The organism is Pseudomonas sp. 5.2, assembly GCF_059025405.1.
On sequence record NZ_JBYBHH010000022.1, the window covers coordinates 1 to 95,567 of the forward strand.

At 59.8% G+C, this 95,567-nt stretch carries 75 protein-coding genes, 2 tRNA genes, 1 other RNA gene and 3 pseudogenes; 36 read left to right on the forward strand and 45 right to left on the reverse strand.

Translation table 11 applies throughout. The features are described from left to right. Nucleotides 1–159: 159 nt before the first annotated feature. The 9 genes from msrQ to mrcB all read right to left on the reverse strand — a co-directional run bounded on the left by msrQ (nucleotide 160) and on the right by mrcB (nucleotide 10,020). A complete protein-coding gene (gene msrQ, locus AC5PZ0_RS25605; protein WP_493856002.1) occupies nucleotides 160–771 on the reverse strand; it encodes a protein-methionine-sulfoxide reductase heme-binding subunit MsrQ in 612 nt (203 codons plus the stop codon). Then, entirely contained in the window at nucleotides 771–1,784 is a 1,014-nt protein-coding gene (gene msrP, locus AC5PZ0_RS25610; RefSeq protein WP_493856003.1) for a protein-methionine-sulfoxide reductase catalytic subunit MsrP, read from the reverse strand. Before msrP ends, msrQ begins: the two co-directional genes overlap by 1 nt. Before the next feature lie 79 nt (nucleotides 1,785–1,863). Then, nucleotides 1,864–2,715: a CDP-diacylglycerol--serine O-phosphatidyltransferase gene (gene pssA, locus AC5PZ0_RS25615; protein ID WP_027594991.1), complete on the reverse strand. Its 852-nt coding sequence runs from the start codon at nucleotides 2,713–2,715 to the stop codon at nucleotides 1,864–1,866. Nucleotides 2,716–2,864: 149 nt separating this feature from the next. Further along, entirely contained in the window at nucleotides 2,865–3,881 is a 1,017-nt protein-coding gene (gene ilvC / locus AC5PZ0_RS25620) for a ketol-acid reductoisomerase (protein ID WP_027594992.1), read from the reverse strand. Between the two features lie 55 nt (nucleotides 3,882–3,936). Beyond that, nucleotides 3,937–4,428: an acetolactate synthase small subunit gene (gene ilvN, locus AC5PZ0_RS25625; RefSeq protein ID WP_003250040.1), complete on the reverse strand. Its 492-nt coding sequence runs from the start codon at nucleotides 4,426–4,428 to the stop codon at nucleotides 3,937–3,939. A 1-nt stretch (nucleotide 4,429) separates the two neighbouring features. Beyond that, a complete protein-coding gene (locus AC5PZ0_RS25630; RefSeq protein ID WP_027594993.1) occupies nucleotides 4,430–6,154 on the reverse strand; it encodes an acetolactate synthase 3 large subunit in 1,725 nt (574 codons plus the stop codon). 408 nt (nucleotides 6,155–6,562) lie between these two features. After that, nucleotides 6,563–6,895, reverse strand: coding sequence for a YqcC family protein (locus AC5PZ0_RS25635; RefSeq protein ID WP_027594994.1), 333 nt, complete (start codon nucleotides 6,893–6,895; stop codon nucleotides 6,563–6,565). Beyond that, nucleotides 6,895–7,683, reverse strand: a complete 789-nt coding sequence (locus tag AC5PZ0_RS25640) for a tetratricopeptide repeat protein (RefSeq protein WP_085274228.1) — start codon at nucleotides 7,681–7,683, stop codon at nucleotides 6,895–6,897. Before AC5PZ0_RS25640 ends, AC5PZ0_RS25635 begins: the two co-directional genes overlap by 1 nt. Nucleotides 7,684–7,698: 15 nt before the next feature. After that, entirely contained in the window at nucleotides 7,699–10,020 is a 2,322-nt protein-coding gene (gene mrcB, locus AC5PZ0_RS25645) for a penicillin-binding protein 1B (RefSeq protein ID WP_027594996.1), read from the reverse strand. Nucleotides 10,021–10,136: 116 nt separating this feature from the next. Between mrcB and AC5PZ0_RS25650 the strand changes: the two genes are divergently transcribed. Continuing rightward, on the forward strand, nucleotides 10,137–11,699 hold the full coding sequence (locus AC5PZ0_RS25650) for a bifunctional aminoglycoside phosphotransferase/ATP-binding protein (protein WP_493856004.1): 1,563 nt from the start codon (nucleotides 10,137–10,139) through the stop codon (nucleotides 11,697–11,699). Nucleotides 11,700–12,020: 321 nt separating this feature from the next. Continuing rightward, nucleotides 12,021–12,299 (forward strand): TfoX/Sxy family protein, encoded by a 279-nt coding sequence (locus tag AC5PZ0_RS25655; protein WP_027594998.1) that lies wholly within the window; start codon nucleotides 12,021–12,023, stop codon nucleotides 12,297–12,299. 213 nt (nucleotides 12,300–12,512) lie between these two features. Here AC5PZ0_RS25655 and AC5PZ0_RS25660 read toward each other — a convergent pair whose 3' ends face one another. The 4 genes from AC5PZ0_RS25660 to AC5PZ0_RS25675 are packed head-to-tail and all read right to left on the reverse strand — an operon-like array spanning nucleotide 12,513 to nucleotide 16,098. After that, entirely contained in the window at nucleotides 12,513–13,400 is an 888-nt protein-coding gene (locus tag AC5PZ0_RS25660; RefSeq protein ID WP_493856005.1) for a ChaN family lipoprotein, read from the reverse strand. Between the two features lie 12 nt (nucleotides 13,401–13,412). After that, a complete protein-coding gene (locus AC5PZ0_RS25665) occupies nucleotides 13,413–14,180 on the reverse strand; it encodes a heme ABC transporter ATP-binding protein (RefSeq protein WP_099430469.1) in 768 nt (255 codons plus the stop codon). Continuing rightward, entirely contained in the window at nucleotides 14,180–15,163 is a 984-nt protein-coding gene (locus AC5PZ0_RS25670) for a FecCD family ABC transporter permease (protein WP_252827361.1), read from the reverse strand. The genes AC5PZ0_RS25665 and AC5PZ0_RS25670 overlap by 1 nt, the downstream gene beginning before the upstream one ends. 50 nt (nucleotides 15,164–15,213) lie before the next feature. Beyond that, entirely contained in the window at nucleotides 15,214–16,098 is an 885-nt protein-coding gene (locus AC5PZ0_RS25675) for a heme/hemin ABC transporter substrate-binding protein (RefSeq protein ID WP_493856006.1), read from the reverse strand. Nucleotides 16,099–16,247: 149 nt separating this feature from the next. On the opposite strand from AC5PZ0_RS25675, the gene AC5PZ0_RS25680 reads away from it, so the two are divergent. Beyond that, nucleotides 16,248–16,565: a Rieske (2Fe-2S) protein gene (locus tag AC5PZ0_RS25680; protein WP_186683304.1), complete on the forward strand. Its 318-nt coding sequence runs from the start codon at nucleotides 16,248–16,250 to the stop codon at nucleotides 16,563–16,565. Here AC5PZ0_RS25680 and sfsA read toward each other — a convergent pair. Together sfsA and AC5PZ0_RS25690 are read right to left on the reverse strand one after the other, a co-directional pair. After that, nucleotides 16,555–17,268, reverse strand: coding sequence for a DNA/RNA nuclease SfsA (gene sfsA / locus AC5PZ0_RS25685; RefSeq protein WP_454242925.1), 714 nt, complete (start codon nucleotides 17,266–17,268; stop codon nucleotides 16,555–16,557). The genes AC5PZ0_RS25680 and sfsA overlap by 11 nt on opposite strands. Beyond that, nucleotides 17,268–18,440 carry a pyridoxal phosphate-dependent aminotransferase gene (locus tag AC5PZ0_RS25690; RefSeq protein ID WP_099430473.1) on the reverse strand — a complete coding sequence of 391 codons (1,173 nt, stop codon included), beginning with the start codon at nucleotides 18,438–18,440 and terminating at the stop codon, nucleotides 17,268–17,270. Before AC5PZ0_RS25690 ends, sfsA begins: the two co-directional genes overlap by 1 nt. 210 nt (nucleotides 18,441–18,650) lie before the next feature. On the opposite strand from AC5PZ0_RS25690, the gene dksA reads away from it, so the two are divergent. From dksA to AC5PZ0_RS25755, 13 genes are all read left to right on the forward strand, one after another. Beyond that, nucleotides 18,651–19,097: an RNA polymerase-binding protein DksA gene (gene dksA / locus AC5PZ0_RS25695; RefSeq protein ID WP_027595006.1), complete on the forward strand. Its 447-nt coding sequence runs from the start codon at nucleotides 18,651–18,653 to the stop codon at nucleotides 19,095–19,097. Nucleotides 19,098–19,160: 63 nt separating this feature from the next. Then, nucleotides 19,161–20,048, forward strand: a complete 888-nt coding sequence (gene gluQRS / locus AC5PZ0_RS25700; protein ID WP_493856007.1) for a tRNA glutamyl-Q(34) synthetase GluQRS — start codon at nucleotides 19,161–19,163, stop codon at nucleotides 20,046–20,048. A 226-nt stretch (nucleotides 20,049–20,274) separates the two neighbouring features. Next, a complete protein-coding gene (locus AC5PZ0_RS25705; RefSeq protein WP_003250005.1) occupies nucleotides 20,275–20,451 on the forward strand; it encodes a hypothetical protein in 177 nt (58 codons plus the stop codon). Further along, nucleotides 20,435–23,410 (forward strand): sensor histidine kinase, encoded by a 2,976-nt coding sequence (locus tag AC5PZ0_RS25710; protein ID WP_027595008.1) that lies wholly within the window; start codon nucleotides 20,435–20,437, stop codon nucleotides 23,408–23,410. The genes AC5PZ0_RS25705 and AC5PZ0_RS25710 overlap by 17 nt, the downstream gene beginning before the upstream one ends. Before the next feature lie 4 nt (nucleotides 23,411–23,414). After that, a complete protein-coding gene (locus AC5PZ0_RS25715; RefSeq protein ID WP_493856008.1) occupies nucleotides 23,415–24,842 on the forward strand; it encodes a sigma-54-dependent transcriptional regulator in 1,428 nt (475 codons plus the stop codon). 846 nt (nucleotides 24,843–25,688) lie between these two features. Then, nucleotides 25,689–27,077: a polynucleotide adenylyltransferase PcnB gene (locus tag AC5PZ0_RS25720; RefSeq protein ID WP_027595010.1), complete on the forward strand. Its 1,389-nt coding sequence runs from the start codon at nucleotides 25,689–25,691 to the stop codon at nucleotides 27,075–27,077. Continuing rightward, complete coding sequence (folK, locus tag AC5PZ0_RS25725; RefSeq protein ID WP_493856009.1) at nucleotides 27,074–27,553, forward strand: 2-amino-4-hydroxy-6-hydroxymethyldihydropteridine diphosphokinase; 480 nt, start codon at nucleotides 27,074–27,076, stop codon at nucleotides 27,551–27,553. The genes AC5PZ0_RS25720 and folK overlap by 4 nt, the downstream gene beginning before the upstream one ends. 250 nt (nucleotides 27,554–27,803) lie before the next feature. Continuing rightward, nucleotides 27,804–28,604 carry a 3-methyl-2-oxobutanoate hydroxymethyltransferase gene (panB, locus tag AC5PZ0_RS25730; RefSeq protein WP_027595012.1) on the forward strand — a complete coding sequence of 267 codons (801 nt, stop codon included), beginning with the start codon at nucleotides 27,804–27,806 and terminating at the stop codon, nucleotides 28,602–28,604. Continuing rightward, nucleotides 28,601–29,464, forward strand: coding sequence for a pantoate--beta-alanine ligase (gene panC / locus AC5PZ0_RS25735; protein ID WP_027595013.1), 864 nt, complete (start codon nucleotides 28,601–28,603; stop codon nucleotides 29,462–29,464). The genes panB and panC overlap by 4 nt, the downstream gene beginning before the upstream one ends. Nucleotides 29,465–29,608: 144 nt before the next feature. Continuing rightward, nucleotides 29,609–31,273 carry a glucose-6-phosphate isomerase gene (gene pgi, locus AC5PZ0_RS25740; RefSeq protein WP_493856010.1) on the forward strand — a complete coding sequence of 555 codons (1,665 nt, stop codon included), beginning with the start codon at nucleotides 29,609–29,611 and terminating at the stop codon, nucleotides 31,271–31,273. A gap of 256 nt (nucleotides 31,274–31,529) precedes the next feature. After that, complete coding sequence (gene acs, locus AC5PZ0_RS25745) at nucleotides 31,530–33,464, forward strand: acetate--CoA ligase (RefSeq protein WP_493856011.1); 1,935 nt, start codon at nucleotides 31,530–31,532, stop codon at nucleotides 33,462–33,464. Between the two features lie 41 nt (nucleotides 33,465–33,505). Then, entirely contained in the window at nucleotides 33,506–34,375 is an 870-nt protein-coding gene (locus AC5PZ0_RS25750) for an oxygenase MpaB family protein (RefSeq protein ID WP_099455344.1), read from the forward strand. A gap of 78 nt (nucleotides 34,376–34,453) precedes the next feature. Next, nucleotides 34,454–37,384, forward strand: a complete 2,931-nt coding sequence (locus AC5PZ0_RS25755) for a DUF748 domain-containing protein (protein WP_493856012.1) — start codon at nucleotides 34,454–34,456, stop codon at nucleotides 37,382–37,384. A 129-nt stretch (nucleotides 37,385–37,513) separates the two neighbouring features. Here the strand turns inward: AC5PZ0_RS25755 and AC5PZ0_RS25760 are convergent, their stop codons facing one another. Further along, the gene (locus tag AC5PZ0_RS25760) at nucleotides 37,514–37,927 is read right to left on the reverse strand and encodes a VOC family protein (protein WP_186683020.1); all 414 of its coding nucleotides are present in this window, start codon (nucleotides 37,925–37,927) and stop codon (nucleotides 37,514–37,516) included. Nucleotides 37,928–37,987: 60 nt separating this feature from the next. Here AC5PZ0_RS25760 and AC5PZ0_RS25765 point away from each other — a divergent pair, with 60 nt between their 5' ends. Beyond that, on the forward strand, nucleotides 37,988–38,290 hold the full coding sequence (locus AC5PZ0_RS25765; protein ID WP_027595019.1) for a heme-binding protein: 303 nt from the start codon (nucleotides 37,988–37,990) through the stop codon (nucleotides 38,288–38,290). An 80-nt stretch (nucleotides 38,291–38,370) separates the two neighbouring features. Here AC5PZ0_RS25765 and AC5PZ0_RS25770 read toward each other — a convergent pair whose 3' ends face one another. From AC5PZ0_RS25770 to rlmE, 16 genes are all read right to left on the reverse strand, one after another. Further along, a complete protein-coding gene (locus AC5PZ0_RS25770; RefSeq protein WP_012274238.1) occupies nucleotides 38,371–38,721 on the reverse strand; it encodes a BON domain-containing protein in 351 nt (116 codons plus the stop codon). 263 nt (nucleotides 38,722–38,984) lie between these two features. Beyond that, the gene (gene pnp / locus AC5PZ0_RS25775) at nucleotides 38,985–41,090 is read right to left on the reverse strand and encodes a polyribonucleotide nucleotidyltransferase (protein WP_264311527.1); all 2,106 of its coding nucleotides are present in this window, start codon (nucleotides 41,088–41,090) and stop codon (nucleotides 38,985–38,987) included. Nucleotides 41,091–41,337: 247 nt separating this feature from the next. After that, nucleotides 41,338–41,607, reverse strand: coding sequence for a 30S ribosomal protein S15 (gene rpsO, locus AC5PZ0_RS25780; protein WP_012274241.1), 270 nt, complete (start codon nucleotides 41,605–41,607; stop codon nucleotides 41,338–41,340). Nucleotides 41,608–41,754: 147 nt separating this feature from the next. Further along, nucleotides 41,755–42,672, reverse strand: a complete 918-nt coding sequence (gene truB, locus AC5PZ0_RS25785; protein WP_027595021.1) for a tRNA pseudouridine(55) synthase TruB — start codon at nucleotides 42,670–42,672, stop codon at nucleotides 41,755–41,757. A gap of 3 nt (nucleotides 42,673–42,675) precedes the next feature. Further along, nucleotides 42,676–43,074 (reverse strand): 30S ribosome-binding factor RbfA, encoded by a 399-nt coding sequence (rbfA, locus tag AC5PZ0_RS25790; RefSeq protein ID WP_027595022.1) that lies wholly within the window; start codon nucleotides 43,072–43,074, stop codon nucleotides 42,676–42,678. 116 nt (nucleotides 43,075–43,190) lie between these two features. Continuing rightward, nucleotides 43,191–45,719, reverse strand: coding sequence for a translation initiation factor IF-2 (infB, locus tag AC5PZ0_RS25795; protein ID WP_085274238.1), 2,529 nt, complete (start codon nucleotides 45,717–45,719; stop codon nucleotides 43,191–43,193). A gap of 27 nt (nucleotides 45,720–45,746) precedes the next feature. Beyond that, nucleotides 45,747–47,228, reverse strand: a complete 1,482-nt coding sequence (nusA, locus tag AC5PZ0_RS25800; protein ID WP_027595024.1) for a transcription termination factor NusA — start codon at nucleotides 47,226–47,228, stop codon at nucleotides 45,747–45,749. A 59-nt stretch (nucleotides 47,229–47,287) separates the two neighbouring features. Further along, the gene (gene rimP / locus AC5PZ0_RS25805) at nucleotides 47,288–47,746 is read right to left on the reverse strand and encodes a ribosome maturation factor RimP (RefSeq protein WP_033694237.1); all 459 of its coding nucleotides are present in this window, start codon (nucleotides 47,744–47,746) and stop codon (nucleotides 47,288–47,290) included. Nucleotides 47,747–47,876: 130 nt separating this feature from the next. Then, a tRNA-Met gene (locus AC5PZ0_RS25810) sits at nucleotides 47,877–47,953 on the reverse strand. Between the two features lie 99 nt (nucleotides 47,954–48,052). Continuing rightward, a tRNA-Leu gene (locus AC5PZ0_RS25815) sits at nucleotides 48,053–48,138 on the reverse strand. A gap of 20 nt (nucleotides 48,139–48,158) precedes the next feature. Continuing rightward, complete coding sequence (secG, locus tag AC5PZ0_RS25820; protein ID WP_027595026.1) at nucleotides 48,159–48,554, reverse strand: preprotein translocase subunit SecG; 396 nt, start codon at nucleotides 48,552–48,554, stop codon at nucleotides 48,159–48,161. Nucleotides 48,555–48,558: 4 nt separating this feature from the next. Next, on the reverse strand, nucleotides 48,559–49,314 hold the full coding sequence (gene tpiA / locus AC5PZ0_RS25825; protein ID WP_493856013.1) for a triose-phosphate isomerase: 756 nt from the start codon (nucleotides 49,312–49,314) through the stop codon (nucleotides 48,559–48,561). Nucleotides 49,315–49,379: 65 nt separating this feature from the next. Beyond that, nucleotides 49,380–50,720, reverse strand: a complete 1,341-nt coding sequence (gene glmM, locus AC5PZ0_RS25830) for a phosphoglucosamine mutase (protein ID WP_027595028.1) — start codon at nucleotides 50,718–50,720, stop codon at nucleotides 49,380–49,382. Between the two features lie 16 nt (nucleotides 50,721–50,736). Next, nucleotides 50,737–51,588 (reverse strand): dihydropteroate synthase, encoded by an 852-nt coding sequence (folP, locus tag AC5PZ0_RS25835; RefSeq protein WP_027595029.1) that lies wholly within the window; start codon nucleotides 51,586–51,588, stop codon nucleotides 50,737–50,739. Between the two features lie 8 nt (nucleotides 51,589–51,596). Beyond that, nucleotides 51,597–53,501 (reverse strand): ATP-dependent zinc metalloprotease FtsH, encoded by a 1,905-nt coding sequence (gene ftsH, locus AC5PZ0_RS25840; protein ID WP_027595030.1) that lies wholly within the window; start codon nucleotides 53,499–53,501, stop codon nucleotides 51,597–51,599. 203 nt (nucleotides 53,502–53,704) lie between these two features. Next, entirely contained in the window at nucleotides 53,705–54,331 is a 627-nt protein-coding gene (gene rlmE, locus AC5PZ0_RS25845) for a 23S rRNA (uridine(2552)-2'-O)-methyltransferase RlmE (RefSeq protein ID WP_027595031.1), read from the reverse strand. Nucleotides 54,332–54,433: 102 nt separating this feature from the next. Between rlmE and AC5PZ0_RS25850 the strand changes: the two genes are divergently transcribed. Continuing rightward, a complete protein-coding gene (locus AC5PZ0_RS25850) occupies nucleotides 54,434–54,742 on the forward strand; it encodes a YhbY family RNA-binding protein (RefSeq protein WP_027595032.1) in 309 nt (102 codons plus the stop codon). Nucleotides 54,743–54,754: 12 nt separating this feature from the next. Here the strand turns inward: AC5PZ0_RS25850 and AC5PZ0_RS25855 are convergent, their stop codons facing one another. The 8 genes from AC5PZ0_RS25855 to grpE form a co-directional block, all read right to left on the reverse strand. Continuing rightward, nucleotides 54,755–55,204 carry an MFS transporter gene (locus tag AC5PZ0_RS25855; RefSeq protein ID WP_081717511.1) on the reverse strand — a complete coding sequence of 150 codons (450 nt, stop codon included), beginning with the start codon at nucleotides 55,202–55,204 and terminating at the stop codon, nucleotides 54,755–54,757. Then, the gene (greA, locus tag AC5PZ0_RS25860) at nucleotides 55,182–55,664 is read right to left on the reverse strand and encodes a transcription elongation factor GreA (RefSeq protein ID WP_008098898.1); all 483 of its coding nucleotides are present in this window, start codon (nucleotides 55,662–55,664) and stop codon (nucleotides 55,182–55,184) included. Before greA ends, AC5PZ0_RS25855 begins: the two co-directional genes overlap by 23 nt. Further along, nucleotides 55,661–58,882 (reverse strand): carbamoyl-phosphate synthase large subunit, encoded by a 3,222-nt coding sequence (gene carB, locus AC5PZ0_RS25865; protein WP_493856014.1) that lies wholly within the window; start codon nucleotides 58,880–58,882, stop codon nucleotides 55,661–55,663. The genes greA and carB overlap by 4 nt, the downstream gene beginning before the upstream one ends. A gap of 106 nt (nucleotides 58,883–58,988) precedes the next feature. Further along, nucleotides 58,989–60,125: a glutamine-hydrolyzing carbamoyl-phosphate synthase small subunit gene (carA, locus tag AC5PZ0_RS25870; RefSeq protein WP_027595036.1), complete on the reverse strand. Its 1,137-nt coding sequence runs from the start codon at nucleotides 60,123–60,125 to the stop codon at nucleotides 58,989–58,991. 323 nt (nucleotides 60,126–60,448) lie between these two features. Further along, nucleotides 60,449–61,252 carry a 4-hydroxy-tetrahydrodipicolinate reductase gene (dapB, locus tag AC5PZ0_RS25875; protein WP_099430481.1) on the reverse strand — a complete coding sequence of 268 codons (804 nt, stop codon included), beginning with the start codon at nucleotides 61,250–61,252 and terminating at the stop codon, nucleotides 60,449–60,451. A 13-nt stretch (nucleotides 61,253–61,265) separates the two neighbouring features. Next, on the reverse strand, nucleotides 61,266–62,396 hold the full coding sequence (gene dnaJ, locus AC5PZ0_RS25880; protein WP_027595038.1) for a molecular chaperone DnaJ: 1,131 nt from the start codon (nucleotides 62,394–62,396) through the stop codon (nucleotides 61,266–61,268). Nucleotides 62,397–62,593: 197 nt separating this feature from the next. Beyond that, the gene (dnaK, locus tag AC5PZ0_RS25885) at nucleotides 62,594–64,519 is read right to left on the reverse strand and encodes a molecular chaperone DnaK (protein ID WP_099430482.1); all 1,926 of its coding nucleotides are present in this window, start codon (nucleotides 64,517–64,519) and stop codon (nucleotides 62,594–62,596) included. Nucleotides 64,520–64,620: 101 nt separating this feature from the next. After that, entirely contained in the window at nucleotides 64,621–65,175 is a 555-nt protein-coding gene (gene grpE, locus AC5PZ0_RS25890; protein WP_493856015.1) for a nucleotide exchange factor GrpE, read from the reverse strand. A 193-nt stretch (nucleotides 65,176–65,368) separates the two neighbouring features. Between grpE and recN the strand changes: the two genes are divergently transcribed. Next, on the forward strand, nucleotides 65,369–67,042 hold the full coding sequence (gene recN, locus AC5PZ0_RS25895; RefSeq protein WP_493856016.1) for a DNA repair protein RecN: 1,674 nt from the start codon (nucleotides 65,369–65,371) through the stop codon (nucleotides 67,040–67,042). A gap of 227 nt (nucleotides 67,043–67,269) precedes the next feature. On the opposite strand, the gene fur is transcribed toward recN, so the two are convergent. Beyond that, a complete protein-coding gene (gene fur, locus AC5PZ0_RS25900) occupies nucleotides 67,270–67,674 on the reverse strand; it encodes a ferric iron uptake transcriptional regulator (RefSeq protein WP_016391775.1) in 405 nt (134 codons plus the stop codon). Between the two features lie 97 nt (nucleotides 67,675–67,771). Between fur and bamE the strand changes: the two genes are divergently transcribed. Continuing rightward, nucleotides 67,772–68,305, forward strand: a complete 534-nt coding sequence (gene bamE, locus AC5PZ0_RS25905) for an outer membrane protein assembly factor BamE domain-containing protein (protein WP_027595043.1) — start codon at nucleotides 67,772–67,774, stop codon at nucleotides 68,303–68,305. Between the two features lie 57 nt (nucleotides 68,306–68,362). Here bamE and AC5PZ0_RS25910 read toward each other — a convergent pair whose 3' ends face one another. Next, a complete protein-coding gene (locus tag AC5PZ0_RS25910; protein ID WP_027595044.1) occupies nucleotides 68,363–68,797 on the reverse strand; it encodes a type II toxin-antitoxin system RatA family toxin in 435 nt (144 codons plus the stop codon). A gap of 163 nt (nucleotides 68,798–68,960) precedes the next feature. On the opposite strand from AC5PZ0_RS25910, the gene smpB reads away from it, so the two are divergent. Beyond that, on the forward strand, nucleotides 68,961–69,443 hold the full coding sequence (gene smpB / locus AC5PZ0_RS25915; protein ID WP_012312633.1) for an SsrA-binding protein SmpB: 483 nt from the start codon (nucleotides 68,961–68,963) through the stop codon (nucleotides 69,441–69,443). A 134-nt stretch (nucleotides 69,444–69,577) separates the two neighbouring features. Here the strand turns inward: smpB and AC5PZ0_RS25920 are convergent, their stop codons facing one another. After that, the gene (locus AC5PZ0_RS25920; protein ID WP_027595045.1) at nucleotides 69,578–70,345 is read right to left on the reverse strand and encodes an FCD domain-containing protein; all 768 of its coding nucleotides are present in this window, start codon (nucleotides 70,343–70,345) and stop codon (nucleotides 69,578–69,580) included. A 255-nt stretch (nucleotides 70,346–70,600) separates the two neighbouring features. Here AC5PZ0_RS25920 and AC5PZ0_RS25925 point away from each other — a divergent pair, with 255 nt between their 5' ends. The 3 genes from AC5PZ0_RS25925 (at nucleotide 70,601) to AC5PZ0_RS25935 (ending at nucleotide 76,368) form a co-directional block, all read left to right on the forward strand. After that, nucleotides 70,601–72,271 (forward strand): lactate permease LctP family transporter, encoded by a 1,671-nt coding sequence (locus AC5PZ0_RS25925; RefSeq protein WP_027595046.1) that lies wholly within the window; start codon nucleotides 70,601–70,603, stop codon nucleotides 72,269–72,271. 63 nt (nucleotides 72,272–72,334) lie between these two features. After that, nucleotides 72,335–73,480: an FMN-dependent L-lactate dehydrogenase LldD gene (lldD, locus tag AC5PZ0_RS25930; RefSeq protein ID WP_493856017.1), complete on the forward strand. Its 1,146-nt coding sequence runs from the start codon at nucleotides 72,335–72,337 to the stop codon at nucleotides 73,478–73,480. 77 nt (nucleotides 73,481–73,557) lie between these two features. Beyond that, nucleotides 73,558–76,368, forward strand: coding sequence for an FAD-binding and (Fe-S)-binding domain-containing protein (locus AC5PZ0_RS25935; protein WP_493856018.1), 2,811 nt, complete (start codon nucleotides 73,558–73,560; stop codon nucleotides 76,366–76,368). Between the two features lie 583 nt (nucleotides 76,369–76,951). On the opposite strand, the gene AC5PZ0_RS25940 is transcribed toward AC5PZ0_RS25935, so the two are convergent. After that, nucleotides 76,952–77,200, reverse strand: coding sequence for a hypothetical protein (locus tag AC5PZ0_RS25940; protein ID WP_252825901.1), 249 nt, complete (start codon nucleotides 77,198–77,200; stop codon nucleotides 76,952–76,954). Nucleotides 77,201–77,621: 421 nt separating this feature from the next. On the opposite strand from AC5PZ0_RS25940, the gene AC5PZ0_RS25945 reads away from it, so the two are divergent. The 7 genes and pseudogenes from AC5PZ0_RS25945 (at nucleotide 77,622) to AC5PZ0_RS25975 (ending at nucleotide 83,936) form a co-directional block, all read left to right on the forward strand. Further along, complete coding sequence (locus tag AC5PZ0_RS25945) at nucleotides 77,622–77,906, forward strand: PA2433 domain-containing protein (RefSeq protein WP_099430487.1); 285 nt, start codon at nucleotides 77,622–77,624, stop codon at nucleotides 77,904–77,906. Between the two features lie 97 nt (nucleotides 77,907–78,003). Further along, nucleotides 78,004–78,395, forward strand: a transfer-messenger RNA (tmRNA) gene (gene ssrA / locus AC5PZ0_RS25950). A 187-nt stretch (nucleotides 78,396–78,582) separates the two neighbouring features. Further along, nucleotides 78,583–79,813, forward strand: a pseudogene (locus AC5PZ0_RS25955) (integrase domain-containing protein). A 209-nt stretch (nucleotides 79,814–80,022) separates the two neighbouring features. Continuing rightward, nucleotides 80,023–81,207 (forward strand): hypothetical protein, encoded by a 1,185-nt coding sequence (locus tag AC5PZ0_RS25960; protein WP_493856019.1) that lies wholly within the window; start codon nucleotides 80,023–80,025, stop codon nucleotides 81,205–81,207. Nucleotides 81,208–81,263: 56 nt separating this feature from the next. Next, nucleotides 81,264–81,695 (forward strand): hypothetical protein, encoded by a 432-nt coding sequence (locus tag AC5PZ0_RS25965; protein WP_493856020.1) that lies wholly within the window; start codon nucleotides 81,264–81,266, stop codon nucleotides 81,693–81,695. Between the two features lie 998 nt (nucleotides 81,696–82,693). Next, nucleotides 82,694–83,668: pseudogene (locus AC5PZ0_RS25970) on the forward strand (site-specific integrase). Further along, nucleotides 83,665–83,936: pseudogene (locus AC5PZ0_RS25975) on the forward strand (hypothetical protein). The pseudogenes AC5PZ0_RS25970 and AC5PZ0_RS25975 overlap by 4 nt, the downstream one beginning before the upstream one ends. Nucleotides 83,937–84,094: 158 nt before the next feature. On the opposite strand, the gene AC5PZ0_RS25980 reads toward AC5PZ0_RS25975, so the two are convergent. After that, a complete protein-coding gene (locus AC5PZ0_RS25980; protein ID WP_493856021.1) occupies nucleotides 84,095–84,799 on the reverse strand; it encodes an HNH endonuclease in 705 nt (234 codons plus the stop codon). 856 nt (nucleotides 84,800–85,655) lie between these two features. Between AC5PZ0_RS25980 and AC5PZ0_RS25985 the strand changes: the two genes are divergently transcribed. From AC5PZ0_RS25985 to AC5PZ0_RS26005, 5 genes are all read left to right on the forward strand, one after another. Continuing rightward, complete coding sequence (locus AC5PZ0_RS25985) at nucleotides 85,656–87,905, forward strand: DEAD/DEAH box helicase family protein (protein WP_493856022.1); 2,250 nt, start codon at nucleotides 85,656–85,658, stop codon at nucleotides 87,903–87,905. A gap of 5 nt (nucleotides 87,906–87,910) precedes the next feature. Then, a complete protein-coding gene (locus AC5PZ0_RS25990) occupies nucleotides 87,911–90,424 on the forward strand; it encodes a sigma factor-like helix-turn-helix DNA-binding protein (RefSeq protein WP_493856023.1) in 2,514 nt (837 codons plus the stop codon). A 762-nt stretch (nucleotides 90,425–91,186) separates the two neighbouring features. Beyond that, nucleotides 91,187–92,257, forward strand: a complete 1,071-nt coding sequence (locus AC5PZ0_RS25995) for a hypothetical protein (RefSeq protein WP_493856026.1) — start codon at nucleotides 91,187–91,189, stop codon at nucleotides 92,255–92,257. A 713-nt stretch (nucleotides 92,258–92,970) separates the two neighbouring features. Next, complete coding sequence (locus tag AC5PZ0_RS26000; RefSeq protein WP_493856024.1) at nucleotides 92,971–93,354, forward strand: nucleotide pyrophosphohydrolase; 384 nt, start codon at nucleotides 92,971–92,973, stop codon at nucleotides 93,352–93,354. A 24-nt stretch (nucleotides 93,355–93,378) separates the two neighbouring features. Next, a complete protein-coding gene (locus tag AC5PZ0_RS26005; protein WP_493856025.1) occupies nucleotides 93,379–95,247 on the forward strand; it encodes a DNA/RNA helicase domain-containing protein in 1,869 nt (622 codons plus the stop codon). The last annotated feature ends 320 nt before the right edge of the window (nucleotides 95,248–95,567 follow it).

Genomic DNA, 95,567 nt, shown 5'->3' on the forward strand with positions numbered 1-95,567 from the left:
TTTTCAACCACTGACGATCTTTCGATCGAAGCCCTTACAACACTACCTGAATCGATTAACTCGTTGATACTCAAGGAGTTTCTCGTTCCAATCACGCTGGAAGTGGGGCGCATTATAAGGGGATTCGAAATCCCGTCAACCCTTTATTTCAACAATGTTTCAAACCACCCTCCCCCGCTTGCTGATCACCCGAGGAACACGCCGTGCAACTGCAGGAATACGCAGCGCCATCAACACGGCACCAATGCCGGCATAGATAGCCCACTCGCGCAGATCTGAGCGCACGATCCACAGGAAATGCAGCAGCCCCAGGCCGAGAATCACATACACCAGCTTATGCAGCTTCTTCCACCGCGCACCCAGCCGGCGCTGGCTATACCGATTCGAGGTTACCGCCAGCGCCAACAACCCGAGGAAGCCAAGCGCCCCCACAATAATGTAGGGCCGCTTACGCAGCTCGACAGCGAACTGCCCCCAGTCCAGCCCCAGAATAAAGAAGAGGTAACAAAGGATGTGCAGCACGATGTAGGAAAAACACCACAACCCCAGTTGGCGGCGCACGACGATCCAGCCCGACCACCCTGTCAGCCGCTGCAGCGGCGTCATGCTCAAGGTCACCAGCAGGTACGTCAGCGCGCCCAACCCCAGCCGGTCCATCAGGATCTTCCCTGGGTCCGGCCCCAGCAGGTTCATCGCAGCCTCATACAACCACCAGAGTGGCAGCACACACCCCACTATAAAGATGGCCAGGCGCAACCAGGGATAGCGCATCAATAGTTCTTCCGCAGGTCGAGGCCGGCATACAGCGAAGCCACTTCGTCGGCGTAGCCGTTGAACATTTGCGTTGACCGTACGTTGGGGCTGAACAGGCCACTTGGCAGGCGCCGCTCACGCGCTTGGGTCCAGCGCGGGTGATCGACCTCGGGGTTCACGTTGGCATAGAAGCCATACTCATCTGGCGCCAGCCCCTCCCAGGTCGTTTGCGGGCGCTCGGCCACCAGGCTGATCCGCACGATCGACTTGATGCTCTTGAACCCGTACTTCCATGGCACCACCAAGCGCAACGGCGCGCCATTCTGGTTGGCCAGCTCGCGGCCATACATACCCACCGCCAGAATCGCCAACGGGTGCATGGCCTCATCCAGGCGCAGCCCTTCTCTATAGGGCCAGTCGATCAAGGCGAAGCCTGAGCGTTGCCCTGGCATATGCTGTGGATCTTTGAGTGTTTCGAAGCGTACGTAGCGCGCGTTGGATGTCGGTTCCACTTGCTTGAGTACTTGCGCCAGCGGGAAGCCAAGCCAGGGGATGACCATCGACCACGCTTCGACACAGCGCAACCGGTAGATGCGCTCTTCGAGCTGATAAGGTTTGACGAAGTCTTCCAGGGCATAGCGCCCGGGCTTGCCGACCTCGCCATCGATCACCACAGACCAAGGCTCGGTCTGCAAGCTGTCGCCATTGGCAGCCGGGTCACCCTTGTCGGGCCCGAACTCATAGAAGTTGTTGTAGTGGGTCGCGTCCTTGAAGGGGGTAATCGCCTCATCCTTGACCGTTACCGCCTGCCACCGCGTCGCCGCAAGCTTGTCACTGAACCAGGCGGGTGCAGCGCCCGCCTCGACATCAGCGTAGCGGCTGGCCTCGGCGGCATGCCCCAGGCTCGGTAGCGCGCCCAGGGCAAGGCCCGCCAGCGAGCCACCGAGCACGGTGCGACGAGAAAGATAGAGGCCTTCGGGCGTGATCTCCGACGCCTTGCACTCGGATGACCTGGGAAGCTTGATGAGCATGGACGGCTCCATAGCACTGGATAACGGATGTACCAGTAAGACTATGGAGCCGGAGGGTTATTCCATCATTAAATCATTGTCACGACTTGCGACGGCGAGACCGCAGCAAGAACTGGATCGGCCCCGAAGCCGCGTAGGCAAGGAAGATCAGCAGCAGGATGCGGGGCGGGTCGCTGAATACCACCGCGAACACCAGGACCACCGCCAGGATGGCCACGAACGGCACACGCCCTTTGAGGTCGAGCTCCTTGAAGCTGTTGTACTTGATGTTGCTGACCATCAACATGCCAGCCGCCGCTACCAGCAGCGCCACCAGGAACGACAGCTTGGAGCCCTGGATACCGTAGTCACTGAAGGCCCACACGGTGCCCGCAACCACACCTGCAGCCGCCGGGCTGGCCAGGCCGATGAAGTAACGCTTGTCGGCGGTACCCACCTGGGTATTGAAGCGCGCCAGGCGCAATGCAGCGCCAGCCACATAGATGAAGGCAACCATCCAGCCGACCTTGCCCATGTCACCCAACGCCCAGCCAAAGGCCAGCAACGCCGGGGCAACACCAAAGGCGACCATGTCCGACAGCGAGTCGTACTCGGCCCCGAAGGCGCTTTGGGTATTGGTCATGCGAGCCACACGGCCATCCAGGCCGTCGAGCACCATGGCGACGAAGATGGCGATGGCGGCAAAGGCGAAGTACTTGCTTGCCTCGCGCGGGTCGCCAGCACTCAACGCGCTCTGCGCGCTCATCGAGTTGATGATGGAGTAGAAGCCGGCGAACAGGTTGGCGGTGGTGAACAGGTTAGGAAGCAGATAGATGCCGCGATGCCGGACCTTGCGCCCTTCGGCGTCATGGCCCTCTTCAATGTGCTCATCGACAGGTAGCAGGCTTTCGGCGTCGGAGGGCTTGTTCGGCTCTTCGGGACGTTCGCTCATGTAGGGTACCTTGCAACAGGGTGGAATATGTTCGACACGGGCCTGCGAAACAGGTTCTGACGGCAGGCCACTGGTCTGCTTTATACCAGATGCCGGCTGCCTAAACGAAAAAACGCGGCCGAAGCCGCGTTTTTCATGTTGCAAGAAACTTAGTTCTTGGCTTTGTCGACGATCTTGTTCGCCGAGATCCAAGGCATCATCGAACGCAGTTGCTCGCCAATGATTTCGATGCCGTGGGCAGCGTTGTTACGACGCTTGGCGGTCATCGATGGGTAGTTGGTAGCACCTTCGGAGATGAACATCTTCGCGTACTCGCCGTCCTGGATGCGCTTCAGAGCGTTGCGCATGGCCTTGCGGGATTCTTCGTTGATGACTTCTGGGCCGGTGACGTACTCACCGTACTCGGCGTTGTTGGAGATCGAGTAGTTCATGTTGGCGATACCGCCTTCGTACATGAGGTCAACGATCAACTTCAGCTCGTGCAGGCACTCGAAGTAGGCCATTTCTGGCGCGTAGCCCGCTTCAACCAGGGTTTCGAAACCGGCTTTGACCAGCTCGACGGTACCGCCGCACAGAACAGCCTGCTCGCCGAACAGGTCGGTTTCAGTCTCGTCCTTGAAGGTGGTTTCGATGATGCCGGTACGGCCGCCACCCACGCCTGCGGCGTAGGACAGCGCAACGTTCTTGGCGTTGCCCGAAGCGTCCTGGTAGATAGCGATCAGGTCAGGGATGCCGCCGCCTTTGACGAACTCCGAGCGCACGGTGTGGCCCGGGGCTTTCGGCGCGATCATGATCACGTCGAGGTCGGCACGTGGCACGACTTGGTTGTAGTGGATCGAGAAGCCGTGGGAGAAGGCCAGGGTTGCGCCTTTCTTGATGTTCGGCTCGATCTCGTTCTTGTACAGAGCGCCTTGGAACTCGTCCGGAGTCAGGATCATGACCAGGTCGGCAGCAGCGACAGCGGTAGCCACGTCGGCCACTTTCAGGCCGTGGGCTTCTGCCTTGGCAACGGTGGCCGAGCCTTTACGCAGACCGACGGTAACGTCTACACCGGAGTCTTTCAGGTTGCACGCCTGGGCGTGGCCTTGGGAACCGTAACCGATGATGGCGACTTTCTTACCCTGGATGATGGAAAGGTCGCAGTCTTTATCGTAGAAAACTTTCATGAAAATACCCCTGGTTATATCTCGGCCCCTGCGGAGCCATCGCTAATTTTTGAATTTAGATGCTGAGCACTTTGTCGCCACGGGCAATGCCGGTGACGCCACTGCGCACGGTTTCGAGAATCGATGCGGTGCCGATGGCCTGGATGAAGCTGTCCAGTTTGTCGCTGGTGCCGCTCAGTTGCACGGTGTACACACTGGCGGTCACATCGACGATCTGGCCACGGAAAATGTCCGTGGTGCGCTTGATCTCGGCCCGCTGGGCTCCGGTGGCCTTGACCTTGACCAGCATCAGTTCACGCTCGATGTGAGCACTTTCCGACAGGTCGACAAGCTTTACCACTTCGACAAGCTTGTTCAGGTTCTTGGTGATCTGTTCGATCACTTCGTCATGGCCAACGGTGGTCAGCGTCAGACGCGACAAGGTCGGGTCTTCGGTCGGCGCCACGGTCAGGCTTTCAATGTTGTAGTTACGCTGGGAGAACAGACCAACGACGCGAGACAAGGCACCGGGTTCGTTTTCCAGCAGCAAGGAAATGATGTGCCGCATATCAGGTACGCTCCGTCTTGCTCAGCCACATGTCACGCATCGAGCCATCCTTGATCTGCATCGGATAGACGTGCTCGGTACGGTCAACCGCGATGTCGATGAACACCAGACGGTCTTTCATCGCGAATGCCTCTTCCAGCTTCGGCTTGAGGTCTTTCAGGCTGGTGATGCGGATACCCACATGACCATAGGCCTCGGCCAGCTTGATGAAGTCAGGCAGCGACTCGACATAGGAGTGCGAGTGACGGCCGTTGTACGCCATGTCCTGCCACTGGCGGACCATGCCCAGCACGCCGTTGTTCAGGTTGACGATTTTCACCGGCAGGCCGTACTGCATGCAGGTGGACAGCTCCTGGATGTTCATCTGGATACTGCCTTCGCCGGTCACGCACGCCACGTCCTGGTCCGGGAAGTTGAGTTTGACGCCCATCGCCGCCGGGAAGCCGAAGCCCATGGTGCCCAGGCCACCGGAGTTGATCCAGCGGTTCGGCTTGTTGAAGCGGTAGTACTGCGCCGCGAACATCTGGTGCTGGCCCACGTCGGAGGTAACAAAGGCATCGCCTTTGGTCACTTCGCACAGGGTTTCGATCACGGTCTGCGGCTTGATGACGCTGCCATCACCCTTGTTGTAAGGGAACAGGTCGCCGTCGCCACGCCATTCATCGATCTGCTTCCACCAGGCTTCTGCGGCGGCCTTGTCAGGCTGCTCGCCGATTTCCTTGAGGATGCCGAGCATCTCGGTCAAGACGCTGTCGACTGGGCCAACGATAGGCACGTCGGCCTTGATCATCTTGGAAATCGACGCCGGGTCGATGTCGATGTGGATGATCTTGGCATTCGGGCAGAACTTGGCCGGGCCGTTGACCACACGGTCATCGAAACGCGCACCGACGGCAAAGATGACGTCAGCATTGTGCATGGCCATGTTGGCCGTGAAGCTGCCGTGCATGCCGAGCATGCCGAGGAACTGACGGTCAGTACCCGGGAAGCCACCCAGACCCATGAGGGTATTGGTAACCGGCAGGTTCAGCGACTTGGCGATTTCGGTCAGGGCTTCGGAGCCGCCACCCAGAATCACGCCGCCGCCGGCGTAAACGATCGGGCGCTTGGCAGCCAGCAGCATCTCGGCGGCCTTGCGGATCTGGCCGGAGTGGCCACGGACCGCCGGGCTGTAGGAGCGCAGCTTGACCTTCTTCGGGTAGACGTATTCGAACTTCTCGGCCGGGTTGGTCATATCTTTTGGAATGTCGACCACGACCGGGCCAGGACGGCCGGATTGCGCCAGGTAGAAGGCTTTTTTCAGAACTTCTGGGATCTCGGTGGCGTTTTTGATCATGAAGCTGTGCTTCACGATCGGCCGCGAGATGCCAATCATGTCGGTTTCCTGGAAGGCATCGGTACCCACCATGGTGCTAGGCACCTGGCCGGACAGAATGACCATCGGAATCGAATCCATGTAGGCGGTGGCAATGCCGGTAATGGCATTGGTCGCACCCGGGCCGGAGGTTACCAGCACCACACCGGCCTTGCCGGTGGCACGGGCGTAGCCGTCCGCCATATGGGTTGCAGCCTGTTCGTGACGAACCAGGATGTGTTCGACTTCCGGTTCCTTGAACAGGGCATCGTAAACATGAAGGAGAGCACCGCCAGGGTACCCGTAGATGTGCTTAACGCCTTCGTCACGCAAGAAGCGGACGACCATCTCAGCGCCAGATAAAAGCTCCACGTTGTTCACCTCTAAAACGCCAGAATACCGTCCCTAGTGGACGGGTCTTAATAGGTTTACTGCCAAGCAGAGCATGAGCGAACGTCAGCACTGACTGAGCAAGTATTGGGCGCGCCCCAGAGTGTTGCGGGGTTTTCCCACCCAGCGCGAGGTAACGCGTTGCGGGGTGTAACAGGTCGGCGCGGGTGTGCGCCTCATGATCTGCTTAGCGGGTCTGCTTCTGGCAGTCCCTCTACAGCGGAAGTTGGATTCTTGTGATTTGGCGGCTACAAGTCAAGAAAAATTATTGCCAATTTTTCCTCAAGATGAATTCCTGCCACCACTAAAAAGGATAGCAGCAGCAGAATTAAGAAGATTTCCATAAAAAAGGGCCACAATCTGCGGCCCTTGAAGGAAAAAGAGAAGAAATCAGGCTCCAGAAGCGATCAATTGATCGAACTCTGCTAGCAGGCGCCGTAGCTCGCGACTCTGCTCCGGGCGATCGGTGAACACCGTTTCAGCCATCACCAGGATGCCCGAGGCACTGGGCAGCGGGTGGCCGAGCTCGATGATGATCTTCATGCGGGGCAGGAAGATCCATTGCAGCCACTGCTCCAGGGTCATCGTATCGACCGCGAAGGGCACAGTGCTTTCCAGCGCTTCATCGCTGGGCGGCTCATCGTCCCACCAGCCTTGCACCTTCAACTCACGCTCGATCAGCAGCAGGTGGTCGGCGATGTCCAGAATGCGTTGCTCGATCATCAGGAATTCACTCGGGCCTTCTGCCGCGCCAGCGCCGCACCGGCACTGTCACCTTGTTTTTCACGGCACTGGGCAATGGTGTTCCACAGTTCGGCCTGCAGGTCGGGGCGGCCATTGGCGTAGGTCAGGGCGCGGCGAGCCAACTGCTCTGCCTGCGCTGCATCGCCCTGGGACAAACGCACCTGGGCCAGACGGAACAGCACCTGCGGCTCGCGCGGGGCGATACGCTGGGCACGCTCCAGGCTAGACGAGGCACCGTTGAAATCACCACTGACCTGCTGTTGCTGGGCAGTGGTCAACAGCGCCAGTACAGGCCCATCCAGCTGCTCGTCGGCCGACAAGCCGCCAGATGCGCCACCGCTGCGCGGGATGCCAGTCGGCGCACTGCTGGCTTTCGGCGTGCTGTTCATCGAGGCGATATCGAACGGCTCGTCGGCGATCGGGTTCGGGTTGGTGGTCATCGGCCCGGTCGAGATCGGGCCCGGGGTAATCGGCGCGGTGCTGATCGGCGCCGCCCCATTACCGGCCGGGAACGTCTGGATGCTCGAGGCACCGGCGCCCTGCGGGATCATCACCGTCACGCCCGAATCCTCAGGCAGCGACTGCGCTTGTGAGGTGCCGCTGTTCATGCCAGCCGCCGAGCGGTTGGCCGTTACGCGTTCACTGTTGGACACGCGGGTGCTCGAGTCGACCACCGGGATATTGCCACGCTGGACACTGGAGCAACCCTGGAGCACAACCAACGCCGTCAAGGCAGGAAACAGCCACTTATTCACTTCACACCTCATCAATGCAGCTTGTGCTTAATTCATCCAGCCTTTGACCCAGTCCATGACCGATTCTGCCGGATTCTGCTCACCGCCACAGGCTGCGCCGGCGGGCGGTTCGCTTCCGCGAATATACGGCATCTGCACGGCTCCCGGACAGCTACCGTCAGAGCCTTGGCCGCTGTACGGGTCGATCCAGGCTTGCACGACGTTGTCCGGTTGCGGCATGTCCAGCGGCAGCGGGTCGGCCTTCTTCATGAAGCTGGTCCAGACCTGCAGGGCGCCGGTGGCACCGGTGAACGGCGTCTTGCCGTTATCGTCGCGGCCCATCCACACCACGGCCAGCAGGTCCTGGCTAAAGCCGGAGAACCAGCTGTCGCGCGAGTCGTTACTGGTACCGGTCTTGCCGGCCAGGGTCAGCGAACGCGGCAACACGTTGTACACCGAACGGCCGGTACCTTCGCGCATCACTCGCTGCATGGCGTTCTGCACCAGGTAGATGGACCCTGGGTCGAAGGTCTGCTGGATCTGGAACGGGTAGCGCTTGAGCGGCTCACCCTCGGCCGTCAACACGCTGCGGATACCGCGCATCGGCGTGTTGAAGCCACCATTGGCAATGGTCTGGTACATGGTCGCGACCTGCATCGGCGACATGCCACCTGCCCCCAGCAGCATCGCCGGGAAGGCTGGCCAGTCGACATTCACCCCCAGCCGACCGATGGTCTTGATCACGTTGGGCACACCCACTTCCAGGCCGAGCTTGGCGGTCGACAGGTTGTAGGAGTTGGCCAGGCCTTGATACAGGTAAATGGTGCCATGCGGACGACGGTCGTAGTTTTGCGGGCGCCAGATCTGGCCGTTGGCGCCTTTGACCGAGAACGGCTCGTCCTGCACCCAGCTGGTCAGGGTGTACTTGCTCGGCTGTTCCAGCGCGGTCAGGTACACCGCCGGCTTGACCAGCGAGCCAATCGGCCGCACCGCGTCGATGGCCCGGTTGAAGCCGGCAAAGCCCGACTGGCGGCTGCCGATCAGCGCTTGCACCTCGCCGGTTTCCGGGTTGGTCACGACCATCGCCGACTCGACCTCGTCAGCGCCCTTGCGCCCGGCCAGGCGCTTGAACGTCTCGTTCATGGAGGTTTCGGCCTTCATCTGCAGGATCGGGTCGAAACTGGTGAAGATGCGCAGGCCTTCTTCGGTCAAGTCTTCGTCGCGGTAGTCTTGGCGCAACTGGCGTTTGACCAAGTCGAGGAAGGCTGGGAACGAGCTGTCCGCCAGGCTGCCGCGCTTGGTCACACCCAATGGCATCTTCTTCGCCGCCTCGATCACGTCCTTGCTCGCCACGCCCTGCTCGGCCAGCAGGTCGAGCACCAGGTTACGGCGGGCCAGGGCGCGGTCAGGATAACGCCGCGGGTTGTAGTAGGACGGCCCCTTGACCATGCCCACCAGCAAGGCGATCTGGTGCAGCTTGAGCTCCGACAGCGGCTGGCTGAAGAAGAACTGGCTGGCCAGGCCGAAGCCATGCACCGCGCGTTGGCCGTCCTGGCCGACGAACACCTCGTTGAGGTAGGCCTCGAGGATTTCACGCTTGTCGTAATGCAGCTCCAGCAGCACAGCCATCATGGCCTCGGTCAGCTTGCGGCTGAGGCTGCGTTCGCTGGTGAGGTAGAAGTTTTTCACCAACTGCTGGGTCAGGGTACTGCCGCCTTGGCGCATGGAGCCGGCCGAGGTGTTGACCCACACGGCACGGGCGATGGACTTGGGCGACACGCCAAAGTGGCTATAGAAGTCGCGGTCTTCGGTCGCGACCAGGGTCTCGAGCAGGTACGGTGGCACCTGATCGATCTTGATCAGGATCCGGTCCTCGAGGTTTTTCGGGTAGATACCGCCAATCATCAGCGGCTCCAGGCGCACCACGTCGAGCTTGCCGCCATTGGCACCGGCCAGCCCCGCCACGTAATCGCCAGAGAAGCGCACGCGGACGAACTGCGCGGGCTCCATCCCCTCGTAGAACTGGAAGCCACGGGTATTGAGGTCGACGGTATTACCGTTGACCGCGGCCGCACCCGGGCCATTGGCCGCGCTTTCACGGCGATAGCCCAGGGCATCGAGTTCGGTGAGGAAGTCGTTCTTGCTCAGCTTCTGGCCGACGAACAGCTCCAGTGGCCGGGCGTATACCTTGGCCGGGATGGTCCAACGCTTGCCAGAGAACTTCTCCTGGACGACAGCATCGAGGTAAACCGCGAAGCCGGCGAGGATCACCAGGCCGACCAGGCTGAGCTTCAAAGCCCAGCCCAGCCAGGCGCGAGAGCGGCCGGTCGGGCGTTTCTGAGGGGTACGAGCGTTTCGAGTTCGAGTCATGGCGGCGGATTATACGCACTTTGTAAAGGCTGGGCAGGCGCCCTCGGCGGTATGCAGGGACGGCACCATTGACCATAATGGCGCATTCGAATTCCCTGCCCCCGGAAGGATTTCCCGTGAGCCAAGCTCTTATCACTGCGTTGCAGAACCCAGCCCTCTACCCTCACCCCGTAGATGGGTTCCAACTCATCGAGACGCATATCTCCTGGGTCCTGCTCACTGGCGAGTACGCCTACAAGGTCAAGAAACCGATGAACTTCGGCTTCCTCGACTTCACCGAACTGGGCCAGCGCCAGCATTTCTGTAACGAAGAGTTGCGCCTGAACCAGCGCCTGACCGACGGCCTGTACCTGGAAGTACTGCCGCTCACCGGTAGCGTCGAAGCGCCGCAGATCGGTGGCGACGGCGAGGCCATCGAATACGCGCTGAAGATGCGCCAGTTCCCCCAGGGGCAGATGCTCAGCACTCTGCAAGCCAACGGCGAGCTCAACGCCGAGCACATCGACCAGATGGCCCGGCAGATCGCCGAATTCCATCTGCAGACCCCCAAGGTCCCGGCAGCGCAACCTTACGGCTCGCCTGAAAGCGTGATGGCCCCGGTCGAGCAGAACTTCGAGCAGATCCGTCCGTTCCTCAGCGACAAGGCCGACCTGCTGCAACTGGATAACCTCCAGGCATGGGCACGCAGCAGTTTCGAGCGCCTCAAAGGCCTGTTCGAAGCGCGCAAGGCCAACGGGTTCACCCGCGAATGCCACGGTGACATTCACCTGGGCAATGCCACCCTGATCGACGGCAAAGTGGTGATCTTTGACTGCATCGAGTTCAACGAGCCGTTCCGCATGACCGATGTCTGGGCCGATACCGGCTTCCTGGCCATGGACTTGGAAGACCGCGGCCTCAAGTGCCTGGCGCACCGCTTCGTCAGCCAGTACTTGGAGCTGACCGGCGACTACGAGGGCCTGGAAGTGCTCAACTTCTACAAGGCCTACCGCGCCCTGGTGCGCGCCAAGGTCGCCCTGTTCAGCATGCCCGCCAATGCCGATGGCGTGCAGCGCGCCACCACCCTGCGCACCTACCGCAACTATGCCAACCTGGCGGAAAGCTACAGCGCCATCCCTTCGCGTCTGCTGGCCATCACCCACGGCGTCTCGGCGGTGGGCAAGAGCCATGTGGCGATGCGCCTGGTCGAAGCCCTGGGCGCCGTGCGTGTGCGTTCGGACGTGGAGCGCAAGCGCCTGTTCGGCGAGCAGCAGGCAACGCTATCTGGGCAGCAAGATGCCGGCATCTATGACCAAGATGCCAGCGCCGCGACCTATCAGCGCCTGCACGATCTGGCCGGCACCATCCTGCGCGCCGGTTTCCCGGTGGTGCTCGATGCCACCTACCTGAAACATGCTCAACGCCAAGCGGCGGCAGAGGTCGCCAGCGCGACCGGCGTGCCGTTCCTGGTCCTCGACTGCCAAGCCCCGGAGGCGGTGATCGCCAGCTGGCTGGCGCAGCGCCAGGCGGAAAAAACCGACCCATCGGACGCTACCCTAGAGGTGGTCAAGGCTCAGCAGGCCAGCCGTGAGCCGCTGGATGCCACAGAACTGCAGCACGCCACCCGTGTCGATACGCAGGAAAGCGCCAGCATGGACCAGGTGATCGACCAAATCCGCCAGCGCTTGCCGGGCCTGTAAGGTCAGCATTGCAGCTTATCGCCGGCAAGCCGGCTCCCACAGGAGTTCCACAGGCCTCAAGGGCAGTGGTGTCCCTGTGGGAGCAACTGTCTTGTGGTGCTTGTTCCGGCCTCATCGCTGGCAAGCCAGCTCCCACAGGTGCGGCGCTAGACTTGAAGGCTACATGGCTTGCCGGCGATAGGGCCGTAAAAGGCGGCTCCCCTCCCCAATCGTCGCACCCGATGGCAAAAGGCCGCGCATTTTCCAACCCCCGCTACACTCCTCTCTGACCTGCTCGCGATTTATCCCCCAACACCCGTTCAGCCATCGCAAGGAGGCTCGATGAACGATGAATTGCAGCATCTGAAGAATCTTGGCAAGACTTCTGCGCAATGGTTGCATGCGGCCGGCATCCACAGCGCGTCGGATTTGCGCCGGCTCGGTGCGGTGGGTGCGTACCAAGCTGTGAAAACGCGAGGGTTCCGGGCCTCCAAAGTGCTGTTGTACGCCATTGAAGGCGCCTTGCTCGACATGCACTGGAACGATTTGCCCACCGAACGCAAGGAAGCGCTCAATCAACAGTTGGACGCGAAGAACCCGGCGCAAAAAAACGCGAAATAAACCGACGAAGGGGATTGACTCCGAAATGAGAATCGTTATGATTATCACAACTGGTCGCGAGACTGGTTGGATAAACTGAAAGCCCCTGGTTCGGACTCTCAGATTATCTCCTCATCAGGCTAATCACGGTTATTGACCCGGCTCTTTGCCGGGTCTTTTTTTGCCTGACGGTTTTGCACCGCGTGCGCGGTGACAACGCCGATACCCATAACGTTACTTGCGCAGTTGAGCGCAGTAGTCCTGCTCCGGCATCGCCGCCGTGTACCACACATAATCGGCCATGCCCGCCTCGGCTTCCTCGCCGACCTCGGCCAACAACACGACCACGCTGCGGCCCTGCGCGCCCAGGTCAGCCAAGTGCAATGGCACACCCAGGTCCTTGCGTACGTGGTATGCGCCAGCCAATAGCAGGGCTGGCTGCGGCGCCTTCAGCAACTGCTCTGCCATTTGCCGGTCGCGCTGTTGTTGAACGGCAAGCATGGCCGGCAACTGGCTTTCCGGCAGCAAGCCGCAGTGCCCGGCACGCACCTGTTCAAGCAACGCGGCCTTGACCCTAGGCGCATTGGACTGTGCGCCCGGTAACGAAGCCGGGTGCCGATAGGCGTGGCGCATCTGCCCAGGTGAAAGGTTGGCGGCCAGCAGCGGGATGCCGTGCTGCAAGGCCTGCGTGACCAACGGCCCGTACAACTGCCAGTCCCAGCCTTCTTCCCACGCTAACGCCTTGGGCAAGTCCGCGGGCAACGGTGGCTGAGCCTCAAGTTTGTCGACCAGCGGCTGCTGCTCAGGCTGCAGCATCTCCATCAACAGGCTGCCCTGAGCGCGCCGACTCTGCAGGGCCTGCAACAACCACAACTGCAGTGCGTGGTGGTCGGGGTTGTCGTGCTTCTCCCCTACCAGCACACGCGGGGCATCGGCCAGCTGCGTGACCAGTTGTTCCGGGCTGATAAGCTGCCCGCTGGCCAGATCCTTGATGTGCCCCAACTGCGCATGCTCGCGCCCTTCAGTACTCTGCCAGCCAGGCAACGGTGGCAGGCTGGCCTGGCATCCGCCCAGCGCCAGCACCAGGCACAGCGATAAACCGGACAGCAGTGGATGGCGCATCGGCAATGCCTCCTAGCGGGTGATGATCAGCGGGTGGCCACGCTCCGGATGAGCCTGTACCAGCACATCGATACCGAACACCGCCTTCAATGCCCCAGGCGTCAGCACTTCGTCGGGGGAGGCCAAGGCATGGCAGCGGCCCTGCTCAAGCAACAGGATACGGTCACAGTAGCGTGCCGCCAGGTTCAGGTCATGCAGGATCACCAGCACCGCAGCGCCTCGGTCGGCAAAGCGGCGCACCGCTTGCAGGGTCGTGTGCTGATGCAGTGGGTCGAGCATCGACGTCGGCTCATCAAGCAACAGCGTAGTCCCCTGCTCACCTGGCCACAGCTGGGCCAGCACGCGCGCCAGGTGCACCCGCTGCCGCTCACCGCCCGACAGCGCCAGGTAGCTGCGCCCCTGCAGGTGCCAGGCATCCGCGGCACGCAAGGCTGCTTCGACGATCTCGGCGTCGCGCACCTGGCCACTGCCATGCGGCATCCGCCCCATGCCCACCACTTCCTCGACCCTGAACGAGAAGCCCAGGCTGGACACTTGCGGCAACACCGCCAGGCGCCTGGCCCGCTCCTGCCCTGCCCAATCGGCCAACGGCCGGCCCTGCAAGGTCACATGCCCCTGGCCGGGCGCCAGCTCGCCACACAGCACCCCCAGCAAGCTGCTCTTGCCCGCGCCGTTGGGGCCGAGCACGCCCACCACCTGCCCCGGGGCCAATTGCAGGTGGATGTCGTGGAGTACCTCGTTGCTTCCCCGCCGCAGGTGCAGGCCCTCGACTTGCAACATCAGCTGCGCCCTCGAATCAGCAGAAACAGGAAAAACGGCGCACCGATAAACGCAGTGACAATGCCGATCGGCAGTTCGGCTGGCGCCAGCACCAGCCGTGCCGCCAGGTCGGCAAACAGCATCAGTACGCCGCCCGCCAACAGCGAGGCCGGCAACACCACACGGTGATCGGGCCCTGCCAGCAAGCGCACCAGGTGCGGCACCACCAGCCCGATGAAGCCGATCAGCCCCGCCGCCGCCACCGCCGCGCCGACACCCAGCGCGGTACAGAACACCAATTCGCGCTTGAGCCGCTCTACCTCGATACCCAGGTGCCGCGCCTCCGACTCCCCCAGCAGCAAGGCATTCAGCGCCCGCGCGCGCCGCGGCAACCACAGCGCCACGCCGGTCGCCACCATCAACAGCGGCCACAGCCGCTCGTAACTGGCACCGTTGAGGCTGCCCAGGTTCCAGAACGTCAGGGTGCGCAAGGTGGCGTCATCGGCCAGGTAGGAGAACAGCCCCACCGCCGCGCCGCCCAGCGCGGTCATGGCCACGCCGGCCAATAGCATCGTGGCGACATTGGTCTGGCCGTCGCGCCGCCCCAGGCGATAGACCAGCGCGGTCACCCCAAGCCCGCCGATGAAGGCGCACAGCGACAGCAGATAAGGCGCCAGCACCTCCGGCATTCCGCCAAACCAGCTGCCGCCGACAATGGCCACTGCAGCGCCCATTGCCGCCCCGGCGGCGACGCCTACCAGCCCTGGGTCGGCCAACGGGTTGCGGAACAGCCCCTGCATGGCCACGCCGGACAGCGCCAGCACCGCCCCCACCGCCAGCCCCAGCAAGGTGCGCGGCAGGCGAATCTGGCCGAGGATCATTTCCGCCTGCTGCAGGCCATCACCGGCGATCGGCAGCCCCAACAAGCGCAGCCCAGCGCGCAAGGTATCGAACAGCGGCAGGCTGACCGGCCCCAGGGCCAGGGACAGCCACACCGCCAACAGGCACAGCAAGCTCAGGCAGATGATCAATGTGCGTGGCTGAACGCGTTGTCTCATTGAGCGAAACTGCCCTTGGCTGCCGGGTAGAAGGTGGCAACCAACGAGCGCAGGGTCGCTGGCAGGCGTGGCCCAAGGCCGCCAACCAGCAGCGTCGGGTCGAGCGACACCAGGCGCTGTTCACGCACGGCGCGGGAGGCCGCCAGCGCTGGGTTTTCCTTCAGCAGCGCTTGCAGCGCCTGCTCGTCGGCCAACGCACGGTCGGAGAACACCACTACATCCGGGTCCAGCGCCGCCAGTGCCTCATTGGAGAAGTTCTTGTAACCCTGATGCTCGGCCAGGTTGTGCGCCCCGGCCTGGCGTAGCAGCCAATCGCCGGCAGTGCCTTGCCCTGCGATCAGCGGCTTGGCACCGGCATGGCCCACCAGCAGCAACACCCCGGGCGCCTTCTGGCCTGCCTGAGCGTGTTTGACCTGAGCCTGCAACGCATCCAACTGCTGACGATAGCCCGCCGCCAACGCGGTGGCTTGTGGCTCGGCACCCAGCAACTGGCCCAGGTGCTTGAGGTTCTGATCGACCGCATCCAGTTCGGCCTTGCTGGAGAACAACTCCACCCGCACACCCGCCTTGCGAATCTGCGCCAACACCGGCGGCGGGCCCATTTCTTCGGTGCCCACCAACACATCTGGGCGCAGGCTGAGAATACCTTCGGCAGACAACTGGCGCTGATAGCCGACGCTCGGCAGCGCCTTCAGCGATGCGGGGTGCTGGCTGGTGGTATCGACGCCGACCAGGCGTGATTCGCCGCCCAGCGCAGTGACCCACTCGCTCAGCGCACCACCGGCGCTGACCCATCGCTGCGGCAGTTCGGCAGCCAGGGCCTGGGTGGACAGCACAAGGCCTGCGCACAGGGCGATCAGGGCAGCGGGACGGCGCATCATCGGATTTCCTTCTGAAGGCGGGCCGCGCGCCTTGTGGCGGGCGGCGGAACTGCGCACCATAGACAGCCGGGCGCATCGAATGCGGGCAATTTGATAATTATTCGCATTGAAGCGTCAAGCAATCACGTGTTTCACGAGTCGTCCTTGCCATGCACTTCCTTTGTACCTCCAGCTCATTGGCCGAGGGCCACAGCCGCGCCTTCAGCGTAGACGGCGTCGACCTGTTCGGCGTGCGCCGCCAGGGCCAGGTGTACCTCTACCGCAACCGCTGCCCACACCGCAGCATCCCACTGAACTGGGCTGCAGATGCCTTTCTCGATGACAGCGCCAGCCTGATTCACTGCGCCCATCATGGCGCTTTGTTCCTGATAGAAAGCGGCGAATGCGTGGCCGGGCCGTGCGAGGGCGACAGCCTGCAGGCCCTGGGCTGCCATGAAGACAGCCAGGGCATCTGGCTCAAGGGTTGAGCAGTACAGGCAAGGGGCGGTCGATGACGATACGCTCGGCATCCAGGTAGGTGCCGTACGCCAGCACCTCCACGCCTTCAGCCACGGCGGCGCGCAAGGCCTGGGCGTAGCCCGCGTCGATTTCCTCGGCCGGGCGCACGGCGTCAACGCCGGTCAGGTTCACGCAGTACAACTGCACCGCACGCACACCTTGGCGAGCCAGCGTCGCCAGTTCACGCAGGTGCTTGGCACCGCGCTGGGTAACAGCGTCGGGGAAGGCCGCGACGGCGGTGTCGGGGTAGCCCAGGGTCACGCTCTTGACTTCGACATAGGCCGGGCCGGCGTCGAACTCCAGGCGAAAGTCGATGCGGCTGCCTTCTTCGCCATACGCCACTTCACGCCTGAGTGCGGTGAAACCGGCCAGCTCGCTGATAACCCCGGCACGCAGCGCCTCTTCAACCAACGCGTTGGCGCGCCCGGTGTTCACGCAGGCCAGGCGGCCTTGGGGCGTTTCGCTGATCTCCCAGGTGCCTGGCAGCTTGCGCTTGGGGTCGTTGGAGCGGCTGAACCACACCTGCCCGCCTTCGCGCATGCAATTGAGCATGGACCCGGTGTTCGGGCAATGGATGGTCATGTGCTCGCCATTGGCCAGCTCGATGTCCGCCAAAAACCGTTTGTAGCGCCGCAGTAGGCGCCCCTGCTCGAGTGGAGGAAAAAACGCCATCAGCCTTGCCAGCTCCGCAGGCCGCGGGCGATGCGCTGCACGGCCTGTTCCAGGCGCGGCAGGCTCTGGGTGTAGGCAAAACGCACATGATGCCCCGCCAGGTGGCGACCAAAATCCAGGCCGGGGGTAAAGGCCACGTGCTCGGTTTCGAGGAAGTGCCGGCAGAACGCAAAGGCATCGCCGCCGAAGGCGCTGATGTCGGCGTACAAGTAGAAAGCCCCCTCAGGCTCGACGGCAATACCAAAGCCCAGCTCGCGCAGGGCTGGCAACAAGTAGTCGCGGCGACGGGCGAATTCGGCGCGGCGCTCTTCCAGAATCGCCAGGGTTTGCGGCTGGAAGCACGCCAGCGCAGCATGCTGGGCCATGCTGGGGGCACTGATGTACAGGTTCTGTGCAAGCTTTTCCAGGTCTGCCACGGCGCCGGGCGGCGCCACCAGCCAGCCCAGGCGCCAGCCGGTCATGCCGAAATACTTCGAAAAACTATTCAGGACAAACGCCCCATCGTCCACTTCCAGCACGCTGGGCGCGTCCATGCCGTAGGTCAGCCCGTGGTAAATCTCGTCCACCACCAGGTGGCCATGGCGCTCACGGGTAGCGCGCGACAGGCTGGCCAACTCGTCACGGTTCAGCACCGTCCCGGTCGGGTTGGCTGGCGAGGCGACCAGGGCCCCGACCGTGTCTTTGTCCCAATAGCGGTCAACCAGGTCGGCGGTGAGTTGGTAGTTGACCTCGGGCCCCACCGGCACCAACTGCGCGCCGCCTTCGACCAGGCGCAGGAAGTGGCGATTGCAGGGATAGCCCGGGTCAGCCAGCAACCAGTGCTTGCCTGGGTCTACCAACAGGCTGCTGGCCAGCAACAGTGCGCCAGAACCGCCCGGCGTAATCAGAATGCGCTCAGGATCAACACTGACGCCATACTGCTGCCCATAGAAGCCGGCGATCGCCTCGCGCAGCGCCGGCAGGCCACGGGCGGCGGTATAGCGGGTGTGGCCCGCGGCCAATGCGGCCTGGCCGGCCTCGACGATCGGCGCGGCCGTGGTGAAGTCCGGTTCGCCGATTTCCAGGTGGATCACATCATGGCCGGCCGCCTGCAGCTCGTTGGCCCGCGCCAGCAACGCCATGACGTGAAAGGGTTCGATGGCGCGGCTGCGCGCACTGTAAGGGTGGGCCATGACCTTCTCTCAATTGGGTCTAAACTGGAGATTCTACCTCTGCACGCTACCGAACGTGTGGCTCGCGCCGCTGTCAATTAGCAGGATCGGGCGGGGTAGCGCACCCCCGATCTATCTGGTAAGTTCGGCGGCTCGCAGTCGCAGGGCCGGCGGGTGCCGGAGATGGAGCATCCTGCGCATTGGATCAGATGAGTGAGAGGCGGTCTATTCATGTCCACCGTAGAAAAGCAAAAAACCAGTCAGTCCATGTACGGTGTAGAGCCCTATAAAGAAAGCAAGGGCGAGGAGTACATGGGGGAGCCCATGCGCAAGCATTTCACCAAACTTCTGGGTGCCTGGAAGCTTGAGTTGATGACGAGCGTGGATCAGACCGTGACCCACATGAAGGACGAAGCGGCCAACTTCCCAGACCCGGCCGACCGTGCCAGCCAGGAAGAAGAGTTCGCCCTGGAGCTGCGTAACCGCGATCGCGAGCGCAAGCTGATCAAGAAGATCGACAAGACCCTGCAGAAGATCCAGGACGAAGAGTACGGCTGGTGTGAGTCCTGCGGCATCGAGATCGGCCTGCGTCGCCTCGAAGCCCGCCCAACCGCCGACCTGTGCTTCGACTGCAAGGAAATCGCGGAGAAAAAGGAAAAAACAGTCGGCAAAGGCTGATCCTTTTCCCACCCAAACGGGGCGCATCTTGCGCCCCGTTTCATTTTCAGACGCACGACCGCCATGAACGACTCCAGCTACATCGGGCGCTTCGCCCCTACCCCCAGCGGCTTTCTGCACTTCGGCTCGCTGGTCGCCGCCCTCGCCTCCTGGCTCGACGCCCGCGCCGTCAACGGCCGCTGGCTGCTGCGCATGGAAGACACCGACCCGCCCCGGGAAATGCCCGGAGCCCGCGACGCTATCTTGCAGACCCTGGAGCGTTACGGCTTGGAGTGGGATGGCGAGGTGGTGTACCAGAGCCAGCGCCATGAGGCTTATGCAGCAGTGGTCGACCGCCTGTTCAACATGGGCCTGGCTTACGCCTGCACCTGCTCGCGCAAACAGCTGGAAGGGCACAACGGCATTTACCCAGGCTTGTGCCGCAACGCCGGGCATGCACGCGAGGGCGCGGCGATCCGTCTGCGGGTGCCAGAGTTGATCTACCGGTTCACCGACCGGGTCCAGGGTGAGTTTCAGCAACACCTGGGGCGCGAGGTGGGTGATTTCGTCATCCAGCGCCGTGACGGGTTGTATGCGTATCAGTTGGCGGTGGTGCTGGATGATGCCTGGCAAGGGGTTACCGATATCGTGCGCGGGGCCGACCTGCTCGACAACACACCGCGCCAGTTGTACCTGCAAGAGCTGCTGGGGTTCTCACAGCCGCGTTACCTGCATATTCCGCTGATCGTGCAGCCAGATGGGCACAAGCTGGGCAAGTCGTACCGCTCGCCGCCCTTACAGGCGGAGCATGCTACCCCCCTGCTGTTGCGGGCATTGCGGGCGCTGGGGCAAGAAGCAAACCCCGAGTTGCTGCTGGCAACGCCGGCTGAAGTACTGGCAGTAGCCCGCAAGCAGTGGCGGCCAGAGGCGATTGCCCGGCAGGCCTCTGTTCCAGAGGCTGATTTGCACTGACGCAGGTCCGGCCTCTTCGCGGGCAAGCCCGCTCCCACAGGATCCGCACCGTTTCTGTGGGAGCGGGCTTGCCCGCGAAGAGGCCGGAACAGGCAACTTCCCTTCAAAAACAAAAGCCCAATAATTTCAAACCCTTGGCTAACCCTACCGATTCCCGCTAGCATCCGCCCAATCTTTTGCGCCAATAATAAGTCCAAGCCCGCAGCGCCCAACCATCGAGGCCAGCATGTACATCTATCGTTTGGTCCTGCTTCTGGTCGTGGGGATCTACCTGTTCTCCCCGGCCATCATGGACTGGTGGATCGAACCGACCGGAGCCTGGTACCGCCCCTACCTGCTCTGGCTGATCCTGATCGTCGTCACCTTCATCCTGCAGAGCCAACGAGATGCCGATGAGCTTTAGCCTGACCCAGATGATCCTGATCAGCGCCGCGTACCTCATGGTGCTGTTCGGCGTGGCCTGGATCAGCGAGCGTGGGCTGATACCCCGCTCAATTATTCGCCACCCGCTGACCTACACCCTGTCGCTGGGCGTCTATGCCAGTGCCTGGGCCTTCTATGGCTCGGTCGGCCTGGCCTACCAGTACGGCTATGGCTTCCTGGCCTGCTACCTGGGGGTCTCCGGGGCCTTCCTGCTGGCGCCGGTGCTGCTTTACCCGATCCTCAAGATCACCCGCACCTATCAGCTGTCGTCGCTGGCCGACCTGCTGGCGTTTCGTTTCCGCAGCACCTGGGCCGGCGCGCTGACCACCCTGATCATGCTGATCGGGGTACTGCCGTTGCTGGCCCTGCAGATCCAGGCGGTGGCCGACTCGATCAGCATCCTGACCGGCGAGCCGGTCAAGGCCAGGGTGGCATTCGCCTTCTGTGCGCTGATCATTCTGTTCACCATCTTCTTCGGCTCGCGGCACATCGCCACGCGCGAGAAGCATGAAGGGCTGGTGTTCGCCATTGCCTTTGAATCGGTGATCAAGCTGCTGGCGCTGGGCGGCATTGGCCTGTACGCGTTGTACGGTGTGTTTGGCGGCCCGCATGGGCTGGAAGTGTGGCTGCTGCAGAACCAGACCGCCCTGGCCGCGCTGCACACACCGCTGCAGGAAGGGCCATGGCGCACCCTGCTGCTGGTGTTCTTCGCCTCGGCCATCGTCATGCCGCACATGTACCACATGGCCTTCACCGAAAACCTCAACCCACGCTCGCTGGTCAGCGCCAGCTGGGGCCTGCCGCTGTTCCTGCTGCTGATGAGCCTGGCCGTACCGCTGGTGCTGTGGGCCGGCCTGCGCCTGGGCGCCAGCACCAACCCCGAATACTTCACGCTGGGGCTGGGCATCGCCGCCAACAACAAAGCGCTGGCGCTGCTGGCCTATATCGGCGGGTTGTCTGCGGCCAGCGGGTTGATCATCGTCACCACCCTGGCGCTGTCGGGCATGGCCCTCAACCACCTGGTGCTGCCGCTGTACCAGCCGCCGGCCGAAGGCAACATCTACCGCTGGCTGAAATGGACCCGCCGCGCGCTGATCGTCGCCATCATCACCGCCGGCTTCATGTTCTACCTGACCCAGAACAACCACCAGAGCCTGGCCAACCTGGGCATCGTCGCCTTCGTCGCCACCTTGCAGTTCCTGCCGGGCGTGTTGTCGGTGCTGTACTGGCCTACCGCCAATCGCCGCGGCTTCATCGCGGGCCTGCTGGCCGGCACCCTGGTGTGGCTGGTGACCATGCTGCTGCCGCTGCTGGGCAACCTGCAGGGCTTCTACATTCCGCTGCTGGACATGATCTACGTCCTCGACGACACCAGCTGGCACATGGCGGCCATCGCCTCGCTGGCGGCAAACGTCTTGCTGTTCACCCTGATTTCGCTGTTCACCAATGCCAGCAGTGAAGAAGCCAGCGCCGCCGAAGCGTGCGCGGTGGACAACGTGCGCCGCCCGCAGCGCCGCGAGCTGCACGCGGCCTCGCCACAGGAATTTGCCACCCAGCTGGCCAAGCCACTGGGCGCCAAGGCTGCGCAGAAAGAAGTCGAACAAGCCCTGCGCGACCTCTACCTGCCCTTCGACGAGCGCCGCCCCTATGCGTTGCGCCGCCTGCGCGACCGCATCGAGGCCAACCTGTCGGGCCTGATGGGGCCGAGCGTGGCCCAGGACATGGTCGAGACCTTCCTGCCCTACAAATCCGGCAACGAAAACTATGTCACTGAAGACATCCACTTCATTGAAAGCCGCCTGGAAGACTATCACTCGCGCCTGACCGGCCTTGCCGCCGAACTCGACGCCCTGCGCCGCTACCACCGCCAGACCCTGCAGGAACTGCCCATGGGCGTCTGCTCCCTGGCCAAGGACCAAGAGATCCTGATGTGGAACAAGGCCATGGAAGAGCTGACCGGCATCGCCGCCAAGCACGTGGTCGGCTCGCGCCTGGTGACCATCGGCGAACCTTGGCGCGGCCTGCTGCAGGGCTTCATTGACGTGCCCGACGAACACCTGCACAAACAACGCCTGGCCCTCGACGGGCAGCCTCGCTGGCTGAACCTGCACAAGGCCGCCATCGATGAGCCCTTGGCGCCGGGTAACAGTGGCCTGGTGCTGCTGGTCGAGGACCTGACCGAAACCCAGGCCCTGGAAGACAAGCTGGTGCACTCCGAGCGCCTGGCCAGCATTGGCCGCCTGGCGGCCGGCGTGGCCCACGAAATCGGCAACCCGATCACCGGCATCGCCTGCCTGGCGCAGAACCTGCGCGAGGAACGCGAGGGCGATGGCGAGATCACCGAGCTGTCGAGCCAGATTCTTGAACAGACCAAACGGGTGTCGCGCATCGTCCAGTCGTTGATGAGCTTCGCCCATGCCGGTGGCAGCCATCAGAACAGCGAAGAGCCGGTGTGCCTGGCCGAAGTGGCGCAGGATGCCATTGGGCTGCTGGCACTGAACCGGCGCAATTTCGAAGTCCAGTTCTTCAACCTCTGCGACCCGGAACACTGGGCCGAAGGGGACCCGCAGCGCCTGGCCCAGGTGCTGATCAACCTGCTCTCCAACGCCCGCGACGCCTCACCGCCCGGCAGTGCCGTGCGTGTGCGCAGCTCCGTCTTCGAGCACACCGTCGATTTGATTGTCGAAGACGAAGGCAGCGGGATCCCGAAGAGCATCATGGACCGCCTGTTCGAGCCCTTCTTCACCACCAAAGACCCGGGCGAAGGAACCGGACTGGGGCTCGCTCTGGTCTATTCCATCGTGGAAGAGCATTATGGGCAAATCACCATCGACAGCCCTGCCGACATCGAACGGCAACGTGGCACCCGGATCCGCGTGACCCTGCCCCGGCATGTCGTAGCGACGTCCCCTGAAATTCGAGACCGTCGAGAGAATTGAATCAATGCCGCATATTCTGATCGTCGAAGACGAAACCATCATCCGCTCGGCCCTGCGTCGCCTGCTCGAGCGGAACCAGTACCAAGTCAGCGAAGCCGGCTCGGTGCAGGAAGCCCAGGAACGCTTCAGCATTGCCACCTTCGACCTGATCGTCAGCGACCTGCGCCTGCCAGGCGCGCCTGGCACCGAGCTGATCAAGCTTGGCCAGGGCACCCCGGTGCTGATCATGACCAGCTACGCCAGCCTGCGCTCGGCGGTGGACTCGATGAAAATGGGCGCGGTGGACTACATCGCCAAGCCCTTCGACCACGACGAGATGCTCCAGGCCGTGGCGCGCATCCTGCGCGACCGGCAAAACGCACCGGCTGCAGAACCGCGGGGCAACGGCAAGGCGGCCGCGGCCGACAAAGGCAATAGCGCGTCTGCCAATGGCGAGATCGGCATCATCGGCTCGTGCCCGCCCATGCAGGACATGTACAGCAAGATCCGCAAAGTCGCACCGACCGATTCCAATGTCCTGATCCAGGGCGAATCGGGTACCGGTAAAGAGCTGGTCGCCCGTGCCCTGCACAACCTGTCACGCCGGGCCAAGGCACCGATGATCTCAGTGAACTGCGCGGCCATCCCGGAGACGCTGATCGAGTCCGAGTTGTTCGGTCACGAAAAAGGTGCCTTCACCGGCGCCAGCGCAGGGCGCGCCGGGCTGGTCGAAGCGGCGGACGGCGGCACCTTGTTCCTCGACGAAATCGGCGAATTGCCCCTCGAAGCCCAGGCGCGCCTGTTGCGTGTGTTGCAGGAAGGCGAAATCCGCCGGGTGGGCTCGGTGCAATCGCAGAAGGTCGATGTGCGCCTGATTGCGGCCACCCACCGCGACCTGAAAAACCTGGCCAAGGCCGGCCAGTTCCGTGAAGACCTTTATTACCGCCTGCACGTGATCGCCCTGAAGTTGCCTGCCCTGCGCGAGCGCGGCAGCGACGTCAACGAGATCGCCAGTGCCTTCCTGGCCCGCCAGAGCGCACGGATTGGCCGGGATGACCTGCATTTTTCCGCCGATGCCGAGCAAGCGATTCGTCATTACAGCTGGCCGGGTAACGTGCGCGAGCTGGAAAACGCCGTGGAGCGTGCGGTGATTCTGAGCGAGAGCGCAGAAATTTCCGCCGACCTGCTGGGTATCGACATCGAGCTGAGCGACCTGGAAGACGACGACATCCTCGACAACGCCCTGGCCGTGGCCAGTGCGGGCAATGCCAGCCATGAGCCTACCGAGGACTTGTCGCTGGAGGATTACTTCCAGCACTTCGTGCTCGAGCACCAGGACCACATGACCGAGACCGAGCTTGCCCGCAAGCTTGGCGTCAGCCGCAAATGCCTGTGGGAACGCCGCCAGCGCCTGGGTATCCCGCGACGCAAGAGCAACGCCACCAGCGAGTAAAAGATCGCGTGGGCAGGCGGGCCTTTCCTGCCTTGATATTTCTTTTTCGGGCTGCCGGCCTCTTCGCGGGTGAACCCGCTCCCACAAGGATCTCACTGCCCGCAAGGGCAATGCGGTACCTGTGGGAGCGGGTTCACCCGCGAAAGGGCCGGCAAAAACCACTACGCACACCCCAGGTAACACATCAGTACCCGCGAAAATCTGTTACCCAAGCTTTCAGGCGTAACAGTTCCCGAGGTGTACGGTAACGAAAGCCCGCCATTTTCGGCCTGCCAAAAACCTGCGAAAACCTCCAAACCCTTGATTTCATTGGGTTTCGAAAAGTTGGCACGGCACCTGCTATATGCTTAGTACAAAAACAATAACAAGCACTGCAACTCAGAATAAGAACAAGACGAAACGGCTCACGCACAATAAAAACAAGACGGCGGAGGCGCAGCTAACTGATTCTTTTGGAGAGGATGCGTGTTTGGGGCTTGCCCCACGACCAGGCAGAGAACAACAAAAACTGCACTAAAAAGCAGCGCCTGAACTGGTTGGATCGACAGATCAACGTGACATCAGCGGCCAAAGCAATCCGTTTGCTCTTTACCCCTGGATTAGGGGTCGTCCACAAGCTTTGCGATTTGTGGACAGGGCACTCAACAAAAACAAGAAGCCCAGCAAAAAAATAATAAGAGCACGCAACGACTTCTTGGGGAGCTTAGGCTCCCCTTGTCGTTTCTCCCTTCTGGCAGGCATCCTGCTACCCGCCTACACCATTCCTTGAGTAAATGCTAGAATCCCCGCCCATCATGCGGCCATTCTCCTATTCTTGGCCGAACATTCCTTCAAACAGTGCATCCCATGCTGAAGAAGCTGTTCCAGTCGTTCCGCCCTCCCGTACCGGGCCAGCACCACAGGCGCACCACGCCTGAGGTGATCAACAAGAGCCAACACTCGCTGCAACGCCACCAGTTCAGCCGCCACGCGGTGAACATCGTAGAGCGCCTGCAGAGTGCGGGCTACCAGGCTTACCTGGTCGGTGGCTGTGTCCGCGACCTGATGCTTGGCATCACCCCAAAAGACTTCGACGTCGCCACCAGCGCCACCCCTGAACAGGTCCGTGCCGAGTTCCGCAACGCGCGTATCATTGGTCGCCGCTTCAAGTTGGTCCACGTGCATTTCGGCCGTGAGATCATCGAAGTCGCCACCTTCCGCGCCCACCACTCGGAAGACGATCAAGGTGATACCCACCGTTCGTCGCACAATGCCAGTGGTCGCATCCTGCGTGACAACGTGTACGGCACCTTGGAAGAAGACGCGCAACGCCGCGACTTCACCATCAATGCCCTCTACTACGATCCGGTCAGCGAACGCATCCTCGATTACGCCAACGGCGTGCACGATGTGCGTAACCGCCTGCTGCGCCTGATCGGTGACCCGACCCATCGCTACCAGGAAGACCCGGTGCGCATGCTGCGGGCCGTGCGTTTCGCCGCCAAGCTCGACTTCGGCATCGAAAAGCACACGGTCCAGCCGATCCGCGAACTGGCCCCGATGCTGCGCGAAATCCCCCCGGCACGCCTGTTCGAGGAAAGCCTCAAGCTGTTCCTCTCCGGCCAAGGTGCGATGGCTTTCGAAATGCTGGTCGACCTGCAGCTGTTCGAGCCGTTGTTCCCGGCCAGCGCGCATGCCCTGGACGAGCGCCCCACCTACACCCACACCCTGATCAGCCAGGCGCTGAACAACACCGATCTGCGTGTGAAGCAGGGCAAGCCGGTCACCCCGGCCTTCCTCTTCGCTGCGCTGCTCTGGCCCGCCCTGCCGGCCCGTGTGCTGCACCTGCAAAACCAAGGTGTGCCACCGATCCCGGCCATGAACGGCGCGGCTCACGACCTGATCGCCGAACAGTGCGCACGCATTGCCATCCCGAAGCGTTTCACCCTGCCGATCCGCGAAATTTGGGACATGCAGGAACGCCTGCCACGTCGCAGCGGCAAACGTGCCGACCAGTTGCTCGACAACCCGCGCTTCCGTGCCGGTTACGACTTCCTGCTGCTGCGTGAAAGCGCGGGTGAAGAAACCGACGACCTCGGCCAATGGTGGACTGACTACCAGGATGCCAATGACAGCGAGCGCCGCGAGATGATTCGCGAGCTGGGCAGCCGTGACGAAGGCACCGGCGCTGGCCCACGCAAGCGCAAACGTAGCGCCAGCAAGCGTAAGCGTGGTGGCGAAGAGGCGTTCGAGTGACCACGCGCGCTTACATCGGCCTGGGCAGCAACCTGGACGAGCCTGCAGAACAACTGCAGAACGCTTTCCAGGCGCTCGACCAGGCCACCGGCACCCGCCTGGTGGCCACTTCGAGCCTGTTCACCAGTGACTCGCTGCTGCCTGGCCAGCCGCGCTACACCAATGCCGTGGCTGCGCTCGACACCTCGCTCGAGCCGCTGGTGCTGCTCGATGCCCTGCAGGCCATCGAAAATGACCAGGGCCGTGTGCGCAAAGAGCGTTGGGGCCCGCGCACGCTCGACCTGGATATCCTGCTGTTCGGCGACCAACTGATCGACGTGCCGCGGCTGCAGGTGCCGCACTACCATATGCACGCCCGCGCCTTCGTGCTCTACCCATTGGCCGAACTGGTGCCCGCAGGCTTCTGCCTGCCCGATGGCCGCGACCTCGCCCAACTCATCAGCGCCTGCCCGTTCGTCGGCCTCGAGCGCCTGTAATTCGGGCGCTGCAGACGGCGGTAACGCCAGTAACACCCTGATCGTAACAATGCGGTAACAGGGTGATTGACTTCCCCCACCTCGCTCACGACTATAGGCGTCCCGTGTGGCACCCAAGTGCCGCATACCCGTATTTAGGCCCGGACGGACCTGTGCCCGAACATCACGCGCGATGATGTGCCGCTCCGGAAGATGACTACACGCGTTGTATGCAGTCGTTTTAACAGCGCCTGAACGAGGATTTTCCTACATGCCTGAAGTAACCCTGACCACCCTGCATGGCCTGAAGGCCAAGGGTGAAAAAATCACCATGCTGACCTGCTACGACGCGACCTTCGCCAAGGTTGCCAGCCAGGCCGGTGTCGAAGTGTTGCTGGTGGGCGACTCGCTGGGGATGGTCCTGCAGGGCCATGACAGCACGCTGCCTGTCACCACCCAGGAAATGGCCTACCACACTGCCTGCGTCAAACGTGGCAACGATGGCGCGCTGATTCTGGCCGACCTGCCGTTCATGGCCCACGCCACCCCCGAACAGGCCTTTGCCAACTGCGCCACGCTGATGCAGGCCGGCGCCCACATGATCAAGCTCGAAGGCGCTGCCTGGCTGGCCGAGACCATTCGCCTGCTGGCTGAACGTGGCGTGCCGGTGTGCGCGCACATGGGCCTGACCCCACAAACCGTCAATGTGCTGGGCGGTTACAAGGTGCAGGGCCGTCAGGAAGCCCAGGCGCGGCAGATGCGTGCCGACGCCATTGCCCTGGAACAGGCCGGCGCGGCCATGCTGCTGCTGGAGTGCGTACCGAGCGAACTGGCGGCAGAAATCACCCAGGCCGTGAGCATTCCGGTCATCGGCATTGGCGCCGGTAGCGCCACCGACGGCCAGGTGCTGGTCCTGCACGACATGCTTGGCCTGTCGCTGAGCGGCCGGGTGCCCAAGTTCGTGAAAAACTTCATGGCCGGCCAGCCGGACATCGAAAGCGCCCTCGCCGCCTACGTGACGGCGGTCAAGGACGTAAGCTTCCCTGCCAGTGAACACGGGTTCAGCGCATGAACACAGTCAAGACTGTCCGTGAACTGCGCGCCGCCGTTGGCCGCGCGCGTGGCGAAGGCAAGCGCATCGCGTTCGTGCCGACCATGGGCAACCTGCACAGCGGCCATGCCGCGCTGGTGACCAAGGCCGCCCAGCGGGCCGACTTTGTCGTTGCCAGTATCTTCGTCAACCCGCTGCAGTTCGGCGCCAACGAAGACCTCGCCACCTACCCACGTACCCTTGCAGCCGACCAGGAGCGCTTGCTCCAGGCCGGCTGCAACCTGCTGTTCGCGCCAACCGTCGAAGAGATGTACCCCGACGGCATGAGCGTGCAAACCCGGGTCAGCGTCCCCCACCTTTCCGAAGGCCTGTGCGGCGCCAGCCGGCCAGGGCATTTCGAGGGTGTGGCGACAGTGGTCAGCAAGCTGTTCAACATGGTCCAGCCAGACTTGGCCGTGTTCGGCGAAAAAGACTTCCAGCAGCTGGCAGTGATCCGCGCCATGGTGCGCGACCTGAACATGCCCATCCAGATCATCGGTGAGCCGACCGTGCGCGCCGACGATGGCCTGGCGCTGTCGTCACGCAATGGTTACCTCACCCCCGAGCAGCGTGTTACCGCACCTGCGCTGTACCGCACCCTGCAGCACATCGGGGCGGCCATTGGCCGTGGCCAGCGTGATTTTGCCGCGCTGGTGGCCGACGGCCAGGCGCAACTGACCGCCGCCGGGTTCCGCCCGGACTACCTGGAAGTGCGCCATGCCGTGAGCCTGCGCCCGGCCATGATCGATGATCGCGACCTGGTGGTGATTGCCGCCGCTTACCTGGGTAACACCCGGTTGATCGACAACCTGTACCTGCACGTGGAAGACAAGACCGCGTAAGCCTTCGGGGGCTGCCTCGCGGCCCCTTTCATATCCTCTCACGCCCCCATTCCCCCCGCGCCGCCAATGCCTATAATGACTGCCTGCAACTGACAGCCGTGGCCAATGTCCAAGGCCTCACAACGCACCAAGGAACCCTGAGCAATGGCGTATTACCGTACTCCCCATGATGTGACGGCCCTGCCCGCCTGGCAGGCGCTTCAGCAACACCGCGACGCCATGCAAGACTTCAGCATGCGTGAAGCCTTCGCCGCCGATGCCAAGCGTTTTGATCAGTTCTCCCTGAGCAGCTGCGGCCTGTTCCTCGACTACTCGAAAAACCTGATCACCGAGCAAAGCCGTGACCTGCTGGTGAACCTGGCCAACGAAGTCGGCCTGCAGGATGCGATCAAGTCGATGTTCAGCGGCGAGATCATCAACGCCTCCGAAGGCCGCCCGGTGCTGCACACCGCCCTGCGCCGCCCAGTGGGCGACAAGCTCAGCGTCAACGGCGTTAACGTGATGCCGGAAGTGCACAAGGTGCTCAACCAGATCACCGAGCTGGTCGGGCGTATCCACGATGGCCTGTGGCGCGGTTACAGCGAAAAGCCGATCACCGACGTGGTCAACATCGGCATCGGCGGCTCGTTCCTCGGCCCGGAACTGGTCTCCGAAGCGCTGCTGCCCTACGCACAACGCGGCGTACGCTGCCATTACCTGGCGAACATCGACGGCAGTGAGTTCCACGAACTGTCGGCCAACCTGCGCGCCGAAACCACCCTGTTCATTGTGTCGTCGAAATCGTTCAACACCCTCGAAACACTGAAGAACGCCATGGCCGCGCGCACCTGGTACCTGGCCCAGGGCGGCTCGGAAGCAGAGCTGTATCGCCACTTCATCGCCGTTTCCAGCAACAAGGCCGCCGCCGTCGCCTTCGGTATCCGTGAAGAGAACATCTTCCCGATGTGGGACTGGGTGGGTGGGCGCTATTCGCTGTGGTCGGCCATCGGCCTGCCGATCGCCCTGGCCATCGGCACCGCCAACTTCAAGGAGCTGCTGTCGGGTGCCTACACCATGGACCAGCACTTCCAGACCGCGCCGTTCGACAAGAACATGCCGGTGCTGCTGGCCCTGCTGGGCGTCTGGTATGGCAACTTCTGGAGCGCCCGCAGCCACGCGATCCTGCCGTACGACCACTACCTGCGCAACATCACCAAGCACTTGCAACAGCTGGACATGGAGTCCAACGGCAAGAGCGTGCTGCAGGACGGCACGCCGGTGCATACCGAAACCGGCCCGGTGATCTGGGGTGGCGTGGGCTGTAACGGCCAGCACGCCTACCACCAGTTGCTGCACCAGGGTACCCACCTTATTCCTGCTGACTTCATCGTGCCGGTGGTGAGCTTCAACCCGGTGGCCGACCACCATCAGTGGCTGTACGCCAACTGCCTGTCGCAGAGCCAGGCGCTGATGCTCGGCAAAACCCGCGATGAAGCCGAGACCGAGCTGCGCGCCAAAGGCCTGAACGAAGCCGATATCGAAAAGCTGGCCCCGCACAAGGTGATCCCGGGCAACCGCCCGAGCAACACCCTGGTGGTCGAGCGCATTAGCCCACGCCGCCTGGGCGCACTGGTGGCGATGTATGAGCACAAGGTCTTCGTGCAGAGCGTGATCTGGGGCATCAACGCCTTCGACCAATGGGGCGTGGAGCTGGGCAAAGAGCTGGGCAAAGGTGTCTACCAGCGCCTTGTCGGCAGCCAGGAAGACAGCGCCGAAGATGGCTCTACCCAGGGCCTGATCAACTACTTCCGCGGCCGTCACCGCGGTTGATCTGAAGCCTTTGCCGGCTTCTTCGCGGGCATGCCCGCGCCCACAAGTACTGCACAATTCTCAAGAGTTGTGCGGTCTCTGGGCAGCCCCCAAGGGTTGGATTAGTGTCCAACTTCTTGGGGGCAGCCCACACGCCTGTGGGAGCGGGCTTGCCCGCGAAGCGGCCAGCACAGGTTGAACACCTCTCCCAGCTACACTGTCCAATCGAATAGCCGTTGCAGTCCATCGCCCCCGACAAGCGCAAGGACCACCCGCCATGTTCGATATCCGCGACTACCCCCAGGCCCTGGCCGTCAGCCAGTCCGCCGCCCTCACTGACGACGATTACCGCCGCCTCTACCGCCAATCGGTGGAAGACCCCGACACCTTCTGGGCCGAACAGGCCAAACGCCTGGACTGGATCAAACCCTGGTCGAGCGTGCAACAGTGCGACCTGAAAACCGGCCAGGCACGCTGGTTCGACGGTGGCCAGTTGAACGTGAGCTACAACTGCATCGACCGCCATCTGGCCACACGCGGTGAACAGACTGCCCTGCTCTGGGAGGGCGACGACCCGCAAGACGCCAAAGCCATCACCTACCGCGAACTGCACCGCCAGGTCTGCCGCTTGGCCAACGCCCTGAAGGCACGCGGCGTGAAAAAAGGCGACCGGGTGTGTATCTACATGCCGATGATTCCCGAGGCCGCCTTCGCCATGCTCGCCTGTACCCGGCTGGGCGCCGTGCACTCGGTGGTGTTCGGCGGCTTCTCGCCCGATGCCCTGCGTGACCGCATCCTCGATGCCGACTGCCGTACCGTGATCACCGCCGATGAAGGCATCCGCGGTGGCAAGCGCATTCCACTGAAGCTGAACGTCGACAAGGCCCTGGCCAGTTGCCCGAATGTCAGCAGCGTATTCGTTGTCCGGCGGACGGGGGGTGATGTGGCCTGGAGCGAGGGCCGCGACCTCTGGTATCACCAGGTGACGGAACATGCTGGCGACGACTACCCACCTGAACCGATGGCGGCCGAAGACCCACTGTTCATCCTCTACACCTCCGGCAGCACCGGCAAACCCAAGGGCGTCCTGCACACCACTGCCGGCTACCTGCTGCAGGCCACCATGACCTTCAAGGTGGTGTTCGATTACCGCGAGGGCGAAGTGTTCTGGTGCACCGCCGATGTAGGCTGGGTCACCGGCCACAGCTACATCGTCTATGGCCCGCTGGCCAATGGCGCGATTTCGCTGATGTTCGAAGGGGTACCCAACTACCCCGACACCTCGCGCTTCTGGCAGGTGGTCGACAAGCATCAGGTCAACATCTTCTACACCGCGCCAACGGCCTTGCGCGCCCTGATGCGCGAAGGCTCCGGGCCACTCCAGAGCACCTCACGCAAAAGCCTGCGCCTGCTCGGCAGCGTCGGCGAGCCGATCAACCCGGAAGCGTGGGAATGGTACTTCGAAGAAGTCGGCCAAAAGCGCTGCCCGATCGTCGATACCTGGTGGCAGACCGAAACCGGCGGCATCATGCTCACGCCCCTGCCCAGCACGCAACGGCTCAAACCGGGCTGCGCGACCCAACCGATGTTCGGCGTACAGCCGGTGCTGCTGGATGAAAAAGGCACCCCCATTGAAGGCCCTGGCGCTGGCGTGCTGGCCATCAAGGCCAGCTGGCCCGGGCAGATTCGCAGCGTCTATGGTGACCACCAGCGCATGGTCGAAACCTATTTCAAACCCATGCCCGGCTACTACTTCACCGGCGACGGCGCACGCCGCGATGCCGACGGCGACTACTGGATCACCGGGCGCATCGACGACGTGATCAACGTCTCCGGCCACCGCATCGGCACCGCCGAAGTGGAAAGCGCACTGGTGTTGCACGACAGCGTCGCCGAGGCCGCAGTGGTCGGCTACCCCCATGACCTCAAGGGGCAGGGTGTGTATGCCTTTGTCACCCCCATGAACGGCGTCGACCCCAGCGACGCGCTCAAGGCCGAACTGCTGGCCTTGGTCAGCAAGGAAATCGGCAGCTTCGCCAAACCGGAACTGATCCAGTGGGCACCGGCGCTGCCCAAAACCCGCTCGGGCAAGATCATGCGGCGTATACTGCGCAAAATCGCCTGCAACGAGCTGGAAAACCTGGGCGATACCTCGACCCTGGCCGACCCGAGTGTGGTTCAGGGCTTGATCGACACACGTCTCAACCACTAGCTGGCGGCCCCTTTCATGGCCGCCCTGAACGACAGGTCGCCATGGAAGCCCTTCGCCGCCGCATCGAAACCCAGGTCATGAGCCTTACCGGGCTGGCCCTCGGCCAGCTCGACCTGGAATCGCCCAAGGGCGACCCTGGACTGTTTGGCCCGCAGAGCATCAGCTGGCAAGTGCACGGCGATTTCCCAAGCATGCTGGTCGGCGGTATCAGTGCCCTCATGCTGCAACTGCTGCACCCGCTGGCGTTGGCCGGCGTGTGGGACCATTCGAACTTTCGCCAAGACCTGCTCGGCCGCTTGCGTCGCACCAGCCAGTTCATCTCCGGCACCACCTTTGGCTCGACCCGCGACGCCGAGTGGCTGATCGAAAAAGTCCGCACCATCCACCTGCAAGTCACCGGCACCGCCGCCGATGGCCGCCCCTATGCCGCCAGCGACCCGGGGTTGCTGACCTGGGTGCATGTGGCCGAAGTCAGCAGCTTCCTCGCGGCCCACCTGCGTTACCGCAACCCGCACCTGCCCCGCGCCGAGCAGGATGCCTACTACAACGAGATTGCCCTGATCGCCGAACGCCTGGGCGCGCGCGATGTGCCGCGCTCCTGCCAGCAGGTCGAGGACTACCTCAGGCACATGCGCCCGCAGCTGCAGTGCGATGCCCGTAGCCATGAGGTGGTCGACATCCTGCTTGCCGCCCCGGCGCCCAGCCGCCTGGCACAACCTGTCGGCAAGCTCATGCTGAACGCCGGCATCGACCTGCTGCCCGACTGGGCCCAAGCCATGCTCGGGCTGCAGCACGGGCCATTGCAGCGGCGCCTGATCCGCCTCGGCCTGCAACGCACTGCACCGGTTTTGCGCTGGGCCATGCGCGATGGTTCGGCGCACCGAGCGAAACGGCGCATGGGTATCGAATGAGGCGAATCGGTCGCCTCAGCGGAACTGATTTAACCTGCCATACTCCAAGCACTCCTGCTTAGACAGACGAAGCGACACATGTACAAAGGATTGATTCGCGCCCTCGGCGCCATGGTGGCTCTCGTAGCCCTCTACAGCCTGCTCGGCTTCCTCATTCTCCCCGGTGTCGCACTGCGCATTGCCAATCAGCAATTGGCGCAATATGCCACCGTGCCTGCTCACCTGCAGCGCATCGAGCTCAACCCCTTCAGCCTCGAACTGACGCTGTGGGGCCTGCAAATTGGCGAACCTGGCAAGGAACAGGTCGGCTTCGAGCGGCTCTATGCCAACCTTGCGCTCGACAGCGTGTGGAATGGCGCCTTGCACCTGACAGCGGTGGAGCTCGACAAACCGCGCAGCGAAGTGCTGTTCGCCAAGGGCGGGCAGCTCAACCTGACCCAGTTGTTCAAGCTGCCGCCCAGCGAAGCCAAGCCCGAGCAGCCGCCCAGCGACCCATTCCCGCTGCGCATCGGCAGCATCAAGCTCAAGGAAGGTTACCTGCACTTCCAGGACGAGCGCCCGAGCGAGCCGATCGAGTTTCTGTACGACAACATGAACCTGGAGCTGAAAAACCTCAGCACGCTCCCGGACGACAATGCCGACATGACCCTGGTAGCGAAGGGCCCGTACGGCGGGCAGATCGACTGGAGTGGCACCCTCAGCCTGTCGCCCATTGCTTCCGAAGGCACCCTGAAGGTCACCGACGGCAAGATGAAGGCGTTCTGGCCGTATGTGCGTGACGCCGTGCCACTGGTGCTGGAAGAAGGCGTCATCAGCCTCGACACTCATTACACCTTCAACCTGTCCAAAGAGACCGAGCTGCTGCTGAACAACACCTCGGTAAAAGTGGCGCCGTTCGCCATCAAGGCTCCGGATGGCCGCCAACTGGTACGCCTGGCCAACCTGGAGGTCAGTGACACCTCTATCGACCTGGCCAAGCAAAAAGTCATCGTCGGCAAGATTCGCAGCGACAAGCTCGAAACCTGGGCCGCGTTGGAAAAAGACGGCCAGCTCGACTGGCAGAAGCTGTTCGCCAGCCAACCGGCCAAGGCCACGCCGAAAGAAAAGGCCGAACCCGCCGCCGCCGAACCTACGCCTGCAGAAAAAGCCGCCCAAGCGCCGAGCAAGCCGTGGCAAGTGCTGCTCAAGGACGTCCAGCTGCGCAACTACAACGTGCACCTGGCAGACCGTAGCCAGAAAGAACCGGTGGCACTGGATGTCGGCCCGCTCAATGTCGACCTGCAAGGCTTCGACAGCCTCAACCAGTCGCCTTTCACGCTCAAACTCGACACCGGTGTGGGCAAACAAGGCAAATTGCAGGCTGCCGGCCAAGTGAATCTGGCGCCTGTCTGGGCCAAGCTGGATGTCAGCACACGCGACATCGACCTGCGTGTGGCCCAGGCCTACATCAGCCCGTTCATTCTGCTGGAGCTGCGCAGCGGCATGCTTGCCAGCGACCTCAAGGTCGACCTGAAAAGCACCGAGCCACTGGCCTTCAACGTCACCGGCAAGGCCCAGGTCAACCAGTTGCATACCCTCGACACGATCAAGAGCCGCGACTTCGTGAAATGGCAGCAGGTAAACGTCGATGGCTTGTCCTATGTGCACGGTGATGCCCTGTCGATCGACAAGGTGACCTTGCTGCAGCCCTATGCTCGCTTCATCATCAACGAAGACCGCACCACCAACGTCAACGACCTGCTAATCCCTCAGCCGGCCGATGCGCCGGCAGCCAAAGCCGCGAAACCGGCCAGCAGCGACAAGCCGTTGGGCATCCATATCGGCCAGATCGACATCAATGACGGCTCGGCCAACTTCGCCGACCTGTCCCTTACGCCCAACTTCGCCACCGCCGTGCAGCAGCTCAACGGCCAGATCGGCACCATCGACAACCGCAAGCCGAACCCGGCCAAGGTGGACATCAAGGGCAAGGTCGACCGCTATGCGCCGGTCACCATCAAAGGCGCGCTCAACCCGTTCAACCCGCTGGCCAGCCTGGATATCGCCACCAGCTTCAAGCGGGTCGAACTGACCACGCTGACGCCCTACTCCGGCAAGTTCGCGGGCTTCCGTATCCGCAAAGGGCGGCTCAACCTCGACCTGCATTACTTGATCACCAACGGCCAGCTCAAGGCCGAGAACAAAGTGGTGGTCGAGCAACTGCAGTTGGGCGAGAAGGTCGACAGCCCAGATGCCGTGGACCTGCCGATCCGGCTGGCGGTCGCGCTGCTCAAGGACACCGAGGGCAAGATTTCCATCGAGTTGCCGGTGACCGGTGACCTCAACAACCCGCAGTTCAGCGTCATGCCGATCGTCTGGCAAACCCTGCGCAACCTGGTGCTGCGCGCGGCCCAGGCACCCTTCAAGTTTATCGGCGGGCTGATTGCTGGCGGAGGCTCCGAAGACCTTGGCACTGTCGCGTTCGCCCCGGGCTCGAGTGAGCTCACGGGCGATGCCCAGTCCTCCCTGGACAAACTGGCCTCGGCGCTCAAAGAGCGCCCGGAACTGCGTCTGGAAATCGAAGGCACCAGTGCGCAGACCAGCGACGGCCCGCTGATCGCCCAGCAGCGCCTGGACCGCGAATACCAGGCCACCTGGTACAAGATCCTGCAACGTCGTGGCGACAAGGTGCCTGCCAATGCTTCGATGCTGGTGGTCGACGACAGCGACAAGCCGGCGATGCTCGAAGGCATCTACCGCACCCGCCTGAAGCAGCAACCACCGGCCGAATGGGAACAGCTTGGCCGCGACGAGCGCACTGCCAAGTTGCGCGAGGCGGTGATCAAGTCCTGGGCCGAAAGTGCCGCGTTGCTACGCACGCTGGGCCAGGAGCGGGCCAGCAGCATCAAGGACTACCTGGTGGACAAAGGCAAGCTGGAAGATGACCGGGTGTACTTCATCGACACGACCTTGGGCAAGGCCGAGAGTGATGGCCGGGTAATTACACCGATGCACCTGGATGCCGAATGAGCCAGTGCTCGCCCCTTCGCGGGTAAACCCGCTCCCACAGGATCTGCGCTAGATTTGGAGGCTACACAGTTCGGGTGGGAGCGGGTTCACCCGCGAAGAGGCCAGCACAGTCAACCCAAGGTCATGCATTCAAACCAGCCGCTGACCCGACACTGCCGGGTGATACAGCGGTTGCACCTTGTTCCCCGCCGGGTCCAGCAAATGGAAGCTGCGCGCCCCGTCACCGTGGTTGAACGGGCGGTCCAGCAGGGTCACCCCGTGCGCCTTGAAGTACTGATACCAAGCCTCCAGCTCCTCCACGCTGTCGACGATGAAGCCGTAGTGATCGAGCGTCTGCAAGCCATTAGCGGCCCCGGCGCCGCGCCCCAATGACAGGTTGTCGTTACCGCAAGTCAGGTAGACCAGGTCTTCATTGGCGCGGTTGAGCACCTCCATGCCCAGCACGTCGACGTAAAAGCGCTCGCACTCCTCAAGGTTGGGTACCAACAAGGCAATGTGGCGCAAGCCGTTAAAGCGACCAGGGCGTTCAGGCAATTCAGACATTGGCGCGACTCCATTTTTGTATACAATTCACATTAGAATGTAAAACAAAAGGAGTGACATGTGTATAGCCTGTTTATCAAGACACGCGTCAAGCCCGGTTGCGCCGAGGCTTTTCTGACGGCCATCAAGGTCAATGCCGCTGCATCAGTGGCCAACGAGCCAGGGTGCCTGGTGTTCGACGTCTCCCAGGACCGCCTAGATCCCGAGGTCATCTACCTCTACGAGATCTACCAGGACGACGCCGCCTATGAAGCACACACCCAGACCGCACACTTTCGCGACAGCCGCCCACTGGTTGAGCCGCTGATCGCCGAGCAGGACTGCTTCGAAAGCGATGTAATCGCCCGCAACCCGGGCTTTTAAAGCAGCCAAAGAAAAGCCCCGGCAGGTTGCCGGGGCTTTTTGTGTTGGTGGCCAAATCCTTTTGGCCGACGGGACGTCCCTTATTCGGACTTCAGGCCATCAGCCGAAACGGCCTGAACACCTTTGATCTTCTTGGCGATGGCAACTGCCATCTCTTTCTGCGCGTCAGTCACTGCCACATCAGAGGACAGCGAAACGACACCCTTGTTGGTTTCAACCTTGATGTCGCTGCCAGGTACACCTTTCTCGGTCATCAGGTCAGCCTTCACCTTGGTGGTGATCCAAGTATCGGAAGTAGCTTCCTTGGCTTTGGTCACCTCACCGGCCGCCAGCGTCATAGGGGCCTGGGTGGACTGTTGGGCAAATGCCGCATTAGCCATGGTCAGGGTCAGAGCGGTAGCAGTAGCGGCAGCAATGGCGAACTTCTTCATGTGAGTCACTCCTGTTTTTCGAAAGGTCTGCGCCGTTGTTCCTGGCTGCAGGTATGAAGGTAGTTGCATGTGCTGTGCCAGCTTTTCCGCTTCGCTTAAACGCTTATAAATCAATGGCTTAGCATTTTCATCCAGTTGCATGAGTCGTGCATTTTGCAACCTGCGAGGTAAACCTGCGTGCAAGATGCAACTGTACAAAAGGTTCCCGTCAGGCGAAAAAAAAGAGCCCCGAAGGGCTCTTTTTTCTATTGCGCGTCAGTCGCTTAGACGCCGGAGGCCTTGGCCGCGGCAACGTCTTTGATCGACAGCTTGATACGGCCGCGGTTGTCCACGTCCAGTACCAGCACTTCGACTTCCTGACCTTCTTTCAGAATGTCGGTGACTTTCTCGACGCGAGCATCGCTCAGCATGGAGATGTGCACCAGGCCATCTTTGCCAGGCAGGATGTTGACGAAGGCACCGAAGTCAACGATGCGCTCGACCTTACCCACATAGATCTTGCCGATTTCGGCCTCGGCAGTGATGCCCAGGATGCGCTGACGGGCTGCTTCAGCTGCTTCCTTGGTTTCGCCGAAGATCTTGATCGAGCCGTCGTCTTCGATGTCGATCGAAGCCTTGGTCTCTTCGCAGATGGCGCGAATGGTGGCGCCGCCTTTGCCGATGACGTCACGGATCTTGTCGGTGTCGATCTTCATCGCGATCATGGTCGGAGCGTTGGCCGACAGCTCGGTACGCGACTGGCCGATGATCTGGTTCATCTGACCGAGGATGTTCAGGCGCGCTTCCAGGGCTTGGCCCAGGGCGATTTCCATGATCTCTTCGGTGATGCCGTTGATCTTGATGTCCATCTGCAGTGCAGTAACGCCTTTGGCGGTACCGGCAACCTTGAAGTCCATGTCGCCCAGGTGGTCTTCGTCACCCAGGATGTCGGTCAGGACCGCGAATTTCTCGCCTTCCTTGACCAGGCCCATGGCGATACCGGCAACCGGCGCCTTCATCGGCACACCTGCGTCCATCAGTGCCAGGGAAGCACCGCAGACCGAAGCCATCGAGCTGGAACCGTTGGACTCGGTGATTTCCGAAACCACACGGATGGTGTACGGGAACACGTCAGCGGCAGGCAGCATGGCCTGGACCGAGCGACGGGCCAGACGGCCGTGGCCGATTTCGCGACGGCCAGCACCGCCCATACGACCACACTCGCCAACCGAGAACGGCGGGAAGTTGTAGTGCAGCATGAAGGGGTCTTTCTTCTCGCCTTCGAGGGTGTCCAGCAGCTGGGCGTCACGGGCAGTACCCAGGGTCGCAACGACCAGGGCCTGGGTTTCGCCACGGGTGAACAGCGCCGAACCGTGAGTCTTCGGCAGGACGCCGACTTCGATGTTCAGCGGGCGAACGGTCTTGGTGTCACGGCCATCGATACGCGGCTTGCCGTTGACGATGTTTTCGCGAACGGTGCGGTATTCGATTTCGCCGAAGATTTCTTTGACTTCGGAAGCCGATGGCTGGCCTTCTTCACCGGAGAACTTGGCGATCGCCTGATCGCGCAGCTCGCCCAGGCGCGCGTAGCGGTCGGCCTTGACGGTGATGGTGTAGCCCTGCGAAACGCCTTCGCCGAATTCGGCGCGGATGGCGTTGAACAGCTCGGTGTTGGCAACGGCAGGTTTCCAGTCCCAGGTCGGCTTGGCAGCTTCGGCGGCCAGCTCTTTGACAGCCTGGATAACAGCCTGGAATTCGTCGTGGGCGAACAGAACAGCGCCCAACATCTGGTCTTCGGTCAGCTCTTGGGCTTCCGATTCAACCATCAGAACGGCGTCGGAGGTACCGGCAACGACCATGTCCAGGCTCGAGGCAGCCAGTTGCTCGTAGGTCGGGTTCAGCAGGTAGCCGGTGCTTTCGTGGAAAGCAACGCGGGCGGCGCCGATCGGGCCTTCGAACGGAATGCCGGAGATTGCCAGGGCAGCCGAGGTACCGATCATCGCAGCGATGTCCGGATCGGTCTTCTTGCTGGTGGAAACCACGGTGCAGACGACCTGGACTTCGTTCATGAAGCCTTCAGGGAACAGCGGACGGATCGGACGGTCGATCAGGCGCGAGGTCAGGGTCTCTTTCTCGGAAGGACGGCCTTCACGCTTGAAGAAACCACCTGGGATCTTGCCGGCGGCGTAGGTCTTTTCCTGGTAGTGGACCGACAGAGGGAAGAAACCCTTGCCTGGATCGGCTTGCTTGGCACCGACCACGGTCACCAGCACGGTGACGTCGTTGTCTACAGTGACCAGCACTGCGCCGGTGGCCTGACGGGCAATACGGCCCGTTTCGAGAGTAACGGTCGATTGACCGAACTGGAATGTCTTGATTACCGGGTTCACGGTTTCCTACCTTTTCAGTGGCTCTTGGGGGAACTGGTTTCTTGCGAATTCTTGGGCAGAACGGGGAATCGGCCCCATTGACCGTCCAGATACAACACGAGGCTGGGAGCCTGGCCGAAGCGCGGAAAACCGCACAACGTAACCAGGCTGCCAGCCTCGGAGATACGCATGGCGCGCCCAAAGACAACGCTGCCAGGCAGCGTTGCCAATGCATGAGACGCCATGCACACCACTGACCAGGCCGCTATTAGCGACGCAGGCCCAGGCGACCGATCAGGGCGCTGTAACGAGTGGTGTCTTTGCCCTTCAGGTAGTCCAGCAGCTTACGACGCTGGTTAACCATACGGATCAGGCCACGACGCGAGTGGTGGTCTTTACCGTTGGCCTTGAAGTGGCCTTGCAGCTTGTTGATGTTCGCGGTCAGCAGAGCAACCTGAACTTCCGGGCTACCAGTGTCGCCAGCTGCTTGCTGGAAGTCGGTAACGATTTGAGCTTTTTCTTCAACGCTGAGGGCCATTTGGCTTCTCCTGATAACGGATCCCGCGAACGGGGTCCAATAGGCCAGGGACAAATCCCTGTATTAATAAGAAAGGTGTGACCGTGCCTACTGACAGCCACCCTTGATTCCGTAGGGTTCAGCCGAAGCCTCGCCCTGCGGTTTCGGTCATTCCGACCGAATCAACCGACGTGGCGCAATGCGCCCGTCTTCACTCACTTCACCGATACCGATGAAGCGCGCGTTGTGATCTTGTACCCGGACCATGCCAAACTGCGGCGCATCCGGCGCGCGTACTGCCTGCCCATGCAGCCAGTAGAACGCACTGTGTTCAGACAGGCTGACCATTGGCCAGTCCTGCAACCCGCTGTCGGAAGGCATCAGGAAGCGATCAAGCGCTTCGTTGCCGCCTTCGGCATGGGCCTGTTCGAGTGCTTCGAGGGTCACCGTCTGTGCCAGTGCGAAGGGCCCGGCCTGGGTCCTGCGCAACTCTGCGACATAGGCGCCACAGCCAAGGGCTTCGCCGATATCCTCCACCAGGGTGCGGATATAGGTGCCTTTGCTGCATCCTACACTGAGCCGTGCACGGGTGCCTTCGCACTCGAGCAACTCCAAGCGGTTAATAGTAACAGAACGCGCCTCGCGCTCCACTACCTCTCCAGCACGTGCCAGTTTGTACAGCGGCTGGCCATCGCGCTTGAGTGCCGAGTACATCGGCGGTATCTGGCTGATCGGGCCGCGAAAACGTGGCAGCAGGGCCTCGATGTCGGCACGACCAACGGTCACCTCACGGGTCTGCAGAACCTCGCCTTCAGCATCGGCAGTATTGGTAGTCTGCCCCATCTGCATGACGGTTTCGTAGCCCTTGTCGGAATCGAGCAAGTACTGCGAAAACTTGGTCGCTTCACCGAAGCACAGTGGCAGCACGCCGGTGGCCAGCGGATCGAGGCTGCCGGTGTGGCCAGCCTTCTCCGCATTGAGCAACCAGCGGACCTTCTGCAGTGCCGCGTTGGAGGTAAAGCCGAGCGGCTTGTCGAGCAGGATGATGCCGCTGACGTTGCGGCGAATACGTTTGACCTGGGCCACCGCTTACTCCTTGGTGTCCAGCTCGTCGGTATCCTTGTGCAGGCGGTCTTCGGCCACTGCACGCTCGATCAGCGCCGACAGGTGTACACCGCGGCTGACGCTTTCATCGAAGTGGAAATGCAGCTGGGGCACGCTGCGCAGTTGCATCGAACGCCCCAGGTGCAGACGCAGGAAGCTGGCAGCGCTGTTCAGCGCCTTCAGCGACTGCTTCACGGCGTCTGGCGTTTCCTCGCCCATGACGGTGATGTACACCTTGGCATGGCCCAGGTCGCGGCTGACGTCCACGGCAGTGATGGTCACCAGACCCACACGTGGGTCCTTGACTTCGCGGCGGATCAGTTCAGCCAGCTCGCGCTGCATCTGATCACCGATACGTTGGGTACGGCTATATTCTTTGGCCATTCTTGCTACCTGTAACTTAAAGCGGCAAACGCCCGGTCAGGCTGATGCCTGACCGGGCGCTACCTATAAAGGCGCCGCCAACCGCCCTGTAGCGGGGGCTTGCGGCAAGCTCGCCCTTAGAGGGTACGAGCCACCTGGACTTTCTCGAAGACTTCGATCTTGTCGCCGACCTTGACGTCGTTGTAGCTCTTGACGCCAATACCGCACTCCATGCCCGAACGTACTTCGGCAGCGTCGTCCTTGAAGCGACGCAGCGATTCCAGCTCGCCTTCGAAGATCACAACGTCTTCGCGCAGTACGCGGATCGGACGGTTGCGGTACACGGTACCTTCGATGACCATACAGCCAGCGATGGCGCCGAACTTCGGCGAACGGAACACGTCACGTACTTCGGCGACACCCAGGATGTTCTCGCGAACATCGCTGCCGAGCATGCCGGTCAGGGCTTTCTTGACGTCTTCGATGATGTCGTAGATCACGTTGTAGTAACGCATATCCAGACCTTCCTGCTCGACGATCTTGCGCGCACCGGCATCGGCACGCACGTTGAAGCCGAACAGCACCGCGTTGGACGCCAGCGCCAGGTTGGCGTCGCTCTCGGTGATACCACCTACGCCGCCACCGATCACGCGAACCTGAACTTCGTCGTTGCCCAGGCCGCCGAGCGAACCCTGCAGTGCCTCCAGGGAACCACGTACGTCGGTCTTGAGGACGATGTTGAGGGTCTTCTTCTCTTCTTGACCCATGGTCTCGAAGATGTTTTCCAGCTTGCCAGCGTGAGCACGGGCCAGCTTGACCTCGCGGTACTTGCCTTGACGGAACAGGGCAACTTCGCGGGCTTTCTTCTCGTCAGCCACCACCGACAGCTCGTCACCGGCTTCCGGGGTACCGTCCAGGCCAAGGATCTCGACCGGGATCGACGGGCCAGCTTCCTTCACAGGCTTGCCGTTCTCGTCGAGCATGGCACGTACGCGGCCATAGTTGGAGCCGCACAGGACCATGTCGCCCTGACGCAGCGTACCGTCCTGAACCAGGATGGTCGCTACTGGGCCGCGGCCCTTGTCCAGGCGCGATTCGACGACGACACCACGACCTGGAGCGGTCGGGGTAGCGGTCAGTTCGAGGATCTCGGCCTGCAGCAGAACGGCTTCGAGCAGTTCGTCAACGCCGGTACCCATCTTGGCCGAAACCTTGACGAACGGCGTGTCACCACCCCAGTCCTCGGAGGTCACGCCTTCGACGGACAGCTCGTTGCGAATGCGGTCGAGGTCAGCACCTGGCTTGTCGATCTTGTTCACTGCGACAACCAGTGGGACGCCAGCAGCCTTGGCATGCTGAACGGCTTCACGGGTTTGCGGCATCACGCCGTCGTCCGCCGCCACCACCAGGATGACGATGTCGGTCGCCTTGGCACCACGAGCACGCATCTGAGTGAACGCAGCGTGGCCCGGGGTATCGAGGAAGGTGACCATGCCGCGGTCGGTTTCCACGTGGTAGGCGCCGATGTGCTGGGTGATACCGCCGGCTTCGCCAGCAGCAACCTTGGCACGACGGATGTAGTCGAGCAGCGAGGTCTTACCGTGGTCAACGTGGCCCATGACGGTAACGACCGGGGCACGCGATTCGGTTTGGCCTTCGAACTTCAGCGATTCGGCCAGGGAGTCTTCCAGGGCAGTATCGCTGACCAGGGTCACCTTGTGGCCCAGCTCTTCTGCGATCAGCTGAGCGGTTTCCTGGTCGAGCACCTGGTTGATGGTAACCGGGGTGCCCATCTTGAACATGAACTTGACCACTTCAGCGCCCTTGACGGACATCTGGTTGGCCAGTTCCGAGACCGTGATGGTCTCGCCGATGGTCACGTCACGGATGACGGGGCCGGTCGGGTTCTGGAAGCCGTGAGCATTACGCTTCTTCAGCTTGCCCTTGCCACCACGACCACGACGAGCGCCATCGCTCTCTTCGTCGGTGGTACGCGGAGCAGCACGCGGAGTCGGCGCCTTTTCCTTTTCCTTGACCTTGACCTTGATCGACACACGAGGCGCTTCGCCACGACGACGGTCGTCATCGCGAGTGCGGCTTTCGTTGCGACGGGTCTCGTCTTTTTTGCGTTCGGCGGCACGTGCGGCGGCATCTTCCGATGCAGGCGCGTCAGCGACTACAGGTGCCGGGGCAGGTGCAGCAGCGCTAGCAGCGGCAGCCGGTTTGGCAGCTGGGGCCGCAGGGGCGGCATCAGCGTGACGACGGGCCTGCTCTTCGTTGCGCTGGCGAACTTCGGCGTCAACCTTGTCGCGCGCAGCGTTTTCGGCCGCACGGCGCTCGTCCTGCTCGCGTTTTTGCTCAGCCTGGATTTCTTCCGGGCTGCGCTGAACGAATACTTTCTTCTTGCGTACTTCTACGCTGATGCTTTTGCTACCGGCGACACGCAGCGTGCTGGTGGTCTTGCGCTGCAAGGTAATCTTGCGCGGCTCTTCCGCCTTGCTCTTGTGGCTGCTTTTCAAATGAGTCAGCAGGGTCTGCTTCTCATTGTCGGTCACTACCTGACCGGCGTCGGTGTGCGGCAGACCTGCCTCACGCATCTGCTGCAGCAGGCGCTCTACCGGTGCCTCGACCTCTTGGGCCAGTTCTTTCACCGTGACTTGCGTCATGCACTTCTCTCCTCAGGCCGCGCCTAATTACTCGAACCAGTGGGCTCGGGCGGCCATGATCAACTTGCCGGCACGCTCTTCGTCGATGCCGTCGATGTCGAGCAGGTCGTCAATCGACTGCTCGGCCAGGTCTTCGCGGTTAACCACGCCGCGCACCGCCAGTTCCGCCGCCAGGTCCTTGTCCATGCCCTCAAGGGAGAGCAGGTCTTCGGCCGGATGGGCGTCTGCCAGTTTTTCTTCGGTAGCGATGGCCTTGGTCAACAAACGGTCCTTGGCTCGAGCGCGGAGCTCATTGACGATATCTTCGTCAAAGCCATCGATGTTGAGCATTTCTTCCAACGGTACGTAGGCAATTTCTTCGAGGCTGGTAAAGCCTTCGTCGACCAGCACTTGGGCCAGCTCCTCGTCGACTTCCAGTTCATCGATGAAATTGCGCAGGATGTCACCGGTTTCTGCTTGCTGCTTGGCCTGGATGTCCTTTTCGGTCATCACGTTCAAGGTCCAGCCGGTCAATTGACTGGCCAAACGAACGTTCTGACCGCCACGACCAATGGCCTGGGCAAGGTTGTCTTCGGCGACGGCGATGTCCATGGCATGGGCATCCTCGTCAACGATAATCGCCGCGACTTCAGCCGGCGACATAGCGTTGATGACGAACTGCGCCGGGTTATCGTCCCAGAGGACGATATCCACACGCTCACCACCCAACTCTCCGGATACGGCTTGGACGCGCGAACCGCGCATGCCGATACAGGCACCTTGCGGGTCGATACGCTTGTCCTTGGAGCGGACGGCGATCTTGGCTCGCGACCCCGGATCACGGGATGCAGCCATGACTTCAATGAGACCCTCGGCAATTTCCGGCACTTCGATGCGGAACAGCTCGATCAGCATCTGTGGCGCAGTGCGCGACAGGATCAGCTGAGGGCCACGGTTTTCAGTGCGGATTTCCTTGAGCAGTGCACGCAGGCGCACACCAACGCGGAAAGTCTCGCGGGGAATGATGTCTTCGCGAGCCAACAAGGCCTCGGCGTTGTTGCCCAGGTCAACGATGACGTTGTCGCGGGTAACTTTTTTGACGGTACCGGAGATGATCTCACCCACGCGTTCGCGGTAGGCATCGACCACCTGGGCGCGCTCGGCCTCACGGACCTTCTGCACGATGACCTGCTTGGCGGTCTGGGCGGCGATACGACCGAACTCGATAGACTCGATCTTCTCCTCGATCACGTCACCGACCTTGGCTTCAGGGTGGGTCTCGTGGATCTTGCTCAACCAGGTCTCGATCGCCGGATCATCAAGATCGGCTTCATCGACCACGGTCCAGCGACGGAAGGTCTCGTAGCTACCGGTGTGGCGGTTGATTTCCACACGCAGGTCGACTTCGTCCTCAAAACGTTTTTTGGTTGCAGTGGCCAGGGCCACTTCCAGCGCTTCGAAAATGACGCCGGGCGGTACACCTTTTTCGTTGGATACCGATTCAACAACCAGCAGTACTTCTTTGCTCATCGTACGCCTCGCCTTGCGCAAGCCATTGGGCCCGGATAGTCCGCCGGGCCCGGCACGTCTCAGTCAAAACTGGGAATAATATTGGCCTTGTCGATCGAGTCGATCGGCAACAGGAACTCTTGATTGTCCACCTGGACCACCACATCCTGCTCCTCCACACCGCGGAGAAGGCCCTGGAAGTTACGACGACCCTCGAAGGGTGAGCGCAGCTTGATCTTCACTTGTTCGCCGGCATGCGAGGCAAACTGTTCCAGAGTGAACAGCGGGCGATCCATGCCTGGAGACGACACTTCAAGGGTATATTCACTGCTGATCGGATCTTCCACATCAAGAATGGCGCTGGCCTGACGGCTGACCGCTTCGCAGTCGTCAACCAGGATCCCGTCTTCCTTATCGATGTAGATGCGCAGTACCGAATGCTTACCCTGGGAAACGTACTCGATCCCCCAGCACTGATAGCCCAGACCCTCGACAACCGGGGCCAACAAGGCCTGCAACTGTTCTAGCTTGCTCGACACCTGAACCCCCTCGTGCATGCTGTGCAAATAAAAAATGGGCGAAGCGCCCATCCCTGAAAGCGCCGTTGGACAACGACGCCGAAAACTGTTCGGCTAGCAAAAAGCCCCTGAAAAGGGGCTCCGCTGAAGCTGGTTGCGGGGGCTGGATTTGAACCAACGACCTTCGGGTTATGAGCCCGACGAGCTACCAAGCTGCTCCACCCCGCGACAAAGCTGGGGCGAAAGTATAAGACTGAACCCAGTGCTGGGTCAATCCGACCTCCACCTACAAGAAAGCCCGCATAAAGCGGGCTCTCTTGCTTCAATTGGTACCGAGAAGGGGACTCGAACCCCTACACCCTATGGGCACAACCACCTCAAGGTTGCGTGTCTACCAATTCCACCACCTCGGCAATACTACATTTGAAACCCGTTACTTCTGCTCTTCTGCCGGAGGAGGTACATCACCCGTTGTAGGGGCAGTTTCGCTCTTCTGCTGTTGGAGCACCGGTACATCATCATTTACTGCCGGCTTCTGCTCTTTCACTTCCAATACTGCTGGATCTGGAAGGCCCGCCTGGGTCAGCTTGTGAGCTTGTTCCTTGGCGAAGTATCCTAACCCAAGTGCTGTCAAAAAGAAAGTGGCAGCGAGTATTGCAGTGAATTTACTTAGGAAGGTTGCAGAACCTTGGCTTCCGAACACAGTGTTTGAGGCCCCTGCGCCGAAAGATGCACCTGCTTCCGCACCTTTACCCTGTTGTAACAGTACCAGCACTACTAGCGACAGCGCTGCCAACAGATGAAAAACAACGATGACTGTTTCCAGCATTTGTTCAGTTTCCTGCGGCGCGACAAATTGCACCGAATTCGTCTGCGTTCAGGGACGCTCCACCAATGAGCCCCCCATCGATATCCGGCATGCCGAACAGTTCGGCCGCATTGGCCGCCTTCACGCTGCCGCCGTAGAGCAGCTGCACCTTCGCAGCCACTTCAGCATCTTCTGCCGCCAGCTGACTACGGATGGCGGCGTGCACATCCTGAGCCTGCTGTGGCGTGGCCGTTAAGCCAGTGCCGATGGCCCATACAGGCTCATAAGCAATTACTGCATTGGCAAAAGCCTTAACACCGAACGCTTCGATGATACTGCTTAGTTGACGCCCGACAACTTCGAGTGTCTTGCCAGCCTCGCGCTCTTCAAGGGTTTCCCCTATGCACAGCACCGGCTTCAAACCTTTAGCCTGTGCGGCTGCAAACTTGCGGTTAAGCACTTCGTCGGTTTCACCAATGATCTGGCGACGTTCCGAATGCCCAACCAACACCAACTTGCAGCCCACTTCGGCCAGCTGTTCCGGACAAACTTCGCCGGTCAGCGCACCCTGTTCGGGTTGTACAGCAGAATTCTGTGCGCCGACAGTTATTTCTTTACCTGCCAGGCCATCAATCACTTGATTGATGAACAAGGCCGGCGGAAACACCGCGACTTCCACTCCGATCGGCAGGGCGAGATTGCTCAAGCCCTCGGTCAGCTCAGCGACGCTGGCGCGGGTACCGTGCATCTTCCAGTTACCAGCTACCATAGGGCGACGCATGCTTTACCTCGTCGGTCAAAGTGGGCGCAGATCTTACCCAACCAGATCTGCGCTGGCAAGCGCCTTCAGACACAAACTTCGCCGACCAGTTTCGCCAGCGCTTCGGCATGGGCGCGAACCTGACTTTCGTCATCGCCTTCGACCATGACGCGCACCAACGGCTCGGTACCGGACTTGCGCAGCAACACACGCCCGCGACCGGCCATCGCCTCGGTCACCTTGGCACTGGCTTCCTTGACTGCAGGGTGCTCCAGCGGGTCGACCTTGCTTGCCCCGTAGCGCACGTTGATCAGCACCTGTGGGCACTTGCGCAGGGCCTGACGGGCCTGGGCCAGGGTCTCGCCGCGACGCTTGAGCGCCATCAGCACCTGCAGCGCGGCAATGATCGCATCACCGGTGGTGGTGTGATTGCAGCACACGACATGCCCGGAGTTTTCGCCACCGATCAGCCACTCGCGCTCGAGCAGTTCGGCCATGACGTAACGGTCGCCGACCTTGGCCCGCACAAACGGGATATCCAGGTCCTTGAGCGCGAGCTCAAGGCCCAGGTTGCTCATCAGCGTACCCACTACCCCGCCCTGCAGCTTGCCGCGGTCGTGCAGATCACGGGCGATGATGAACAGCAGTTCGTCACCGTCGATGATGGCACCGGTGTGGTCGACCATCAGCACCCGATCGCCGTCGCCGTCAAAGGCGATGCCCAGGTCAGCATGACCGACCAGCACGGCCGCCTGCAGCGACTCGATATGGGTCGAACCGCACCCTTCGTTGATGTTCAGGCCATCTGGCTGAGCATGCAGAATGGTGACGTCAGCACCCAGCTCGCGGAACACGCTCGGCGCGACCTTGTAGGTGGCACCATGGGCACAATCGACCACCAGCTTGAGGCCTTCGAAGCTGGTGCTGGAGGGCACGCTGCTCTTGCAGAACTCGATGTAGCGGCCGGCGGCGTCGTTGATGCGCGAAACCTTGCCCAGCTTGCTCGACTCGACCACCGTCATGGGCTGATCGAGCAATTCCTCGATCATCAACTCGACTTCGTCAGGCAGCTTGGTGCCTTGCCCGGAGAAGAACTTGATGCCGTTGTCGTCGTGCGGGTTGTGCGAGGCACTGATGACGATACCGGCTTCGGCGTGGAACGTACGCGTGAGGTAGGCGATGGCCGGCGTCGGCATCGGCCCGAGCAGCATCACGTCGGCACCGGCTGCAGACAGCCCCGCCTCAAGTGCGGACTCGAACATGTAACCGGAAATACGCGTGTCCTTGCCCACCAGCACACGGCAGTGGCCCTGCTTGCGGAAGGCCATGCCGGCGGCCCAGCCGAGTTTCAGCATGAAGTCCGGCGTGATCGGGTATTCGCCGACGCGGCCACGAATGCCGTCGGTACCAAAGTATTTTCTGCTCATAGCGGCTCCAATGTTCTTATTCGGCGTTTTGTACCGCAGCGATCATGCGCACTACATCGACAGTTTCGGCCACATCATGGACGCGAAGGATGCTCGCGCCCTTGGTCATGGCCAACGCTGCCAGCGCCAGGCTGCCGTACAGACGCTCGCCGACCGGACGATCCAGCGTCAGGCCGATCATGCTCTTTCGTGAAACACCCACCAGCAGTGGGCGCCCAAGGCGATAGAGCGCTTCCATGTGTTTGAACAGGCTTAGGTTATGCGCCAATGTCTTGGCGAAACCGAAGCCCGGGTCAAGAATGATTTTGTCTGCAGGGATGCCCGCCGCAGCACAGGCGGCCATCCGCTGTTCAAGATATCGCGTTACGTCGGCCGTCACATCATCGTAATGCGGGTCGTCCTGCATATTGCCCGGCTCACCGCGCATATGCATCAGGCACACCGGCAGGCCGGTGTCCGCCGCCGCATCCAGGGCGCCATCGCGCTCCAGGGCACGAACGTCGTTGATCAGGCCAGCCCCCAGCCGTGCGGATTCACGAATGACCGCAGGCGTGGAGGTATCGACCGAAATGACCACGTCCAGACGACTATTGATCGCCTCGACCATCGGTGCCACGCGTTCGATTTCTTCGATCACGGACACCGCACGCGCGCCAGGGCGCGTCGATTCGCCACCGATGTCGATTAGCGTGGCGCCCGCGGCAACCATGGCTTCGGCATGACGCAGCGCAGCATCGCGCTGGCTGAAGCGCCCGCCATCGGAGAATGAGTCGGGGGTGATATTGAGAATACCCATGACATGGGTACGCGACAAATCAAGAACCCGGTTGCCGCAAGGCAACCGGGTTGGGTACTGCACTGAACTCATAGATGCCCTTAGTGTTGAGCCGCTGGGCCGCCGATTGGCGATTCCGGGCGGTCACCCTGAGCTGCAGGGTTGCCCGAAGCCGAGTCACCATCCCAATCCCGCGGTTCGCGAGGGGTGCGACCCGACATGATGTCGTCGATCTGGTCGGCGTCGATGGTCTCGTACTTCATCAGCGCTTCGGCCATGGCATCGAGCTTGTCGCGGTTGTCGGTGAGCAGTTGCTTGGCCGTGGCGTAGCACTGGTCGATGATGCTGCGCACTTCCGAGTCGATCAGCTTGGCGGTTTCACCCGAGACGCTGGCGTGCTGGCTGCCGGCGCTACGGCCGAGGAACACCTCGCCCTCTTCTTCGGCATACATCAGCGGGCCGAGTTTCTCGGAAAGGCCCCATTTGGTGACCATGTTCCGGGCAATCTGGCTGGCGCGCATGATGTCGTTGGAGGCACCGGTGGTGACGCCATCGAAGCCCAGGGTCATTTCTTCGGCGATACGGCCGCCGTACAGCGAGCAGATCTGGCTGATCAGCGCGCGCTTGGACAGGCTGTAACGGTCTTCCTCAGGCAGGAACATGGTGACACCCAGGGCACGACCACGGGGGATGATCGACACCTTGTAGACCGGGTCATGCTCAGGCACCAGACGACCGACGATGGCGTGACCAGCTTCGTGGTAGGCGGTGTTCTGTTTTTCTTTCTCGGACATGACCATGGTCTTGCGCTCGGCGCCCATCATGATCTTGTCTTTGGCCAGCTCGAACTCTTTCATTTCGACCAGGCGCTTGTTGGAGCGCGCGGCAAACAGCGAAGCTTCGTTGACCAGGTTGGCCAGGTCTGCACCGGAGAAGCCTGGGGTACCACGGGCAATGACCGCCGGGTTGACGTTCTCGCCAATCGGCACCTTGCGCATGTGGACTTTAAGAATCTGCTCACGGCCACGGATGTCTGGCAGGCCCACAACGACCTGACGGTCGAAGCGACCAGGACGCAGCAGCGCAGGGTCCAGCACGTCCGGACGGTTGGTGGCGGCAATGACGATGATGCCATCGTTCATTTCGAAGCCGTCCATCTCTACCAGCAACTGGTTGAGGGTTTGCTCACGCTCATCGTGACCACCGCCCATGCCGGCGCCACGGTGGCGACCAACGGCGTCGATTTCGTCGATGAAGATGATGCACGGGGCGTGCTTCTTGGCCTGTTCGAACATGTCACGCACACGGCTGGCACCGACACCGACGAACATTTCGACGAAGTCCGAACCGGAAATGGTGAAGAACGGCACTTTCGCCTCACCTGCAATGGCCTTGGCCAACAGGGTCTTACCGGTACCGGGTGGGCCAACCATCAGCACGCCGCGCGGAATACGACCGCCGAGGCGCTGGAACTTGCCGGGGTCGCGCAGGAACTCGACCAGTTCGCCGACTTCTTCCTTGGCTTCGTCGCAACCGGCGACGTCAGCCAGGGTGGTCTTGACTTGGTCTTCGGACAGCAGGCGCGCCTTGCTCTTGCCGAAACTCATCGGCCCGCCCTTGCCGCCCGCGCCACCTTGCATCTGGCGCATGAAGAACATGAATACGGCAATGATCACCAGGATCGGGAAGCTGGCAACCAGCAACTGCGTCCAGATGCTCTGCTGTTCAGGCTGCTTGCCTTCGACGACCACGTGGTTGTCGACCAGGTCGCCGATCAAGCCGTTGTCGGTAATGGCCGGGCGCACGGTCTTGAAGTTGTCGCCGTCGGCACGCTTGCCGGTAATGATGTAGCCGTCGACGGTCACGCGCTCGACTTTCCCGTCTTTAACCTGCTGGATGAAGTCGGAGTAGTTGAGGGTCTGCGGCTCGTTAGGGCTGGAGAAGTTGTTCATCACTGTCACCAGGACAGCTGCGATGATCAACCACAGGATCAGATTCTTTGCCATGTCGTTCAATTCGCTACCCTCTGAGGCCGGCGCACGACGCAGCCGTGCCTCGCATGATATTCATCGCCCTAACTTACTACATTACCTACGCATCCGCAGGCACCGTCTGTAACCCTTTGTGAAACCTAGACTACACGAAGTTCGGACGATACAGACGGGGCGGCCGATTGGAATTAACTATCGACCACCCCGTGGCACGCCTTTCACACGCCTTTGAAACCTTTACCCAGCAGGTACTGCTCACGCGAACGATCCCGCGAAGACGACGGCTTACGCATCTGTACCTTGTCGAACTTGGTGCGCACGTCCTTCAGGTACATGTCGAAGCCTTCGCCCTGGAAAATCTTGATGAGGAAGTCACCACCAGGCTTGAGCACGCGGGTTGCCAGGTCCAGTGCCAATTCGCACAGGAACATGGCGCGCGGCATATCCACTTCAGGCGTACCACTCATATTGGGGGCCATGTCGGAAATCACAAGGTCTACGTGAGAATCACCGACTGCGTCGAGAATCTGCTGCAGGACTGCATCCTGGGTGAAGTCACCTTGAATGAAGGTAACGTCAGGGATCGAGTCCATTTCCAGGATGTCGGAGGCGATCAGGCGCCCTTGGCCACCAATCAGACGACTGGTCACCTGCGACCAGCCACCCGGGGCTGCGCCGAGGTCGATCACACTCATGCCAGGACGGATCAAACGGTCCTTTTCCTGGATCTCAAGCAGTTTGTAGCTCGCACGCGAGCGGTAGCCATCCTTCTGCGCTTGCTTCACAAAAGGGTCGTTAAAATGCTCTCGCAGCCAGTTAGCGCTGCTTTTGGAACGTTGTACCACGGGGCACCTCGATGATATGCGTCGTGATTGACTGGGCGGAGCCAGGGGCCCTCGGGTAAAATGCCTGTCAATTTTACAGAATCAGACGGAAAGGGTCAGATTATGCCGCTCAATAACGAGCAGAAGAAGCAATACAAGTCCATTGGTCATGACCTGAAGCCGGTCCTGATCGTTGCTGGCAACGGTGTTAACGAAGGCGTTGCCGCCGAACTGGAACGCGCACTCGCCGATCATGAACTGATCAAAGTCGAGATTCGCTCCGAAGATCGTGAAGAACGTGCCGCCGCCATTGCCGAATTGTGCAAGGTTGGCCGCGCCGAACTGGTGCAGACCATCGGCAAGAAAGCGCTGATCTACCGGAAGAACCCACAGCCGAACAAACAGCTGTCCAACATCCACCGCTTCAAATAATAGCGGCTCCGATCAGTGGCGCGCCTGGCGCGCCCTGACCGGTACGGGTTGGGCCACCAGCACGATGCCGGAAAAGCCCAGTACCAGGAAACAAAACATCTGCCAGCGCTCGCCCACTGAAATGCCGTAGCGCAGGGTGTAATAACCCACGCAAGCACCGAAGCCGAGCAACAGCATCTGGCCACGGAACTGCCGCCACCAGGCAGACAGCCCCTCTACCCTCGCCAATACCGCCAGCTGGGTCAACAAGCCTAGCAAGGCCACGCCAATCAACCAGCGGTCGATCTGCCCAGCGACATCCTGCACCAGCAGGGGCGCCAGGCCAGTGACCTTGAGCGCGGGCACCAGCCCCACATGAAACACCCACAAGCCGCCGACCCAGAACACCTGAGCCAGCTGCCAGAGGATCCCTTCAAGGGATGGCGCCCGCAGGCGCCGATCAGATGTGTTTGACTTCGACAATCTCGTACTCGACCGTGCCACTTGGCGTCTTGACGACGACGGTATCACCTTCTTCCTTGCCGATGATGGCACGAGCAATGGGTGCGCCGCTCGAAAGCTTGCCCTGTTTCACGTCGGCTTCATCCTCGCCGACGATCTGGTAGGTCACTTCATCATCGGTTTCGGTGTTGGCCAGCACCACGGTGGTGCCGAAAATCACCTTGCCGGTGTGAGGGATCGTGGTCACGTCGATCACGACCGAGTTCTGCAGGCGGCCTTCGATGTCGCGGATACGCGCCTCGACCATGCCCTGCTCCTCACGGGCGGCATGGTATTCGGCGTTTTCCTTGAGATCGCCCAGCTCGCGCGCCTCACCAATCGCCTGGCTCAGGCGCGGGCGCTCGGTCTTGCTCAGGAACAGGTGCTCTTCTTCCAGGGCGCGAGCGCCCTGGACGGTCATCGGGTACTTGGTAATGCTCATGCTTTAAGTCCTGCATGCAGATCTTGCAAGCGACGAACGGTCTTCTCAGGACCAAACTTCAACGCTTCGCAGATGGCTTCACCGGCCGCAATGGTGGTGGTGCAGTAAATCTTGTGCTGCAGCGCATTGCGACGAATCGAGTAGGAATCAGCGATCGACTGACGGCCTTCGGTGGTGTTGATGATCAGCGACACTTCGTCGTTCTTGATCATGTCGACCACGTGCGGGCGACCTTCGGTCACTTTGTTCACACGGCGCACTTTCAGGCCAGCCGCCTCGATAACCTTGGCGGTGCCGGCAGTGGCAACCACTTCGAAGCCCAGGGCGATCAGGTCGCGGGCAACGCCAGCCACTTGTGGCTTGTCGTCGTCACGCACGCTGATGAACGCAGTACCGCCGGTCGGCAGCACTTCGCTGGCACCCATCTGGGCCTTGGCGAAGGCTTCACCGAAGCTGTCACCGACGCCCATGACTTCACCGGTCGATTTCATCTCAGGGCCGAGGATCGGGTCAACCCCTGGGAACTTGGCGAACGGGAAGACGGCTTCCTTGACGCTGTAGAAGTTCGGGATGATTTCTTTGGTGAAACCGATCTCTTTCAGGGTTTTGCCAGCCATGACGCGGGCCGCGATCATCGCCAGCGATGTGCCGATGCACTTGGAGACGAAAGGTACGGTACGCGAGGCGCGCGGGTTGACTTCGATCACGTAGATCTTGTCGCCCTGCAGGGCCAGCTGCACGTTCATCAGGCCGACCACGCCCAGCTCCAGGGCCATTTTCTTGACCTGTTCGCGGACTTCGTCCTGCACGTGAGCCGGCAGCGAGTACGGTGGCAGCGAGCACGCCGAGTCACCGGAGTGAACACCCGCCTGCTCAATGTGCTGCATGATCGCGCCGATCACCACGTCGGTGCCGTCGCAGACCGCATCCACGTCCATCTCGATGGCGCAGTTGAGGAAGTGGTCGAGCAGCACCGGGCTGTCGTTGGACACTTGTACCGCTTCACGCAGGTAGCGCTTGAGTTCGTCCAGTTCGTAGACGATTTCCATGGCGCGACCACCCAGTACGTACGACGGGCGCACGACCAGTGGGTAACCGATGCCGCCCGCAGCGCGGATCGCTTCTTCTTCGCTGCGCACGGTAGCGTTTGGCGGCTGCAGCAGGTTCAGGCGCTGAACCATCTGCTGGAAACGCTCACGGTCTTCGGCACGGTCGATGGCGTCCGGGCTGGTACCGATGATCGGTACGCCGGCTTCTTCCAGGGCGCGGGCCAGTTTCAGCGGGGTTTGGCCGCCGTAGTGCACGATGACGCCTTTCGGCTTCTCGACGCGGCAGACTTCCAGCACGTCTTCCAGGGTCAGCGGCTCGAAGTACAGGCGGTCGGAAGTGTCGTAGTCGGTGGAGACGGTTTCTGGGTTGCAGTTGACCATGATGGTCTCGTAACCGTCTTCACGCAGGGCCAGTGCCGCGTGTACGCAGCAGTAGTCGAACTCGATGCCTTGGCCGATACGGTTAGGGCCGCCACCCAAGATCATGATCTTGTCGCGGGTCGACGGGCTGGCCTCGCACTCTTCCTCGTAGGTCGAATACAGGTAGGCAGTGTCGGTGGCGAACTCGGCAGCGCAGGTGTCGACGCGCTTGTAGACCGGGAACACTTCCAGCTTGTGACGGTGGCGACGCAGGTTCTTGTCGGTGATACCGAGCAGTACGGCCAGGCGCTGGTCCGAGAAGCCTTTGCGCTTGAGGCGCAGCATCAGGTTCTTGTCGATGGCCGACAGGGCCAGGGTCTTGACCTTCTCTTCTTCCTTGATCAGGTCTTCCATCTGAACCAGGAACCACATGTCGATGCCGGTCAGGGCAAAGATTTCTTCGCAGGTCATGCCCGAACGCATGGCGTCAGCGACGTACCAGATACGCTCGGCACCCGGCACGGTCAGTTCGCGCTTGAGGATGCTGGCAGCTTCTGGGCTGGCCAGGTCGACTTTCGGGTCCAGGCCGCAGGCACCGACTTCCAGGCCACGCAGGGCTTTCTGCAGGGATTCCTGGAAGGTACGGCCGATGGCCATGACTTCACCCACAGATTTCATCTGGGTGGTCAGGCGGGCGTCGGCTTTCGGGAATTTCTCGAAGGCGAAGCGTGGCAGCTTGGTGACGACGTAGTCGATCGACGGCTCGAACGACGCCGGGGTGCGGCCGCCGGTGATGTCGTTTTGCAGCTCGTCGAGGGTGTAGCCGACAGCCAGCTTGGCGGCGATCTTGGCGATCGGGAAGCCAGTAGCCTTGGAAGCCAGGGCCGACGAACGCGATACGCGCGGGTTCATCTCGATCACGACCATGCGGCCGGTGTCTGGGCAGATACCGAACTGCACGTTGGAACCGCCGGTTTCGACACCGATTTCACGCAGCACCGCCAGCGAGGCGTTGCGCATGATCTGGTATTCCTTGTCGGTCAGGGTCTGCGCTGGCGCAACGGTGATCGAGTCACCGGTGTGCACGCCCATCGGGTCGAAGTTTTCGATCGAGCAGACGATGATGCAGTTGTCCTTCTTGTCACGGACCACCTCCATCTCGTATTCCTTCCAGCCGATCAGCGATTCGTCGATCAGCAGCTCTTTGGTCGGCGACAGGTCCAGACCACGGGCGCAGATTTCTTCGAATTCTTCACGGTTGTAGGCGATACCACCACCGGTGCCGCCCATGGTGAACGACGGGCGGATGATGCACGGGAAGCCGAGCTTCTCGAGGACCGCATTGGCCTCTTCCATGCTGTGGGCGATACCGGAGCGCGGGCACTCCAGGCCGATGTCCTTCATCGCCTTGTCAAAGCGCGAGCGGTCTTCTGCCTTGTCGATGGTGTCGGCGTTGGCACCGATCATCTCTACGCCGAACTTTTCCAGAACGCCATGGCGCTCCAGGTCCAGGGCGCAGTTCAGCGCGGTCTGGCCACCCATGGTCGGCAGCACCGCGTCTGGGCGCTCTTTTTCGATGATCTTGGCCACCGACTGCCATTTGATCGGCTCGATGTAGGTGGCGTCGGCCATGTCCGGGTCGGTCATGATGGTGGCCGGGTTGGAGTTCACCAGGATGACGCGGAAACCTTCCTCGCGCAGGGCTTTGCAAGCCTGGGCGCCGGAGTAGTCGAATTCGCAGGCCTGGCCGATCACGATCGGGCCAGCGCCGAGAATCAGGATGCTTTTGATGTCTGTACGTTTTGGCATGGTTGTCACTCAAATCCGCGGGTCAGTCGGCAAGCCGTCTTGAACAATCTGGGTCAGGCGCTTCCGGGCGCGGCGCAAGCCGGCCCGGGGCCTTGATGCAGGATGCTCAGCGGCGCTTGGCCATGGCATCGGTGAAACGATCGAACAGTGGCGCGACGTCAGTCGGGCCTGGGCTCGCTTCAGGGTGGCCCTGGAAGCTGAACGCGCTCTTGTCGGTGCGCTCGATGCCCTGCAGGGTACCGTCGAACAGCGACTTGTGGATGGCGCGGACGTTGCCCGGCAGGGTGGCTTCGTCGACGGCGAAACCGTGGTTCTGGCTGGTGATCATGACCACGCCGGTGTCCAGGTCCTGGACCGGGTGGTTGGCACCGTGGTGGCCGTGGCCCATCTTGACGGTCTTGGCGCCGGAGGCCAGGGCCAGCAGCTGGTGGCCGAGGCAGATGCCGAACACCGGGATCTCGGTTTCAAGGATTTCCTTGATTGCCTGGATCGCGTAGTCGCAAGGCTCCGGATCGCCAGGGCCGTTGGACAGGAACACGCCATCGGGGTTGAGCGCGAGCACTTCGCTGGCTGGGGTCTGGGCAGGCACCACGGTCACGCGGCAGCCACGGGCCACCAGCATGCGCAGGATGTTCAGCTTGACGCCGTAGTCGAAGGCGACCACGTGGTACGGCAGCTCGGAGGCTTCGATGGTTGGGTGGCTGTCGGTTTTCAGTTCCCACACGCTGGAGCGCCACTCGTAGCGCTCTTTGGTGGAGACGACCTTGGCCAAGTCCATGCCCTTGAGGCCTGGGAAGCCGCGGGCGGCGGCGATGGCGGCTTCTTCGCTGATGTTGTCACCGGCGAGGATGCAGCCGTTCTGAGCGCCCTTTTCACGCAGGATACGGGTCAGGCGACGGGTGTCGATGCCAGCGATGGCGACGACGTTGTTGGCCTTGAGGTAGTCCGGCAGCGACTGGGTGTTACGCCAGTTGCTGGCCAGCAGCGGCAGGTCACGGATGACCAGGCCGGCAGACCAGACACGGTTCGACTCGGCGTCTTCCGGGGTAGTGCCGGTGTTGCCGATGTGCGGATAGGTCAGGGTAACGATTTGCTGGGCGTAGGAAGGGTCTGTAAGGATTTCCTGGTAGCCGGTCATAGCGGTGTTGAACACCACCTCACCAACGGTCTGACCGTCGGCACCGATGGCTTCACCGCGAAAAATACTGCCGTCGGCAAGGGCGAGTATGGCTGGCTTTGTCAAGAAGACCTCCCGTAAATCAAGCATGAAAGGGCGATCGCAGGTTGCAAAAAAGCGGAGTGACGTATGGACACGTCACCCCGCTTTCATGTGCTGAATTCAATTCGCTGCGCGCTTTTAGTGGACACACTAAAGCTGTAGCTTACAGAAAAGTGCTTTTTGGGTCTACCGTATATGTGCCTCTAAAACACATGATTGCGACAGGGGGTGCCTTGCACCCCATCGCCGGCAAGCCGGCTCCCACCCGTCAGCACCAACCCGAAGGCTTGCACTCCCCTGTGGGAGCCGGCTTGCCGGCGATTGAGCCATCAGCAACACAGTAAGGGTCAGTGCAGCTCCAGCACGTCCTGCATGTCGTACAGGCCTGGCTCGCGCCCGTCCAGCCAAAGCGCGGCACGTACCGCACCCTTGGCGAACGTCATGCGGCTCGACGCTTTGTGGGTGATCTCCAGGCGCTCGCCTTCAGCGGCGAACAGCACGGTGTGGTCACCCACCACATCACCGGCACGCACGGTGGCGAAGCCGATGGTCTTGCGATCACGCGCGCCGGTCTGGCCTTCACGGCCATACACCGCCACTTCCTGCAGGTTACGGCCCAACGCATTGGCAACCACTTCACCCATGCGCAGCGCAGTACCCGACGGCGCATCGACCTTGTGACGGTGGTGCGCTTCGATGATCTCGATGTCGACATCATCACCCAGCACCCGCGCCGCCATGTCCAGCAGCTTGAGGCTGAGGTTGACGCCCACACTGAAGTTGGCGGCGAACACGATCGGGATTTCCTTGCCCGCGTCAGCCAGCAATTGCTTCTCTTCGACGCTGAAACCGGTGGTGCCGATAATCATCGCCTTGCCGTGCTTGCGGCAGAAGGCCAGATTCTTCAGGGTTACCGAAGGGTGGGTGAAGTCGATCAGCACATCGAATTCGTCGGCAACCTTGGCCAGGTCATCGGACAGCAGCACGCCGATCCGACCGAGGGCCGCCAGCTCACCTGCATCAGCCCCGACCAGCGAGCTGTCAGGGCGATCGATCGCCGCCGTCAACCCGGCTCCTGGCGTTTGCTGCACGGCCTCGATGAGGGTTTTGCCCATCCGCCCTGCTGCACCCATCACTGCAATACGTCGCATCGCTATTTCCTTATCAGAGATCGCCGAAGAAGCGCTTTACACCGTCGAACCAGCCACTGGCCTTGGGCGAATGGGAGCTGTCGCCTTCCAGCGAATCACGCAGCTCTTCAAGCAGCTCGCGCTGACGACGGCTGAGGTTGACCGGGGTTTCCACCGCCACACGGCACAGCAGGTCACCGGCACCGCCACCGCGCACCGGCGCAACACCCTTGCCACGCAAGCGGAACTGCTTGCCGGTCTGGGTACCTTCCGGAATCTTCAGCTTCACGCGGCCATCGAGGGTTGGCACTTCCAGCTCGCCACCCAGCGCTGCATCGGTATAGCTGATCGGCACTTCGCAGTACAGGTGCTTGCCATCACGCTGGAAGATCTCGTGCTCACGCACATTGATCACCACGTACAGGTCGCCGGTCGGGCCACCGTGGGTACCGGCCTCGCCTTCGCCCGACAGGCGAATGCGGTCGCCGGTGTCGACACCTGCCGGCACCTTGACCGACAGCGTCTTGTATTCCTCGACACGGCCTTCGCCATGGCACGAATTGCAAGGGTCGGTAATGATCTTGCCCTGGCCATGGCAACGCGGGCAGGTCTGCTGCACCGAGAAGAAGCCTTGCTGCATACGCACTTGGCCAATACCGCCGCACGTCGGGCAGGTCGACGGGGTCGAGCCCTTCTTCGCGCCAGAACCGTCGCAAGGCGTGCAATTGACCAGCGTCGGCACGCGGATACTGACCGTGGTGCCACGCACCGCTTCTTCCAGGTTCAGCTCCAGGGTGTAGCGCAGGTCGCTGCCACGCTGGGCACCACCACGACCACCGCCGCGGCCGCCGCCGCCACCGAAGAAGTCACTGAACACATCACCAAAGATGTCAGAGAAGTTGGCGCCGCCGAAGCCTGCACCGCCGCCGCCCATGCTTGGGTCGACGCCGGCGTGGCCGTACTGGTCGAACGCCGCGCGCTTGCTGGCGTCAGACAGCACTTCGTAGGCCTCGTTGGCCTCCTTGAACTTGTCTTCCGACTCTTTGTCGCCTGGGTTGCGGTCCGGGTGGAACTTCATCGCCAGGCGGCGATAGGCCTTTTTCAGGTCAGCTTCACTGGCGCCGCGCTCGACACCCAGGACCTCATAATAATCACGCTTGGACATAGGTCATTTGCACCTTGTTGGGCGTTCGGCATCTGCGCCGCGCCATCAGCACCCGCCCAAACACCACGAATGGCCCTGACAGATGCTGTAAAAATTCTCGAATTCCAGATACGCCAACGCGGGAGCAAGCCCCCGCGCGGCGACATCCTACCAGCTCACCGACAACCGCCGGTGAGCTGGCCGACAACATGCAACGATTACTTCTTGTCGTCGCCTTTTACTTCTTCGAACTCGGCGTCAACCACGTCATCGTGCTTGGCTTCCGGCTCGGCTTGCTGCGCGCCGCCCTGAGGCTGTTCGGCCGACTGCTCGGCGTACATCTTCTGGGCAACCGGTGCCGACACCTTGGACAGCTCTTCGACCTTGGCGTCGATCGCGGCCTTGTCGTCGCCTTTTACAGCGGCTTCCAGGGCAACGACGGCAGCTTCGATGGCAGTTTTTTCTTCAGCGGTGACCTTGTCACCTGCATCTGCGACCATCTTGCGGGTCGAGTGAACCAGCGCGTCACCCTGGTTACGGGCACCGGCCAGCTCTTCGAACTTGCGGTCTTCCTCGGCGTTGGCCTCGGCGTCACGCACCATTTTCTCGATTTCTTCGTCGGACAGGCCGGAGTTGGCCTTGATCACGATCGACTGGGTCTTGCCGGTGGCCTTGTCTTTCGCGCCGACGTGCAGGATGCCGTTGGCGTCGATGTCGAAGGTCACTTCGATCTGCGGAACACCACGCGGTGCTGGCGGGATGTCAGCCAGGTCGAACTTGCCCAGCGACTTGTTCTGCGAAGCTTGCTTACGCTCGCCCTGCAGCACGTGAATGGTCACTGCGCCCTGGTTGTCGTCGGCAGTCGAGAACACCTGCGACTTCTTGGTCGGGATGGTGGTGTTTTTCTCGATCAGCGCGGTCATCACGCCACCCATGGTTTCGATACCCAGGGTCAGCGGGCTGACGTCCAGCAGCAGAACGTCTTTGACGTCACCGGCCAGAACGGCACCCTGGATAGCGGCGCCCATGGCGACGGCTTCGTCCGGGTTGACGTCCTTGCGTGCTTCCTTGCCGAAGAAATCAGCAACGGTTTTCTGTACCAGCGGCATACGGGTCTGGCCGCCGACCAGGATCACGTCGTCGATCTTGCTGGCGTCGATGCCGGCGTCTTTCAGCGCGATGCGGCAAGGCTCGATGGTGCGCTGCACCAGCTCTTCTACCAGCGACTCCAGCTTGGCGCGGGAGATCTTCACGTTCAGGTGCTTAGGACCGGTGGCGTCTGCAGTGATGTACGGCAGGTTGACGTCGGTCGACTGAGCGGAAGACAGCTCGATCTTGGCCTTTTCCGCGGCTTCTTTCAGACGCTGCATGGCCAGAGGGTCGCCCTTCAGGTTCATGCCGGACTCTTTCTTGAACTCTTCGACCAGGTAGTCGATCAGCAGCATGTCGAAGTCTTCGCCACCCAGGAAGGTGTCACCGTTGGTCGCCAGTACTTCGAACTGGTGCTCACCGTCGACTTCGGCGATTTCGATGACCGAAACGTCGAAGGTACCGCCACCCAGGTCATAAACGATGACAGTGTGGTCGCCCTTGGCCTTGTCCATGCCGTACGCCAGTGCAGCAGCGGTCGGCTCGTTGATGATGCGCTTGACGTCCAGACCGGCGATGCGGCCGGCGTCTTTGGTAGCCTGGCGCTGGCTGTCGTTGAAGTAGGCCGGAACGGTGATGACCGCTTCGGTGACAGGCTCGCCGAGGTAGTCTTCGGCGGTCTTCTTCATTTTCTTCAGCACTTCGGCGCTGATTTGCGGCGGTGCCATTTTCTGGCCGTTGACTTCAACCCAGGCGTCACCGTTGTCGGCCTTGGCGATCTTGTACGGAACCAGCTGAATGTCTTTTTGCACGACCTGCTCTTCGAAGCGGCGGCCAATCAGGCGCTTCACTGCGAACAGGGTGTTGTGCGGGTTGGTCACAGCCTGGCGCTTGGCCGACTGACCCACCAGGATTTCGCCATCGTTGGCGTATGCCACGATCGAAGGGGTAGTACGCGCACCCTCGGCGTTTTCGATGACTTTGACGTTACCGTTTTCCAGGATGGAGACGCACGAGTTGGTGGTCCCCAGGTCGATACCGATGATTTTACCCATGTTAACTCTCCCGAAACTTGAATTTGGTAGCAGCGACTACTTTGGCCAACTGCGGTAATACTTGAAGGCTTGACACCTAGATGGGGTTGCCCCGGCGGATTTCAAGCCTTTTCGTTGATCGAAGGCTGAGCTGCACTTGGCGCCTTGCTGACCACCACCATGGCGGGGCGCAGCAGGCGGCCGTTGAGCAGGTAGCCTTTCTGGAACACTTTGAGCACGCTGTTGGGCTCTACGTCGGCGCTCTCCTGCATGGCCATGGCCTGATGGTGCTCAGCGTTGAACGGTTCGCCGTGCGGGTCGACAGGCTCAAGGTTGTAGCGCTTGAGGGTGTCGTGGAACATTTTCAGGGTCAGCTCGATGCCTTCACGCATCGGCTTGATACTTTCGTCGTCGGCATTGGACAGTTCCAGGCCGCGCTCCAGGCTGTCGATTACTGGCAGCAGGTCACCCGCGAATTTCTCCAGGGCGAACTTGTGGGCCTTCTCGACATCCTGCTCGGCGCGGCGGCGCACGTTCTGCAAATCGGCAACAGCGCGCAGCGACTGATCCTTGGCGGCGGCCAGCTGTTCCTCGAGCTCCAGAACACGGGCGCCGACAGCATCTGCACCGGTTTCTTCGACGTTAAGGTCTTTCTCATTCAGCTGTTCGTCAGCCATTGGGTCTCTCCTGCGCAAATTTCTGGATTACGAGCCAGGCTCGCCTTTGTTGTCGGCTATATGGGGCCGGAAAAACCAGCTTCAAGGGGCAGCGTGGTTTTCCGGGCCACATGAGAATCTGTGAGCGGGCATTGTCAGGGTGGAAAAAAGTACTGTATAAATAACCAGACCTGAACCTTCGGGAGCCGCCCCCATGCTGGTGCACCTGTCCATTCACAACTACGCCATCGTCGAACACCTCGACCTCGAGCTTGCCCGCGGCATGTCCGTCATCACCGGCGAGACCGGCGCAGGCAAATCGATCATGCTCGACGCCCTCGGCCTGGCCCTCGGCGACCGCGCAGACAGCGGCGTGGTGCGCCCCGGTGCAGACAAGGCGGACATCCTCGCCACCTTCGACCTGGCAGACATCCCCGAAGCCCGCACCTGGCTGGCCGAGCGTGACCTGGACAACGAAGGCCCGTGCATCCTGCGGCGGGTGATCACCGCCGAAGGCCGCAGCCGTGGCTACATCAATGGCACGCCTTGCCCGCTCAGCGATCTCAAGTCGCTTGGCGAACTGCTGATCGACATCCACAGCCAGCACGAGCACCAGTCGCTGCTCAAAACCGACACCCATCGGCGCCTGCTGGACGAGTACGCCGGTGCCATCGACCTGGCCCGCCAGGTGCAATTGGCCGCCAAACGCTGGAACCAGACCCGCCTGGAGCTGGAGCGCCTGTCCAATTCCGGTGACGAGCAACGCGCCCGCCACCAACTGCTGAGCTATCAGCTCGAGGAGCTGGACAACCTCGGCCTGGGCGAAAACGAGCTGGTGCAGTTGGAGCAGGAACACAAAAACCTGACCAACGCCGAAGCCCTGTTCGGCATCTGCCGCCAGGTCATCGACCAGTGCAGCGAGAGCGACTCGGGCAACGTGCTCAGCGCCCTCACCTCCAGCCTCAATCGGCTGGGTGCCGCCACCAACTCACCCAAGGCACTGGGCGAAGCCGCCAACCTGATTGCCAGCGCGCAGATTCAGGTCGAAGAAGCCGTTGGCGAGCTCAACCGCTTCCTCGATCACTTCGATGCCGACCCCATGCGCCTGCAGGCCCTGGAAGAGCGCCTCGACACTATCTACACCCTGGCCCGCAAACACCGCGTGCACCCCACCGAACTGCCGCATCTGCAGCAGCGCTTGATGGAAGAGCTGGAAGGCTTGAACGCCAGCGACGAATCGATCGAGCGCCTGGGCGACGAGCTGGCCGCCTATGCCCAGCACTATAAAGAGCGGGCTCGCGAGCTGAGCGCCTTGCGCCAGCAGGCCGCGCAACAGTTGGCGGTCGCCGTTGAGCAAGAAGTCCAACGCCTGGGTATGCCGGGTGGGCGCTTCTGCATCGAGCTTACCCCCAACGAAGGCAACGACCTGTCGCCCCACGGCCTCGAGCAGATCGAACTGCTGGTGAGCGCCAACCCCGGCCAGCCACTCAAAGGCCTGGCCAAGGTCGCGTCGGGTGGCGAGCTGTCACGCATCAGCCTGGCGATCCAGGTGATCACTGCACAGACCTCGCGCATCCCCACCCTGGTGTTCGACGAAGTCGACGTCGGCATCGGCGGCCCCACCGCCGAGATCGTCGGCCAACTGCTGCGCCGGCTGGGTGACCGCGGCCAGGTACTGACCGTGACTCACCTGCCGCAGGTCGCGGCACAAGGGCATCACCACCTGTTCGTGCACAAGGTGCGCCACAGCGACACCACCCACACGGCGGTGGCCAGCCTGGGTAAACGCGAACGGGTCGAAGAAGTGGCGCGCATGCTGGGCGGCATCGACCTGACCAAGGAATCCCTGGCACATGCACGCAAGATGGTAGTCAGCGGCAAGGCTTAGTGACCGGACTATGCATTAACTGCTTAATGACTGGCCTACGCATTACCTGCTTAATGACCGGCCTACGCATTACCTGTAGGAGCAGCCTTGTGCTGCGAAGAGGCCGGTGGCAGCGGCACAGCCCTACTGTGTTTTCACCGGCCTCTTCGCAGCACAAGGCTGCTCCTACACAAAAAGCACAAAGGCGACCCGAAGGTCGCCTTTGCTATTTATAACGATCGAAATCGTTACTTTTTCTTACGCACATAGAGGACCAGGTTGTGGTCCACCAGCTCGTAGCCATGCTCGGCCACGATCTCGCGCTGACGCCGCTCGATTTCAGCATCCATGAACTCGATGACTTCACTGGTCTCCACGTTGACCATGTGGTCGTGGTGACCGCCATCCGCCAGTTCGAAGACCGCATGACCGCCGTCGAAGTTGTGGCGAACCACCAGACCCGCCGCTTCGAACTGGGTCAGCACGCGGTAGACGGTGGCCAGGCCGACGTCCTCACCAGCTTCCATCAAGGCCTTGTAGACATCCTCGGCACTCATGTGACGCTGCTCGGTAGAATCGAGCATCTGAAGGATCTTTACTCGAGGCAGGGTAACCTTGAGACCGGCTTTGCGTAATTCGCTATTTTCAACCATGGTCAGCTTTCTCGCCGATGCTGCTTCGCAGCTTCTCTTAATACGGGTATGATCGGGGTTTACGTTGTCCAGCCAAGATAGTGGAAGTCGCCCACCGATGCAAAACACCAAGCTCTTGCTAACCAGCCTCACCCTAGTGGGACTGCTCGCACTCGCCGGTTGCTCGTTTCCCGGGGTTTACAAAATCGACATCCAGCAGGGCAATGTCGTCACGCAGGACATGATAGACCAATTACGCCCGGGAATGACCCGACGGCAAGTAAGGTTTATCATGGGCAACCCCCTGATTCAGGACACGTTCAACACCAACCGTTGGGACTACCTGTACAGCCTGCAGCCTGGTGGCGGAAAACGCCAGCAAGAGCGCATGAGCATTTTCTTCAACGAAAGCGACCAGTTGGTCAGCCTGTCTGGCGACTTCATGCCAGGTGTGAGCCGCGACCAGGAAATCCTCGGTGGCAGCAGCGACACCACAGTCAGCCCGGCGACCCAGCCAGAGCAGGCCACGCCGCAGCCTGAAGAGAAACCGGCCAAACCCGGTTCGGTGGAAGAATCCATCCAGCGCGAGATCGACACCATCGAGACCACTCCGGTCCCGACGCCGGCACCGCTGGAAACCTCCCCGCAGTAAGCGCGGCGGTCATAAAAAAGCCCGGGCCTTGGCCCGGGCTTTTTTGTGCGCCACCACTCAGCTATTGAGCTGCTTGGCGCGCTGGCAGAAGGCATCTACCAAGGTGTTGGCGGCCTGGTTGAACAGCGGCCCCAACGTGGCCCGCACCAGCGGCCCGGCATAATCGAAGGACAAGTCCAGGCTGATCTTGCAGGCCTTCTCGCCCAGCGGTTTGAACACCCACACACCGTGCAGCTGGGAGAACGGCCCCTCTTCCAGGTTCATTTCGATGGACTGCCCAGGCACCAGCACATTACGCGTGACGAAATGCTGGCTCATGCCACCTTTGGCAACCTCCAGCTTGGCGCGCATGTGCGTGTCACTGGCCTCGATGACCGTCGATGCCGAGCACCACGGCAAGAATTGCGGGTAGCTGGCCACGTCATTGACCAGATCGTAAAGCGCCTGGGCGGGATACGGCAGCAGGGCGGAGCGTTGAATATGGGTAGTCATCCAGGCGTCACTTCCAAGGCTGGGTGGCGGCGCTTCGCAGCGTGCCAAAAGCAGGTTCTGTACCTACGACAGGGCCTGTATTGTCCGGTATTCATTGCGGTGGCTCAAGCACACCGAAATCCCATAGCCGACCACGCATCGAGTTGCCTATAATGCCGCCCCTATGGCTAAACAAAAGAAACATCCGACCGGGACCATCGCGCAAAACAAGAAAGCGCGACACGATTACTTCATCGAACACAAGTTCGAGGCCGGGCTGGTCCTGTCCGGTTGGGAAGTAAAGAGCCTGCGGGCCGGCAAGGCGCACCTGACCGACAGCTACGTGCTGCTCAAGGATGGCGAAGCCTGGCTGTTCGGCAGCCACATCACCCCGCTGACCACGGCCAGCACCCACGTCATCGCCGACCCTATCCGCTCACGCAAGCTGCTGCTGAACAAGCGCGAGCTCGAGCGGGTGGAAGCGGCCGTGGCGCAGAAAGGCTACACCTGTGTGGCCTTGGCGCTGTACTGGAGCAAGCACCTGATCAAGTGCGAGATCGCGCTTGGCAAGGGCAAGAAGGAATTCGACAAGCGCGACACCGTGCGCGAACGCGATTCCAACCGCGAGCTGCAGCGTGCCGTGCGTAACAAGGGCAAGGAAGACTAGATCTTCCTTAGCCTGTGAGGGCCCCTTCGCGGGGCAAGCCCGCTCCCACAGTTAACCCACTGCCTTCAAATTCGGTGGGTTACCTGTGGGAGCGGGCTTGCCCCGCGAAGAGGCCCGTGCTGCAAACGCAAACCTCAGCGCCCGCTGCGCCGCTCCGCCCGCGCCACGCGCTGGGCTTCTTCGTGCGCCTCCTCCAGCACCTCCTGCACATACAAAATGTGCCGGCTGGAAACCTCCCGCGCCTCCTCCGCCCTGCCCTCGACAATCGCCAGGTACAGCTCCCGGTGCTGACTGATCAGCATGTCCCGCGTTTCAGTCCGCTGCTGGTACATGCCACCGATATTGGTCACCACGTTCCGCTTTAGCAGGTCGAACAAACCGCGGATGGTATGCAGCAAGACCGCGTTATGACTGGCCTCGGCTATCGCCAGGTGGAAGCGCGCGTCAGCGGCGCCCTCCTCTGCCCGGGTCACTTCGTCAACGCGGGTGTAACAGTCCTGCAGCGTGTCAAAAGCCTCTTTCAGCCGTGCACGGTCAGGCTCGGTGGCGCGCTGGGCCGCGTAATACGCGCAGGATGCCTCAAGGGTATGGCGAAACTCGAGCAGGTCGCGCTGCGCTTCAGGGCTGTGCTCAAGCAGCTGCAACAGCGGGTCGCTGAACGTCGACCCCAGCGATTCGGCAACAAAGTTGCCACCGCCCTGGCGGCTGATCAGCAGCCCCTTGGCCACCAGCTTCTGAATCGCCTCACGCAGTGACGGGCGCGACACACCGAACTGTTCGGCCAGAACGCGCTCAGCCGGCAAGCGCTGGCCCGAGGTCAGCGTGCCTTCGAGAATCATCCCTTCCAACCGATCGACGATGTCGTCGGACAGGCGCCGTTGGCGGACCTGATCAAAAACCATCACATGCTCTCCACAAACCCCCGGCAAATTTCAGGGGGGCCCTATTCTCGCCGATCCGCGCCGCGCACACACCCATCACCCTGGGTTTTTCCAAGGCCATCAGACGCCCACTCATCGGCACGCGACCAAAGTTTTGTGTCGGACAAATTGACACACCCACGACAGCGCTTTTAACCTAGCGCCCAGACATTGTAAATTGGTCTTACCAATTATCCAATGCCAGTGCTGACCAACAACAATTAGGGGCCACCCCATATGCAAACCTGGCAACAACTCTATAGCCCGCTTGGTAGTCTTGGCCTGTCCGCACTGGCGGCGGTCATCCCTATCGTGTTCTTCTTCCTCGCCCTCGCCGTGTTCCGCCTCAAAGGCCACGTCGCCGGCAGCATCACCCTCGCGCTGTCGATCCTGGTGGCGATCTTCGCCTTCCAGATGCCTGTCGACATGGCCTTCGCCGCCGCGGGTTATGGCTTCCTTTACGGCCTCTGGCCGATTGCCTGGATCATCGTTGCCGCGGTGTTCCTGTACAAACTCACGGTCAAGAGCGGCCAGTTCGAAGTGATCCGCAGCTCGGTGCTGTCGATCACCGACGACCAGCGCCTGCAAGTGCTGCTGATCGGCTTCTGCTTCGGTGCCTTCCTCGAAGGCGCGGCCGGCTTCGGCGCCCCGGTGGCCATCACTGCCGCACTGCTGGTGGGCCTGGGCTTCAACCCGCTGTACGCCGCCGGCCTGTGCCTGATCGCCAACACCGCGCCGGTCGCCTTCGGCGCGCTGGGCATCCCGATCATCGTGGCCGGCCAGGTCACCGGCATCGACGCCTTCCACATTGGCGCCATGACCGGCCGCCAACTGCCGCTGCTGTCGCTGTTCGTGCCGTTCTGGCTGGTGTTCATGATGGACGGCCTGCGCGGCGTGAAAGAAACCTGGCCCGCCGCCCTGGTCGCCGGCCTGAGCTTCGCCGTTACCCAGTACTTCACCTCGAACTTCATCGGCCCAGAGCTGCCGGACATCACCTCGGCCCTGGCCAGCCTGATCTGCCTGACCCTGTTCCTCAAAGTCTGGCAGCCCAAGCGCTCGTTCGCACAAGCCAAGGGCAGCGTCGGCGCCGCCGTCGTGCAGTCCGGCGGCAGCCAGCCAAGCCCTTACAGCTTCGGCGAGATCTTCAAGGCCTGGTCGCCGTTCCTGATCCTCACCGTGCTGGTAACCATCTGGACCTTGAAGCCATTCAAGGCCGCATTCGCGCCGGGCGGTGCGATGTACAACTTCGTGTTCAACTTCGCCATCCCGCACCTTGACCAACTGGTGATCAAGACCGCGCCGATCGTTGCCGCGCCGACCGCAATGCCAGCGGTGTTCAAGCTCGACCCGATCTCCGCCACCGGCACCGCGATCTTCCTCTCGGCGCTGATCTCCATGGCGGTGCTCAAGATCAACTTCAAAACTGGTCTGACCACTTTCAAAGAGACGTTCTGGGAACTGCGCTGGCCGATCCTGTCGATCGGCATGGTGCTGGCCTTCGCCTTCGTCACCAACTACTCGGGCATGTCCTCGACCATGGCCCTGGTCCTGGCCGGCACCGGCGCCGCGTTCCCGTTCTTCTCGCCGTTCCTCGGCTGGCTGGGCGTGTTCCTGACAGGCTCGGACACCTCGTCCAACGCCCTGTTCAGCTCGCTGCAAGCCACCACCGCACACCAGATCGGGGTCAACGACACCCTGCTGGTGGCCGCCAACACCAGCGGCGGCGTGACCGGCAAGATGATTTCGCCACAATCCATCGCCGTGGCCTGCGCCGCCACCGGCCTGGTGGGCAAGGAATCCGACCTGTTCCGCTTCACCGTCAAGCACAGCCTGTTCTTCGCCACCATCGTGGGCCTGATCACCCTGATCCAGGCTTACTGGCTGACCGGCATGCTGGTTCATCACTAAAGTGAAAGGGGCCGGGCGCCACGCTGCGCCCGGCATTCCCCTCAAGCAACGCTGCGAGAATCCATGATCATTTCCGCCTCTACCGACTATCGCGCCGCGGCCCAACGCAAGCTGCCCCCCTTCCTCTTCCACTACGCCGACGGCGGCGCCTACGCCGAGCACACGTTGCGCCACAACGTCTCGGACCTGGCCAGCATCGCCTTGCGCCAGCGCGTGTTGAAGAACATGTCCGAGCTCAGCCTGGAAACCCAGCTGTTCGACGAAACCCTGAGCATGCCCGTGGCCCTGGCCCCGGTCGGCCTGACCGGCATGTACGCCCGCCGTGGCGAAGTCCAGGCCGCACGCGCCGCCGCAGCCCATGGCATTCCGTTCACCATGTCGACGGTGTCGGTGTGCCCGATCGAGGAAGTCGCCCCGGCCATCAACCGGCCGATGTGGTTCCAGCTGTACGTGCTCAAGGACCGCGGCTTCATGCGCAATGCGCTGGAGCGGGCCAAGGCGGCCGGGGTCAAGACCCTGGTGTTCACCGTCGACATGCCCGTACCCGGCGCCCGCTACCGCGACGCCCACTCCGGCATGAGCGGCAAAAACGGGCCGATGCGCCGTGTGCTGCAAGCCATGACCCACCCTGAATGGGCGTGGGACGTCGGCGTGATGGGCCGCCCGCACGACCTCGGCAACATCTCCAAATACCGTGGCAACCCCACGGGCCTGGCCGACTACATCGGCTGGCTGGGCAACAACTTCGACCCGTCGATCTCCTGGAAAGACCTGGAGTGGATCCGCGACTTCTGGCAAGGCCCGATGATCATCAAGGGCATCCTGGATGCCGACGATGCCCGCGACGCGGTCAAGTTCGGTGCCGACGGCATCGTCGTGTCCAACCACGGCGGCCGCCAGCTCGACGGCGTGTTGTCCAGCGCCCGCGCCCTGCCGGCAATTGCCGACGCGGTGAAAGGCGACCTGAAGATTCTCGCCGACTCCGGCATCCGCAGCGGCCTCGACGTGGTGCGCATGATCGCCATGGGCGCCGACACCGTGCTGATCGGCCGCGCCTTCCTCTGGGCCCTCGCCGTGCATGGCGAAGCCGGGGTGAAGAACCTGCTCGAACTGTTCGAGAAGGAAATGCGCGTGGCCATGGTGCTGACCGGTGCCAAGTCGATCAGCGAGATCACCCGCGACTCGCTGGTCCGCGAACTGGGCGCCTGAACGCGCCCCCACGAAACACCGCCTGATTGACCGGGGCATGCGGCGCACCAGACGCCGTGGCCCCGCGAGGAGATTGCATGAGCCTGCCCGCTGCGTTCCTGCGTGATGTCGAGCGCCTGATACCTGCCGAACGCCGTTTCGATGACCCGACCTCCACCCTGGCCTTTGGCACCGATGCCAGCTTCTATCGGCTGATCCCCAAGCTGGTGGTGCGCGTCGAGTCTGAAGACGAAGTGGTCGGCCTGCTGCAGCTGGCCCAGCGCGAGCGCGTGCCGGTGACCTTCCGCGCCGCCGGCACCAGCCTGTCTGGGCAGGCCATCAGCGACTCGGTACTGATTGTGCTCGGCGACAACTGGAACGGCCGCGAGATCCGCGGCCAGGGTGAGCAGATCCGCCTGCAGCCCGGCGTCATCGGCGCCCAGGCCAACGCCTGGCTGGCCCCCTACGGCCGCAAGATCGGCCCAGACCCCGCCTCGATCAACGCCTGCAAAATCGGCGGCATCGTCGCCAACAACGCCAGCGGCATGTGCTGCGGCACTGCGCAAAATACCTACCACACCCTCGCAGGCCTGCGCTTGGTACTGGCCGACGGCACCCGCCTGGACAGCGAAGACCCGGCCAGCGTCGCGGCCTTCGAGCACAGCCATGCCGACCTGCTGGAAGCCCTGGCCCGCCTGGGCCGCGAAACCCGCGCCAACACCGAGCTGGCAGACCGCATCCGCCACAAGTACCGGCTGAAGAACACCACCGGCCTGTCGCTCAATGCGCTGGTGGACTACGACCAGCCACTCGATATCCTGCAGCACTTGCTGGTCGGGTCTGAAGGCACGCTGGGCTTCATCAGCGCCGTCACCTACGACACCGTGCCCGACCACCCGCACAAGGCCAGCGCCTTACTGGTGTTCCCCAGCGTCGAGAGCTGCTGCCGCGCGGTAACCGTGCTCAAGCGCCAGCCCGTTTCCGCCGTCGAACTGCTCGACCGCCGCAGCCTGCGCTCGGTGCAAAACATGCCCGGCATGCCCCTGTGGGTAAAAGGCCTGTCAGACAATGCCTGCGCGCTGCTGATCGAATCCCGCGCCGCCAGCCAGACGCTACTGCACGAACAACTGCACCACGTGATGGCGTCGATTGCCGACTACCCCCTGGAGCAAAAGGTCGAGTTCAGCGAAGACCCAGCGGTGTACAACCAGCTGTGGAAAATCCGCAAAGACACCTTCCCCGCCGTCGGCGCCGTGCGCCAGACCGGCACCACAGTGATCATCGAAGACGTCACCTTCCCCGTCGAGCAACTGGCCGAGGGCGTCAACCGCCTGATTCAGCTGTTCGACAAGCACCACTATGACGAGGCGATCATTTTCGGCCATGCCCTGGAGGGCAACCTGCACTTCGTCTTCACCCAAGGCTTCAACAGCGCCGAAGAAGTCGCGCGTTACCAAGCCTTCATGGACGACGTGGCACAGCTGGTGGCCGTGGAGTTCGGTGGCTCGCTGAAGGCCGAGCACGGCACCGGGCGCAACATGGCGCCGTTCGTGGAACTGGAGTGGGGCCATGACGCCTACCAGTTGATGTGGGCACTCAAACGCCTGCTCGACCCCAACGGCATCCTCAACCCCGACGTAGTGTTGAGTACCGATCCAGACATCCACCTGAAAAACCTCAAGCCCCTGCCGGCTGCCGACGAAATCGTCGACAAGTGCATCGAGTGCGGCTTCTGCGAACCCGTGTGCCCGTCCAAAGGCCTGACCCTCAGCCCACGCCAGCGCATCGTCATGTGGCGTGATATCCAGGCCAAAAAACGCGCCGGCGTCGATACACGCGAGCTGCTCAAGACTTACCAATACCAAGGCCTCGACACCTGCGCCGCCACCGGCCTGTGCGCCCAGCGCTGCCCGGTCGGCATCAACACCGGCGAGCTGGTGAAGAAGCTGCGCAGCCAGGCCGCCGAGCACGAAAAAACCGCCGACTGGCTGGCCGACCATTTCCACACGGCCCTGAGTGGCGCCCGCCTCACCCTCACCGCCGCCAACACCGCCCGCAAGCTGCTCGGCGCCCCACGCCTAAGCCGCCTGACCGCATCGCTGAGCAACGCCAGCAACGGCCGACTGCCCCAATGGACGCCCGCCATGCCCCAGCCGCTGCGCGCCATCGACTTCGGCCCAGCGAGCAACGACGCCCGCCCCCGCGTCGTTTACCTGGCCGCCTGCGTCTCGCGCGTGATGGGCCCCGCCTATGCCGACCGCGAACAAAGGTCGCTGCTGGACAAGACCCGCGCCCTGCTGGAAAAAGCCGGTTACCAAGTCGTGTTCCCCGACAACGCCGACAGCCTCTGCTGCGGCCAGCCGTTCGCCTCCAAAGGTTACCCAGAGCAGGCCGAGCACAAGCGCCAGGAACTGATCAACGCCCTGCTGCATGCCAGCCGCGGCGGCCTCGACCCGATCTACTGCGACACCAGCCCATGCACCCTGCGCCTGGTGCAAGACCTGGGCGACACCCGCCTGGACCTGTACGACCCCGTGCGCTTCATCCGCACCCACCTGCTGGACAAACTGGAGTTCACCCCCCAGGACGAGCCGGTGGCCGTGCACGTGACCTGCAGCACCCAGCACCTGGGCGAAAGCCAAGCGCTGATCGACCTCGCGCGGCGTTGCAGCAACCAGGTGGTGATCCCAGAAGGTATTCACTGCTGCGGGTTTGCCGGTGACAAAGGCTTCACCACGCCGGAGCTCAATGCCCACGCGCTGCGCAGCCTGAAGGGTGCGGTGCAGTATTGCAGCGAAGGCATTTCCACCAGCCGCACCTGCGAAATCGGGTTGTCGAGCCACAGCGGCATCGACTACCACGGCCTGGTGTACCTGGTAGACCGCGTCACCCGCCCGCGTGTTATCTGAGGCCTAGCATCGGCTAGGGGTGGTGGGTGGTGTGTTCGCCAAGCCGTTTTCAGCGCCTGCGAGATCGAGCGCCGCCCGCGCGGCGCATCGCGAGCAACGCTCGCTCCTACGTCTGTTTCGGGCCAGTTATTCCTGGGGCAAACGCGCGCGACCGCCTTTGGTGCATGGCGCGATATCGCGTCGAACAAACAAAGCGGTCGCGCGCGCAGGCACAGGCGTGACTGGCCCGAAACAGACGTAGGAGCGAGCGTTGCTCGCGATGCGCCGCGCGGGCGGCGCTCGATCGCACAGGCGCCAAAAATGCCCTGCTCATCTACTCCCACCTCAGGGCTAACACTGCCCTTGAAAGCTGCACGCCCCCCCTGTAGGAGCTGGCTTGCCTGCGATGGGTCGCACAGCGACCCCACTGGCCCCAACTGACTAACATCACGGCTCGCGCCCCAACACCAGCTCAGCCAACGCCCTACTCAACTACTTCTACCTCAGGACTAACACTCGCCTTGAAAGCTGCACAGCCCCCTGTAGGAGCTGGCTTGCCTGCGATGGGTCGCACAGCGACCCCACTGGCCTCAACTGACTAACATCACGGCTCGCGCCCCAACACCAGCTCAGCCAACGCCCTACTCATCTGCACGTTATGCACCGAATTGACCAGCATGCCGATCCCCGGCTCACCGGCATTGCCGCAAATGTATTCGTCCAAGGTGTCTTCAATCCCGCGCATCAGCTGAATGGCGTACAGCAACGCCTCCGGTGAAGGGACCTTGTTGTCGATGGTATAGAACGGACGTGGCGACGTTTGGCTGGGTGGATCTGGAACAATCTTCTTCATATTTCTCTCTCGTTTGATTGCATCAGGCCCCACCCATTCCCTCTCACAGGAATAGGTGGCAGCTGTACGCGGGGTGAGAGACCGGCCAAACAAGGAGGAAAACCGGCCAGGCACAAGGCCTGCCCGCGCACAGCTACCATGACGGTAAATCTCTTGAATGGAACGGGCTCTCACACCCGGTCGCCAAACCTCAGCGACCCAGGGAAACTAGCCCCAACGCCCATCATCGACAACAGAGAAACCGCTGCAGCGCCAGTAGGATAATTCCCAAACCCATCCACCACGAAGCATTTAGTTTCAAGTTCAGAATCCCCCTACAGCCGCATCATATCGCCCTGCCAGCATCCCGATTGAACCCACGCCAAATCTGCGCAGTCCACTTAACAGGCCCACCTTCCAGAGGCCTTAGAAGGAGACACCCATGAAAGGTACCGCGCTATCGGCCCTGTTCGCGGCCGCCACCTTGTTGGCATCGCCGGTGTTTGCCGCCGACGACCTCTGCACCACCAACCTGCAAAAGATCGATGACAGCATGGTCACCGCCGGCGCCACCTCCGAAGGCCTGGACAAAGCCCTGACCGAGCACGTTGACAAAGCCAAGGCCGCGCAGGCCTCGGGCGACACCAAAGAATGCATCGCCATCACCAGCAAAGTGCTGGAGCGCCTGGAAAAAACCGAAAAAGGCAGCGGCGGCAGCGGTTCGTGACCCCTGGTGCGGGCGACCGGACCAGTTGTCGACGTCGCCCGCGCAATGGCGTATACTCGCCTCACGTGCCGTAAGGTGCGTTAGCTAGAGCTAGTGTGGGGCCGATTAGGATTCGACGCCGGTAGCGAAACTCTAGGTGCATGCCGAGTTGGTAACAGAACTCGTAAATCCACTGTTGCAACTTTCTATAGTTGCCAATGACGAAAACTACGAGGGTTACGCTCTCGCTGCGTAAGCAGCTGAGCCCGCTCTCCTGGTAGCTTCGGCTCCAGCAATCATCAGGGGATGCCTGTAAACCCGAAATGATTGTCATACAGAACAGGATCGTCGTGTAGCACGTTGGGGGCAAAGCGACTAAAACTTACCCAACTCATCCAAAGCACCCTGCCCGTCGGGCGGCTGCGGATTAAATCAGTAGACACGGCTAAGCATGTAGTACCGACAGCGGAGTACTGGCGGACGGGGGTTCAAATCCCCCCGGCTCCACCAAATGATCAATCAAAGACGTCCACGGACGTCTTTTTTTGTACCTGCGATCCAGTAAATACGCGGCTTCCATCGCTTTTGCGGGCTTTAGAGAATTTTTGAGTTCCAGCCGTTCGGGTATTCCAGACGGTATTCCAGCCCACCCGGTGCTAATCCTTGGAATACCGAATCAGTGCCTGAGGACAATCTCATGCCTGCTCAAAACCTCCGCCTCTCCGATCGACAGCTCAAGGGAGTCAAACCCGCGTCCAAGGATTACGTCCTCACGGACGGTGACGGTTTGCAGCTCCGAGCACGCAGCAACGGCTCGTTGCTGTGGAATTTCAACTACCGCGAACCGGTGACCAAAAAGCGCATCAACATCGGTTTCGGGACCTACCCCGAACTGTCATTGGCGAACGCACGAAAGAAGGCAGTCGAAGCGCGCGAGCTGCTCGCCCAAGGCATCGATCCGAAGGTGCAGCGCAATACGTTGAATGAAGCCAAGCGCGCAGAAACGGAATACACCTTCGAGAACGTGGCCACCGCCTGGTTCGAACTCAAGAAAGACTCGGTCACCCGGCCTACGCCGAGGACATTTGGCGGTCGCTCACACTGCACGTGTTCCCCGATTTGAAGACGACACCACTCACGAAAATCACCGCGCCGATGGTGATCGGACTGCTTCGCCCAATCGAAGCGAAAGGCAGCCTGGAGACGGTCAAGCGACTTAGCCAGCGGCTAAACGAGATCATGACCTACGGCGTAAACTCCGGCATGATCTTCGCCAACCCGCTCACCGGCATCAGGGCAGTATTCAAGAAGCCGAAGAAAGAGAACATGGCTGCGCTTCCGCTCGAAGAACTCCCCGAGCTCATGCTGGAGATCGCGAATGCCAGCATCGAACGCACCACCCGCTGCCTGATCGAATGGCAGTTGCACACGATGACTCGCCCCGCCGAGGCAGCGACTACTCGCTGGGCAGACATCGACTTTGAAAGGCGCGTTTGGACTATTCCTGCGGAGCGGATGAAGAAGCGCCGCCCTCACAGCATCCCGTTGAGTGATCACGCCGTCGCACTGCTGGAGTCACTGAGGACTCACAGCGGCCATCGCGAAATGCCTTCCCCGCAGACCGAAATACACGCACCCGTGCCAATTGCCAAACGGCCAACATGGCGTTGAAGCGCATGAGCTTCCAGGATCGATTGGTCAGCCACGGCATGCGCTCGATGGCCAGCACCATCTTGAATGAACATGGCTGGGACCCGGAGCTCATCGAAGTAGCCCTGGCGCACGTCGACAAGGATGAGGTGCGGAGCGCCTACAACCGAGCTGACTACATCGAGCGCCGGCGCCCGATGATGGCCTGGTGGAGTGACTACATCCAGAAAGCCGCGACCGGTAGCCTTCTCGCACCTGCTTACGGCCGAGTCCGCTAGGACCAGGGAGATGCAATTGCGGTAACGCCCTCCCTGAAAATGCACTGAAACGCAATCAGGAGAATCTGCTGGGCGGTTAGCAACTAGGCTTTATAGCTGCGCCGACTCAGCCTACAATCCGCTTCCCAGGCAGGATGGCAATCAGCCATATACGGAACGCCTGATCACCTGTCGCATCTCTCACTCTGGCTCAAGGAAGTAGGCTGTCGATGTCAAAATTCAAACGCGAACATAACTACGGCTATCTGAATTTTTTCGAGATTGAGAAGAGTGGGCTTTATCGAGTCCAGAGAAAGTCAACAGGTGAGGAGATAATCTCAAAGAATTTTGGACTAGGGACCACCGAGGTGTTTCGCGCCCTTGCAGCCTGGGTCAAAGGAAGAGGATTTAAGGAAACAGCGCCCTGGCCAAGTCAAGGTAACTCTGGAAACGATCCAGTGATGTGTTACTGCCGAGAGATCAAAGAGTTTCCGAACGGCGACTTCATGGTAGTACTGTGGAAGCACGACCCTACCGACACTAAAGGGTTCAGAGGATTAGAATTAGGCAGCGATGGTAATCCGACAGGGAATTACATTACCAATGGCGCATCAAGCACCGGCGAAAACTATGTATGGGGCCACCCATGCTATTACTGGATCGTGCCTAGTAAGAACTCAGTAGTCTCTATCAAGTTCGATGACTCTAAATGCGATTCCGAGCTAATGCAAAAATGGGTTAATTACTGTGTCAGGTACCGCCTAAAATTCCCTGGGTACAATTCACGCCAACCGGGCGAATCAGAAACCCGAATTACCTTTAGCACTCATCAGAATCCGGAAACATACAATCTCCTATACCGCTTCAACACCAACATCAAAATATTTAAAACCAGCGAAGAATATCTCGAACAAATATGCGAATCCACTAGATACATGCTGTTGCGTAACGAAGTAGTAGTTAGCGACGGCGCGAAAAATCTAGAAATGAATACTGCAATTTCCACACGAGACGGACTTGACAAAGCGAACATTGAAATGTTTGGCTTTTTCCAGGCGTTTATGGAAAAGTTCTTCCCTAGCCAAAAGGGATCAGACGACAACGTCAGGAAAGTGGAAATTAAGCTTGAGGCCACACCAACGTTATCTCAAATTAAAGAGCTGATGACATATTCGTCAAGCTTCAGCGAAGGAAGCTGGGCTGATATAATTTTTATTGACGAAAATGAAAATAGCACCTCTATTAAACATCACCGTATCGTGGAACGCGTTATCCTACCACCGACCATCGATGCTTACAGCTGCGACCAGCTCTACAAAGTAGTCTCCGAGGCGCGGGCCTCCTATTTACCTCTAGCAGACATACCTGCAACAGCAGTTGAACCTCAAGAGCTAGCTTTCGGTACTAACGGATGAAAGCCATTGTCGCTTGCTTCATAATTCCGTCAATCTTGCTTATCTTCGGAATTGATATGGACAAAGAACTTAGCCCAACCATACTCGGCCTACTTGTAGGAATTGCAGGCGCAATTTTCACAATCATGAGTATCTGGGTGGCTTTTTTATACCCCAACGTCTTGAAAACTCTTAAAGGTGAAAACTTAGTCAATGTAGACTTCTCTGCTGGCGGGGAGGAGACGTTGCGGCTTAAGGAAATAATAAGTGTTATCGTGCAATCAGCAACCACGATGATATTATCGATTATCATTATGGCAGCAATATCAATACATCAAAAGTTTGGCCTTACAACCCAATTAGCAATACTAAAGACCTGCCAGTTTGGGCTTGTATTTATTTCCGGACTACAAATCTGCGCATTGATAAGCACAATACGTATCAATCTTTCATTTATGGACGCTCTGGAAAATCAACGGAGCAAAAGAGCAAAAGACTGGGATGTATAGCGCAATCAACTTTAACTTCGAAGCAGTGGCCCACAACGAGATCCTGCAAGGTATTTCGGCTTCAATATTTTTTATTGAATCAGAGCATCACAAACCCTAAGCATGGCCTAATTTTAATCTTCGTAGCCTCATGTTTACCCGCGGGTCCATCCAAACAGGGCTGCAAAGCCGCCCTGTTTGGATGGACCTCACCTGAAAAATCAAAAGCACCACATTGGCCACTGGAAACCACGGGATTCCGTACACACCCAATGCCATTTTCAACCACAAAATCCTGCGGACGAGTCGCTTGACCCTCTCGGATTGCGAGCGTAGAAAAGACAGTGCAAAGGCTGTCGATGGCAGCACCCCAGGTGACCCAAACCTTAAAGGTCACGCCGTTCCCGCGGTGGTTCTCCCCAAGGGCGATTAGCATTCGGCAGCTCGCCCGGTCACTACCCATGTGATGGATGCTCTTACACGTATTGCGCTCGTGCGCCAGATACACCGTACCTCGCTGCCCTGCAGCAACCTATCCGCTTGGCCGAATCTCGCGCCAACCTGTGCCCGTCTCTTTCTTCTGGAAAGAGACGGGCACTTCTACCACTGCTGCAGCCCTGATCGCACATGGCTTTGCGGCAATCCCCCTTGTGACAATCGGCGTGACAAACGCCGATGTCACCAGCAACAGCGCTGTAGATGATGGTACCGCAGACCAGGGAATGGACTGCACCTGACTGACAGTCAAGCATGCCCCGGTCATCGCATTGCTGCTTGCACATGACTCAGGATCTTCAGGCGCTCGTCTCGTCAGCCAGTGCTGCCTCCATCCGCCCACCGGTAACGGTGTTCAGGGGGCCAGATCATGAGATGCCCTTGCTCCCGGACGTAAGGAGCCGCAGTCCCACGTAGTGAACATTCCCCACAGGTCGCAGGGGCCTTGATCCCTGATAACACTCAACATTCTTGGCGGGATGACGTGGGGCGAGGACTGGATAATCGAAAATGAGGTGACCGACATGACATTAGTGGGTAGACGCGATGGCCGTAATTTCGGCTACGGCAGGCAATTGAGCTATGCAGGTCCGCAGACGCTGAAAGATATGTTCCGAGGCGGTCACTACGGCACCGTGAAGGCACACAGTGATCGATGGCTGGCATTCGTGAAGTGGTGCCGCTCCGAACAGGGGCCCGGCATCAACGACGCTCGACAGATTGATCTGAAGGTATTGGCCGACTATGCGGCGTATCTGCGCGACGTGGTTAGACGCGGTGACCTTGCTGTCAGCACCGCACAAAATCGGCTCTCCAGCGTTAACAGCGCGGCGCTTCGCGGTGATCAGTACGTGAAATTGCCCAGTCCGAGCGAGGCGCTGAGAATGCAGCGCACCGGAGTTTGACACTCAGTGCCGCAGGGCCAAGACCGCGAACAGGTTAAACAGATCGTCGATGTGCTTTGCCGCCATCATCAACTGCGGGCCGCCGCGATCGATCTGTTGGCGCGAGCCACTCGCATGCGCTTGCGTGAGGCCATATTGGCGGATCTACCACGGCTAAGCCGTGAGGCTAACGACCTAGGCAGGATTAACATTCAGGATGGCACCAAAGGCGGCCGCGCTGGTGCCTCGGCGCCACATTGGAGTGCGGTGGACGCCCACGTCCGAGATGCACTTAAGTTTGCGCGGCAGATTTCTCCTGCGGGTAGTCGCAACCTGATTGCGCCACACGAAAGCTACCTGGATTTCCGGCAAAAAATCATTCGTCCTGCGCGGTGCATCCTACATGCGCACAACCTCAAAGGCTTCCATGAACTGCGAGCGGCGTACGCATGTGAGCGCTATGAGCAAATCACCCAACACCGCGCACCCATCAAGGGCGGTCAATGCTACCGGTTAGATCAGCACCTTGATCATGAGGCCCGTAGGCAAATCAGTTACGAGCTTGGGCACGGGCGGATCGACGTAGGCGCTGCCTACATTGGTGGGCGGACTTGAGTAAGCAATTCGACATGGAGCTGTTCTTGGCTGGAGTGCTGACTCGCACGCAACCCGACAACGCCATGTGCGACAGGCCAAAAAAATCCAGGCTGAAATTGCAGAGCGCTGGCAGCGAAAAACGCCTTGGAACTGGCAGAGAAAGCATGTGGCCTGGTTTCTCGAACATCGCATGCGCCAGCACAGTGAGGCGACGCGGTACTACTATCTGCTAACGGCCAGGCTGCTCGCACGACGCTTAGAAAAGCTATGGCTTTTCAATCTCTGAGTGAGAGCGGCTGCTATCACCCCTAACTGTCCTCGGAAGGATCTCGATCCACCCAGGCTGAGTGAAAGAGCACCTGGGCAAATCTTATCATGTTCGACATCTCAAGCCTCGGGCCAACCGTTCTCGAAGCCGGTGATTAGATAGAGACAAGTAAATTATCATGTGGCACGAAAAACTCGGGAGCGGTGAAACTCTAGAAAGGGCTCATGCTCCGGAGCAAGGGAGATGCGCACATTTGGAGAGATTCCTAGTAATTCTGGTGTTGTTAGGTGACGGGATATCTCTAAATCTCCAGCCGGCGACAAAGTTATATAACCTTTATCAAAAGCCTTATCTAAATTAGGAGTAAGCAATAGACCATTAAATGGATCTAAGCGCTCAGAATTAGTTGAAGCACTCCAGGGCTTTATATGTGAAGCGACAAGTAACCCCACATCCTTAAACCCGGTAACGGCGCAACAAGCCCAGTAACCGACAAGTTTCTGCCTAAACACACCTTGACCGATCCTTGATTTAACCAAGTTTATTTTCTCTGTCTCGCAAATATCAGCAGCACACAAAATTTCGTCAATATCAGATTCAATGTCACTGCAATACCCTTCCGAAAGATATTCAGAAAACTTTATAAGAGCACTGCTATACATGTGATGCCCGCGCTCATTTCGATCTTTGTAGATTGGTAGTGCACGGATTCTTGATGCTGTTCTTTCAAACTCAGACCAGCTATTCAAAGAGATAAGCGGACCCTGAATGAGGCCGTTATCCATAGCCCATTCGGACATCACTCCACGCACCGCTCCGGCGTATTTCTTCACCGACGACAACGATAGTCCTTTATGGCGCATCCAATCTTCAAAGGTCATAGTAAGAGCTCTCTACAGGTACATATTACAAATAGGTTAACAGATTACAGAAATCATCTCGAGAGAAAACTAGTGACTGAATAGCCTGTGACTAAAGATTGTGTCGCATTCTCCTATCCCGTGCAAATGGATCCTCCAACACCAACAGTCAAACACTGACCTCGACGCATCGGAGGTCTTCACGCAAGAAAGTGTAAAATACTGCATAGCCGTCTAATGGTGCTAGCCTCTCTATAAACCTGCCCCTTACTTAACGTACCGTCCATACTCCAACTTAAGCCACAGACTATCCAGCCTATATCGCTTCTGATTACGCCATCTTTATGAAATAATGGACTACGACTGACCTCCAACTTATAGCCCGACCGATTTTAACCCCATTGAATTAAGTACTTCCAAACCTGACCAAGCATTGGTGTGCTAACGGCAGATCGACATCGCCAGGCAAAAATCTAGAAGGAGGCTCAATCCTGTTGCCTACTTTTTTGAAAACAGCATCGCCGAAGCCGTCAATTTCCATCACTGTGTAAAATTCCTGCTTTTGACTTCAGGTAGCCGATGATGGTGGTCCGCTAGGGGTACCGCGACCGGTAGCTTGCGACACATTGCAGAGCCTAACCAGAGCCTGCATACGGCAGAGAGCGCCCAATGCCGCAAAGCAAGACATACACAGCGTGGGTCGTAGATGACCTCTGGGACGGGGATAGCCCAGAAGATGTTGCTTATTGTCCGAAAAAAAAGTTTATAGTGTGAGGACATAAATCTGTCCACTTTGTCCGAGAGGCCTAATAGTCAGATCCGACACGCCTCGAGCAATGCACACCTGACGTACTGATATGGATAGCTAGGGGAAGCGATGCAGATTGTAGATTTTAGGTTGGTGGATGACCTGCCCCATAAAGATTTCGAACACTTTGTGAAGGACCTACTGCTTGCGTCGGGCTGGCAGGACGCGGTGGTTACAGAGACTGGTAGCGAATTTCGGCATGGTGATGGTGGGGTGGACATCTTTGCCTACCGCGAAGGACGTAAGTTTGCTGTAGAAGTAAAACAACGTAAGCGAGACACTACAGTTGACGTTAGCGCCCTAAACCAATTGGTCACCGGGGCTCGGCTAGCAGACGTCAAGCAGATGATCTTGATCACCAACTCGTACTTCACCTCTGAAGTTAAAATACGCGCCTTGCGCTTAGGCGTTGAGCTGATTGACCGAGACGCCTTGAAGAACTTGTTTGTGCTTCGCGGCTCGGAGATCGGCCGACGGATCAAACCACGTGAATATCAGGTTGAGGTCATTCAACAGGCCGTGGAGCAGTTCGATGCAGGCAAGCGAAAACTGCTGATAGAGATGGCAACCGGCCTGGGTAAAACTTATACCGTTGCGTTGTTGATAAAGCAGCTACTCGAGCGTGTTGGAGTTAGACAGCGTGTTTTATTTATCGCTCACCAGATTGAAATATTGCTACAGTCAGTAACAGCATTCAAGAACGTGTTGGGTTTGGGAAACTACAGCTTTTCTGCCTGCTTTGATGGTTCTCGACCTGAAAATACCGACCTGGTATTTGCCAGCTTTGACACACTGTATAGCCAACTGGCCGAACTGGCATCTGGCAGCTTCGATTATGTAATTGTTGACGAAGCTCATCATACCCCTGCAAGAACATATGCGAGCGTTGTGGAACATTTCCAGCCTCGTTTGCTTATTGGCCTCACCGCAACACCTTGGCGCGCCGACAACAAGAGTGTTAGCGACTTCTTCGGTGGCGCGGACAGCCATATTGGCCGCTATGACCTGATTTGGGGATTGCAGCACAAGAAACTAGCGTTCCCCAAGTATCTGGTTCTACTCGACGACATTGATCAGGATCGTATTGATCAGCTGGAAAGTGGCCTGTCTATTTCTGATTTGGATAAACGTTTGTTCCTGCATAAAAAGGATCAGGAAGTCGTTCGGCTAATCGAAGCTACGGTCGAGCAGAAACAGTTGAGTAACGTAAAGGGGATCGTCTTCTGTCGAAACATTCGACATCTACGACACCTGCTCGGTTTTTTCCACCCTGGTACCGCTACTAGTGTGCATTCAAGGATGCAGGATAGTGAGCGGCGGGAAAACATCCGGCAGTTCCGGGAGGGCGATCTTAACTACATCTTGGTGTGCGACTTGTTTAATGAGGGAATCGATATCCCTGAGGCCAATTTGCTCGTTTTCATGCGCTACACGGGCTCGAAAACTGTGTGGTTGCAACAGCTGGGCCGCGGCTTACGAAAAACGAAAAATAAAGATTGTGTTCATGTGCTCGACTTTGTCGGCTCTCTGGATCGCATCAAGGATGTTCAACATTTGGTTAAGGCTGTCGCGCGAAAAAAACCAAATAAAAAACTGATTGAGGGCGATCTGGATGAGGCTTTCGATGATCATCACGACCTACACGATGACACTATCGAAGTGACTTATAGCCAGTCGGCTGCTCGCGTACTGGAACTTATCGAGAGCCTGAGATATCGGCTTAATAGTCGTGAGGAAATGATCGATAAACTTAGGCGCTATCAAAACGCCACTGGCACCATACCGTCGATTGAAAAACTGGAATTTAGTTTAGAAGACGTCTCAGTGGATCAGGTAGCCACGCACTTCGACTCCTATCAAGGATATCTTCAGGCCGCGTTCGGCTGGGACATTAATACTGCAGTCATCAGTAGCGAAATCTCTCGCGCCTATAGTACCTATAAGTACAAGCACGGGGTCGCCCCTAGCGCCAAGGCGTTGTCGCTGGAGTTCCAGCACAAAACTCTGCCGTGGTTAACTACAGCGGAAGTAGCGCGCTTAATTTCCGGATTAATACCGACAAAGTTGGTGGACACTATCGCTCAAGACCGGCTAGCGGTTGCTGAACCAGAGGTAGATACAGCGCACGCCAAGCCGGTAGTCCAACATACCCAATCACCTGTACTACCTGAAGACCAAGCCAAGCTCGAGCTGCTCGCCAAATATCGTGGTGTAGTTAGCAGTCGTGCAGATTTGTTGACGCTGCCAAAAGAGCAACTCGATCTTATAGTCAGCGTGTTCCGTTCTACATCAGTGTTTTTGGTGCGATTGAGAGGCTGATACAAATGTACAATGAAACCGAAATTAGAACTGCTGTCTGCTCTCTTAAGGCGCAGATGATTGCAGCAGGCCTACTTTCAGACAGCGAGACATCAGGGCGCCTGGACATCCTGATCGCCAAGCTGGATGTTGAGGATTTCCTTAGTCTGCGCGCTCTTCCAGCTTTCTGGGAGCTGGTTGCATTTTGGCAGATGCCGACTGATATTCAGGTGACGAGTATGTCGTCGAAGGAACAGGATGGCTTACACTCACATAAAAATAGTGACATTTCATCCGCTATGCCCCCTCTTGCCTCTGACGCTAGCGTGAAGGCGGCGCCTTCGGCTAATGAAGCACCTAATTTTCTCCCACACCCTAAGACGCTGATAGATGATCTCCAACTCGGTGGCCGATTCGATAAATTAATTACCCGACTATGCCGAAGTGCAGATAGTAGCACTGGAGTTACGGTAAATTTCGAGCGGCTTGAGGACATCTTGAACCTGCCCATTGACATCTTGTCTAATCTAGAAGGTGTCGGTAAGTCCTACAGGGCAGACTGGCAAGATCTTAAATCCCTGTACTTGCAGACAACCGAATTCCTGTCTGCACCTTTAGATCTCTCAGATGTAGCCGAGCCAATCAAGCTTATTCGAGATGACATGCGGCTCAATTTAACGCAATTGGATGCTGTAGATCTAAAAGCTATCGCTAAACTTGAACGTATAACTGGGCGCGCTGATATTAGGGCGATTTTGAGCTTTAATTCTTTTGATCAGCCTTCAATAATTAGGCTGAGCCGCAACACAAAAACGGCAGTAATGAAGATGAAGGAACGCTTGGCTGCCGAACTCCGACTCATTGCATCGGGTTCTCTGGATTATCATGTAACACAATCCTCTTTGATTACCGCCACGGCTCAAACGTTCGCATCGACGTCTGCATTAGGCAATTTTATAATCGAGCGCGTAGATTTTTTTCTGGCGACCCTAGATGAGAAAAGCCAACAAATTTTTCAGCATCGATGGGGTTTTGTGGATGAGCGCCTGACGCTTTCAGAAATTGGCACAAAATATGACGTCTCACGAGAGCGTATCCGCCAACTGGAAAGCAAGATTAATGAGCGGCTCAATAACTATCTTTCCCTAAATTCTGCCGAGACCTGGCACACTGCCACAAGTATGTCTTATGAAGCGCTGCGCCTGGACATGGCAGATCTTTCCGAATGTTTTAGGGAATCGGCCCACTTCCATGAATTCTTGGCATTCATTAGTCATGACCGCATCGCCTTTGCGGGTTCTTCGGCGCATCCGTCACCGACAGTACTTGATAAGTATTTTGCCCTGCATGGCACAGCTATTGAACAGTCGATTGTTCTTCAACATCTGCAACAGGAACTGGGCGGCGATCAAAAGGATGCATTCAATGCACTACACTTCCTCCATTCACAAAGCCACGTAGTACTTGAAGGCGGGCTAGTACATCCGTTGAAACTGGGAAAGCACGAGGCTGCGGCAGCGGTCCTTGCCGAGCATCCGAATGGTTTACCGTGGCTGGATATTGTGCGACACGCAAACAGGCTAGGTATCTCCTCCAGCCCATTCTCGGAGCAGGCCGGAGGCCGCGCACTGCAGGACTCCGACCTGATGTATGTTGCGGGCAAAGGTGTGTACCGGCATACCCGCTTCGTTGATTTTTCCACGTTAGACAAACCCGCCATTTTCCACTCCCTGCATTCCTACTTTGCTACTGCTGAACGAGAGGTGGCGCACTTAAGTGAAGCCCAAGCGGGACTTTCGGAGCTACAAAAACATGACTACTACATTCTTCGCTACGTAGTGAAAATGCATGGGAAAGGCCACGGAATTTACTTTAACGGAAAATCACAAGCTGACTCTATCAGTCTGAATTCTGAATTCGACTTATTCTCTCAGAAAAGCGTGATACTTCAGTCCCTGCAACAGAGGCAAGCGCCTTTGACCACCAGCGAGGTGGCGCAACTACTGAAAAGTCGAAGTCTGAGACATGCGATGTTTTATCTCAAACAGCTAATGGATACAAACCAAGTCGTTCAGGTGGACCGCATGCTTTATACTACTTCGGAGAATGCTTACAAAAATATTGATCTGGAAGCAATGCAAAGTGCGATAGAGTTAATATTACGACGCTACGATAAGCCTGTCGATCCTTCAGTCATTCAACTTGAGTTGAATGCAAAACAGGGCGAGTCCTACTCAAAATATTTCTACAGTTCGCTGGCGCGCTATTTCTCCCAACTCGGGCATTGGCAGCGCCGCCATAGTCTATTCGCTCTGCGGCCAATTTCCTTTGATAGCTTGACTGATGCAATTGATACGCTGTGCAAGATAGAAGAAAGCGTTGAAAAAAATTTCGCGTCCCTAAGTCAGCACATCGCGATCATTGAGGAGGCCGCCAGGGCATCCATTTATAACTGGAAAGCAGCAAAGGCAAGATCCGCCTCCGGTGTGCCCGCACCTGAATTGGAAACTCAAATAGAAGACGAGTTGGAAGTCGACTGAACAAGCAATTCGTTCCTCTCTAAATGCGTCCAGTCTCGCCGAAATCGTTAAATTTTTTATCTACTTTATAGCAAATATTGATAACAAGCCGCTATCGACCGATTGCGGCTTGTCTTAATCGACGGCTTCGATCCGATATCTTGGCATCCAATTTGAGACAAACAACGAGTCTAGTGCCCAAGGCGTTGTTATTGGTAGCTACCAGTTGCAATAGGGACCAAAAGCGATACCCGCCATTATGTCAAAACTGCGGATCGCTGCATCAGTCGTTACAATTTCGGTAATAGAGGCAAACAGGGTGCGACAGAGATGGGGACACCGGACCGCGTTGTGCTTTGATACACGTTGAATAACTGATAATTACCGAGAGGTTTTTTTACTTAGGCTTGGTAACTCCCGGCCAACTCGGGTTGCCTACCGGCCAAAATCTGACACTATTTAGGGCACGAGTCATACCAGGCCCCAATGACAGCGCAGTCCGAACGTATATGTGACCTCCCGCTGAAGTCGTGGAGACATGATCTCTAACTCGACGCACGATCGCCTTGTGCTTTTCCATGGGTGCAATGTGTGTATCGATCGACAGTTCTCGCCGACAACGGCTAAAATCAGCGCCAAACTTTTCAAGGACGATCACCTGAGATGTACCGTACGATCACCGTTCATGTCGATAAGTCAAGCTGGCCTGGAGTCGGCAAGGTTCCAAATTTTCCGTCAGCCTTCATCGCAGGCACCAGCAGTTTCGATCTAAATATCAACTCGATGTTATTGATGATCGGCTATCTGACAACACCGACGTCTGTCACTGGCGTTTCGCTTGCAGAATTCTGGGCATGGGTGAGGTATTTAGCAGCGATCACCTCTCATGACGCGGACCTGCGCTTAACAAGAAGCTATGCAGATCTCGATGCACATCAGAAAACAATTCTTAGTGATGATTTCGGAATGGGAGTGCCCATGGTCTGGCTCATGAGGAATTTACCATTGGTTGAGATTGTCGATGGCCGCTATTTTTTGCAGCGCTACGGCGCTAGTCACGGTGCACACCAATATCGGACCGCAAAGCGGGGGCCGAATAAGACACCTGATTTCGTGGTACGAGGCCACGATGGTAAGTGGCACATTATAGAATGTAAGGGAACTCAATCGGGCGAGATTTTCAGAGATCGCCAAATCGATTCGGGTATACCCCAGAAACTTTCGATCATGTTCCCGCCCAGGCACACAGGCCAACGGCTAGTCTCAGGTCTCAGCATTGGGATTGAAGATGGAAATCCAAGTCACTTGAAGATCATTGATCCCGAACCTGAAGATCCCGTAACAATCACCGAAAGTGAACTGGAGTTTGCCAACGACGCCGCAACCCGAGGCGTAATGGCCAAACTGCTTCGGTCTACAGGCTTTGAAACTGCGGCAGAGGCGTTAGCCGCACCGTTCGGCAAGCCGCAAGCCATGCCTCCCTCTACAAAAAAAGGGGATAAGAAACGCGTCGAATTCCTGGTGGATAGAGACCGTCGCGCGCGAGAAGAACTGCTGGAAAACATCTCAAGAGTTCCCCTTTTCGGTGGTCCCTATCGTGGTCGAGAGGTTACTTTCCAATTGCCGAGGCCAATCTATATTCATGGCGCCGCGATTTCAAAAGTTACCGTAAGACAAGGTATCAATACAGATGCACTCGATCTGCTCCGAGAGCAACCAACCATCGCGACGCTGGTCGACCCATCCCGTAACCACTGGATCAATTTAATGGGGACAAACGTTATTCACGATGACGAGAAAAACGCGACGTTGCAAATCGGAAAAATTTTCCGTTCTGAGTTGATTCTGGAATGATGACCCGTTGGGTCGTTGCATTTCATTCCAGATGATTCTAGCTGGACGACGCATTAAATTCTAATCTTGCGTTACAGCGGAGTGCGAAATACAAGCAGTCATCGGCTGTCGCGCTCATTCTCCAGCGCTGGCGCTGCAACAGCTCCAGCGGACGGAGCGGCGTGGGCCCCTAAATCGCTGGTAGACCGTTGACCTAGAGCCGAATAACTCGGCTATGCCCCGCCAAGCCGCGCTCAAGCAAAGGCCCACCAAAAGTTTTCATACAGTACCTAAGCCTCTAGCTACCCATTTGAGAAGGCAGCAATAGGTCCAAGCGGTCTGAAAACCTTCGGCGTGGTCTCTGTGGATAAAAAACAACCAGAATTTAGCGTTTCTACGCCAATTCTGGGTTAGCTGATTAGCCGAGCATCTACAGATTTCACGTACGCTCGCGCTTCTCGAAGAACCATTTGTGTTTACACATAGCCTGGATCGAAAGCTGCCCTCTATCAACCATCGTTTTGGGCCGTTTACTCTCGATCACGATAAGTGGACGCCCCACCTATGTTGCAAGCATGAAATTGCTGTCACGCTCACTACAGATAGCAATCAATGTCTAGCAGTCCGGCCGGCAGCCAACAGCTGAGAAAAAATCTGCTAAAGCAGCAAAAACTCTTACAATCCTAGACCGGATTTCCTACACATTTCGCCACCGATGCCCAAGAGATAATCCCGTGAGTGACTCAGAGAACTCATCCACGCCACTCGTTGACGTCGTGAAACTCGTCGCATCCCTTCAGCGTTTCGCTGATGATCGCGACCGGCAGCAGTTCCACTCCCCCAAAAATCTCATCCTGGCTCTCACTGGCGAGGTAGGCGAGCTGTGCGAGATTTTCCAATGGATGAGCGATGCCGATTCGATCTCAGCCGCAAAAAATCCCGAAATCGGCCAAGCCGTTAAGGACGAATTGGCGGATGTACTGATGTACCTGGTTCGCCTGAGCAATGTACTCGGCATTGACCTCAACGAGGCCGTGACACAGAAGCTCGCCTCGAATGGCCAGAAGTACCCCGTGGATAAAGCCAGAAGCAACAGCAAAATGTACGACCGACTCTGACCAACACGCACCTAAGGACAACCCGTGATCGTTTACGCTGCGACCAAACAGCAATTTCTTAAAGACAACGATAACGATGACATTGAGGAGGTGATCCTCAGGCATTACAAGGACGCTACCGGCAAGAACGTAGGCTCCTCGGAAATCAGGTCGTGGCAAGGATCCCTGACGTACATGGCCAAGGTCCTTAGAGATGAAGGCCTGCCGAGCGATGCAGGCCTGGCCATCGAATTGCACATCCCCCAGTCGTCGAAGCGAATCGACTTTCTACTCACCGGTCGCGACGAAAACCAGGCAAAAAAGGCCGTACTGATCGAGCTGAAGCAATGGAGTAAGGCCAACGCCACTACCAAGGATGCCATCGTCAAAACGGCATTGGGTGGCGGCCTCATTGAGACCATTCACCCGTCCTATCAGGTGTGGTCATATGCAGCGCTGTTGGAAGGCTTCAACGAGGCGGTGTATGACAAAAGCATCGAAATCCGTCCGTGCGCCTACCTCCATAACTACGTCAGCGACGGGGTCATAGATTCAGCCCACTATGAGCCCCACATCAGCAAGGCTCCGCTGTTTCTAAAAGGCCCGGAAGAGCTCAGTAAACTCAGAACCTTTCTGAAGAAGCATATAAGTCATGGCGACAACAAAGAGGTTCTTTACGAGCTGTCCGAAGGGAAAATTCGCCCATCCAAGGCGCTAGCCGAAGCCCTCGGGGGGTTGATGAAAGGCAAACCCGAGTTCGTATTGATTGACGATCAGAAAGCAATTTTTGAGTCGGCGCTGGCGGCGGCAAGCGAGGCCTCGGACCAAGCACCAAAGGTGATGATCATCGAAGGTGGGCCGGGCACCGGGAAGACTGTCCTGGCTATCAATCTGCTGGTGAAGCTCACCGAACTGAAGCTGATGAGTAAATACGTATCCAAGAATGCTGCCCCTCGCAAGGTCTACGAAAGCAAACTGGTTGGCACCATCAAGCGCAGCCATTTCTCGAATTTCTTCTCAGGCTCTGGGGCATTCATCGATATTGAGCCCAACACATTCGATGCGCTTATCGTGGACGAAGCTCACCGGCTGAATGAGAAAAGCGGGCTTTATGGAAACCTTGGGGAAAACCAGATCAAGGAGCTGATTGACTCAGCGAAATGCTCCATTTTCTTTATTGATGAGGACCAGCGTGTAACCTTGAGCGATATCGGCAGCAAGCAGGCGATACGCGCCTTTGCAAAAGCCAAGGGTGCTGCGGTTGAAGAACACGTGCTGTCTTCGCAGTTTCGCTGCAGTGGTTCTGACGGTTACCTGGCATGGCTGGATGACACGCTAGGCATTCGCTCGACGGCAAATCCGACGCTTGAGACCCAAGAGTACGAGTTTAAGGTGTTCGACTCACCTCAGGCGATGCATGACGCAATCAACGAGAAAAACCACGGAAACAAAGCTCGTGTGGTCGCGGGCTATTGCTGGCCTTGGTTGAGCAAGAAAGACCCCACCGCTGCTGATATCGTCATTGGTGACTACAAACGCCAATGGAACCTGGATCAAGATGGCAGCCTATGGATCATCGCTGAGAACTCCATCGAGCAGGTTGGCTGCATTCATACCTGCCAAGGTTTGGAAGTCGACTACATCGGCGTGATTATCGGGCCAGATCTAGTCGTACGTGACGGTCAGGTAGTGACATCCCCGGATGAGCGCGACAAGCACGATAAATCGATTCGCGGCTGGAAAAAAATGATGAAAGAGCAACCTACCCTCGCGAAAAGTGAAACAGACCTGATCATCAAAAATACGTACCGAACCCTGATGACACGCGGGATGAAGGGTTGCTACCTGTACTGCACCGACAAAGAGACGGCGCAATACTTCGAGAGTCGGCTTAGCCAACACGGCAATCATTGAAGATATCGTTTGCTAGAAAGCCCCTGTACCGGCGAGCGCAGGGGTAACGATCAACAGTGCGACCATTTGCTTGATAAATTCGACCCGATTCGTTTTTGGGGGCGGTTCTCCAAACGCACCGTCCATCGGAATCCAGACCACGCAGCGTTCCAACTGGTATTCCAAGTAAGTTGACCAATAAATTATTAATCAGACAAAACAGTTAGATACCGACTCGTTTCAGATTACCCCGGCCCACCAAACCCTAAGAAGAAAAAGCCCTCGCTAATGTCAGTCAGTTAGGCCCAATGGGGCCGCTGCGCGGCCCATCGCAGGCAAGC

What these genes read in the sequence shown, in the direction of transcription:
- msrQ (WP_493856002.1), bottom strand. Translation starts at nt 771, where the DNA reads ATGCGCTATCCCTGGTTGCGCCTGGCCATCTTTATAGTGGGGTGTGTG.
- msrP (WP_493856003.1), bottom strand. Translation starts at nt 1,784, where the DNA reads ATGCTCATCAAGCTTCCCAGGTCATCCGAGTGCAAGGCGTCGGAGATC.
- pssA (WP_027594991.1), bottom strand. Translation starts at nt 2,715, where the DNA reads ATGAGCGAACGTCCCGAAGAGCCGAACAAGCCCTCCGACGCCGAAAGC.
- ilvC (WP_027594992.1), bottom strand. Translation starts at nt 3,881, where the DNA reads ATGAAAGTTTTCTACGATAAAGACTGCGACCTTTCCATCATCCAGGGT.
- ilvN (WP_003250040.1), bottom strand. Translation starts at nt 4,428, where the DNA reads ATGCGGCACATCATTTCCTTGCTGCTGGAAAACGAACCCGGTGCCTTG.
- AC5PZ0_RS25635 (WP_027594994.1), bottom strand. Translation starts at nt 6,895, where the DNA reads ATGATCGAGCAACGCATTCTGGACATCGCCGACCACCTGCTGCTGATC.
- AC5PZ0_RS25640 (WP_085274228.1), bottom strand. Translation starts at nt 7,683, where the DNA reads ATGAGGTGTGAAGTGAATAAGTGGCTGTTTCCTGCCTTGACGGCGTTG.
- mrcB (WP_027594996.1), bottom strand. Translation starts at nt 10,020, where the DNA reads ATGACTCGAACTCGAAACGCTCGTACCCCTCAGAAACGCCCGACCGGC.
- AC5PZ0_RS25655 (WP_027594998.1), top strand. Translation starts at nt 12,021, where the DNA reads ATGAACGATGAATTGCAGCATCTGAAGAATCTTGGCAAGACTTCTGCG.
- AC5PZ0_RS25660 (WP_493856005.1), bottom strand. Translation starts at nt 13,400, where the DNA reads ATGCGCCATCCACTGCTGTCCGGTTTATCGCTGTGCCTGGTGCTGGCG.
- AC5PZ0_RS25665 (WP_099430469.1), bottom strand. Translation starts at nt 14,180, where the DNA reads ATGTTGCAAGTCGAGGGCCTGCACCTGCGGCGGGGAAGCAACGAGGTA.
- AC5PZ0_RS25675 (WP_493856006.1), bottom strand. Translation starts at nt 16,098, where the DNA reads ATGATGCGCCGTCCCGCTGCCCTGATCGCCCTGTGCGCAGGCCTTGTG.
- AC5PZ0_RS25680 (WP_186683304.1), top strand. Translation starts at nt 16,248, where the DNA reads ATGCACTTCCTTTGTACCTCCAGCTCATTGGCCGAGGGCCACAGCCGC.
- sfsA (WP_454242925.1), bottom strand. Translation starts at nt 17,268, where the DNA reads ATGGCGTTTTTTCCTCCACTCGAGCAGGGGCGCCTACTGCGGCGCTAC.
- AC5PZ0_RS25690 (WP_099430473.1), bottom strand. Translation starts at nt 18,440, where the DNA reads ATGGCCCACCCTTACAGTGCGCGCAGCCGCGCCATCGAACCCTTTCAC.
- dksA (WP_027595006.1), top strand. Translation starts at nt 18,651, where the DNA reads ATGTCCACCGTAGAAAAGCAAAAAACCAGTCAGTCCATGTACGGTGTA.
- gluQRS (WP_493856007.1), top strand. Translation starts at nt 19,161, where the DNA reads ATGAACGACTCCAGCTACATCGGGCGCTTCGCCCCTACCCCCAGCGGC.
- AC5PZ0_RS25705 (WP_003250005.1), top strand. Translation starts at nt 20,275, where the DNA reads ATGTACATCTATCGTTTGGTCCTGCTTCTGGTCGTGGGGATCTACCTG.
- AC5PZ0_RS25710 (WP_027595008.1), top strand. Translation starts at nt 20,435, where the DNA reads ATGCCGATGAGCTTTAGCCTGACCCAGATGATCCTGATCAGCGCCGCG.
- AC5PZ0_RS25715 (WP_493856008.1), top strand. Translation starts at nt 23,415, where the DNA reads ATGCCGCATATTCTGATCGTCGAAGACGAAACCATCATCCGCTCGGCC.
- AC5PZ0_RS25720 (WP_027595010.1), top strand. Translation starts at nt 25,689, where the DNA reads ATGCTGAAGAAGCTGTTCCAGTCGTTCCGCCCTCCCGTACCGGGCCAG.
- panB (WP_027595012.1), top strand. Translation starts at nt 27,804, where the DNA reads ATGCCTGAAGTAACCCTGACCACCCTGCATGGCCTGAAGGCCAAGGGT.
- panC (WP_027595013.1), top strand. Translation starts at nt 28,601, where the DNA reads ATGAACACAGTCAAGACTGTCCGTGAACTGCGCGCCGCCGTTGGCCGC.
- pgi (WP_493856010.1), top strand. Translation starts at nt 29,609, where the DNA reads ATGGCGTATTACCGTACTCCCCATGATGTGACGGCCCTGCCCGCCTGG.
- acs (WP_493856011.1), top strand. Translation starts at nt 31,530, where the DNA reads ATGTTCGATATCCGCGACTACCCCCAGGCCCTGGCCGTCAGCCAGTCC.
- AC5PZ0_RS25750 (WP_099455344.1), top strand. Translation starts at nt 33,506, where the DNA reads ATGGAAGCCCTTCGCCGCCGCATCGAAACCCAGGTCATGAGCCTTACC.
- AC5PZ0_RS25755 (WP_493856012.1), top strand. Translation starts at nt 34,454, where the DNA reads ATGTACAAAGGATTGATTCGCGCCCTCGGCGCCATGGTGGCTCTCGTA.
- AC5PZ0_RS25760 (WP_186683020.1), bottom strand. Translation starts at nt 37,927, where the DNA reads ATGTCTGAATTGCCTGAACGCCCTGGTCGCTTTAACGGCTTGCGCCAC.
- AC5PZ0_RS25770 (WP_012274238.1), bottom strand. Translation starts at nt 38,721, where the DNA reads ATGAAGAAGTTCGCCATTGCTGCCGCTACTGCTACCGCTCTGACCCTG.
- rpsO (WP_012274241.1), bottom strand. Translation starts at nt 41,607, where the DNA reads ATGGCCCTCAGCGTTGAAGAAAAAGCTCAAATCGTTACCGACTTCCAG.
- rbfA (WP_027595022.1), bottom strand. Translation starts at nt 43,074, where the DNA reads ATGGCCAAAGAATATAGCCGTACCCAACGTATCGGTGATCAGATGCAG.
- infB (WP_085274238.1), bottom strand. Translation starts at nt 45,719, where the DNA reads ATGACGCAAGTCACGGTGAAAGAACTGGCCCAAGAGGTCGAGGCACCG.
- nusA (WP_027595024.1), bottom strand. Translation starts at nt 47,228, where the DNA reads ATGAGCAAAGAAGTACTGCTGGTTGTTGAATCGGTATCCAACGAAAAA.
- secG (WP_027595026.1), bottom strand. Translation starts at nt 48,554, where the DNA reads ATGCTGGAAACAGTCATCGTTGTTTTTCATCTGTTGGCAGCGCTGTCG.
- tpiA (WP_493856013.1), bottom strand. Translation starts at nt 49,314, where the DNA reads ATGCGTCGCCCTATGGTAGCTGGTAACTGGAAGATGCACGGTACCCGC.
- glmM (WP_027595028.1), bottom strand. Translation starts at nt 50,720, where the DNA reads ATGAGCAGAAAATACTTTGGTACCGACGGCATTCGTGGCCGCGTCGGC.
- folP (WP_027595029.1), bottom strand. Translation starts at nt 51,588, where the DNA reads ATGAGTTCAGTGCAGTACCCAACCCGGTTGCCTTGCGGCAACCGGGTT.
- ftsH (WP_027595030.1), bottom strand. Translation starts at nt 53,501, where the DNA reads ATGGCAAAGAATCTGATCCTGTGGTTGATCATCGCAGCTGTCCTGGTG.
- AC5PZ0_RS25850 (WP_027595032.1), top strand. Translation starts at nt 54,434, where the DNA reads ATGCCGCTCAATAACGAGCAGAAGAAGCAATACAAGTCCATTGGTCAT.
- greA (WP_008098898.1), bottom strand. Translation starts at nt 55,664, where the DNA reads ATGAGCATTACCAAGTACCCGATGACCGTCCAGGGCGCTCGCGCCCTG.
- carB (WP_493856014.1), bottom strand. Translation starts at nt 58,882, where the DNA reads ATGCCAAAACGTACAGACATCAAAAGCATCCTGATTCTCGGCGCTGGC.
- dapB (WP_099430481.1), bottom strand. Translation starts at nt 61,252, where the DNA reads ATGCGACGTATTGCAGTGATGGGTGCAGCAGGGCGGATGGGCAAAACC.
- dnaJ (WP_027595038.1), bottom strand. Translation starts at nt 62,396, where the DNA reads ATGTCCAAGCGTGATTATTATGAGGTCCTGGGTGTCGAGCGCGGCGCC.
- dnaK (WP_099430482.1), bottom strand. Translation starts at nt 64,519, where the DNA reads ATGGGTAAAATCATCGGTATCGACCTGGGGACCACCAACTCGTGCGTC.
- grpE (WP_493856015.1), bottom strand. Translation starts at nt 65,175, where the DNA reads ATGGCTGACGAACAGCTGAATGAGAAAGACCTTAACGTCGAAGAAACC.
- recN (WP_493856016.1), top strand. Translation starts at nt 65,369, where the DNA reads ATGCTGGTGCACCTGTCCATTCACAACTACGCCATCGTCGAACACCTC.
- fur (WP_016391775.1), bottom strand. Translation starts at nt 67,674, where the DNA reads ATGGTTGAAAATAGCGAATTACGCAAAGCCGGTCTCAAGGTTACCCTG.
- bamE (WP_027595043.1), top strand. Translation starts at nt 67,772, where the DNA reads ATGCAAAACACCAAGCTCTTGCTAACCAGCCTCACCCTAGTGGGACTG.
- AC5PZ0_RS25910 (WP_027595044.1), bottom strand. Translation starts at nt 68,797, where the DNA reads ATGACTACCCATATTCAACGCTCCGCCCTGCTGCCGTATCCCGCCCAG.
- smpB (WP_012312633.1), top strand. Translation starts at nt 68,961, where the DNA reads ATGGCTAAACAAAAGAAACATCCGACCGGGACCATCGCGCAAAACAAG.
- AC5PZ0_RS25920 (WP_027595045.1), bottom strand. Translation starts at nt 70,345, where the DNA reads ATGGTTTTTGATCAGGTCCGCCAACGGCGCCTGTCCGACGACATCGTC.
- AC5PZ0_RS25925 (WP_027595046.1), top strand. Translation starts at nt 70,601, where the DNA reads ATGCAAACCTGGCAACAACTCTATAGCCCGCTTGGTAGTCTTGGCCTG.
- lldD (WP_493856017.1), top strand. Translation starts at nt 72,335, where the DNA reads ATGATCATTTCCGCCTCTACCGACTATCGCGCCGCGGCCCAACGCAAG.
- AC5PZ0_RS25935 (WP_493856018.1), top strand. Translation starts at nt 73,558, where the DNA reads ATGAGCCTGCCCGCTGCGTTCCTGCGTGATGTCGAGCGCCTGATACCT.
- AC5PZ0_RS25940 (WP_252825901.1), bottom strand. Translation starts at nt 77,200, where the DNA reads ATGAAGAAGATTGTTCCAGATCCACCCAGCCAAACGTCGCCACGTCCG.
- AC5PZ0_RS25945 (WP_099430487.1), top strand. Translation starts at nt 77,622, where the DNA reads ATGAAAGGTACCGCGCTATCGGCCCTGTTCGCGGCCGCCACCTTGTTG.
- AC5PZ0_RS25960 (WP_493856019.1), top strand. Translation starts at nt 80,023, where the DNA reads ATGTCAAAATTCAAACGCGAACATAACTACGGCTATCTGAATTTTTTC.
- AC5PZ0_RS25965 (WP_493856020.1), top strand. Translation starts at nt 81,264, where the DNA reads ATGGACAAAGAACTTAGCCCAACCATACTCGGCCTACTTGTAGGAATT.
- AC5PZ0_RS25980 (WP_493856021.1), bottom strand. Translation starts at nt 84,799, where the DNA reads ATGACCTTTGAAGATTGGATGCGCCATAAAGGACTATCGTTGTCGTCG.
- AC5PZ0_RS25985 (WP_493856022.1), top strand. Translation starts at nt 85,656, where the DNA reads ATGCAGATTGTAGATTTTAGGTTGGTGGATGACCTGCCCCATAAAGAT.
- AC5PZ0_RS25990 (WP_493856023.1), top strand. Translation starts at nt 87,911, where the DNA reads ATGTACAATGAAACCGAAATTAGAACTGCTGTCTGCTCTCTTAAGGCG.
- AC5PZ0_RS25995 (WP_493856026.1), top strand. Translation starts at nt 91,187, where the DNA reads ATGTTATTGATGATCGGCTATCTGACAACACCGACGTCTGTCACTGGC.